The sequence below is a fragment of the Agrobacterium leguminum genome, from assembly GCF_005144435.2.
Taxonomy (GTDB): domain Bacteria; phylum Pseudomonadota; class Alphaproteobacteria; order Rhizobiales; family Rhizobiaceae; genus Agrobacterium; species Agrobacterium leguminum.
The window spans coordinates 2140495-2252660 of sequence record NZ_CP120211.1 but is presented as its reverse complement, the minus strand read 5'-3'; the positions used below and the strand labels follow the sequence as shown (position 1 = coordinate 2252660).

Sequence of the window (112166 nt, the reverse complement as noted above, 5' to 3'; positions counted from 1 at the left end):
GCAATATGCGATTGAAGACACCTGGCACGTGGTGGGCCTCGCCGGCACGGGTTCCAAGACGCTCGTTCTCGACGATGTCGTCGTTCCCAAACACCGGGTTCTGACCTTTCCGGACGCGACCAGCGGAAAGACGCCCGGCGGACACTATTATGCGGAGGAAGGCCTGTTCAACATGCCGCTTCTGACCGGCATTCCCTCCTGTCTCGCGGCGGCAGGCGTGGGCGCGGCCAGGGGCGCGCTTGCGGCTTACGTCGATCACGTCGGCGGCCGGGTGACGCGCGGTGCGGTGGCTGGCGGCAATAATCGCATGGCCGAATTTCCGACCATCCAGCTGCGCGTTGCGGAAGCTGCGGCGAGCGTCGATGCGGCTTGCGAAATATTGCTGCGCGATGTTGCCCGCGCACAGGCGCTCTCGCAGGCAAGGATCGAAGGCCGGGCGGAATTTACGGTGGATGACCGTCTTCTCAGTCGTCGCGGCCAGTCCTTTGCGGTGTCTCTCGCCCTGCGCGCCGTGCAGGCGCTCAACGATTCCACCGGCGGCGTCGGGCTCGATCTTTCCAACCCGGTGCAGCGGGCGTGGCGGGATGCGAATGCGGTCGGCCGCCATATCAGCATGAACTGGGACGCCGTGGGCACCATGATCGGCCAGAGCATGCTCGGGCTGGAACCCAAGGGTCAATATTGATCGCCTCTCGGGCGGCAAATCAAAGAGTGAATTCGGAGGAAACCACATGCAAGGCAAGGTCGCTCTCGAGGAGCATTTCGCAATCCCGGAAACGCTTCAGGATTCGGCCGGGTTCGTACCCGGCGACTACTGGAAGGAACTGCAGCACCGCCTGCTCGACATTCAGGATACGCGCCTGAAGCTGATGGATGCGCATGGCATCGAAACCATGATCCTGTCGCTGAACGCGCCGGCGGTGCAGGCCATTCCCGACAGGAAGAAGGCGATCGAGATCGCGCGGCGGGCAAATGACGTTCTCGCAGAAGAGTGCGCCAAGCGGCGGGATCGTTTCCTCGCCTTCGCAGCCCTGCCGTTGCAAGACCCGGATGCGGCGACGCAGGAGCTTCAGCGCTGCGTCAACGATCTCGGTTTCGTCGGCGCTCTCGTCAACGGTTTCAGCCAGGAGGGCGATGGCCAGACGCCGCTTTATTACGACCTGCCGCAATATCGCCCGTTCTGGGGCGAGGTGGAAAAGCTCGACGTGCCCTTCTACCTGCATCCGCGCAACCCGCTGCCGCAGGATTCGCGCATCTATGACGGCCATCCCTGGCTGCTCGGCCCCACCTGGGCTTTTGCGCAGGAAACGGCGGTGCACGCATTGCGACTGATGGCGTCCGGGCTGTTCGACGAGCATCCGCGTCTCAACATCATCCTCGGCCATATGGGCGAGGGCCTGCCATACATGATGTGGCGCATCGACCACCGCAATGCCTGGGTGAAGCTGCCCCCGCGTTACCCGGCCAAGCGCCGTTTCGTGGATTATTTCAACGAGAATTTCCACATCACCACCTCGGGCAATTTCCGCACCCAGACGCTGATCGACGCCATTCTGGAAATCGGTGCGGATCGCATCCTGTTTTCCACGGACTGGCCCTTTGAGAATATCGACCACGCCTCCGACTGGTTCAACGCGACGACCATCGCCGAGGCTGACCGGGTAAAGATCGGCCGCACCAATGCGCGCCGCCTGTTCAAGCTCGACGGGCGCTGAACCATGCAGCCCTTCGTCTATATGGCCGCTCCCGCCCGAATCGTCTTCGGCGCGGGCAGCTCGGCGGGCGTGGCGGAAGAAATCCGCCGCCTCGGCCTGTCGCGGGCGCTGGTGCTTTCCACGCCGCAGCAGAAGGGCGACGCGGAGGCGCTTGCCGCCCGGCTCGGCCGGCTTGCCGTGGGTGTCTTCTCCGATGCGGCCATGCATACGCCGGTCGAGGTGACGAAAAACGCGGTCGAAGCCTATCGCGCCACCGGAGCGGATTGCGTTGTGGCGCTCGGCGGCGGTTCCACCACCGGTCTCGGCAAGGCCATTGCGCTGCGCACCGATGCGGCGCAGATCGTCATCCCGACCACCTATGCCGGCTCCGAGGTGACGCCCATTCTCGGCCAGACGGAAAACGGGGTGAAGACCACCATGCGCGGGCCGGAAATCCTGCCGGAAGTGGTGATTTACGATGCGGAACTGACGCTTGGATTGCCGGTCGCCATCAGCATGACGAGCGGGCTGAACGCCATGGCGCATGCGGCGGAGGCGCTTTACGCGCAGGACCGCAATCCCATCGCGAGCCTGATGGCGGTTGAGGGGCTGCGAGCGATGATCGAGGCGCTTCCCGGCGTGAAAGCTGGGCCGCAGGATGTCAAAGCACGCGCGACCGCGCTTTATGGTGCGTGGTTGTGCGGCACGGTGCTTGGCGCCGTCGGCATGTCGTTGCATCACAAGCTTTGCCACACGCTGGGCGGCAGTCTCGATCTGCCGCACGCGGAAACCCATGCGGTGCTTCTGCCGCATACAATCGCCTATGTGGAACAGGCGGTGCCGGATCTGCTCGCGCCGCTTGCTTCTCTTGTGGGCGGCAGGGCAGGGGCGGGGCTCTACGATTTTGCCGCCGGGCTTGGCGCGCCGTCGAGCCTTTTGGCTCTCGGGGTCCGGTCGGACGATCTCGACCGCATGGCGGAGCTTGCAACGGCCAATCCTTACTGGTGCCCGCGGCCAATCGAAAAAACTGCGATCCGCGACCTTTTGCAACGCGCCTTCGAGGGCGCGCGGCCGGAGTGATGGGAGGAGGAGACGATGGATATGAAGATGAGCAATGATGACGGCTACTTCGTCGAGGAACGTTCGGCTGAAATCGTGATCGCGCGGATGCGCGACTGTGACGATCCGCGTCTGAAGGAAATCATGGCGGTGGTGACGCGCAAGCTGCACGAGGCGGTGAAGGAAATTGAACCGACCGAGGAGGAGTGGATGAAGGCCATTCATTTCCTCACCGAGGTCGGCCAGATCTGCAATGAATGGCGGCAGGAATGGATCCTGTTTTCCGATATTCTCGGCGTCTCCATGCTGGTCGACGCCATCAACCATCGCAAGCCGAGCGGCGCGTCGGAATCGACCGTTCTCGGCCCCTTCCATGTCGCGGATGCGCCGGAAATGCCGATGGGTGCGAATATCTGCCTCGATGGCAAGGGCGAGGATATGGTGGTCACCGGCCGTATCCTCGATACAGACGGCGTGCCGGTCGCCGGCGCGCGTATCGATGTCTGGCAGGCCAATGACGAAGGTTTTTATGACGTGCAGCAGAAGGGCATCCAGCCCGATTTCAACCTGCGCGGCGTCTTCATCACCGGCGAGGACGGGCGCTACTGGTTCCGGGCCGCCAAGCCGAAATATTATCCGATCCCGGATGACGGTCCGGTCGGGCAGTTGCTGCGCGCCATGGGGCGGCATCCCTACCGGCCGGCGCATCTGCACTATATCGTTTCGGCCGAAGGCTTCACCACGCTCGTCACCCATATCTTCGATCCCGACGATCCCTATATCTGTTCGGATGCGGTCTTCGGGGTGAAGGAGAGCCTGCTCGCCGATTTCCAGCGGGTGGAGGATGCGCAGAAGGCGCGGGACCTGGGTTTCATCGGCGACTGGTTCTGGTCGGTGAACCACGATTTCGTGCTCGCCCGATGAGCGGCGGTAGCGACCGAACCCGGCTTTACGTGCGTTTCGCCGAAAGCGATCCCGCTGCGGCCGCGCAACGGGCGGCGCAGATAGAGGCTCACAAAGCCCATCTGCGCAATGGCGAGGCGATGGCGGAAGGGTTCAAGATTCTTGTGTCCGGTCCGATGAGTGCGGTTGCCGACGGCCCATCCGCCGCCCTCATTATCGCGCAGGCGCGCTCGATCGAAGATGTCATCGCCTTCAGCGATGCCGATCCATTCGTCATTCACGGTGTTTATAACCGCATTCATATTTTGAGCTGGACGCCGACGCTGTCGACGATTTCCGGGCTGGGGCCCGGCTGAATTTCGTCGGCGCGATGCGCCTGGCACTTGTTAATATTTCATTTGCAATTTTTGCAAATGCAACATTTAATCGAAGGCGGGTGATGCTGGCGATATGTGCTTGACAGGAGCAGGACACATATCAGTGTGGAGCACGCCGGGCACTCACGGAGGATATCGCAGGAACGGGAGACGCTTATCCATACCGGATGGCGCGTTCATGCGTGAAAGGGAGGAACATGTCCACGAATTATCTGAGCGCCGCGTCAGCGCGGACGAAGAACCCGGCCGGCGTTATTGCGACATGCGGCCTGATGATCATGTTTGACGGTTACGATTTGGTCGTTTACGGCGCCGTCGCACCGGCACTCTTGAAAGAAAGCGCATGGGCGCTCAATCCGGCCATGGTCGGGCGCGCCGCCGCGCTGACGCTGGTGGGCATGCTGCTCGGCGCGCTATTTGCCGGCACCATGGCCGACCGCATCGGCCGCCGCAAGGTGGTTCTTCTCAGCCTCGCCGGCTTTTCGGCGATGATGATCGCCTCGGCCATGACGCCGAATTTTCTCGCCTTCGAAATCACACGCTTCTTCGCCGGTCTCGGGCTTGGCGCGCTGTTGCCGACGGTCACCGCGCTGGTGCTGGAATTTTCGCCGCCGCATCGCAGGGCGCAGGCCAATTCCCTGTCTTTCCTCGGTTATCTTATCGGCGGCATCATTTCCGGCGTCATGGGCATCCTTCTTCTGGAGACCTATGGCTGGCGGCCCTTGATGCTGATCGGTGGCCTGCCGCTTATTCTTCTGCCGATCTTCATGCGGTTCCTGCCGGAATCGCCCGAATGGCTGGCAAGCAAGGGCCGGCAGGCGGAGGCTGACGGCATTTGCGACAGCTACGGTCTGCAACGCATCGTGCCGCATGCGAAAATTCAAAAGGGCGGTGTCGGCGCGCTGTTCTCGGAAGGCCGGTTGCTCTCGACGCTGAATGCCTGGGGCATCCACTTCTGCTCGCTGCTTCTCACCTTCGGCATGGTCAACTGGCTGCCCACCATCATGAACAAGATGGGTTATGACATCAGCTCGGCGCTCAGCTTTTCCGTCATGCTCAATGTCGGGGCTGCGATCGGCATTCTCATCGGCGGGCGGTTTGCGGATAAGGGCAACGTCAAGGTGGTCGTGGCGATCCTGTTTGCCATCGGCGCCGCCTCGATCTTCGCCCTGACGGTGAACAAGGGTCCGCTTCTTTATGCCTTCGTCGCCCTTGCGGGTGCGGGCACCATCGGCACGCAGATTCTCGCCAATGTTCTGGTGGGACGGCTCTACCCCGTTCATATTCGCGGCACGGGTCTCGGCTTCTCGCTGGCGGTCGGGCGGCTCGGCGGCATTGCGGGTCCGATGATCGGCGGCCTCGTGCTGCAGCGGGGTCTGGCGCCCGAGTGGAATTTCTACATTTTCGGCTCGGTCGCACTTGTGGGGCTGATGCTGACGGTATTGACCCTGCTTTACCGCACCTCCGGTGATGCGCGGGTTTGATGAATGAAACGGCTGGCCGCGGAGAACTGAAATCCGCGGCCGAAGCATTTCCGGCAAAGCTGCCGAGCGGTTTTACGCCCGGAAAATGACTTTAACGCATCATGCCTTGCGGGAAACCGGCGCGATTGTCGCCATCTGTTGTAGCGTCCGTTCGTTGATGCGTTTGGCCCGTGCCAGCGCATCGTCGCGATCTTCCGGCAGCGTATAGGTCATATAGGACAGCGAGGTTTCGAGGTCGTTGTTGTTATGTCCGAGAATGGCGGCGAAGTAGCTGTTCTTGGTCACATGCGGCGGCGCGAAATTGTGAAAGGCCACCTCGGCATAGAGGTGCCGGAGGCCATAGGGCTTGGGAAGCTCTTCCTTCGGCCAGAGATCCTCGAACAGGTTAAAAACCGTGTCCCGGAGCAGCAGGCGGGTTTCCGACGAAAAATCGTCGATCGACATGCCATGCCACAATTTTCCCTGTCCGCTTTCGCGCAGGCGCCTATAGGCGGCCAGAATGGTTTCCGAGCGGGCAAGCACCGGGATTTCGTAGGTAATCCCGAATTTCGTTCCTTCACCCTGTTTCGTCTTGGCCTGGCCGTTGAACAGGAGGCTCCATTTGGAGACGCCCTTGCCATAGGGGGCAGGTGAAAATTCGGCCTGGGTGAAGACCTCGTAGGGGCGGCGTCCCGTCATGCCGATCAGGCCGATGCCGATCATCAGGGGATCGGCGGACAGGAGCTTATCGGCGCAAATCTTCAGAACCTGCCGGTAATTCTCGAAAGTGATCAGCGCGCCGTGCTTTCTGGCGATCTTCTCCATCTTCACCCGGCGTGCATCGTCATACATCGCGGCATCGCCGGTGGCGATCTTCAGCATCGGGTGGTCGTCGCCGAAGGCCTCGCGGATGGCGTTGCGATATTTGGTGATGTAGGAGATGATCGTGGTCTGGGCTCTGCCCTTCATGGTGCCGATTTCAGCGTTCCACAGGGACTGCATCTCTTCTTTCGTTCCCATGCCGTTCATCGCCGAAATGAAATCCGCGATACGCAGCAGAACGGTCGGCTTGCGACCGGCGGTATTGAACTCCGCCCGCTCGATTTTCTCGACGATGGAGGTCGCCACGCCGGTTTTCGTATAGTCGGCGCGCGCAATATAGGTGTTCAGCCGCTCGCGCAGCTTCTTCATGTTGCAGATGGCAAGCGGTGTGCTCTTGACGCCGAACTCGGCCTTCAGCGCATTGCGATATTTCATGATGTAGAGTTCGAGCGTCTTTTCGGTGCGGCCATTGTCGAAATGGTAGCGGACCTCGGCATCCCACAGATCGCGGATTTTTCTGTTGCGCAGCGTGTCATCGCTCTTCATCGCCTCTTTGACCTGGTCGACGAAATGATCGATGCGTTCCACGAGGACTGGTGTTTTCGTCTTTCGCTTTGAAGCGGGCATGCGGCGGCTCCCTGAACCCGTCCGGAAATATAAAATCCATGGTTGGCGATCAACAGCAGCACGGTTGCGGAAATGTGATGAACATCCACTGCAGGCCGGTTTCTTTTGAATAATAGTTTAAGCGATTCCGCAAGCACGGCCGCGACGCGAAGAAGCATCGGCGATGCGTTCGCCGCCGAAGATTATCCGAGATGCGGAATATCGGCCTGTGGTGATGCGGGCTATTTCGGCAGCCGGGTCTTCAGCGAGGTCACGATACGCTTGGCCAATCCCTCATAGTCTTCGTCAAAATGGTGGCCGCCCTCGATGCCGACGGCTTCCACGCCCTTGGCTTTCAGGCCGGGGCAGGGGTCTTCATCTTCTTCTTCCGTGCCATAGATACATTGCACCAGCTTCGGATCGATCTTGGCGATGTCGTCCACCGTCTTGCCGCCCTTGCCTTCACCGGCAACGCCAAGCCAGCCTTCGACGGAAATCTCGAAATCCACTTCGGTCGAAAGTCCCATCAGGGTCAGTTGCACGACATGCGACTTGTCGCGGTCCGGCAGCAGATTATAGGTGGCGGGAAGAATATCGGCACCGAAGGAATAGCCGATCAACACCACATTGCGGACTTTCCATTCCTTGCGATAGGTGTCGATGATGCGGCCGAGATCGGTGGCGACCTCCTGCGGTTTCTTTTCCTTCCAGAAATAGCGGAGCGAATCGACGCCGATGACGGGTATGCCTTCCTTCTGGAAGGCGCCGCCCACTTCCTCATCGAGATCGCGCCAGCCGCCGTCGCCGGAATAGATCACCGCCATGGTGTCCATCACCGGGCTGGTTTCCAGAACCTTGATCGGCAGGCCGAGCGGGCTGTCGGTGTCGCCTGCGGCGTCGATCTGGTCGGACAGGGTCTGGGTCAGAACCTCGTCCGCCTTGTCATCCACATCCGTCACGTCGATATCGGGATGCAGCTTGACGAGCGCATTGACGTGGTCGCGGCCCTTCTGATCCGCGGCAGGCGTGAACAGCACGCTGACGGGGGCGGGCAGCGGGCCGTCGGTCAGGCCATAGACCGTTTCGCCATCCGCCTTGTCCTTGGTGGCGGGGGTGCAGAGGATTTTCTCAAGCGGCAGGCCGGCCTTGGGGTCGACGGCGATGGCTTCCCGGACGGTGGAAACGGGGCTCTGCGCAATCATCGCCAGCGCCAGCGTTCCGCCCTTGCCGATGCCGGTGAGGATGGGCTGACGATAGCTGCTCGTGCCGGCGGTGCGCTGAATCTGCTGCGAGAGCGACTCGATGTCCGAGATCATATAGATGCACTCGTCGTCATCGGCCTCGAGCGCCTTCAGATATTCCTTGAAGTCGATGCCGACCACGGCTGCGCCCTTTTCCACCAGCGCCTTGGCGCGGGTTTCATCGGCGGCTGTCCACCCGTCCGCATCGGAAATCAGGAAGACGCTGGCGAGAATATCGCCGTCCGGCACCATGATGTGTCCGGCGGGGATCATGCCGGTCTCGTAAGCGGGCTTGTCCTGCGCAAAAACGGCGCCAGAAACAAACAAGGGGGAGACGAACAGGGCGGAGGCGGCAAGAACCGCTTTCAGCATGCTGGATTTTCTCATTTTCCGATCACTCCTCTGACGCCGCCGCTGATGAGAACCGTCGCATCCATCAGCGCCAGAGCGGCGTCTGCGCCGTTCTGCACGGCAAGGTAACGCGGCTCCCATTTCGGGTGGAACTTCGCCTTGAAGGCGCGAAGTCCCTTGAAGTTGTAGAACCGTTCGCCGTGCTCGAACAGCGTGCTGCCGATGCGGTCCCAAACGGGGGCGGCGTCGCGTTTCGACATGCCGGACATGGGGGCCATGCCGAGATTGAAGCTCTCATAGCCCGCCTCGCGCAGATATTGCATGATGCTGACGAAGAGAAAATCCATCGAGCCGCGCGGCGCATCCGGCGAAAAACGCATGAGGTCGACGGTGGCTTCCTTTTTCGTGTCCGTCACCATCAGATTGGCGAAGGCGGTGATCTTTCCATCCTTGCGCAGCACGGCAACGGGTTGCGACAGGATGTAATCCGGCTCGAAAGCGCCAAGCGAGAAGCGCTTTTCCCGGGTATTGTGGTGGGCGAGCCAGCCATCGGAGACCTGTTTCAGCTCATCCAGAATATCCGCCACCTGTGCTTGCTCGACCACCTCGAAGGTCAGTCCGTCGCGCGCGCCGCGGCTCAGCGACTGGCGAAGATTGGCGAGCTTGCCGCCCTTCAGTTCGAATGCGGTGAGATCGACCAGCGCCAGTTCGCCGAGCTTGAAGGCGCGCAGGCCCGCATCGGCGCAATGGGAGAGGAGGAAAGGTGAAATCTGATAGAAGGCGGCGCGCGCGCCGGCGCCACGGGCGGCTTCCACGAATTGCCAGACCAGATCCGGAAAATCATCCTCATCGCCGACCGGATCGGCGAAGGCGATCCATGAACGGCCCTGAATCCCATACATGATGAAGGCGTTGCCGCTTTCAGAGAACATCACGTGCTTGTCGCCCATGCGCACCAGATTGGCGTCGGCCGCATCCTGTGTCATGACGATGCCGGTCGCACTCGTGACGTCGTCGGCCTGGATGGCGTCCGGCCTGAAGGCCACCGGCCGCATCAGGCTGAAGATGGCGATGGTGGAGGAGGCGAGCACGAGGCCGAGAAGGGCGCGCAATCCGCGCGGGGCTTCCTCGGAGAATTCGAACTGCCACCATAATGTCTGGCTGTAATCCGTATCGCGATAGACGAAGAGCAGGATTGTCGCCGCGCCGGCAATGATGACGGCCATGGCGGCGAGCCAGCTTGGCCCAAGCGCCTGTTTCACCAACGAGGCATGGCGGTTGAAGCTGCGCATATTGACGGAGAGGGCAGCAATGAAGACGCCGAGGATGGCGGCTTCGAACACGGCGATGGCCTTGAGGAGCGAGAGGACCAGCGCCAGCGAGGCGGCGACCAGCGCAATCCACCAGGCGCCGTCCAGCCGCTGCCCGAGGCCGCGCGAGGCGACGACAAGAACGAGGCCGAGAATGCTCGTGAGAAAATGCGCCGCCTCGACGATGGGAAGCGGTACGAAATTGGAGAGGAAATCCAGATTGCTGTCCGGTGTCGGCGTCACACTCGAGAAGATCAGCATGGTGCCGAGGATCATCGCGAAGGTCGATAGCAGCGGCGGCGCGAGCCTGACGGCAAGCTGGCTGATATCGGAGACAACAGGCTTTGCCGCGAACTGCTTCATCTCCGAGACGAGCATGACCAGAATGGCCACCACCAGCGGCAGGACGTGATAAATCACGCGGTAGAGAACGAGGCTTCCGAGCAGCTGATCGACGCTGATGGCGTTGCCCAGCCCCGCAACCATGACGGTTTCGAAGACGCCGAGACCGGCCGGAACATGGCTGAGGACGCCGAGGCCGACGGCGGTGGCGTAGATGGCGAAAAATGTCGGCCAGCCGAGATGTGTGTCGGGCAGCAGGACATAAAGCACGGAGGCGGAGGCGGCGATATCGAAAGCGGAGACGAGGAACTGGCGCGACGATGTCCGGCTGTCCGGGAGACGAAGCCGCCATGCGCCGAGCCGGATCGCGTGCCCGTTGCGCCCGACATAGGCCGCCACCACGAGAATCGCGATTATGGCAAGCGCTGCACCCCTGAGAATAGCGGCATCGACGCCGATGATGGCGGCGATGCGCGGTGCGACGATGAAGGTGGAGATGGCGCTGACCGAAAGCAGCCCAAGCCCGAAGGACAGCGTGACGAAGGCGATGACGCGGGCGATTTCGCCGGGTGACAGACCCAGCCGGGAATAGGCGCGAAAGCGGATGGCGCCACCGCTCAAGGGGCCGAAACCGGCAGTATTGCCAATGGCATAGGCCGCAAACGCAGTTGCCGCCATGGGCGGAAAGGGCAGCTTGCGGCCGATATATTCGATGGCATTGGCGTCGTAGAATATCAGCGCCAGAAAGCTGAGCGCGGTGAAGACGATGGCGAGCAGCACCGCCGAGGCCGAGGTCTGCGTCAGCGCATCGATGACGTCGTCATAGCGAACTTCGGAGGTCAGGTGATAGATGGCGAAAGTCATCATCACGAAGACCAGCGTAATGGCGATCGCGGTCAGATAGGGGCGGTTTCTGGCAAAAAAGCTTTCAACCGCAGATTCCGTAACATCGGTTTGTGTAATTTCGCTCTTGTCTGCCATTTACTTTGCCCAGCGCCAGTTCCTGTTGGCGAACCACAGGATTGTGTCGCTAATTCGTTTCGGTTGAGGAAATGTGATTAGCAGAAAAGCATGAAGTGTCGATGTGAAGTTTATGTCCGATCATGCGTGAATTTCACCGGGTTGGGGTGGAAAATGCAACTATGGAATGCATAATTGACGGGATTGTTCCGAATGACGCCAAATTGACCGTTGCAGTTGCTTGGTGGTGCCGTTTGATGCGACTACACGCTCCTTTCGATTGAAGGAGATGCCAATGAACACGCCCACAAGAATAGTCGTTTCGCTCGTCGTCGCCCTCGTGGCGGGCGGCGGATACATGGCGGTGGACAAGATGCGCGGTGCCGAATGGGTCGTTTCGCCGCAACAGATCGCGGAGGCCAAGGCGAAAGGGCAGATGGGTTATGAATCCCGTCCGGGCACCGTGACCGTATTGCCGATCCGCAGCGAGACGGCGGATGTGCTGCCGATGAAATGGGCGATGATCGGTGTCGTCGCCGGGCTTCTGGCCTTCCGGGCGACCGGCAAGAAAAAAGCGGCAAAGGCTTAAGGGCCTGCCGCTTACATCTCCGGCGCTTTGCGCCGGAGATAAGTTGCAATATGCCTCACGCGCCCCAGGTTTTTTCCAGCACGCGAATCCAGTTGCCGTGGCAGATTTTGGCAAGCGCCTCGTCGTCATAACCACCCTTGCGCAGGGCTTCGACCAGCAATTGCAGATCGGCTGCGTCCTTCATGGCGGCGGGAATGGTGGTGCCGTCGAAATCCGAACCGAGCGCGACGTGATCGATGCCGATGCGGTTAACGATATAGTCTACGTGGCGGACGAGTTCGTTGAGATCGGTGTCCGGATTTTTCATGCCGTCCTGACGCAGGAACAGAACGCCGAAATTGATGCCGGCAAGGCCGCCCGTGTCGCGGATGGCGTCAAGCTGACGATCCGTCAGGTTGCGGCTGTGATTGCACAGCGCATAGGCGTTGGAGTGCGACGCCACCAGCGGCGCGTCGGAAATCCCGGCAATGTCCCAGAAGCCCTGCTCGTTCATGTGCGACAGGTCGACCATGATCTTCAGCTCGTTGCAGGTCTTTATCAGCCGCTTGCCGGCATCCGTGAGACCGGGGCCGATATCCGGCGTCGAGGGGAAACGGAAGGGAACGCCGTAAGCGAAAATGTTCGGGCGGCTCCAGACCGGCCCGAGCGTGCGCAGGCCCGCTTCGTAGAGGACGTGGAGAGCATCCAGATCGGCGCCGATCGCCTCCGCACCTTCGATATGGAAGACGGAAGCGAAAGCGCCTTTCGCCATGGCGTTGCGGATATCGGCGGCCGTGCGGCAGACCTTGAGCGCGCCTGCGGATTGTTTCTCGGCCCGGAACAAAAGGCCGGCCATGGCAAGCGTCGCCTTCAGCGCATCCGCCTCGGTCGGCGTCGGGTAGTCGCCGTTGGCGTCCTTGTCCATGCTGGGCGAGGGCACATAGGCGGCGCAGAGGCCACCGGCCAGGCCGCCCTTCTTCGCGCGCGGCAGGTCGATGTGGCCGACAGTATCCCCTTCGATGAGAAGCGTTTCGGGGGAAGCATTGCCCGATCGCCATAACCGCAGCAGCACGTCGTTGTGGCCGTCGAAGACGGGTACGGTTTTTTGATCGGTCATGGTCATTCACCTTCGGAAATGGGATTGCGCGGACGCGCGTGCGGACGAGTTTTCTGAATTGGTAGAGGAAAGGTCAAGGCGGGAGCAAATGCAATCCGTGCATAGGCTCTGCCAAATTTGGAATTGGTCGGGCCTCGTTTGCTCTGGTAATCGCGGGAAAACATAAAAAAAATGACTGGATTGGGGCAAACCCATACCGTTTTCCGAAAAATAAGGTCCGAAAGGGGATTTTCGATGATTTCAAGACGCAACCTGCTGATTGCCGGCGCTGCCGTTCCGTTCCTGTCCTATGCGCGCATTCCCGCCTTTGCCGCGACGCCGAAGGATATTCTGGTTGTCGCCCAGCAACTGGACAATATGACGAGCCTTGACCCACATGAAGGTTTCGAAGCCGTCGGCGGTGAAATCATCTCCAACATGTATCAGAAGCTGGTGCGCGCCAACCGCGAGGATTCCACCAAGGTCGATCCGGTCATCGCGAAATCCTGGGAAGCCGATGCGGACAGCAAGGTCTTCACCTTCACGATCGGTGACGAAGCGACCTTCGCGAGCGGTGCGAAAGTGACCGCGGAAGACGTCGCCTTCTCGCTGCAGCGCGCCATCAAGATGAACAAGAGCCCGGCCTTCATCATCAGCCAGTTCGGCTTCACGCCCGACAATGCCGAGACGACCATCGTTGCCACTGATGACAAGACGGTGAAGCTGACGACGGCAAAGCCGACCGCCATCTCCTTCCTGCTTTATTGCCTCTCCGCCAATATCGGCGCGATCGTCGAAAAGAAGGCGGTTCTCGCCAATGCTTCTGGCGAAGACCTGGGCAATGGCTGGCTGCAGAAGAACAGCGCCGGCTCCGGCGACTTCGTGCTGCAGGCCTGGAAGCCGAGCGAAAGCGTTGCGCTCACCGTCAATCCGAACGGTCCTTACAAGGGCAATATCAAGCGCATCATCCTGCGCCATGTCACCGATCCGTCTTCCCAGCTTCTGATGCTGCAGAAGGGCGATATCGACATTGCCCGCGACCTGACCTCCGAGCAGCTGCGCACGGTCAAGGACGATGCGAATATCGAACTGGAGCGCAAGTCCATTGCCTCGCTGGTGCTGATCTCGCTCAACCAGGGCAATGAGAACCTCGCCAAGCCGCAGGTCTGGCAGGCCATCAAGTGGGCGCTGGACTACAAGGGCATGCAGGAAAACATCGTGCCGCTGACGCACGAAATCCACCAGAGCTTCGAGCCGAAGGGCTTCCCCGGCGCCGTCAACGACATCCCGTACCAGCGCGACGTCGAAAAGGCCAAGGCACTGATGGCCGAGGCCGGTCTTGCCGACGGTTTCGAAATCAGCATGGATCACTATTCCGCCCAGCCTTACCCGGATCTGGCGCAGGCCATCCAGGCAAACCTTGCCGATATCGGCATCAAGGTTCGTCTGCAATCGGCTGAAAACCGTCAGGTTCTGACCAAGATGCGCGCCCGCGAACACCAGATGGCGCTTTCCGCGTGGGGCACGGATTATTTCGATCCGCATTCCAACGCCGATGTCTTCAACATCAACAAGGACAATGGCGACGACGCCAAGTCGAAGCCCTTCCTGTGGCGTTCGCGTTTCAAGAACGACGATTTCGCCGCCAAGGCGGAAGCCGCCCGTGACGAGAAGGACCCGGCAAAGCGCGTGGAGCTTTATGAAGCCCTGCAGCGCGAGCACATGCAGAACAGCCCGTTCGTGTTCATGTTCCAGACCACGAAGACGGCTGCCTTCCGCAAGGGCGTATCCGGTTTCGAACTCGGTGTTCTCTCCGAGGGCAATTCCTACCACGATGCGAAGAAAGCGTGACATTGAACAAGCGCGTCAAAAGCATATCGTCGATACTGGGCAGCGTCATTCTGACGCTGTTCGGTTTGATGGTCATCACCTTCATGATCGGGCGCGTCATGCCCGTCGATCCCGTCATCGCGGCGGTTGGCGACAACGCGCCCGAAGACGTCATCGTGCGCGTGCGGGCCGAAATGGGCCTCGACCAGCCGCTGGTCGTGCAGTTCTTCCATTATGTCTCGCAGGTCCTGCATGGCGATTTCGGCAATTCGATCCTGACCCGCAATCCGGTCTGGATCGATATCAAGCGCGTTTTCCCCGCCACTTTTGAACTTGCCACCGCAGCACTTATCCTCGCAGCGCTTATCGGCATTCCGCTCGGTGTCTGGGCCGCCGTGAAGCAGGGCAAGCTGACCGACCAGGTCATCCGCGTCGTCTGCCTTGCCGGTCACTCCGTACCGGTCTTCATGCTGGCGCTGATTTCGCTGCTCGTCTTTTACGCCACGCTTGGCGTCGCACCGGGGCCGGGCCGGCAGGACATCATCTATGACGGCATGATCACGCAGGTCACCGGCCTGATGACGGTCGACACGCTGCTTGCCGGCGACTGGGACGCCTTTTACGACGCCATCGCCCATATGGTGCAGCCCGTCTGCATTCTCGCCTATTTCAGCATGGCCTATATCACCCGCATGACGCGCGCCTTCATGATCGACGCGTTGAAAGGCGAATATGTCATCACCGCCCGGGCCAAGGGGCTTTCGGCCATGACCGTCATCTGGGGCCACGCCTTCCCGACGGTCGCCGTGCAGCTCGTCACGGTTCTGGCGCTCACCTATGCCGGTCTTCTCGAAGGCGCCGTGGTGACGGAAACCGTCTTCAGCTGGCCGGGCCTTGGCCAATATCTCACCGTCTCGCTCATGAACGCGGACATGAACCCCGTCGTCGGAGCAACCCTGTTGATCGGCCTGATCTATGTCGGCCTCAACCTGCTCGCAGACGTGCTTTACCGAGTAATGGATCCCCGCGTTCGATGATGTTAGCTAATTTCAGAAACTGGGCTCTGGATGAGACGCCGCATTCCCGCACACAGGCTGCCTGGGGAAACCGGTATCGTATCTGGCTGAACCTCAAGTCCAACCCGCTGGCGGTGATCGGTCTGACCATCATCGTCGTTTTCATCGCACTGTCGCTGCTGGCGCCGTTCATCGCGCCTTACGATCCGGCCGTGCAGAACCTCGGCAACCGCCTTGCCTTCCCGAGTGCCGAGCACTGGTTCGGCACGGATGAGCTTGGCCGCGACATTCTTTCGCGCATCCTTTACGGCGGCCGCGTCACGCTCGGCATGGTCATTGCCGTCGTCGTTCTCGTGGCGCCCATCGGCCTCGCCATCGGCTGCATCGCCGGTTATTTCGGCGGCATCGTCGATACGGTGCTGATGCGGGTGACGGACGTATTCCTGGCTTTCCCGCGCCTTATCCTCGCGCTCGCCTTCGTCGCTGCGTTGAAGCCCGGCGTTGAAAGCGCCATTCTCGCCATCGCGCTCACCGCATGGCCGCCCTATGCGCGTCTTGCCCGCGCCGAAACCATGACGGTTCGTGGCAGCGACTTCGTTGCGGCCTACCGGCTGACCGGCGCTTCCGCCTGGCGCATCATCGCCCGGCATATCGCGCCGCTCTGCGTGCCGAGCCTTATCGTCCGCATCACGCTCGACATGAGCTCGATCATCATCACCGCCGCCAGCCTCGGCTTCCTCGGCATGGGTGCGCAGCCGCCTTCGCCGGAATGGGGCGCGATGATCGCCACCGCCAAGCGCTTCATCTTCGAACAATGGTGGGTCGCCACCATTCCCGGCATCGCCATCTTCCTCGTTTCGCTCGCCTTCAACTTCCTCGGCGATGGCCTGCGCGACGTTCTCGACCCGAAGGGACATTGAGCCATGCTGGTCGAAATCGAAAATCTGAAGATCGCATTCCAGACCCGCACCAGCCGTTTCGAGGCGGTGCGTGGTGTTTCCATGAAACTCGGCACTGAAAAGCTTGGCATCGTCGGTGAATCCGGCTCCGGCAAGAGCCTGACGGCGCGCGCGCTGATGAAGCTTCTGCCCTCCAATGCCGATATCCGCGCCGACAAGCTTGCCTTCGACGGTATCGATGTGCTGTCTGCCAGCGAAAGGCAGATGCGCCAGATCCGCGGAAAGCGGGCGGGCTTCATCCTGCAGGACCCGAAATATTCGCTGAACCCGGTGAAGACCATGGGTGCGCAGATCGCGGAAGCCTGGCGGGCCCATAAGGGCGGCAGCAAGCGCGCCGCGATGGAAGCGGCAATCGCCCTGCTCGATCAGGTGAAGATCCGCAATCCGCGCCAGGTCGCCTCTTCCTATGCGCATGAGGTTTCCGGCGGCATGGGCCAGCGCGTGATGATCGCCATGATGCTCGCGCCCGATCCGGAACTTCTGATTGCCGACGAGCCGACCAGCGCGCTCGACGCCACGGTGCAGGCGGAAATCCTGCGGCTGATCGAGGAGCTGGTGTCGGAACGCGGCATGGGCCTTATTCTCATCAGCCACGATCTACCGCTCGTTTCGCATTTCTGCGACCGCGTCGCTGTCATGTATTCAGGCCGGGTGATGGAGGAACTGAAGGCTTCCGAGCTTTTGAAAGCCCAGCATCCTTACACGCAGGGACTTCTGAACTGCATTCCCTCGCTGACGCATCCGCGCGAGCGTCTTCCCGTTCTCAACCGTGATGCAGCGTGGTCCAGCCAATGATCGATGTCGAAAACCTCCGTATCAAGTTCGGCGACCGCGAAGTGGTGAAGGGCGTGTCCTTTTCGGTGGAAAAGGGCGGCAGCTTCGGCATCGTCGGCGAAAGCGGCTCGGGCAAGTCCACCATCCTGCGCGCCATGGCCGGCCTCAACGAAAGCTGGGAAGGCCGCATCGCCTTTGCCGGCAAGGATGCACCGCTGAGGCGCACGCCGGAATTCTTCCGGCAGGTGCAGATGGTGTTTCAGGATCCCTACGGCTCACTGCATCCGCGCCAGACCATTGACCGCATTCTCAGCGAATTGCCGCTGGTGCACGGCATGGACAATATCGAAAAGCGCATCCAACAGGCTTTGTCCGACGTGGCGCTGCCGCAGGCGGTACGTTTCCGGTTCCCGCACCAGCTTTCCGGCGGCCAGCGCCAGCGTGTGGCGATTGCCCGCGCGCTGATCGCGGACCCGCAGGTGCTGCTGCTGGATGAGCCGACTTCGGCGCTCGATGTGTCGGTGCAGGCGGAAATCCTGAACCTGTTGCAGGACCTGCGCGCGGCGCGCAACCTCACCTATATTCTCGTCAGCCATAATCTGGCGGTCATTGCGCATCTGTGCCCGCAGGTTGGTGTGATGCTGAATGGCGAAATGGTGGAGCAGCTGAGTGCGGACGATCTGCGCGAGGGCCGCACGAAACATCCGCATACGGAAGAGCTGCGCAGCCTGAGCATCCGGCTGGAAGAGCCGGCCTGACGGCCGGTCACCCGGCCAACGTTACACATGGATCGAGCGGGTGCCGCTCGCTTCTTCTCCCCGAGGGGGAGAAGGTCGCGGCAGCGGGATGAGGGGGCAAGCTCTCCGAAATCCGGCGACGTTTCCCCCTCATCCGACCCTTCGGGCCACCTTCTCCCCCTCGGGGAGAAGAAACAAGCGGCGATGCCGGTGACAAAACCGTTGTCCGCGCGCGCTGCAATAGAGACACGAGACCGAACCATGCCACAGCAATTCGACTGGAACGCCGCTTCAACCCTTTCAGAGAGCTTCGTCTCGCAATGGGCGGGCAACGAGCCGGGCGGCGCCGTCATTGGTTTCGATCTCGACAGCATCCGTTTCGCCCATGCTGGCGGGGTTGAGAGCCTTTCGACCTTTGCGCCCTTCACGCCCAAAAGCGTGGTGCGTTATGCCTCCGTCACCAAACATGCCTTCTGCGCCATGGTGCTTGCCCATTCCGATCTGATCGGGCTTGACGATCCGCTCGGCAAGCATCTGCCGGAACTGCAATCGCCACTCCGCGACGTGACGGTCGGGCAGGCGCTGGATATGAGCGGTGGCCTGCCGGATACGCGCGAGTGCCTCTCATTGCTCGGTCTTTCCGTTTACACGGAAACCAAGGCCGGCCCGCTTCTCGACTACCTGTCGCGGTTGACCCGGCTGAATTTCGATGCCGGCAGCGAGGTTTCCTATTCCAATACCGGTTACCGTCTGGTGGAAGCGGCGCTCGAGCGCCGGGGTTTCCGTTTCGATGATTTCGTGCAGACGCAGATCGCCGGGCCGTTCGGCGTGTTTCTCAAGGCGCCGGATGTCTGGAACGATCCTGTCGACGGGCTGGTGCCGGGTTACTGGAAGGCTGAAGACAACTGGCAGCTTTCGGCGGCCGGCCTGCATATTTCTGCTTCCGGCAGCCTTGCAGGCAGTGCCGAAGCACTTACCCGTTGGTTGCAGGGTCTGATGCGCGGCGAGGGCAGCTGCGCGGGTGTTCTTGACGCGCTTTCGGCCGAGCGGCCGCTGGCCGATGGGCGAATGAGCGAATATGGCCTCGGCCTGCGCTGGTCGCATCTCGGTGACAGGCGCTTCGTCGGCCATGGCGGTTCGCATCCGGGCTACAAGACCTATTTCCTGCTCGATCCGGAAAATGGCACGGGTTTTGTCGTGGTCTCGAACCGAGAGGACACCAACGGCTTCAAGATCGCGCTTGAAAGCATGGCGGCCCTCACCGGCCTGCCTTTGCCCAAGCCGGCCGCCAGCCTGCCGGAAGGCCTTTACGTGACCGAAAGCGGGCCGTGGTGGCTGGAAATCAAGGGCAGCACATCCACTTTCATCGATGGTGACGACACGCTTTATGAGGACGTGGACGGCTGGGTCTCTTCCCGCTCCGCATCTTCTCCGATGCGTCTCAGGTTAGACGGTGATGCCATTGTCGGTGAGGCCGGTCACGCCGCCCGCCGTTTCCTGCCGGTCGGCGATCATGCCGTGCCGGATGATCTTTCGGGCTCGTGGCGCTCCGATGAGGGCGCCGAATTTTCGATCAGCGGCTCGTTGCTGACGATGGGCATCGGCCCGACGCGTCGCAGCATGCCTCTGAAGGCGCTCGGCAATGGCCGTTTTCTCTTCACGCTGATTGATGGGCCGTGGACGAAGCGCGTCTGCCTCAATCGTCTGGGCGATGACCGGATCGAGCTGGTTTCCAGCCGGGCGCGGATGGTCGAATATTCGAGGGCTGTTTAAAAGAGTTTCATTCACATCCCATTGCTCCTAATAAAGACGCTTTCCGAATGAACGGATAGGATATTGTTGGTGGGAGTGTGAGCCGTGGAAGTCAAATGGCTCGAGGATTTCCTGGCGCTGGCCGGAACGCTCAATTTCTCGAAGGCGGCGGATGAGCGGCATGTGACGCAATCCGCCTTCAGCCGGCGCATCAAGCAGCTGGAAGCCTGGGTGGGCGCGACGCTGGTTGACCGCGCCTCCTATCCTTCCCGGTTGACCGAAGCAGGTGTGAAATTCGTGCCGGTGGCGCAGGAAACGCTGAAGCAGCTTTATCATGCCCGGCGCACGCTTCTTCAGGAAGAGGGGGCGGATGCCAGAACGGTGCGGCTGACGGCGCTGCATACCCTGTCCTTCACCTTCTTTCCCGACTGGCTGAAACGGGTGAACGAGAAGGCGGGGCCGCTGTTTTCAGTGTTGAGGCCCGATTCCGGTAGCATGGAGGAAAATCTCAATTCGCTGGTGGACGGGCAGAGCGATTTCCTTCTGACCTATGCCCATCCCGAAGTGCCGATGCTGCTCGATGCGCAGACCTTCGAGTTCCGCGTGCTGGGTGCGGAAAACATCATTCCCGTTTCCGCGCCGGCGAAAGGTGGTTCACCGCTGCATGAACTCGTGGAAAATGCGCGAAAACCCTTTGCCTATCTGGACTATGAAAAGGCCTCGTTCTTCGGGCCGTTGCTGCGCGATCTGCTCAGCGCGCGCCTGCCGCAATTCGAGCGGGTGCATGAGGGCAGCATGTCGGTGGGGCTGAAAGCCATGGCGATGGCCGGCTGGGGTGTCGCCTGGGTGCCGGAAAGCCTGATGCGGCACGAGCTGGACAGCCGCGCGCTGGTGCGTGCCGCCGATGACAGTTTCGATATTGCCGTCGATATCCGGCTTTATCGTTCCAAAGAGAACCGCCGGCCCGTTGTCGAGCGTATATGGGCGGTTCTCGAAGGCTAGAGCATTTCCAGGAAAAGTGGCTCCGGTTTTCCGTCCGGAAATGCGACAAACAAAAGCTTTCGATCAGATCGCGGTGCGGCGGGCGTTTTCCAGATAGAGCGCGCGCAGACGGCTGACGAGCGGGCCGGGCTTGCCATTGCCAACCGGCTTGCCGTCGATCTTCGTCACCGAAACCACGAAGTTGGAGGCGCTCGTCAGGCAGGCTTCATCGGCTTTCAGCGCCTCTTCCAGCGAGAAGGGCCGCTCTTCCAGCGTGAAACCGGCTTCCCTGGCCAGTTGCAGGGCGGCGAGGCGGGTGCAGCCGGGCAGGGTCTTGTTGCTGTTGCCGCGGGTGACGATCTTCTTGTCGCCGGTGATGATATAGGCGGTGGAGGAAGCGCCTTCGGTGACGAAACCATCCTCGATCATCCACGCCTCGTCGCAGCCTTCGGCCTTGGCGATGCGCTTTGCCATGACCTGCGGCAAAAGGCAGACGGTCTTGATATCGCGGCGTTCCCAGCGCTGGTCGGGAACGGATTTAACGGCGATGCCGGCTTCCTCGACCGGGGTGCCGATCAGCTTCTTGGCCTGGGTGAACATGACCAGCGTTGGCTTCAGATCGGCGGAGAAGAGGAAGTTGCGGTCTTCGGCACCACGCGTCAGCTGCAGATAGATCATGCCTTCGACAAGGTTGTTGTCCGCGATCAGGCGGCGCTCGGCCTTGACGATCTCTTTCGTGGTGACCGGCAGCGGCACGTCGATTTCGCGGGCGCTGCGTTCCAGCCGGGCCATGTGCAGGTCGCTGTCGATCAGCTTGCCTTCCAGAACCGAGGTGACTTCATAAATACCGTCGCCGAACAGGAAACCGCGGTCGAAGATGGAAAGGCGGGCGTCCGCTTCGGGCAGGAATTCGCCGTTGACGTAAACGATGCGACCGGATTGGCTAGTCATGAAAACTCCGTCTGGAAAAGTCAGGCTGAAAGAAGGGTTTTAAGGGCGTCGATGGAAATGGCCTCGACCGTGGAGACCTTGCCGGTGCCGGCATTGAAGCCGGTTGTCGTATTGGCCGCGCAGAGCGAATTGAGGATTGCCTCTTCGGCTGCCTCTATCGCGGCTTCGAAGAGCGGCGAAATCGCATCGTTGGAAAGTTCTGGATAGTCTGCGACGGCCTTGCGGCGCGCGGGCGTGCGACGAAGGCGCTCATTGGTGGAAAATGCCAGTGCGTAGTCGCCGGAACCATTGCTGAGTGCTGCACCCGTGCGGGCCAGCCCACCGAAGCTTCTGGCCGCCAGACGCTTCAGATTGCGGGAGGAGAGCGGCGCATCGGTTGCGACAATGATGACGATCGAGCCGTCCTTGTCCTTATGCTCCGGGCTGACATAGGGCTTGCCGCAGACCAGCAGATGGCCGCCATAATTGGATTGCACCAGCACGCCGAGCGTATAGGTCTCCCCGGCGATGGTGACGATGCGGGATGCGGTGCCGATGCCGCCCTTCATGCCGAAAGCGACCGTACCGGTTCCGGCACCCACGCCGCCCTCGGCCACCGGGCCTGTGGCGGCGTTTTTCAGCGCGGCCGAGATTTCCTCAACGGTCGGGCGTCCGGCGCGGATGTCGTTGAGGCGGGAATCGTTGGTCTCGCCGACGACCGAGTTGATCGACACTACCTTTTCATTGCCCGGCTGCGACAGCGTATGGCGATTGATCGCCTCGATTGCCCGGCCCGTTGCCAGCGTGTTGGTGAGGATGATTGGTGTTTCGAGTTCGCCCAGTTCCTCGATCTGGGTCGATCCGGCAAATTTGCCGAAGCCGTTATAGACGGCGAAGGCGGCGGGCACCTTGTCCTGAAAGAGATTGCCGCCATGCGGCAGGATCGCGGTTGCGCCGGTGCGGATCGTGTCGCTTTCGATGACGGTCGAATGGCCGATGGTCACGCCTTCGACATCGGTGATGGCGTTGAGCGGGCCGGTCTCGAAATGGCCGGGCCGGAAACCGATATCGCGCAGTCTCGGGCGGGTCGTCTGATGCATCGGGCGATCACTTTTGCGGAATGCAGGCTGAAATTGGAGCGGGCGCGGCTTGCGAAAAGCTTTGCCTGTCCGAACGTTAGCCTAGTTCTCCGCGAAACGGCATCGCAAAAATGGAATAGTTTTATGCGGGCAATGGATGCGCTCAGGAGGCGCGCAACGCGGCTTCGCCTTCACGCTGCAGCCATTGCCGCATGGCTTCCTCGGTCTCTTCGCGCGTGGGTGCGCCGATGCGGCCGCCAAAGATCGTGCATTTCAGCGCGGCGGCAACGGAGGAGAGCCGGATGGCCGCACGGCTTTCCATACCCTCAGCCATCGCCAGCGCAAAGGTGCCGTGGAAGATATCGCCCGCCGCCAGCGTGTCCACCGCCTTAATCTGCATCGTCGTCTGGAAATGCACGGTCGGATCGCCGGCCTCTGTCCACCAGCAGCCCGCCGGTCCGGCGGTGACGGCGATGAATATCTGCGGATAGCGCGAATGCAGAACCGGCAGCATTTCCTTCACCGTTTCAAGTCCGGTGAGCCGGGCTGCGGCGGGTTCGGAAAAGACGATATGGGTTGCGGCGGGCGCAAGCTTCTCCAACGTTTCCACCGGCGCAACGTCGCCATCCAGAATGGCGGGTTTGCCAAGCGCGCGCGCCACGGTAAGCACATCAAGCGCCAGTTCCGGCCAGCGCACATCCACCAGAACGGCATCGAAAGGGGCAAGGCCTTCCGGCGTGCAGGAGCGTTTTTTCTCATGCAGCCGATGATCGTAAAAAGGCACGATCAGCCGCTCGCCGCGGTCGTCGATGATGATCGTCGAGAGTGCCGAGCGCGCGCCGGCGGCGATGGTCATGCCGGCAACATCGATGCCGCTTTCGGCGAGATCGCGCAGGATGCGGGTGCCGGTTTCGTCATCGCCCACCGCGCCCCAGAGGCTGGCGCGGCCGCCCATGCGATGCACGGCATAGGCGGCGCTCGACGCCATGCCTTCGGCGATCTGCAACATCTCGTAGGGCAAAACCTTGCCCTCACCCTTCGGCATGTCATGCACACGAAACAGGGTGTCCAGCACGGCGGCTCCGACGCACAGCACATGTTTGCCGCCCTGTTTGTCTGCCATGCTGTTCACTCCCGTCACCTGTCAGATGCGCTTGCCGCTGTCCTTGTCGAACAGATGCACGGTTGCCGGATCGATGGCAATGTGGATCGTATCGCCGAAGCGGACATTGAGGCGCTCGCGGAACAGGCAGGCGATGTCGTCGCCCTTGCAGTTCAGCTTGGCGTAGATTTCCGAGCCGGTGCCTTCGACCAGTTCTACACGGCCTTCGATGCCGGTCTCGGCGGCGCGGATGTGTTCCGGCCGCACGCCATAAACGAGGTCGCGGCCGCCGAGCGTGCCGAGATCGGCATTGGCGGGCAGCGGCAGGCTGAGGCCCTTTGCGGTGCGGAACACACCTTCTTCGACGCGGCCGCGAATGAAATTCATGGCGGGCGAGCCGATGAAACCGGCGACGAAGAGATTGGCGGGATTGTCGTAAAGCTCCAGCGGCGCGCCGATCTGCTCGATGACGCCATCATGCAACACCACGATCTTGTCGGCCATGGTCATGGCTTCCACCTGGTCGTGGGTGACATAGATGGTGGTCGTGCCGATGCGCTGGTGCATGGCCTTGATCTCGCCGCGCATCTGCACACGCAGCTTGGCGTCAAGGTTGGAAAGCGGCTCGTCGAACAGGAAAACCTGCGGGTCGCGCACCAGCGCGCGGCCCATGGCGACACGCTGGCGCTGGCCGCCGGAAAGCTGGCGCGGATAACGGTCGAGCAGCTTTTCCAGCCCCAGAATGGCGGCGGCCCTGTCGACCTTTGCCTTGGTTTCCTCGGCGCTCACCTTCTTCAGCTTCAGCGCGAAGCCCATATTGTCCTTGACCGTCATATGGGGATAAAGCGCGTAGTTCTGGAACACCATGGCGATATCGCGGTCGCGGGCGGGCAGGTGGCTGACCTCGCGCGCGCCAATGTGGATTTCGCCGTCGCTCAGCTCTTCCAATCCGGCGATCATGCGCAGCAGGGTGGATTTGCCGCAGCCGGAAGGGCCGACGAGCACGACGAATTCGCCATCCTTGATGTCGATATCGATGCCGTGGATGATGTTGACCGCGCCGAAGCGCTTTTGGACGTTCAGGATATTGACCGGTGCCATTGTAAAGGTTCCCGTTATAATTTGTGGGTTCAGCCGCCCTTGACGGCGCCAGCGGTCAGGCCCGCCACGATCTGTTTCTGTGCGAACATGGTCAGCAGCAGCACCGGCAGCGTGACGATGAGCGCGGCTGCGGCAAGCGGACCCCAGCTCACCTGTTCGAAGGAGAGCATGTTGTAGACCGCAACCGGCAGGGTCCGCGTTTCACGGCTGGCCAGCACGATGCCGAAGACGAAGTTGTTCCACGAGAAGATGACCGCGAGGATGAAGGAGACCACGATGCCGGGCTTGGCAATCGGCAGCGCCACCAGCCTGAACACCTGCCAGGAGGATGCGCCGTCGATGCTTGCGGCTTCTTCCAGCTCCTTCGGTGTGGTTTCGAAATAACCGATCATGATCCAAACGACGATAGGCACCGTCACGACAAGATGGATGATGATCTGCGGCCAGAGTGTGCCGAGCAGGTTCAGCCATTGGAACAGCAGGAACAGCGGAATGAGGAAGGAAAGGCCGGGCGTCATGCGGGCGATCATGATGACGACGGCGGATTTTTCCGCCTTCAGCCTTGCGATGCCGTAGCCGGCGGGCACACCGATGACAAGCGCCAGAATGGTGGCCGCACCGGTGACGAGGACCGAATTCCAGAAATAGAGGAAGAAATTATTCTCCTCGAACACCTTCACATAATTCGACCAGGCGAAGCGTTCGGGAATGAGGATCGGCGGGTAGGCGCCGTTGTCGATTTCATATTTCAGCGACAGTGAGATCATCCAGATGAAGAACAGGATGACCGGCGAGATCATCACCAGTGCCACGAAGAACAGGCCGATGCGATCAAGCGTCTTGCGTTTCAGGATTTTTGCAGACATCAGCGATCCTCCATCTCGTTCCATTGCGAACGCTGGCGCACCATCAAAAGCACGAAGGAGAGCGCCACGATGATGATGAAGAAGACGACGGCCATGGCGGAGCCGTAACCGATGTCGTAATAGGCAAATGCCGTATTGTAGAGATAGATATTGATGGTTTCGGACGCCGTGCCGGGTCCGCCTTGAGTCATCGCATAGATGATGTCGAAGCTTTTGACGGCGTCGATAGAGCGGATGATGACGGCGATCATCAGGAACGGCGCGATCATCGGCATGGTCAGATAACGGAACTTCTGCCAGGCATTGGCGCCGTCGATTTCGGCGCTCTCATAGGGCTCGCGCGGCACGGCAGCGAGACCACCGAGCACGATCAGCATGACGAGCGGCGTCCATTGCCAGGTCTCCACCAGCACCAGCGAAGGAATGACGGTAGACTGGTTGTAAATCCATTCCAGCGGGCCGATGCCGACGAAGGAGAGCAGATAGTTCAGGACGCCGAGCTGCGGGTGGAACATCATGGTCCAGACGAGCGCGATGGCGACCGGGGTCGCCATCATCGGCATGACGAAGACGCCACGCAGGAAACCGCGCAGCGGAAATTGCGCATCGAAAACCAGCGCCGCCAATGTTCCGAGGAATAGTGGGGCGACGACCGACAGCACGGTATAGATGAGCGTGTGCCAGAGCGATTCCCAGAACCGGGCGTCGCTGGCGAGCCGGATGTAGTTCTCGAAACCGATAAAGCTCTGCTCCTGTCCGAGCGTCCAGCGATGTGCGCTCATCCATAGGGTGAACACCCATGGAAAAACGATTACCGCCGAAATGACGACAAGTGCCGGTATGACAAAGGGCCAGTAGTTGGGAGCAAGTCTTGCCGGCCTGCTCCCTTCTTTACGACTGACGCCTGTTTTGGTGTTTTCGATGCTCACGGAGGCCATTATCCCTCGCTACGCGCCAGAACGGGTGCGAACTGTTCCGTCGCCTTCTTGAGTTCGGCCGCCGGGTCTGCGCCGCCGATCATGTTGGTGAGGCCGACGCCGTAGATGTCGCGGAATTCCGTCACCGGAATGATGACGGGCAGCGCAAGCTGCGAGACCTTGCCGGAACCGACAACGGCATCCAGCCAGGCAGCCGGCATCTTCACGCCTTCGCGCACCTTCTGGTCTTCGAGGATGGACTGGCGGAACGGAACGCCGGCACCGGCCTGCAGGAGACGCGCACCCATTTCATGCGAAATCGCCCATTGGCAGAAGAGATAGGCAGCTTCCTTCTTGCTGCTGGCTTCGACGACACCGAGACCATCGCCGAAGGTGCCGGCGGCCTGGGTTGCCGGGCCCTTCGGCATGACGCCGTAACCCACCTTGCCGACGACGCGGGATTTTTCCGGGTTCTCGATTGGCGGTGCAAAACCGACGCCATCGAACCACATGCCGATCTTGCCCTGCAGGAAGGCCGATTGCGCTTCCGCCCAGTTGAAGCCGGAGACGCCGGGAGGGGCGGCTTTGGTCATCAGGCGCTGGTAAAGCGCTGCCGCTTCCACCGCTTCCTTGGATTCGGTGTCGATTTTTCCGTCTGCGCTGATCGGCTTTGCGCCGTAACCCAGCATCAGCGAGGTCCAGACGGGAGTATTGGCGTTCTTCAGGCCACGGGCGACGAAACCATAGGTGTTGGTGGCGGGATCGGTGATCTTTTCCGCCGCCGTTACCAGTTCCTCGAAGGTTTCAGGGTATTTCAGGCCCTTGGCCTCGAAGAGTTCCTTGTTCCAGTAAACGATCCAGTAATCCACCGAGAAGGGCAGCGAGCGCAGCACGCCATCGCTATCCTTGGCAAACAACATGCCGGCTTCGGCGAAATCCTTTTCGACGAGCGACGGATCGGTAAGCGACGGATCCTTGAGGAAGCCGCTGATATCGGCCAGCCACTTGCCCTTTTCGAACTGGCGCTTCTGGACGTGATAGCTCAGATGCACGACGTCGAAGCTCGGCTTGCCGGAAGAAAGCTCGATGACGACCTTCTGGCGCTGCTGCTGTTCAGGCGTTGCCTCGGCATTGACCTTGATGCCGGTCAGCTCTTCGAATTCGCCGAGATATTTGATCAGCGTTTCGCTGCGCGGGCTTTTGACGAGATTGACCTCAAGCGTGGTGCCGGCGTGTTTTTTCCAGTTCACCGCTGCCGATGCCGGGCGAATGCCGAGCATCGCGCCGCCGCCAAGCGCCGCCGTGCCTGCCAGAAAGGCGCGACGCGTGGGGTTGAGCAATGAATGCGTCATGTCAGTTCTCCTCCAGATTAGCCGGAAATTCTCCTCACCCCGGCTTGTTGCTTATTTTCATGCAATCCCGGCGCAGAACCCTCTTCAGTCCCTGCCGGCATTGCCCTAAACCGCCAGCGCCCTGTCCCTTGCGTTGCGGATATGGGCGGTCAGCCGCTCCACGGCGTCTTCGACGGATCGCCTCTCGATGGCCTCGAGAATGGCGAGATGTTCCTTCATCACCGACTTCACATGGCCGGCAATGCGGAAGCGCTCCTGATTGATAAGGCGCATCTTGATGGAGTTGACCCGGTAGGCGTTCGAGATGATCGAATTGCCGAGCGCATCGATGAAGGCATCGTGCATGCCCCAGTCCACCTGCTGCGCATGCTCGTCCAGTTCCGGCGATTCCCCGCCATTTTCAGCCGCTTCGGCAATATCGCGATGCTGTTTTAAAAGCTTTGCGATGGCCTCGTCGGAGGCCGAGCGGGTAAAGAGCGCGACAGCCTCCTTTTCGAGAAAGATGCGGAACTGGAACGCCTCGCGGATGAGGTTGATGTCGATATGGGCGACCTGCAACCCCCGTTGCGGCACGGTCTTGATAAGGCCTTCCGCCTCCAGCCGCGGAATGGCCTCCCGGATCGCCCCCAGCGGTAGACCCGTCAATTCCACGAGGCGGCGTTGCGAGATGAATTGTCCCGGGCGAACGTCGCGCGAGAGAAGGTGATGCGTAAAGCTCTCATACGCCCGTTCCCGCAATGTCTGTTCGCCGGTATCTTCCATGCTCAACCTTTCAAGGTCTGTTCAGGCGGCCTGCCTGCGAAACAGCGCATCGAACGCGCCTTCGATCTGCCGCCGGTCTTCAGCCGAAATGGCGACGAGCGGCGCGCGTACATCCGCCCAGATATTTTCCCCTGTCGTGTGTGATACCAGCACCTTGACCGCTGGCGTAACCGGAAATTTCAGAAGTTCCACAACAAGATCTTCGACGCGCTTGTCGTCCTTGCCGTCAACGGCCATCGCGCGGACTTCCTGTGTCAGGAAATTGGCGACACCGGAGATCGCGCCCTGACCGCCGAGGCGAACACCCTTCGCCAGATCGCGCTCATCGCCGATCAGGATGGTGAGATCGCCATGTTCTTTCAGCAGGCGCTCGGTATGGCTCCAGTTGCCGGAGGAATCCTTGACGCCGGTGACGATGCCGGGGAATGCCTTTTTCAGCCGTCCAACCAGCTCGACCGACAATGTCACCATGGTCACGGAAGGAATGTTGTAGACGAGAATGTCGCGAGCGTCCTTGCCGATCTTTTCGAACACCGCCGAGAACCAGGCAAACAGGCCGTCATCGCCGACATTCTTGAAATAGGAGGGTGGAGCAAGAAGAATATTGCGGGCGCCGGCCTTCAGGGCCTCTGCCGATTGGTCGGCCGCGTCCTCGATGGAGTCCACCAGAACGCCGGTGACCAGACGGGAAGGCGCAACGCCGGCCTCGATGAAGCGGGAAAGAATGACCTGCCGTTCACGGCTGCCGACGGAGCATCCTTCGCCCGTGGTGCCGAAGAGTGTCACGCTGTCGCAGCCATTTGCGAGGCAGCGTCGGGCATGGGCGATCATGGCGTCGATATCGACCGTTCCGTCCTTTTTGAAAGGGGTGGTCAGGGCTGCCGAAAGGCCAAATTTCTGGGTCAAGTAAGATGCTCCTCGAAGGTGATTGCGCATTGATAACGCTCTGACATGTTAGTTGTAAAGAGGTAATTGCAGTTTGATTGTTCGGAAGATGGGAATCGAGGAATTCGCTTCGTCGTGCGTTGAGCGGCAACGCTGCGAGGCGTTGGGATGGAGGGGTTGTACAGGGGCAGGGGAGGCTGCTTTACCGTGGCGACAGCGGGCTTATGCTCTTTGCAGGGCGAGCGGATAAATGCGAAAATAAAATTTGACTGTTGGAGTAAAGATTTTTATCAGCAATCTGAATATTAGGGATAAAGGGACCATCATCATGACCATTGCGGAGCCGTCAGCGCCTGTAGCAGACATTGAGCAGAGCCGCGTCAAGCGCCTGAAAGCTGCGACGCGCGGCGCGCATGGCGATCTCGATGCCTTCATCATGGCATCGAAGCCGTTCGAGAGCCGGGAGAATTTCGGCAAATTCGTGGAAACGCAATATCTTTTCCATCGTGACCTCGATGTCTTCTTTTCCAATGCGACGCTCGATGGCCTGCTTCCCGATCTCAAGGGCCGCCGCCGTCTCTCCATGATCGAACAGGACCTCGCCGATCTCGGTCTTCCCATTCCCGAAACGGCCGAGCCGCGCTTTACCGGTGAAACGCCGTTCGATCTGCCCGAGGCCATGGGTTGGCTTTATGTGGTTGAAGGCTCCAATCTGGGCGCTGCTTTCCTGCTGAAAGATGCGGCCAAGCTTGGTCTGAATGAAGACTTCGGCGCGCGCCATCTGGCCGGCGCTCCGGAAGGACGCGGCCTGCACTGGCGCACTTTCACCGCCGCGCTCGATGAGATTTCGCTGACGGTTGAAGAGGAAGAGCGGGTCATCGCCGGTGCGGAAGCTGCTTTCCGGGCCGTGCATGCCTATGCGCGGCAGCGCCTCGTCTGAGATTTCGGCATAGCTTTGCGATTGTTGTCCTCATCGCGCGGACGTGTCCAGTTGCAGGTGTGTGTTCGATTGAGTCGTAAAATCCCTGCGCCGTCACCCCGGATTTGATCCGGGGTCCGGTGCGATCAAGTCCTTGATCGCGAAAGGCTCCTCTCACGGCGCGGACGCGCCGTGGCTGGATGCCGGCTCAAGGCCGGCATGACGGAGGAGAGGGTTTCGGATGCCGTTCAGCGCTCCAAGACCGATATAAGAGCCACCCATTCCCCGCAGATTGCGTTCGATATTTGCCGAATAAACAGGCAAATAATTTTATCAAATGATAAAATTTTTATCTTTTGGTAAAAATAATTTGCCTCCAAAATTTTATCCATTTGATAAAATTATTTTATTTGGTCTGGCACAGAACCTGCTACTCTTTTGCCAAGTCAGGAGATACCTGATGCAAAAAAGGGAACAGCAAGATGGAAGTTGGTGTTTTTATCCCGATCGGGAACAATGGTTGGCTGCTGTCAGAAAACGCGCCGCAATACAAACCGAGCTTCGACCTGAACAAGGCCATCACGTTGAAGGCAGAGCAATATGGTTTCGATTTCGCGCTGTCGATGATCAAGCTGCGCGGCTTTGGCGGCAAAACCGAATTCTGGGACTATAATCTGGAATCCTTCACGCTGATGGCGGGCCTTGCCGCCGTCACCTCCAAGATCAAGCTCTTCGGCACGGCCGCTACGCTGGTCATGCCACCGGCCATCGTCGCTCGCATGGCGACGACCATCGATTCCATTTCCGGCGGCCGTTTCGGCATCAATCTTATTACCGGCTGGCAGCGGCCGGAATACAGCCAGATGGGGCTTTGGCCGGGCGACGATTATTTCGGTGACCGCTACGAATATCTCGGCGAATATACGACAGTCCTCAAGGAATTGCTGACCGAGGGCCAGTCGGACTACAAGGGCAAGTTCTTCCAAATGGAGGATTGCCGCATGAAGCCGGTGCCGCAGGGCGACGTCAAACTCATCTGCGCCGGCTCTTCCAATTCCGGCATGGCGTTTTCGGCCAAATTCGCCGATTACAGCTTCTGCTTCGGCGTCGGCGTCAATACGCCGAAGGCCTTCGCGCCCACCAATGAGCGGCTGCTGGCGGCAACGGAAAAGACTGGCCGCGAGGTTAAATCCGTCGTGTTGACGATGGTGCTTGCCGAGGAAAAATCCGAGGATGCCTGGGCGAAATGGGAGCATTACAAGGCCGGTGCGGATGAGGATGCGATCAAGTGGCTCGGCCTGCAAAGCGCTGTCGATACCAAATCCGGTTCCGACACCAATGTCCGGCACATGTCCAATCCCGTCTCGGCGGTCAACATCAACATGGGAACGCTGATCGGCTCCTATGAGGAAGTGGCGGCCATGCTGGACGAGATGAGCGAAGTGCCGGGAACGGGCGGCGTGATGCTGACCTTTGATGATTTCCTCGAAGGCGTCGAGAAATTCGGCAAATATGTGCAGCCGCTGATGAAGAGCCGCGCGCATGTTCAGGCTGCACTGGAGGCTGCGGAATGAGTGAAGCCGTCGTGGCGGGTTACAAGGGGCCGGAAAGCCGTTCGGAAAGCGTGACGCTTCCCGCCCGGCCGGAGCCGATCACCCTGAAACCCAGCGAGACCGCCGTTGTCGTGGTCGACATGCAGAACGCCTATTCGACCGAGGGCGGTTATGTCGATCTGGCCGGTTTCGATATTTCCGGGGCCAAGGGCACCATCGCCAACATCAAGAAGACGCTGGACGCCGCACGGGCGGCGGGCGTTCAGGTCATTTATTTCCAGAATGGCTGGGACAAAGACTATGTCGAGGCGGGCGGGCCGGGTTCGCCCAACTGGCACAAGTCCAACGCCCTGAAGACCATGCGCAAAAGGCCGGAGTTGCAGGGCCAGCTTCTGGCAAAGGGCACGTGGGACTATGCCATTGTCGACGAGCTGCAGCCGCAGCCCGGCGATATTCTGGTGCCGAAGACGCGTTACAGCGGTTTCTTCAATACCAATATGGACAGCGTGTTGCGCGCCCGCGGCATCCGCAATCTGGTCTTCGTCGGTATCGCCACCAATGTCTGCGTGGAAAGCTCGCTGCGCGACGCCTTCCATCTCGAATATTTCGGGGTGATGCTGGAGGATGCCACGCATCATCTGGGCCCGGACTATATCCAGCAGGCGACTGTCTACAATGTCGAGAAATTTTTCGGCTGGGTCGCCACCGTCAATGATTTCTGCGGCGTCATCTCGCAGGCCGCGCCGGTCAGCGCTTGATATCCAACCACAAGAGGAGAACGAAATGCCGAAGAAGATCGTCGTGCCCGCCGGCACCAGCAAACCCATCGCTCCCTTTTCGCCGGGAACCCTTGCCGATGGCGTGGTTTATGTTTCCGGTACGCTGCCTTTCGACAAGGACAATAATGTCGTGCATGTGGGCGATGCCAGCGCGCAGACCCGCCATGTTCTGGAGACCATCAAGTCCGTCATCGAGACCGCCGGCGGCACGATGGAGGACGTGACGATGAACCACATCTTCATCACCGACTGGGCGAATTATCAGGCCGTCAACACGGTCTATGCCGAATATTTCCCCGGCGACAAGCCGGCGCGTTATTGCATCCAGTGCGGCCTCGTCAAGCCTGACGCGCTGGTGGAAATCGCCACTGTCGCCCATATCGGCAAATAGGGCGAAACGGCAGATGATGCATTTCGAGGTTCATGGCCGGACGGATATTGAGGCGCCCGCCATCCTGCTATCGTCAGGGCTTGGCGGATCGGGCGCCTATTGGACGCCGCAGATCGAAGCCCTTTCCGATCATTTCCGGATCGTCACCTACGACCATCGCGGAACCGGCAGGACCGGCGGCGAGGCCGCGCCGGAGGGTGGCATATCGGCGATGGCGGATGATGTGCTGGAAATCGTCTCGGCGCTGAAGCTCGAAAAATTCCACTTCATGGGTCATGCGCTTGGCGGTCTGATCGGTCTCGATATCGCGCTGCGCCAGCCCGGTCTCATCGACAGGCTTGTTCTGATCAATGCCTGGAGCAAGGCCGATCCGCATTCCGGGCGCTGCTTCGATGTGCGGATCGAGCTTCTGGAGAAATCCGGCGTCGAGGCTTTCGTCAAAGCCCAGCCGCTGTTTCTCTATCCGGCCGCGTGGATGTCAGAACATCAGGAGCGGCTGGCGCGGGACGATGCCCATGGCGTCGCCCATTTTCAGGGCAGGGCGAATGTGCTTCGGCGCATCGCGGCGCTGAGGGCCTTCGATGTGGATACCCGCCTCGGCGAGATCGGCAATCCGGTTCTGGTGGTGGGCACGAAAGACGATCTTCTGGTGCCCTACACCCGCTCCCTGCGTCTCGCTGAGGGTTTGCCGCAGGGCGAACTCTGCCTTCTCGATTTCGGGGCGCATGCGGTCAATATTACCGAAGCTGACCTTTTCAACGCTCGGCTTTTGCAGTTTCTGCTACCGGCAACACGAACATTCTGACGGGATTTTTAAGACAATGACCACAGCACTCGACGACAAGGCACTTGCAGCACTTTTCACCGCGGCCCGCACCCATAATGGCTGGGCTGACAAGCCGGTCGGCGACGAGACGCTGAGAGAGCTTTACGATCTGACGAAGATGGGTCCGACCTCGGCCAATTGCTCGCCGGGGCGTTTCGTGTTCGTGCGTAGCCAGGAAGCGAAAGAAAAACTGCGGCCGGCGCTTTCTTCGGGCAATCTTGAAAAGACCATGGCAGCACCCGTCACCGTGATCGCTGCCATCGACCGCGAATTTTACGAAAAACTGCCGATGCTGTTTCCGCATGCCGATGCCCGTTCGTGGTTCACCTCCAGCCCGGCCGTGGCCGAAGAGACGGCCTTCCGCAATGCCACGCTGCAGGCGGGTTATCTCATCCTGGCAGCCCGCTCGTTGGGACTGGATACCGGAGCGATGTCCGGTTTCGACAAAGGCAAGGTGGATGCGGCGTTTTTCGCAGGCACGACGTGGAAGTCCAATTTCCTGATCAATCTCGGCTATGGCGATCCGTCGAAGCTTTTCGGACGGTTGCCCCGCCTTGGCTTCGAAGACGCCTGTGTGCTGGCTTGATGGCCTGTTAAGGAAGGATGGGTTAGATGCAGATGATGTCTCTTGAAAAGGAAGCGGAAATGGAGACGAAGACTGCACAGCAGCGCAGCCTCGATTATAGAAACGCCATGGCGCGGCTCGGTGCGGCGGTCAATATCGTCACCACGGACGGGGCGGCAGGCCGTGCAGGCTTTGCAGCGACGGCGGTTTGCAGCGTTTCCGACAACCCGCCCACGCTTCTTATCTGCCTCAACCGCAATTCTTCCGCTTACAGGGTGGTGAAGGCCAATGGCGTCGTCTGCGTTAACACGCTCGCCGCCCATCACGAGGTGCTGAGTACGCTTTTCGGCGGCAAGACGCCGGCGGAAGAGCGTTTCGCCGCCGGGAGCTGGGGTGTGCTCGAAACCGGCGCTCCGGTTCTGGAGGACGCGCTTGTCTCTTTCGACTGCCGCATCCGCGAGGCGCATGACGGCGGCACGCATGATATTCTGATCTGCGATGTCGTTGATATGAAGATCAATGCGGGCGATGAGGCGCTGATGTATTTCAACCGGCGTTACCGGGTGCTTTGATCCAGCGGGAGTTTTCCCTGTCGGAATGTAGAAAGGGCGTTTCCGGTTTCCCGGAAACGCCCTTTTCATTTACTTGATCAGCGGTAGAAGATCGTTGATCGATTTCTTGGCGTCGCCGTAGAACATGCGGGTATTGTCCTTGTAGAACAGCGGGTTCTCGATGCCGGAGTAACCCGTTCCCTGGCCGCGCTTGGAGACGATGACCAGTTTGGACTTCCACACTTCCAGAACCGGCATGCCGGCAATCGGCGAGTTCGGATCGTCCTGGGCGGCCGGATTGACGATGTCGTTGGAGCCGATGACGATGACGACGTCGGTATTGGGGAAGTCGTCGTTGATCTCGTCCATTTCCAGCACGATGTCGTAGGGCACCTTGGCTTCGGCCAGCAGCACGTTCATATGGCCGGGAAGACGGCCTGCCACCGGGTGGATGGCAAAGCGCACGGTCTTGCCGTCGGCGCGCAGCTTGCGGGTCAGTTCGGAGACCGCGGCCTGCGCCTGCGCCACCGCCATGCCGTAACCTGGAACGATGATGACGCTGTCGGCGTCATTCAGCGCTGCGGCCACGCCTTCGGCGTCGATCGCCACCTGCTCGCCCTCGATTTCCATCGCCGGACCTGTCGTACCGCCGAAGCCGCCGAGGATGACCGAGATGAAGGAGCGGTTCATCGCCTTGCACATGATGTAGGAGAGGATCGCACCCGAGGAGCCGACCAGCGCACCGGTGACGATCAGCAGATCGTTGCCGAGCGTAAAGCCGATTGCCGCCGCCGCCCAGCCGGAATAGCTGTTCAGCATCGAAACGACGACAGGCATGTCGGCGCCGCCGATGCCCATGATCAAGTGATAACCGATGAAGAAGGCGGCCAGTGTCATCAGCACCAGCGTCCATGCGCCCGCGCCGTTGCAATACATGATGAGCAGCACGAGCGACAGGATCGCAGCGCCGGCATTGAGCAGATGTCCGCCCGGCAGCTTCTTCGCCTTGCCGTCCACCTTGCCGGCAAGCTTGCCGAAGGCGACGACCGAACCGGTGAAGGTGACCGCGCCGATGAAGACGCCGAGGAAGACCTCGACCTTCATGATCGCCAGTTCCACCGGTGTCTTGTGGGCGAGAATGGCGGAAAAGCCCGTCAACAGCGAACGCGCGGTCTCATCGAGCGAGGCGACATGCGCTTCCTCGATATGGGCGTTGAAGCCGATGAAGACGGCGGCAAGGCCGACGAAGGAGTGAAGGGCTGCAACAAGCTGCGGCATTTCGGTCATCTGCACGCGGCTTGCGACGAAATAGCCGAGAACGGAGCCGCCCGCCAGCATCAGCAGCACCACGAGCCACTGCCCGACGCCCTTGCTGATCTCAGGGCCGAAGACGGTGGCGACAATGGCGAGACCCATGCCGACAATGCCGTACCAGACGGCGCGTTTGGCGCTTTCCTGTCCGGAAAGGCCACCAAGAGAAAGGATGAAAAGAACGGCTGCGGCAACATAGGCCGCGGAAACGATACCAATGGTCATTGAATGTCCCCTACACGGCTCAGGACTTCTGGAACATGGCGAGCATGCGCCGTGTCACGAGGAAACCGCCGACGATGTTGATCGTCGCGATCAGGACGGAAAGCGAGGCGAGGATCACCACCAGCCAGTTGCCGGAACCGATCTGCAGCAATGCGCCGATGATGACGATGCCGGAAATCGCGTTCGTCACCGCCATCAGCGGCGTGTGCAGCGAGTGGCTGACATTCCAGATGACCTGGAAACCGACGAAGCAGGCCAGCACGAAAACGATGAAGTGGCTCATGAAGCTTGCCGGCGCGAAAGCGCCCACCAGAAGCAGGATCGCCGTACCGACGGCGAGCAGGCCAACCTGGCTTTTCGTCTGCGCCTTGAAGTCCGCATGTTCCTTGGCATGCTTTTCCTCAGGCGTAAGTTCTTTTGCTCTTTCCTTCGGCTTCTGCGCGGCAATCGCCTGAATTTTCGGCGGCGGCGGGGGGAAGGTAATTTCACCCTGATAGGTGACCGTCGCGCCACGGATGACATCGTCTTCCATGTTGTGAACTGGCTTGCCGTCCTTGGCGGGCGTCAGATCGGTCATCATGTGACGGATGTTGGTGGAATAGAGCGTCGAGGCCTGTGTGGCCATGCGGCTCGGGAAGTCCGTGTAGCCGATGACGATGACGCCATTGTCGGAAACGACACGCTGGTCGGGAACCGTGAGGTCGCAATTGCCGCCGCGCTCGGCGGCGAGGTCGATGATGACCGAACCCGGCTTCATCATCGCCACCATGTCGGCGAGCCAGAGTTTCGGGGCGTCACGGCCCGGGATCAGCGCCGTGGTGATGACGATATCGATCTGCGGTGCAAGCTCGCGGAATTTCTCCAGTTGCTTCTCGCGGAATTCCGGCGAGGAGGGAGCGGCGTAACCGCCGGTGGCGGCGCCGTCCTGCTGCTGATCGGCGAAATCGAGATAGACGAATTCCGCGCCCATGGATTCGATCTGTTCGGCCACTTCCGGGCGAACATCGAAGGCATAGGTAATGGCGCCGAGCGATGTGGCCGTGCCGATGGCGGCAAGACCGGCAACACCTGCGCCGATGACCAGCACCTTGGCGGGCGGCACCTTGCCGGCGGCGGTGACCTGACCGGTGAAGAAGCGGCCGAAATTATTGCCGGCCTCGATTACCGCACGATAACCGGCGATATTGGCCATGGAGGACAGGGCGTCCATTTTCTGGGCGCGGGAAATGCGCGGCACCATGTCCATGGCGATGACATTTGCGCCCTTTTCCTTCGCCTGCTCCAGAAGGTCCTTGTTCTGGGCGGGATAGAAGAACGAGATCAGCGTCTTGTCCGAAGACAGGCGATCAATCTCCGACGTTTCCGGCGGACGAACCTTGGCGATGATGTCGGAACCGGCGTAAAGCGCATCGGCGCTGTCGACGATCGTCACACCGGCTGCGCGATAGGCGTCGTCGGAAAAACCCGCCGCCTTGCCTGCACCGGTTTCAAGAATGCAATCATATCCGAGTTTCTGCAATGCCTGGGCGCTGTCGGGCGTCATGCCGACGCGCGCCTCGCCCTCATATAATTCCTTAGGTGTCCCGATTCTCAAAATGGCTCTCCCTCTGCCTGATAATATAGGGGGGTCATAACCTATTCAGGGGGGCTTTGTCTCCATATTGATTTTGTCTTGCCTGCGACGGAATGACAGCCCGCTGCGACAGTCTTGTTCGATATGCGGACGTACCGCGCAATAAAAGAACCCGGCGCTTCAGCGCCGGGTTCCGAAAATGTCGAACAGGGTATGGCTCAATCCATGGCGTGGATATCGCGATCCTTGGTTTCCGGCAGGAACAGCAGGCCGACGACCAGCGTGATGCCCGCGAAGATGATCGGGTACCAGAGGCCGTAATAGATGTCGCCCTTCGCCGCGCTCATCGCAAAGGCGGTGGCGGGCAGAAGGCCGCCGAACCAGCCGTTGCCGATGTGGTATGGCAGCGACATGCCGGAGTAGCGGATGCGGGTCGGGAACAGTTCGACCAGCAGGGCCGCGATCGGGCCGTAGACCATCGTCACGTAGATGACGAGGACGGTCAGAACCGCGATGATGACGACCCAGTTCACGGCGGCCGGATTGGCCACCATGGAGAAGGTGCCGCCGCCGGCTACGGTGTAGACGGCCATTTCCGCGGCACCAGCGGCTTCTGCCGGTGTCAGCAGCTTGTCCGCCACCAGCTTGTCGGTCGCGACCATCTTCTTGTCGGCAGCGCGAACGGCCTCCGCATTGAGGTTAAGCTCCGGGTTTGCGGCAATGAAGGCATCCAGTTTCGCGTCCGGCACCTGCGCCGCGCCGCGCACCAGCGGGTAGCCGCCATCGTGAAGCGCCATGTTGACCTGCTTCTGGAAGGCCTTGTCCTTGGCTGCCGCATCCGCGCCGGCGGCGGCCGCGTCGTAGCTGGCGATGGTCGCATCGCCGATCTTGATGCTGGCCGGCTGGCCGGCTGCTCCTGCAACCACGTCATAGGGAACGGAGTTGCGCGTCAGGAACGAGGTGGCGATATCGCAGGATGTGGTGAACTTCGCCGTGCCGGTCGGGTTGAACTGGAACTTGCAGTCGCCGGGGGCAGCGGTCACGGTGGCGCGAACGCTGGACTGGGCTTGTGCCAGCGCCGGGTTGCCGGCCCATGTCAGTGCCTTGAACAGCGGGAAGTAGGTCAGCATGGCAAGGATGAGACCGGCCATGATGATCGGCTTGCGGCCGATCTTGTCGGAAAGCCAGCCGAAGATGACGAAGAAGCTGGTGCCGAGGATGAGTGCCGCCGCCACCATGATGTTGGCGGACTGGCCGTCGACCTTCAGAATGCTCTGCAGGAAGAACAGCGCGTAGAACTGGCCCGTATACCAGACAACGGCCTGGCCGATGACGGCGCCGACAAGCGCGATGAGCGCGATCTTGGCGTTTTTCCACTGGCCGAAGGCTTCGCTGAGCGGCGCCTTGGATGTCTTGCCTTCTTCCTTCATCTTCTTGAAGGCGGGGGATTCATTCATTTTCAGACGAATCCAGACCGATACGCCGAGCAGCAGAACGGAAACGAGGAAGGGAATGCGCCAGCCCCAGGCGGCGAAGGCTTCCTTGCCGAGTGCGAACTGCACGCCGAGAATGACCACCAGCGACAGGAACAGGCCGAGCGTCGCCGTCGTCTGGATCCACGAGGTGTAATAGCCCCTGCGGCCGTTCGGCGCATGTTCGGCGACGTAAGTTGCCGCACCGCCATATTCACCGCCAAGCGCCAGACCCTGCAGCATGCGCAGAACGATCAGGATGATCGGAGCGGCAATGCCGATCTGCGATGCGCCGGGCAGGACGCCGACGAGGAAGGTCGAAACGCCCATGATGAGGATGGTGATGAGGAAGGTATATTTGCGGCCGACAATGTCGCCCAGACGGCCGAATACCAGCGCGCCGAAGGGGCGCACGAGGAAGCCGGCGGCGAAGGCCAGCAGCGCAAAGATGTTGCGTGTCGTTTCCGGATATTGGCTGAAGAAGTTCGCGCCGATATAGATCGCGAGCGAGCCGTACAGATAAAAATCGTACCATTCGAAGACTGTTCCGAGAGAAGAGGCGAAAATCACCTTCTTCTCTTCACCCGTCATTGGACGGGCGGCGCCGCTCACGGCTGCAATATCTGCCATTGTCTGTCCTCCACAGATGTCCCAATTGGCGCATTGCGGAGCCCATCTCTCTCCTCCGGACTCCCCATAAGGGTGCAATGCGCGGAGTGTCAGAGTGACAGAAAATTAACTGCAATAAGAGCGATGCTTTCGGATTATGACTTTAGTCTAATGCAAGGCGTCCCGAAAATGTCGCGAGGCCGATTTGACGTCTTGCGCAAGACGTCTGCAAACGCGCCTTTTTTCTTGACACAAACAAGAAACCTTCTAATAGCTTCTCGCGAAGAAGGAGCATCACCTTGCGCATGCATGTTGCAGACATGTTCGTCATGGAAGGACCGGCACAATCCGCCGGCGATGATCCGCGCCTTTCTCATTCTACCCGAATTACGGCCAAAACGACGATTAAAACCGTCTAACGTCTCTGGCCACCGCTCTCTCCCCGGTTTGGCTGGGGATCGAGGAAGCCGCGATCTGATGCGGGTTCCCACCTCACCAAAAAGAGGAGAGACAGAAAGAGAGCTTGATCATGGGTTTCAAAGTTGCAATTGCAGGCGCCACCGGCAACGTCGGTCGCGAAATGCTCAATATCCTGGCCGAACGCGGTTTCCCCGCCGATGAAGTCGTGCCGCTCGCTTCCGCCCGCTCGCAGGGCACGGAAGTCTCCTATGGCGACCGCACGCTGAAGGTCTCGAACCTCGAGAACTACGATTTTTCCGACACGGATATTTGCCTGATGTCGGCCGGCGGCGATGTTTCCAAGAAGTGGTCGCCGAAGATCGGCCAGCAGGGCTGCGTCGTCATCGACAACTCTTCCGCATGGCGCTACGACCAGGACGTTCCGCTGATCGTTCCGGAAGTCAATGCCGATGCGGTTGCGGGCTTCACCAAGAAGAACATCATCGCCAACCCCAATTGCTCCACGGCACAGCTCGTCGTCGCGCTGAAGCCGCTGCATGACTTCGCCAAGATCAAGCGCGTCGTCGTCTCCACCTACCAGTCGGTTTCCGGCGCCGGCAAGGAAGGCATGGACGAGCTGTTCCAGCAGACCCGCGCCGTCTTCGTAGCCGATCCGGTCGAAGCCAAGAAGTTCACCAAGCGCATCGCCTTCAACGTCATTCCGCATATCGACGTCTTCATGGAAGACGGCTACACCAAGGAAGAGTGGAAGGTTCTGGCCGAAACCAAGAAGATGCTCGATCCGAAGATCAAGGTAACCTGCACGGCCGTGCGCGTTCCGGTCTTCATCGGCCATTCGGAATCGGTCAATATCGAGTTCGAAAACGAGATCACCGCCGATCAGGCGCGCGATATCCTGCGCGAAGCGCCGGGTTGCCTCGTCATCGACAAGCGCGAAAACGGCGGCTACATCACCCCGGTTGAATCCGCCGGTGAGGACGCGACCTATATCTCGCGTATCCGCGAAGATGCGACGGTCGAAAACGGCCTCAATCTGTGGGTTGTTTCCGACAATCTGCGCAAGGGTGCGGCTCTCAACGCCGTCCAGATCGCCGAACTCTTGATCAATCGTGGTTTCATCAAGCCCCGCAAGGCGGCAGCCTGATACCATTTTTTAAGGTTCGTTAAGTATAACCCGTCTGTTCTGTGTGGGGCAGGCGGGTTTCATAATTGGCGACGATCACGGCCAGTTTATTTGCAGGCCTTGCTGCCGAAAGGCAATTTAGGCCGCCAAAAGACAGTTTTGGCACCTGAATCATACAGTATTGACGGTTTGGTTCTCGGGAAAAATTCCCCAAAGGATATCGAAGGCAGATTTTGATGCGGGCAATGAAGGTAATTCTGGCTGGTGTGGCCATGGTTTCGGTTCTGGCAGCGACGCCGGTTATGGCTGCGCAATGCGGCAACACTTCGGCGGGCTTCGATGCCTGGGTCGGCGCCTTCAAGCAGGAAGCGGCGGGCCGCGGCGTCAGCGCCTCGGTGCTCGACCGTGCTTTCTCCGGCGTCTCCTACAACCAGGCGACGATCCGCGCAGACCGCGGCCAGCACAGCTTCAAGCTCTCCTTCGAACAGTTCATGCAGAAGCGCGGCGGTCAGACGATCATTTCGCGCGGCAAGACCATGAAGAAGAACAACGCTTCTCTCTTTGCTTCCATCGAGCGCGCCTATGGCGTGCCGGCCGGCCCGCTGCTCGCCATCTGGGGCATGGAAACCGGCTTTGGCGGCTTCATGGGCAACCAGCACACGCTTTCCGCCGTGGCGACGCTTTCTTTCGATTGCCGTCGTTCGGATTACTTCACCGAGCAGCTTTATGCGGCCCTCAAGCTCGTCGGCAGCGGTTCGCTGAACGTCAACGCCAAGGGTGCGGCCCATGGTGAAATCGGCCAGACGCAGTTCCTGCCGCTGAACGTCGTGCGTTACGGCGTTGATTTCGACCGCGACGGCCGTATCGATCTCGTCGGCTCGCGCGCCGATGCGCTGGCCTCCACCGCGAACTTCCTTGTCGGCCATGGCTGGCAGCGCGGCGCCGGTTATCAGCAGGGACAGGCGAACTACGCCGCCATCCAGGGCTGGAACGCCGCAAGCGTCTACCAGCAGGCCATCGCCTTCATCGGCAAGGCGATTGACGGCCAATAAGGCCGCTTTCCACGGGCTAAAATTTCACTTCCGTCATGCCGGTCCCCGGAACAAGCCCGAGGATGATCCGGCATCCAGCCACGGCGCGTCTGCGCCGTGGAGAAGTCTTGCTCGATCAAGGACTTGATCGCGCTGGACCCCGGATCAAGTCCGGGGTGACGAGGCTTTGAAAATCACAGATCCGGGCGACGAAAATCGCCCGTTTTGCTGTCCATCACCCACAATTCGCCGGTCGAAATATCGAACCATGCGCCGTGCAGCTTCACCTTGCCGGCGGTTTCCTGCGCCTTGACGAAGGGGAAGCCGCGCAGATTGGCGATGGAGTTGCGGATGGAAACCCGTTCCAGCGCGGTCTGGCGCTCGGAAGCGGTCATGACATCGTTGCTCTGGATCTGCTCGGCGGCCGACTTGACCATGTTCATCCATTTGCCGATGAAATCGCCCGGCGACAGCGGTTCGAGATTGGGATCGAGCGCTGCCTGAATGCCGCCGCAGCGGCCGTGGCCCATGACGACGATATCCTTCACCTTCAGAACCTGAACGGCATATTCGATAGCCGCCGAAGTGGCGTGGTACTGCCCGTCCGGCTCGAAGGGCGGCACCATGTTGGCGACGTTGCGGACGACGAAAAGCTCTCCCGGTCCGCAGTCGAAAATGGTTTCCGGCGCGGAGCGGGAGTCACAACAGGCAATGAACAGGGTCTGCGGCTTCTGTCCGGTGTCGGCCAGAACGCGGTATCTTTCGCGCTCGTCAACATAGCGGCCGCTCATGAAGTTCTTGTAGCCGTTGAGAAGGGTTTCCGGAAAATCTTTCATCTATCGCAGTACCGTTGTGGTTGGACCGAGATCAAGAAAAGAACTCGGTGCGTTGAAGACCAATCCTTTGGAGCATTTTCGCCTTTCTTCGAACCGCGAAACCGCTCCAACTCCTTGTTTGTCGCATTTCCGGACGGAAAACCGAGGGCCACTTTTCCTGGAAATGCTCTAGCCGCTATTTGCGCTTGCTGCGCGAAGGATGCAAGAGATGGCGCATCTGCACCATTGCCATGGGTGTGGAGAGGCTGGAAGAGTCCGTCTCCAGCGTCAGTTCGTTCATGTCGCGTTTTTTGGTGCGCGCCAGAATTTCGAACACGCTGGCGGTTGCGAGCTGCAGCGCCTTTTCGTCATCCATGCCTTCCAGCAGGCGGGCGAGGAACAGCGCCGACATCAGGTCGCCAAGGCCGTTCGGCGCATTCTCAATGGCGCGATGTTCGGCAAGCAGCGCGTGGCGGCCGCTGAGATAAAGATTGCCGGTGCCGCCCGTCATCATCGGCACGGCTGAGGTGACCAGCATTTTCGGCGGGCCGAGGGCGAGCGCGGCATCCATGATGGCATTGTTGGTCTCGAGCTCCGCGCCGCTCATCCAGGCCAGCTCGTAACGGTTCGGCGTGGCGACGGTTGCAAGCGGGATGAGGTGATCGCGGATGGCTTCTGCGGTCTCGAGCGGAATGTAAAGCCCGCCCAGATCGCCCATGACCGGGTCGCAGGCGTAAATCAGCGCCGGGTTCTTTTCCTTCAGATTGCGGATCAGCCTTGCGACGGAGCGCACCTGCGCGGCACTGCCGAAATAACCGGTCAGAACAGCCTTGACCTCGCCGATCCATTTGGCGTTTTCGAGGTCGGTCATTGCCTTGTCGAAATCGTCGTCCTGAAAGCGCATCCGGGTGGAAGGGCCGTGGCCGGGATGCCAGGGCATGACGATGGTGGGCACCGCCCAGACCGGATAACCGAGTGTCTCCAGCGCAAAGACAGCGGCACGATTGCCGACGGAGCCACGCATGACATGGCTGGAAATGACGATGACGGCGCCCTGTGTATTTTCCTGCATCACGGCCTTCTTGCTTTCAAACGAGGCAGAAAGCCCGCAAGTGCACCCCGCCTTGCCACTGCCCAAAGATCAAGATGCGCTCTCATGACATATCGCAAGGCCGGTTTCCACCGTTAATCCCGCAAGGGTCTGTCCCGCAAAAGCATGGCGCGGTCAGGTTCTCTGTCTCTGCCAGCGCTACCTGCCTGTCATTGCGAGATTGCCGAAGTACTCTATAGTTGTAGCATGCTCGATCTCGTCATTGCCTATTGGCCGCATATCCTTGCCGTTCTCTCGATTTTGATGGGAACCGTGGCGGCCGTGCATGCCACGATGACGAAGGAGGAGGTCCGCTCCGCGCTCGGTTGGGTCGGCGTCATCGTGCTGTCGCCCATCGTCGGCGCGGTCATCTATGCCATTGCCGGCATCAACCGCATTCGCCGGTCCAACATCACGCAGCAGCGGTCCTTCATGCAGGACGAGATCATGGATCGCGTGGCGCGTCTGGATGCCAGCGGCGAGACGATAGCCGCGCGCTTCGGACGCCGGTTCGAGGCGATGAAGACGCTGGGCGACCGGGTGACGCGCCATGCGCTGACGACAGGCAACGGCATAGAGCCGCTGGTGACGGGGGATGCCGCCTATGCCGCCATGCTGGATGCCATCGACGAGGCGAAGCGGTCGATCATTCTCGAAACATATATTTTCGACAATGACCGGATCGGCGCCCGCTTTGTCGCGGCGCTCGAAAGGGCGAAGTTTCGCGGCGTGGAGGTGCGGGTACTGGTGGATGCGGTGGGTGCGCGTTATTCGGTGCCAAGCATCCTGCCGACGCTCAGGGAAAAGGGCATCGTCTGCGATGTCTTCAACGGCAACGTCATCATGGGGCTGCGGCTGCCCTATGCCAATCTGCGCACCCACCGCAAAATCCTCGTGGTGGACGGGCGCATCGCGTTCAGCGGCGGCATGAATATCCGCGAGGGTTTCACCCAGGAATTCGGCGGCGAAAGCCAGTCGCATGACACGCATTTCAAGATCACCGGGCCGGTTGTATCGGATTTTTTCTCCATTGCGGCGGAGGACTGGCGCTTCACGACAAGGGAGCTTCTGGATGCGCCGGTCTGGGATATCGCCATTCCCGATGGCGTGCCGGGCTCGCAGATCGTCGCCCGCGTCTGCTCCTCCGGGCCGGACAAAAGTATCGAGACCAGTCACAAGATGCTGATGGGCGCGTTTTCCGTCGCGCGCTCCTCCATTCTCATCATGTCGCCCTATTTTCTCCCCGATCGGGAGCTTATTTCGGCGCTCATAACCGCAGCAAGGCGGGGAGTCGTGGTGGATATCATCGTGCCGAAAAGCAACAATCTGGTGCTTGTGGACAGGGCGATGACGGCGCAGTTCGACCAGATGCTGAAGAATTACTGCCGCATCTGGCGGGCGACGGGGGCTTTCAATCATTCCAAGCTTCTGGTGATCGACGGGCGCTGGAGCTACATTGGCTCTTCCAATCTCGATCCGCGTTCGCTGCGATTGAACTTTGAGATCGATCTCGAAGTTATGGATGAGGAATTCGCCGCGACAATCGGCGAGCGCATCCGGGATGCACGGGCAACCGCCTTGCCCGTGCGGCTCAGCGAACTGAATGCGCGGCCATTCGTTGTCCGTTTTGTGGAGCGTGTCCTGTGGCTCGCTTCGCCTTATCTTTAGAGTGCGGTGCGTCCGACAGGGCGCTGCGCGAGACCGGAGGCATCGACGCGTGAAAAAGAACGGTTTGCTGGATGATGAAAAAACGGCTTTGACGAAAAACACCAGCCTGTCCGCCTTCGTCATGCAGTCGCTGCGCGACCGCCGCCAGCGCCAGAATGCGGCGCCAGCGACGAAAGATCATTCCTTCCCCGTGATCGCCTCCTACAATGTGCATAAATGCGTCGGCCGCGACCGCAAGTTCGACCCCGATCGCACCAGCCGCGTCATTCAGGAAATCGGCGCTGACATCATCGCCCTTCAGGAAGCGGACAGCCGTTTCGGCGAGCGCACCGGCCTGCTCGATCTCGCGCGGCTGGAGCGGGAAAGCGGCCTTATCCCCGTGCCCGTGCAGGCCGGCGTGAAGGCGCATGGCTGGCACGGCAATGTCGTGCTGTTCAAGGAAGGGGCGGTGAGGGATGTGCATACGCTTAAATTGCCGGGGCTGGAGCCGCGCGGCGCGCTCGTCGTGGAGCTGGATCTCAAACGCGGCGGCACGCTGCGGGTCATCGCCGCCCATTTCGGACTTCTCAGACATTCCCGCGCCCAGCAGGCGAAAGCATTGATCGGCCTTCTGGAAGCACGCAACGAATGCGCGACCATCCTCATGGGAGACCTGAACGAATGGCGTCTCGGCAACGGGTCGTCGCTCAATACGTTCCGGGATGCTTTTGGCGCTTTGCCGCCGGCGGTGCCGAGTTTTCCGTCCAACCTGCCGGTGCTCGCGCTCGACAGGATCATCGCCAATCGTGAAGGGTTGATCGAGCAGGTGGAGGCGCATGACAGCGCGCTGGCGCGCATCGCCTCGGATCATCTGCCGTTGAAGGCCGCAGTGCGGACCGACCTGCTTCCGGCCTGATACCGCTGCGGAAGATATGCCGCAAGCAGGAGACCGGAGCCAGGCACGGGGTAAAGCCGCTACGCCGCCGTCAGATGGCTGCGCGAACGCGCTTCCAGCAACGATGTGCGAATGGCTTCCATCAGTCGCTCACGGTTGTTTCTGGTCTTGCTTCTGTCCAGATTCTGCGCGGAAAGCGCCAGATCCAGACCTTCATGCATCACTATCGAATAGGCAACGGTCGTTGCCCAGTTTTCGTATTCCTGCTCCATCATGCAGCCCCTGAACTAAATCATTTAGTCCGAATCACCCTGTTCTTGAGAATCTACCACAAAATACAAAGCATAAAATAGCATCGTTTCTTGCCGATCCGTCGAGTTGGTGCGGATATATTGATTTTTGGCAGGTTCAATGCGGGACAATATAGGCGATTTTCCCGCTTAAGCATTTGAAACCGATTCTATTTCAGTGGAGTCGCATAGACGTTTCCAGGCATAAAAACGCCGCGCATCGGGGGATGCGCGGCGGGCTTGCTTCGAAGGTGGCGGTGGATGGGAGTGCGGTCTCAGCCGGCCTTTTCGAGCTTGTAGTCCGAATTGGCCGGTTCTTCCTGCTTGTGCTGGATGAGCGGACGATTGCCCGCCAGCCTGCGCACCAGCACGTAGAAGACCGGTGTCATGAAGATGCCGAAGAACGTTACGCCGATCATGCCGGAGAACACCGCGACACCCATGGCCGCACGCATTTCCGCACCTGCACCGGTGGAGACGACCAGCGGCACCACGCCCATGATGAAGGCGAGCGAGGTCATGAGGATCGGGCGCAGGCGAAGCCGGCTTGCCTCGATGGCCGCCTGAAGCGGCGTTCGTCCTTCGAATTCCAGTTCCCGGGCGAATTCCACGATCAGGATCGCGTTCTTCGCCGAGAGACCCACAAGGACGACAAGGCCGATCTGCGTAAAGATGTTGTTATCCCCTCCCGTCAGCCAGACGCCCGTGAGGGCCGCAAGCACACCGAGCGGGACAATCAGGATGATCGCAATCGGCAAGGTGAGGCTTTCATATTGCGCGGCGAGCACGAGATAGACGAGCAGCAGCGCCAAGGGGAAGACCACGATGCTGGAATTGCCGGCCAGAATCTGCTGGTAGGTCAGGTCCGTCCATTCGTAATCGACGCCTGCGGGCAGGGTTTCGGCAAGGATTTTTTCAATCGCCGCCTGCGCCTGTCCCGAGGAGAAGCCCGGTGCCGGACCGCCGTTGATATCGGCCGCAAGGAAGCCGTTATAACGGTTGGTGCGCTCCGGCCCCGTCGTCGCATTTACCTTCAAGAGCGTCGACAGCGGGATCATCTGACCCGATGCGGAGCGAACCTTCAGGCGACCGATATCTTCGGCATGCGCGCGGAACTGGGAATCCGCCTGAACCCGCACGCTGTATGTCCGTCCGAAAGCATTGAAGTCGTTGACATAGAGCGAGCCGAGATAGATCTGCAGCGTCTGGAAGACGTCGCTGACGGATACACCCAGCTGTTCCGCCTTGGCGCGGTCGAGATCGGCGAAGAGCTGCGGCACGTTGATCTGATAGCTGGAGAAGATACCCGCCAGCTCCGGCGTCTGATAGGCCTTGCCGATCACCGCCTTCGTCGCTTCATCCAGCGTCTGATAGCCGTAGCCGGCGCGGTCTTCGATCTGCAGCTTGAAGCCGCCCGTCTGGCCGAGACCGTTGACCGGCGGCGGCGGGAACATGGCGATGAAGGCATCCTGAATGCCCGCATATTTCTGGTTCAGCTGCATGGCGATGGCGCCGCCGGACAGTTCTGGTGTCTTGCGTTTTTCGAAATCATCGAGAACCGCAAAGACGATGCCGGAATTGGAGCCGATGGTGAAGCCGTTGATCGACAGGCCCGGGAAGGCGATGGCGTGGCTGACGCCGGGTGTTTCGAGCGCGATGTCGCTCATCCGCTTGATGACGCTTTCGGTGCGGTCAAGCGTTGCGCCGTCCGGAAGCTGGGCGAAGCCGATCAGGTACTGCTTGTCCTGCGCCGGCACGAAGCCGCTCGGGACGGTGGTGAACATGCCGTAGGTGGCGGCCACCAGCGCCATATAGACCATCATGACAAGGCTCTTGCGCGTCACCAGCCCGCCCACGGTCTTGCCGTAGCCGTTCGAGGCTGCGCCGAAGGCGCGGTTGAAGCCGCGGAAGAACCAGCCGAGGATCTTGTCCATGAAGCGGGTCAGCCAGTCTTTCGGTGCGCCGTGTTCCTTCAGCAGCAGGGCTGCAAGAGCGGGCGACAGCGTCAGCGAGTTGATGGCCGAAATGACGGTGGAGATGGCGATGGTCAGTGCGAACTGCCGGTAGAACTGGCCGGACAGGCCGGAGATGAAGGCAAGCGGCACGAAAACCGCAACCAGCACCAGCGCAATCGCGATGATCGGCCCGGACACTTCGCGCATCGCCTTATAGGTGGCGTCACGCGGCGAGAGCCCGTTTTCGATGTTTCGTTCGACGTTTTCCACCACCACGATCGCGTCATCCACCACGATGCCGATGGCGAGAACGAGCCCGAACAGCGTCAACGCGTTGATGGAAAAGCCGAAGGCATACATGACGGCGAAGGTGCCGATGATCGAGACCGGAACGGCGATCAGCGGAATGATCGAGGCGCGCCAGGTCTGCAGGAAGAGGATGACGACAAGCACCACGAGGCCAACGGCCTCGAGGAGTGTGTCGACAACCTTCTCGATGGAGGAGCGCACGAATTTCGTCGTGTCGTAGACGATTTCGTATTTCACCCCGTCGGGCATTGCCAGCTGCAGATTGTCCATCGTGGCGCGGACATTGTCGGCGATTTCGATGGCATTGGAGCCGGGAGCTTGCAACACGGCGACAGCCACGGCGGGTTCGCCGTCCAGCAGTGAACGCAGCGTGTAATCGGCCGCACCGAGTTCGATGCGGGCGACGTCGCGCAGGCGCGTAATTTCACCATTGGCGCCGCTCTTGACGATGATGTTGCCGAATTCCTCCGGCGTCGTCAGACGGCCCTGGGCATTGACGTTCAGCTGCAGGTCGACGCCGTTCGGGCTCGGTGAAGCGCCGATGACGCCGGCTGCTGCCTGCACGTTCTGCTGGCGGATGGCGTCGGAAACGTCGCTTGCGGCCAGATCATGCTCGGCCACCTTCTGCGGGTCGAGCCAGACGCGCATGGAATAGTCACCTGCGCCGAAGACCTGCACCTGGCCGACACCTTCGATGCGGGCAAGCCGGTCCTTGACGTTCAGCGTCGCATAGTTGCGCAGATAGGTGATGTCATAGGCGTCGGTCTTCGAGACGAGGTTGACGACCATGATGAAGTCGGGCGAGCTCTTGACGGTGGTGATGCCGAGTGCGCGGACTTCCGCCGGCAGGCGCGGTTCGGCCTGCGACACGCGGTTCTGCACCAGCTGCTGCGCCTTGTCAGGGTCGGTGCCGAGCTTGAAGGTCACGGTCAGCGTCAGCACGCCGTCGGACGTCGCCTGGCTGCCCATATAGAGCATGTCCTCGACACCGTTGATCTGTTCTTCCAGCGGTGTCGCGACGGTTTCGGCGATAACGGTCGGGTTCGCGCCGGGATAGGTGGCGCGGACAACGACGGATGGCGGAACGACTTCGGGATATTCCGAAATCGGCAGGGCGCGCATGCCGAGTAGGCCTGCCACCACAATCAGGATCGACAGAACGCCGGCGAATACCGGCCTGTCGACAAAAAATCTGGAAATATTCATATCCAGTCCCTCTCCGGGTCTTTGGGAATGCGAAGGCCGTTCCGGCGGCAATCCTGCCGCCGGTGAAGGCCGGTTCTGTCTGAAGGGGCGTCTCGCGAAAGCGCGGGACGCTTGCTGATCAAAGAGGCGGGTTACTGCGAAGCAGCAACCTTGTCTTCCGCCTGCGGTGCGATGGTCGCGCCGGGGCGAATGCGCTGCAGACCGTTGACGACGATCGTATCACCGGCGGCGAGGCCGCTTTCGATGATGCGCTGGCCATCGGCCGGTGCGCCCGGCTTGATCTGGCGGTAGCTCACCTTGTTTTCGGCATCGACCACGAAGACGAAACGCTTGTCCTGATCCGTGCCGATGGCCCGGTCGCTGATGACGATGCGGTTCTCCGGCTTCGGTTCACCCATGCGTACCCGCACGAACTGGCCCGGAATGAGCCTGCCGTCCGGATTTTCGAAGACGGCGCGGACACCGATGGTGCCGCTTGCCGAATCCACCTGGTTGTCGATCAGGTGCAGCGTGCCCTTGATCGGCGTGCCCTCATCCGAAAGCGTGCCGATTTCCACCGGGATCTGTTCGAGGGCGGGCAGGGCGCCGTCCGTCTGCGGCAGTTCGGCAAGCGCCTTGGCCACGACGCCTTCGCTGGCGTTGAAGCTGGCATAGATCGGGTTGACCGATACCAGTGTCGTGAGCGCCGGCGAGGTCGAGCCGGCGGCGACGAGGTTGCCGGCGGTGATTTCGATACGGCCGACGCGGCCGGAAACCGGGGCGAGGATTTCGGTATAACCGAGATCGAGCTGAGCCGTGGTCAGGGCTGCGCGGGCGGCGCGAAGCTGGGCTTCGGCATCCGCAAACGAGCTTTGACGCTGGTCGAGATCGCTCTGGGAGATGGTGCGATTGTCGGAAAGCCTGCGGCCACGGTCGAGTTCCGTTTTGGCAAGGCTGACCTTGGCTTCGGCCGAAGCAACCTGTCCTTCAGCGCCTGCAACGGCAGCCTGATAAGGGGCCGGGTCGATGGTGAAGAGAGGATCGCCTTCCTTTACCAGCGCGCCTTCGCGGAAATGCACGGCCTTGATCTGGCCGGCGACGCGGGAGCGGATCTGCACCCGGTCAACGGCTTCGAGACGGCCGGAAAACTCTTCCCAGCGCATGACGTCGCGGCTTTCCACCTTGGCGACGGTGACCGGGATCGCCGGCGTTTCGGCAGGCGTGGAGGCGGCCGTGGCATTGCGGCTGGTGGGGAGGTCGAAAAACAGTGCTGCGGCTGCAACGGACATAGCAAGCCCGATACCGGCGCCCGTCAGGGCCCGGCGCTTTGTGTTCAGCGTCATGGGTTTCTCCTTGGCTCCCGATCAGGAGCCGGTCAGTTTCTCTATCTCTTTGCTTTTTCGCATTTCCGGACAGGAAACCGGGGTCCACTTTTCCTGGAAATGCTCAAACTCTTTAGTTCTGTCGCATTTCCGGACGGAAAACCGGTGGCCACTTTTCCTGGAAATGCTCTCGATGCGGTATTCAGTGTTTCAACTGGTCAACGAAGGTCTTGAACTCCGAACAGACGGATGAAACCCATCCGCCGCCCTCTCCTTGATAAAGCCCCGTCCAGCCGACGCCGGCGGGGAAAACATGCTGCCGGACGCTGACACCGGAGGCGATGAGGCGGTCTGCATAATTGACCGTTTCGTCGCGCAGAGGGTCGTCCTCGGCGGTAAAGATCAGCGCCGGTGCCACCCGGTTCAGCCGCGTGCACTGGCAGGGCGCGGCATAGGGGTGGAAAAACCCGCACGCCTTGGCAAGGTAATGGCTCCAGCCATCGGCCCAGCGCTGGCGCATGCCGATCCTGTCCGCATCGCGGAAGGATTCCGTCGTCATCATCGGGTCGATCATGGGCGACAGAAGAATCTGGCCTGCGAGTTTGCCCGGCATGCGGTCGCGGGCCTTCAAGGCAAGCCCCGCCGCCACATTGCCGCCAGCCTCTTCGCCGGCCACGAACAGCAGCGATTTCGCGCCGCCATAATGCTTGCGGTCCCGGCTCAGATGATCGAGCGCCTCATAGGCGCAATCGATGACCATCGGAAACTCGTTGCCGGACGGCTTGCTATAGTCGGCTTCCACGACCACTGCGCCGCTTTCCGCAAGCGCGCGGGCCACCGGAAGCTCGGGGCAATTGCCGCCCGGCTCGAGACCGGGTTCCAGAAACGATCCGCCGCGCAGATAAAGCACGACAGGCGGATGGCTGCAGAGGCAGGAACCTTCATAACGGCGCACGGAGAGCTTCGACGCGGACGTCTCGCTACCCATATTTTCCCAATGCGCGTTCATGACTCCAAATCCTTTGCGCCGCCACTTAAAGCGTGTTGCGATCCTTCGGATACGCTCCTGCGCTTTAAGTTTTTATCTTGCCGCATGTCGTCACCGCAAAACCGCAACGCACTTTTGCGCGACATGCTTGAGGGCGGATCATATTGCAAAATCTGAAATCCATATTATTGTTCGGATCGAAACGATCAAGCATGCAAATTTGAAAACACTATTCCGAAATCACGGATAATCATATCTCCGAGGCAGTGAATGGATCAGCTCTCCGCCATGCGGGTTTTTACGCGGGTCGTGGAAACCGGCAATTTCAGCCGCGCCGCCACCGCGCTGAACATGCCGAAAACCACTGTCACCAATATGGTGCAGGCGCTGGAGGCGCATCTGCACACCACACTTCTTAACCGCACCACGCGTCGGGTGATGCTGACAACGGACGGCGCTCTCTATTATGAGCGGGCCTCACAGATTTTATCGGAAATCGAAGAACTTGACGGTAGCATGTCCAGCGCGCAGGTGCAGCCCTCCGGCCGGTTGCGGGTGGAAATGGCCGGTGTCTTCGCGGACTTGGTGGTTATCCCACATCTTTGCGAATTTTACCAGCGTTATCCGCAAATCCGTCTCGATCTCGGTGTCGGCGACCGTCTGGTCGACTATATCGCGGAGAATGTCGACTGTGCGCTGCGGGTCGGCGTGCTGCGCGATCAGTCGCTGATTGCCCGTAAAGTCGGCGAACTCCGGTTCGAGACATTCGCCTCTCCGTCCTACATCGAAAATTTCGGCATGCCGCAAGAACCGGAGGATCTGGAGAAGGAGCATTATTCGGTGGGCTACCTCAATGCCACCACCGGCCAGATCATGCCGGCCTCCTTCGACAATGGCGTGCGCAGCGTCGAGCTGACCCCGAATTATGTCGTCTCGGTCAATGACAGCCGCACCTATCTCAATGCGGCGCTGGCCGGCATGGGCATCGTGCAGCTTCCCGTCTTCATGGTGAAGGATGCGCTTTCGCGGGGCGAGCTGGTGCCGGTGCTTTCCGAATGGCGGCGCGAGGCCATGCCGATCTATGTGGTCTATCCGCAGACCCGGCATGTAACCAACAAGGTCCGCGTTTTTGTCGACTGGCTGGCCAAGCTGATGCACGGTCTGGTCTGAGGCGGCCAGTCACCGCCCGACCCTTGCCGCGACAAAATCGATGAAGGCGCGCACGCGGGCGGCCAGGTGTTCGTGACCGGCATAAACCGCGTGGATCACTTCCATTTCCTCGGCATTATAGTCTTCCAGCACCGGCACGAGCAGGCCCGCCTCGATATCCGGCTCGATATGAAATTCGCCGACTCTTCCCAGCCCCAAGCCCGTCAGGCAGAGCCTTCGCATGGCCATGCCGCTGTTGATCGAGACGTTGCCCGTTACGGGCAGGCGGTAGACTTCCGTAGAACCGGGGTTGCGAAACGCCCATTCGTTGAGGCTGCGGCTGAAATTGAAGCTGAAGCAATTGTGCCGCGCCAGATCCTGCGGTTTTTCCGGCATGCCGTGTCGTTCGATATAGGCGGGGGAGGCGACGATGACGCGACGGACTTCCTTCAGCTTTCTCGCCTTCAGGGATGAATCTCCCATCGCGCCCGAGCGGATGGCGATATCGGTGCGTTCCTCGATCAGGCTGATGACGCCGTCGGTCAGCGAGATATCCAGCTCGATTTCCGGATAAAGCGACAAAAATTCCGGCGCAAGCGGCAGGAGATAACGTTCGCCGAAGCCCAGCGTGGCGTTGACGCGCAAAAGGCCGCGCGGCACCACCTTGCCGCCGCTCGCCACGATCTGCTCGGTCTCGGCTATGTCGGCGAGAATGCGCCTTGCCCGCGCAAGATAGACTTCGCCCTCCGGTGTAAGCGTGACAAGCCGGGTGGAGCGGGCAAGCAGCCGGGTGCCGAGGCGGTCTTCGATACGTGTGACAAGCTTGCTCACCGCCGAGGGTGAAAGCTTCAGCCTGCGCCCGGCGGCGGAAAAGCTGCCGAGTTCGGCCGCCGCCACGAAGACTTCCATTTCTCCGGCCCTGTTGTCCATCGCCGCACCGCCTGTGAAATCAATTCAAAGGTATTTATCCGACCTTGCCGATTATCATGCAAGTCCCCTTCGCCCATATTGCGTCCATAGATTTGATCCAACCGGACGGCGTCGCTGTCCAAACGATCCAAACCGACAGCATCGCTGTCCAGAACGCCCGCGATCCCGCTCCGGGCGAAGAGGTATTCGTCATGCCATTGGCCATATTTGCCCTGACGATCGCGGCCTATGCGATCGGCACCACGGAGTTCGTGATTGTCGGTCTTCTGCCGACCGTCGCGACCGATCTCCACATCACCCTGCCGCTTGCCGGCCTCATCGTCAGCGTTTATGCGCTGGGCGTCACCTTCGGTGCGCCGATCCTGACGGCGCTGACCGGCAGGATCGAACGAAAGCCGCTGCTGCTCGGCCTGATGGCCCTGTTCGTCATCGGCAACAGCGCGGCCGCCCTGTCGCCCAGCTATGAGATGCTGCTTGTCGCCCGCGTCATCGCCGCCTTCGCCCATGGCGTCTTCTTCTCGGTCGGCTCCACCATCGCCGCCGATCTCGTGCCGGAAAATCGTCGCGCCTCGGCCATTGCTATGATGTTCATGGGGCTGACGGTCGCCATCGTCACCGGCGTTCCGCTCGGCACCTATATCGGGCAGGTCTTCGGCTGGCGTGCGACCTTCTGGGTCGTTGCCGCCCTTGGCGTCATCGCCTTCTTCGGCATTGCGACGCTTCTGCCGAACACGCTCAAGAAGGCGCCGCCGGCGAGCCTCTTCGATCAGGTCCGTGTTCTCGGCTCCGGTCGCCTGCTCATCGTTTTCGCCATGACCGCGCTCGGTTACGGCGGCACCTTCGTCGCCTTCACCTTCCTTGCGCCGATCCTGCAGGATGTCACCGGCTTTTCTGAAAAGAGCGTCAGCCTGATCCTCGTGCTCTATGGCATCGCCATTGCGGCCGGCAATATCGGCGGCGGCAGGATCGCCAACCATAACCCGGCCAGGGCGCTGATCGGCCTCTTCCTGGCGCAGGCCATCGTGCTGCTCGTCTTTTCCTTCGCCGCCTTCTCGCCGGTGCTGACGCTGATCACGCTTGCCGCGCTCGGCTTCCTGTCCTTCGCCAATGTTCCCGGCCTGCAGCTTTATGTGGTGCAGCTTGCCAAGGAACATCGCCCCGGCGCCGTCGATGTCGCCTCGGCGCTCAACATCGCCGCCTTCAACCTCGGCATCGCCATTGGCGCATGGCTTGGCGGTCTGGTGGTGGAATCGCCGATGGGTCTTGCCGCAACCCCGTGGGTCGGCGCCATCCTCGTCGCCGTGGCCCTGCTCCTGACCCTCTGGAGCAGCACGCTCGACCGCCGCGCCGCGCTGACGCTGAAAACCGCCTGAACTTTTCATAAAATTCCCGGCCGCTCCCAAGTCGGCCGGGCCACTTCAAAGGAGAAAATATATGTTTGATGTTACCGCAAATGGCGCTTCGATCCCGGCGCTGGGTTTCGGCACGTTTCGTATTCCCGGTGCCGATGTGCTGCGCATCGTTCCCCATGCGCTGAAAGCCGGTTTCCGCCATATCGATACCGCCCAGATCTACGGCAATGAGGCCGAAGTCGGGGAAGCTATCGCTGCTTCGGGTGTGGCACGGGGCGACGTGTTTCTGACCACCAAGGTCTGGGTCGAAAACTACAGGCACGATGCCTTTCTCGCCTCCGTGGATGAGAGCCTGAAAAAGCTGAAGACCGATTATGTCGACCTGCTGCTGCTGCATTGGCCGAACGAGGCGGTTTCGCTTGCCGAACAGATCGGTGCACTGAACGCGGTGAAGGAAGCGGGCAAGGTTCGCCATATCGGCGTTTCCAATTTCAGCACGGCGCTGATGGCCGAGGCGGTGAAGCTGTCCAAGGCCCCGATCGTGACCAACCAGATCGAATACCACCCCTATATCGATCAGGACGTGGTTATCGCCGCGGCAAAGGCCGCCGGCATGTCGGTGACGGGTTATTACGGCATGGCCGACGGCAAAGTGTTTAACGATCCGGTGCTGAAGGAAATCGCCGCAGGCCGTGGCAAGTCCGTGGCGCAGGTGGTGCTGCGCTGGCTCGTGCAGCAGCAGGGTGTCATCGCACTGTCGAAGACGGTCAGCGAAGCCCGCGTCGATGAAAATCTCGCCATCTTCGATTTCGAGCTTTCCGCCGATGAAATGGCGGCGATCCGTGCGCTTGCCAGGCCGGATGGTCGCATCGTTTCGCCGGAAGGGCTTGCACCCGTCTGGGACAAGGCCGCCTGACGATAAAGGACCGGGGAGGAAGCGCCCTTCCCGGTTTCCCCATGTATGGGAAATCCTCGCGCATTTCGCACGGTGATGCGCGTCACAGCCCATGGAAACGACGCGTCTCACATCGGGTGCAGTGAAGATATATCTGCCTGTTCTGGAAATTTGGAGCGGGCGAAGGGATTTGAACCCTCGACCCCAACCTTGGCAAGGTTGTGCTCTACCCCTGAGCTACACCCGCTCAAATCCACCGGTCCGGGGTAGTTCGCTGAACCGTGGGCCACCGAAGCGGCGACGGGTGCTATATCGCTCAATCGTTTTTGGAATGCAACAGTTTCTTTTGCGGTTTCGGTGGAAATCCGCCTGTCTGCGGATTTATCTGAAATCTGGCGGCCATCACGGGCTGACGCGAAGGGAATTTCTACTGAAGATATTGTTTCAGCTGGTTTTTATCTCCCTGTCACGAGGGTGGCGGCCGGCGGGGAGGCCAGAAAATAACCTATTTACATTTGGTTAAAATCTGATTCGACAAGTGATTCGTTCGGGTGTACAAATTTCCTGTCCACGAAAAAATCGAAACGATATTGGGAACGATACTTGGCATATCATCATCGGGAGGATGAGCCTTGTCGTACGCAGCTTTTGAAAGAGTTGGCGCACAATTGTCGCCAGAACAGATCACCGATCTACAGAATATTTTCGATGGCGTATGTTTCGAGTGCCTTCAAGATCGCAGCAGCCATGTTGCCAATGAGTGCGCAGCGGTTTTGATCCGAAGCGCCCAGCGCGGCATTCTCGACCATGAAATGTTGCGCGACATAGGGCTTGCGGTCTTACGTCGGCATTGATTGCGCCATTCCGTTAAAAAAAAGCGCCCGGGTATCTCGGGCGCTTTGCTGTTTGGGCAGGCAAGAGCCGTTTCCCGCTCAGCTCTTTTCCTGCACATGCGCTTCGAGGAACCACAGCGACTTGTCGAGATCGCGCGAGGCTGCGGTGAAGATATCCGCCGTCGTTGGGTCGCCCGCCTCGTCGGAATCGTCGATAGCCTTGCGGATCATGTTCGCGACTTCGCCATAACGCTCGATCAGTTCGTCGAGATGGTCGTGGATCTTGTAGATATCGGTCGGATAGGCCTTGAGCTTCGTCGTGGACGAGACGGCTTGCAGGCTGCCGAGTGCCGTGCCGCCAAGCTGGACCACACGCTCTGCGATGGTGTCGCCGTGATTGTCGAGCTGGGTGCGGAAAGTGTCGAGAAGCTCATGCACGGCGATGAATTGTGGGCCCTTGAGGTTCCAGTGCGCCTGCTTGGTGATGAGTGCAAGGTCGATCACCGAGGCCAGCGATTCGTTGAGAATGCCGATCACGGTCGACTTGGCGTTGGAAGGCAGGTCGTTCTTCGTCTTGTGCGTCTTCATCGATGTCTCCTGAAGTTGCGGACGGAATGCCGCTTTGGAAAAGTCCGTCGTTTAACGTCCGGGCCTGTGGCCCTGTTCCATGCTAAGCACTGGGACAGCAAAAATCCTGCACAATCATCATGTCATTCGTAAAACAGGCAGATGCGCCGGCCGTCTATCTCATTGACGCGGATCGGCATGTCGTAGATGTCCTTGAGGACGTCCGGACGGATGATCTGTTCCGCCGGCCCCTGATGGCAGATGCGGCCTTCGCGCATGGCGATGATGGTGTCTGAATACCAGGAGGCGAAGTTGATGTCGTGCAGCACCAGAACCACGGTCTTCTTCAGCTCGTCGGCGGCGCGGCGCATGATCTTCATCATGCTGGAGGCGTGTTTCATGTCGAGATTGTTGAGCGGTTCGTCGAGCAGCACGTAATCGGTATCCTGGCACAGCACCATGGCCACGAAGGCGCGCTGGCGCTGGCCGCCGGAAAGTTCGTCCAGAAACCGGCCGGCAAGGGTTTCGAGATGCAGATATTCCAGCGCCCGGTCGATATGGACCTTGTCCTCGATGGTGGGGCGGCCCTTGGAATAGGGGTAACGGCCGAAACCGACGAGGTCGCGCACTGTCAGGCGTGAGGAGATGTGGTTGTCCTGCCGCAATATGGAGAGCCGCTTCGCCAGTGTATCGGAAGGGGTTTTCGTGACATCCAGACCGTCGACGGTCACCGTTCCGGCATCCATCGACATCAGCCTTGCGACGATGGAGAGCAGCGTCGATTTTCCCGCACCGTTCGGCCCGATGATGGAGGTGACGCCGCCTGCCGGAATGGAGACGGAGACGCCATCAACGACGAGGCTGTCGCCATAGGATTTGCTGATCTGACTGGCGATTATCATCGCGCACCCCGCTTCAAAATAAGACCGATAAAGACAATGCCGCCGAGAAATTCGATGATGATCGAGAGCGCCGTATCGAAGGCGAAGACCCGCTCCAGCACCACCTGGCCGCCAACGAGGCAGATCACGGCGATGAGGATCGCCGCCGGCAGCACATAGGCGTGTTTGCCGTTGCCGGCGAGATAATGGGCAAGGGCTGCGACCAGCAGGCCGAAGAACATGACCGGGCCGACGAGCGCCGTGGAGACGGCGACGAGCACGGAGACCAGCACGAGGATGACGGTGACCGTGCGCTTATATTCAACCCCGAGGCTGATGGCCGTCGCGCGGCCGAGCGAGAGGACGTCGAGCGTGTGCATCAGCCTGAGCCCGATGATGGTCACCACGCCGATGATGATGGCGGAGACGGCAAGAAGCGTCGGATCGATGGAATTGAAGCTGGCGAACAGCACATCCTGCAGCACCGTATATTCATTGGGGTCCAGCACGCGCTGCATGAAGCCCGAGAGGCTGCGGAAGAAGACGCCGAAAACGATGCCGACCAGCACGAGAAGATGCAGGCTGCGTTCCGCGCCGACGAAAAGCCAGCGATAGAGCAGGGCGGAAAAGGCGACGAGCAGGGTGGTTTCGGCGAGAAACTTCAGTTGCGGATCGATCATGACGACCGTTGCCGAGCCGAAAACGAAGATCAGCCCGGTCTGCATCAGCACGTAAAGCGAATCGAAACCCATTACCGAAGGGGTGAGGATGCGGTTGTTGGTGACCGTCTGGAACAGCACGGTAGAGACCGCGATGGCATAGGCCACCAGCAGCAGCGACAGAAGCTTGATGCCGCGAAACGGCAGCACGAAGCTCCAGCTGCCCTTGGCGCCCAGCGTCATGAAGGCAGCCATGGAGATGAGTGCGAATGCCGCAAGCACGAGCAGAACGGTTTTTGCACGCCGGTCGGGATGTCTCTCACGCATGGTGGCGTTTCCGCAGCAGGAGATAGAGGAACAGCGCGCTGCCAATGACACCGACCACGGTTCCGATGGGTATCTCGTAAGGCGCGCGCACGGTTCGGCCGATGATGTCGCAGGAAAGCACGAAGACCGCGCCGAGCGTCGCCACCCAGGGCACGGAGCGGCGCATATTGTCGCCGATCATCAGGCTGACGACATTCGGCACGATCAGCCCGAGAAAGGGGATCATGCCGACAGTGACGACGACGACTGCGCTGACCAGCGAGACAATGGTGAGGCCGAGCGCCATGACCCGACGATAGTTGAGGCCGAGATTGGTGGTGAAATCGCGGCCCATGCCGGCGACGGTGAAGCGGTCGGCGGCGAGATAGGCGGCGATGGCGAAGAGGAAGCCGATCCACAGCAATTCATAACGGCCGCGCAGCACGCCGGAAAAATCCCCCGTCATCCATGCGCCCAGCGATTGCAGCAGATCAAAACGATAAGCGAAGAAGGTGGTGACGGCGGAAATGACGCCGCCCAGCATGATGCCGATCAGCGGCACCAGCAGCACGTCGCGCAGCGGCACTTGCCTGAGGATACGCAGGAACAGCGCGGTGCCGGCGAGCGCGAAGACGGCGGCCACCAGCATTTTGCCGAAGATCGGCGTGTCCGGCGCCAGCAGGGTGACGGTGAGCAGGCCGAGGCCGGCGGATTCGGTGGTGCCCGCCGTCGAAGGCTCCACGAAGCGGTTACGCACCAGCATCTGCATGATGAGACCGGCAATCGCCATCGAGCTTCCGGCCAGTATCAGCGCCAGCGTGCGCGGAATGCGGCTGACGAGCAGCACGCGCAGCGCGTCTGCACTCGTGTCCGGTGCGAAAAGCGTTGTGAGCGAAACGTTGCTCACGCCGACGAACAGGCTGACGATGGCGAGCGTCAAGGCCAGAAGAAGGGCAAGGATGAGGGACAGGGATTTCACGTTGGCGATTTTTCGAAAATGGTGAAAGCTCCCGGTGGCTTGGCAGGCTGTCGAAACAGGTGTCCGACCTCTCCTTTGTCATCCTCGGGCTTGACCCGAGGATCCACAACCTGACGCGCGATGGATCCTCGGGTTAAGCCCGAGGATGACGTCGGGTGTGGAGCAGCCTTCAGGATCGGATGCCCGGCAGTCTTTACGACTTCTTCTCGGAGACGGCCTTGTAGACCTGATCGAGTAGGGTGGAGAGCGCCGTATAACCGCTGCTGACGATATAGGCCGCCTGCGGATCGAGATAAACGATCTGCTTTTTCTTCCAGGCATTGGTCTGGTGCACCAGTTCGTTATCCAGCACCTGCGCGGCCGCCTTGCCCGGATCGGTGGCGCGGCCGATGCCGGCATCGCGGTCGATCACGAACAGCCATTCGGGGTTGACCTCGGCCAGATATTCGAAGGAGACGACATCGCCGCGGTCGAAACGGTCGTCGATGTCGGCGGCGACCGGCTTGAAGCCGATTTCGGTGTGCAGCCAGCCGGTGCGAGAGCTCGGGCCATAAACGCCGACCTTGCCGGCATTGGTGACGAGGATCATCGCCGTGCCGGAATTGGGCGCGATTTCCTTCAGCTTCGCCACTTTTTCATCGATGGCGGCGTCGAGCTTCTTGGCTTCTTCCTGCTTGCCGAAGATATCGCCGAGCTTGGTGATGTTGGCTTTGACGCTACTGATGAATTCCTTGGAATCCACCGACATGTCGATGGCGGGTGTGATCTTCGAAACGTCCGGATATTTCGCCCGCGAACGTCCGCCGACGATGACGAGATCGGCCTCTGCCGCATTGATCGCCTCATAATCGGGCTCAAACAGCGTGCCGACCTTCAGATATTTGCCGTCGGCATATTTCTGCAGATAGGTGGGCAGGTTGGAGCCGACGACACCGGCGGGCTCGACGCCGAGCGCATCGAGATTGTCGAGCGAGGGAATATCGAGAACCAGAACCTTCTTCGGCGCCGCCTTCAGCACGGTCTCGCCCTGCGCGTGCTTGATCGTCATTTCTTCGGCACTTGCCGTCATCGCGCCGAGGCTGAAGGCCGCTGCCGCCAGCAGCCGAAGGGGGAAGGTGAAGTTGATGGCCACTTATATGTCCCTTGCACTATGTTCCGAGCCGGCGGAAACGATCCCACCGGGTTAACTTGATGTTGATGATCAGCTTTATTGGCAAGGTCGGCGGAAATCAAAATTATGTTTTAGAACGGTTCTGAATTGCGGTGAGCGGGAAATGTGTGGGTGGAAAAGCATGGCCTGCAATCTGTCCGGACGTCATCCTCGGCCTTGTGCCGAGGATCTAATCACGTTGAACAAATCGATAGGTCGCAGATCCTCGGCACAAGGCCGAGGATGACGGAAGCACCGTTTTCGCACACGTCGCTAACCCGGTCTGTATCCGCACGTCTCAATCCGGCGGCCAGTCGCCGACGATTTCGCGCCTCTCCAGTTTCAGCGACCGATCCGGTTGCACGCGGTAGGTTTCGATCGCCAGCCGCCCGTCGCCCATCACGAATTCATTGCTGAGCGTGCTGCCGATGGGGGATTTGGTCAGTTTGGTGCGAGGCTGTCCGCCATAGGTGATGCTGCCGGGAATGGGCTCGACATCGGGGGCGGTGGTGCAGCCGGCAAGCGCCAGAACCATCATGATCGCAATCGTGCGCATGTTTTTCTCCTACGGTTGGCTCAATTCTATCATGGGCGTGCGTGCATCACACATCCCGTTGGCGCGAATAAAAAAGGCCCCGCATCCGAAGATACGGGGCCAGTTGCCTTGGGAGGTTCCTGGTTTCTCAGTCCTCGTTGGCGGCAAGCTGCGTCAGCACCTCGCCACGGCCGCGGATACGCATGATGAGCGGGATGATGAAGGCGGCGGCTGCCACGATGAAGAGGCCAACGGCAATCGGCGAGGTGAACAGCACCGTCGGGTCGCCCTGGCCGATGGCAAGAGCGCGGCGCAGCTGCTGTTCCGCAAGCGGGCCGAGGATGAGACCAACGACCGCAGGCGCAATCGGATAACCGAAGATGCGCATGATATAGCCAAGGATACCGAAGGCGAGCAGCATGCCGAGTTCGAAGACCGACGGGTTGGCGCCGATGGTACCGAGCGTCGCAAACAGCAGGATGCCGGCATAAAGCCAGGGCTTCGGAATGGTCAGCAGCTTCACCCACAGGCCGACGAGCGGCAGGTTCAGAACCAGCAGCATCAGGTTGGCGATGAACAGGCTGGCGATCAGGCCCCAGACGAGCTGCGGATTGGTAGCGAACAGCAGCGGGCCGGGCTGAAGGCCATATTGCTGGAAGCCGGCGAGCATGATGGCGGCGGTCGCCGTCGTGGGCAGGCCGAGCGTCAAGAGCGGCACCAGCGTACCGGCGGCGGAGGCATTGTTGGCGGCTTCCGGACCGGCGACACCTTCGATGGCGCCATGGCCGAATTCTTCCGGATATTTGGTCAGCTTCTTTTCGGTGGCATAGGACAGGAAGGTGCCGATTTCAGCACCGCCCGCCGGCATGGCGCCGATGGGGAAGCCGATCAGCGTGCCGCGCAGCCACGCTTTCCAGGAGCGTGCCCAGTCCTGCGCGCTCATCCAGACGGAGCCTTTCACGGCTTCGACCTTGTCCGGGCCGGTGCTGCCCTGAGCGACGATGAACAGCGTTTCGCCGATGGCGAACATGGCCACCGCAAGCGTCGTCACTTCCACGCCGTCGAGCAGGTCGGGAATGCCGAAGCTCATGCGGGTCTGGCCGGTCAGCTGGTCGATGCCGACGATGGCAAGGGCAAAGCCGATGAACAGCGAGGTAAGGCCGCGCAGCGCCGAATCCCCGAAGGCGGAGGAAACGGTGACGAAGGCGAGCACCATCAGCGCGAAATATTCACGCGGGCCGAAGACCAGCGCCAGCTTGACGATATAGGGCGCGATGAAGGCGAGCGCGATGGTGGCGATGAGGCCGGCGACGAAGGAGCCGATGGCGGCGGTGGCAAGGGCCGGACCGCCTCTGCCCTTGCGGGCCATCTTGTTGCCTTCGAGCGCGGTCACGATCGAGGCGCTTTCGCCCGGCGTGTTGAGCAGGATCGAGGTGGTCGAGCCGCCATACATGCCGCCATAATAGATGCCGGCGAACATGATGAGCGAACCGGCGGGATCGAGCCTATAGGTAACGGGCAGAAGCAGCGCCACGGTCAGCGCAGGTCCGATGCCGGGCAGAACGCCGACGGCGGTGCCGAGCGTGACGCCGATCAGCGCATAGAGCAGGTTCATGGGTTGTGCGGCAACCTCAAGACCGTGCAGCAGGAATTCAAAGGTACTCATGGACAGATGTCCCCCAAGTGGACCCGATGGGCGGGCGGAACGACTGGCTTTTGCGTCATCGCGCGCCAATTGTTCCTGTGATCTCGAATTTTGGTCGGAATGGCTGTTAGAAGAGCAGCCGTTCCAGAGGCCCGGCGGGCAGTGAAAGCTGCAGCAGCCGCGCGAAGATGAACCAGATGAAGAAGCTCAGGGCGATGCCGATGGGGATCGAATACCAGAGCTTGCGTTTGCCGAAGGCGCGCGCCGTAAAGGCGAAAAGCAGGCCGGTGGCAATGGAGAAACCCGCGACGTTGAGCAGCAACATCTGCGCGGCAAGGCCGGCGACGACCCAGATAACCGGGGCGATTTCCTGTTTGTCGCGTTCGGGAAAATCGCCGCGCCAGGCTTCGATGGCCGTCCACAGCGCCAGGCCGACGAGACAGAAGCCGATGGCATAAGGCACGGTTGCCGGGCCGACCGGCGAATAACCGGTGACGCTGGCGAGACGGGCGCTGTCCCAGAAGATCACGCAGGCGATGATGACGAGGAAGATGGCGATCGCCAGCGCCGCCCAGTCAGGGCGGCGCTTTTGATGCTGCGAAGGGTTGGAACCCTGGCTCATTTTACCAGTCCGATGTCTTTGAGGATGGCGGCGGTGGCGTCGGTATCCTTGGCGAGCTGCGCCTTGAATTCGTCACCGGCGAGATAGGTGTCCATCCAGCTCTTGGTCTTCAGGGTTTCCTGCCACTTGGCGGACTTCACCAGCTTTTCGATGTCGGCATTGACGGCCTTTTCCTGTTCCGGCGTCAGGCCGGGAGGAGCAGCGACCATGCGCCAGTTCTGGACGACGACATCAAGGCCGCTTTCCTTCAACGTCGGCGCATCGACGCCTTCCAGCTTCTCTTCGCTGGAGACCGCGAGCAGGCGCAGCGTGCCGGCCTTTACCTGGCTTTCGAATTCGCCGTAGCTCGAAATACCGGCCGTCACCTGCGAGCCGAGGATCGAGGCAAGCGCTTCGCCGCCGCCGGAATAAGCGATGTAGTTGATCTTGGTCGGATCGACGCCAGCCGCCTTGGCGATCAGGCCAACGGCGATATGGTCGGTGCCGCCGGCGGAGCCGCCGCCCCAGGAAACGCTGCCCGGGTCCTTCTTGAGCTGGTCGACGAGGTCGCCAATGGTCTTCAGCGGCGAGGACGCCGGAACGACGATGGCTTCATATTCGCCGGTCAGACGGGCGATCGGCGTTACTTCCTTGAGCGTGACGGGCGCGTTGTTGGTGAGGATCGCGCCGACCATCACGTAACCGCCGACAATGAGGGCGTTCGGGTTGCCCTTCTGCTGGCTGGCGAACTGCGCAAGACCGATGGTGCCGCCGGCGCCCGGTACGTTCTGCACCTGAACGCTCTTGGAAATGCCTTCTTCCTGCAGCACGGTCTGCAGGGAGCGCGCGGTCTGGTCCCAGCCGCCGCCGGGATTGGCCGGGGCGATGATGGTGTAATCCGCTGCAACCGCCGGAAGCGCGATCACGCCCGCCAGGAATGTGCCGATAAGAAAATGCTTCACTTGGAAAACCCTCCTCAGGATGCCCTTTTTGGGCGTCGTTTTTCGTTTATGCGGGGGGCTTTTCGGACGCGTCTGCGCCGGCGCTGAATGCTCAGCGTGGGGCCTTGGCAATCCTGGATTTCCTCCCGCATCTTCTTCCGCCTCCACGGAATGAAGAAGAATTGCAGAGCATCACAGAAAGCTGTCATCTAACTGACGCTACGCAAGTCCTTGCGCATTTACTCTCTATTAATTTGTGTCGGGCGTCTACTGTGGCGTGTGGGATGGCCTTGTTTTGCGCCTTTGAAGCTTGCTTCACACCCTCATTCCTGTGCTTGTCACAGGAATCCAGCCGACGCGCGTCTGCGCGGCGAGAAGAGTCCTTTCAGCCCAAGGACTTGGGCTGGCTAGATTCCTGTGACGAGCACAGGAATGAAGGGGGGAACCTACTGCGACCGCAACGCCTCGTTCCAGCGCTCGATCAGGCGGCTGCGCTTGACCTGATCCAGATAGACCATCAAGCCGGGGCTGACGGGGACCGGGCGCAATTGTGCGCCGTGGATGGCCTGCATGGTGTTGGCGGTGTTTTCGCCCGCCACTTCCGGGCTGACGGCCGGGATCTGCAACTGCCGGGCCATGATCGTCTGGCCCTCCTTCGACATGAAGAATTCCAGATAACGGCGGCCGAGCGCCGGGTTGGCGGCGGCTTCCGGCACCAGACCGATGCGCGACATGACGACGGTATAGTCTTTCGGCAGCACGATGCCGACATCGGGGTGGCGCGAGGCCCAGTCGGCCGCATAGGAGCCGAGAATATTGTAGCCCAGCACGAAGCGCCCGTCGGAGACGCGCTCGAGAATGGCCGAGGAGGTGGAATAGACCTTCACGCCCGCCGCACCCATGGCCTTGATGACGTTCCATATATCGCCGAACTGCTCCTGATCGCGCGACATGAACAGGAAACCGACGCCGGAGCGTTCGATGTCGTAAGTGGCGATGCGGCCATGCACCTCCTTGGCGTGGCGTTCGAGATAATCGACGAATTCGGCGCGGCTGGCTGGCGGTTCTTCGGTGGTGAAGCTCGGCTTGTGATAAACGAAAACCGCCGGCTCGAAGGTCAGCGCATAGGCGGTGTTGCGCCAGTTCGCCCAGGCCGGCCAGCGGGCGCTCATGGCGAGGTCGGAACGCTGGGCATAACCGTCATTGCTCAGTTTCACCTGCAAATCCATGGCGGAGGAAAAGGCGAAATCGGCGGTTTTTTTGCCCGCATCGGTTTCTTTGACGATGCGGTCGTAAATCTCGCCGGTCAGCATATCCTCATAATGGACGGCGATATCGGGATTGGCCTTCTGGAAACCCTCGATCATCGGCGTTGCAAGCGGCTCATCCAGCGAGGAATAGACCACCAGCGTCTCGGCATCCGCCTTGCCGGAGGGTGCCGGAAAGATGGCGACTTGCGCAAGCGCTGGCGAGGCCGTGCAAAGACAGAGACAGAGGAGAAAGCAGATACGCATGGAAAAGATCATGCAGCAGGCGCTGGCCATTCACAAGCGGTAAGGGTCTGGTTAAACTCGGCAATGCTGTGGGAGGGAAGATTTGCGTATTTTGCTGGTCGAGGACAATCAGGTGCTGTCGGAGGGGCTGTCGGCGCTTCTGCGCGGCAGCGGTTATGCCGTGGATGTGGTGTCCGATGGCGCTTCCGCCGATGCGGCGATTGCGGCGGAAAGTTTCGATCTGGTCATTCTCGATCTCAACCTGCCGGAAATGGACGGTATCGAGGTGCTGCGCTCCATGCGCTCGCGCCAGGACAAGGCGGCGGTGCTGATCCTGACGGCGCGCGGCACGCCAGAGGAAAAGGTCAAGGGGCTCGATCTTGGCGCTGACGACTACATGATCAAGCCTTTCGACATCACCGAATTCGAGGCGAGGGTGCGGGTGCTGCTGCGCCGCAATGCCGGTCTGCGCTCCTCGGCGCTGAGTTTCGGCAAGGTGCTTTTCGATCTCAATTCCCGCACCTTTTCCGCGGATGGGCGCCCGCTCGATATTCCGGCGCGCGAGGTGGCGCTGCTCGAAGTGCTGTTCATGCGGGCTGGCAAGGTCGTCGCCAAGGAAGCCATCGTGCAGTCGCTGACCGGCTTCGACGACGATATTTCCGCCAATGCCATCGAGCAATATGTCAGCCGCCTGCGCAAGCGGCTCGCGCCCCACGGGCTGACGGTGAAGACGGCGCGCGGCATCGGTTATTATCTCGAAAAGCTGCCGGAGATGGCTGAATGAGACAGGCCGCCTATTCGCTCAGGCGGCGACTTTTAGGCTGGCTTCTCATCTCCACCGCCATTATCGGCTGTGTTGCGCTGACCGATACATGGCGCGAGGCGGTCAATACCGCCAATGTCGTCTCCGACCGGGTGCTTTCCGGTTCTGCACTTGCCATCGCCGAGCGGGTGGTGGTGGCAGAAGACGGCTCGCTGGAAGTGGACATTCCCTATGTCGCGCTGGAAATGCTGACATCGGCCGCACAGGACCGGGTGTTTTACCGTGTCGACGGGCCGAACGGGCAATTCCTCACCGGTTACCAGAACCTGCCGACGGTGGAGAACCCGAAGGGTGATACCCCCGCCTATCGCGATGCCGTGTTCCGCGATGAACCGATCCGCATCGCCGCCATCCGCCGTTTCGCTTCCACCGGCATCAATTCCGTACCTTTTTCCGTAACGGTCGCCGAAACCACCATTGCCCGCAGCCAGCTGGCGCAGGCGATCATCCTGCGCTCTGCGCTGCGCCTGCTGTTGATGATCGTCGGGGCGGCGATCATCGTCTGGATCGCGGTGACGATTTCGCTGCGCCCGCTTTACCGGCTCAGCGAAGCGATTGCCGAGCGCAGCCCGAACGACCTGCACCCCATCCGCCAATCCGTGCCGGTGGAGGTGGAAAACCTGGTGGAAACGGTCAATTCCTTCATGGTGCGGCTGCAATCGGCGCTCGATGCCCTCCGCCATTTCACCGGCAATGCCAGCCACCAGCTGCGCACGCCGCTCGCCATCATCAGCACCCAGCTTGCGCTTTCAGCCCGTGCGGGAAGTTTAGAGGAAGCGCAGGCGGCGGCGCTGAAGGGCGGGGCGTCCGTGGCCCATGCCGAACATATCCTCGCGCAGCTGCTGCGCATGGCCAATATCGATGCTGCCGGTTCGAGCGAAAAGCATGATTTTTCCGCGATCGATCTTGTGGCGGTGGCGCAGAATGTGACGGCCGATTTCGTGCCGCGCGCGGCGGAGGCCGGCATCGATCTCGGTTTCGAAGGCGAGGGCGAGGCGACCATTCTCGCCGAACCGCTCCTCATCGGGGAACTGATCGGCAATCTCGTTTCCAACGCCATCAACTATGCTGGGCGCGGGGCGGAAGTCACCGTGCGTGTCGGCAGGGAGACGGGCGCCGTCTGGCTGGAAGTCGAGGATAACGGCCCCGGCATTCCGCCGGAAAAACGCGCCATGGTGCGCCAGCGCTTCGCCCGCGGCGAAGCCAACGCCGCCCCCGGCGCCGGCCTCGGCCTTGCCATCATCGAAGAGATCGCCGGGCTGTTCGGCGGGCGGCTGACACTGGAGGATGGCGCGGAGGGGCGTGGGCTGAGGGCGCGGGTGGTGTTCGGTGGGAGGGGGGACGCCTAAGGATAGTGTTGCCCAGACCGCCGGTGCTTACCCCATCCGCTCGGAAGCATAACTTCCCGGGCTTGGTGGGAAGACGACAGTGCGGTTGCCGTTGATGAAGGTGCGGTGGTGGATATGGGCGTGGATGGCGCGGGCCAGTACCTGGCTTTCCACATCGCGGCCGAGCGAGACATAATCGTCGGCCGATTGCGCGTGGGTGATGCGCACCGTGTCCTGCTCGATGATCGGGCCTTCGTCGAGATCGGCGGTGACATAATGGGCCGTCGCGCCAATCAGCTTCACACCGCGCTCATAGGCCTGCTTGTAAGGGTTGGCGCCCTTGAAGGAGGGCAGGAAGGAATGGTGGATGTTGATGATTTTGCCCGACATCTTCCGGCACATATCGTCGGACAGAACCTGCATGTAGCGCGCCAGCACGACGAGTTCCGTGCCGCTGGTCTCGATCAGGTCCATCAGCTGGGCTTCGGCTTTGGGTTTATTCTCCTTCGTCACCTTGATGTGGTGGAAGGGAATGTCGTGGTTGACGACGACTTTCTGGTAATCGAAATGATTGGAGACGACGCCGACGATGTCGATCGGCAATGCGCCGATCTTCCAGCGATAGAGCAGGTCGTTGAGGCAATGGCCGAAACGGGAGACCATCAACAGCGTCTTCATGCGCTGGCCGTCCGGATAGATATCCGCCTCCATGCCGAATTTTTCTGCCACCGGCTTGAAGCCGCCGGTGATGGCCTCAAGGGTGGCGCCTTCCTCGGAGATGAAGGAGACGCGCATGAAGAACTTGCCGGTCTCGAGGTCGTCGAACTGCGAACTGTCGACGATGTTGCAGCCTTTTTCCGCCAGATAACCGGAAATCGCAGCCACAATGCCACGGGTCGATTTGCAGGCTACGGTCAGAACATAGGATGTCATTCGTTTTCCCTCAAAGACGTCGCGCCGGCATCAACCGGCGCAGTTCGGCGCGTTCCATAGCGCAGCTCCGCGGCGGAGCAAAGCGTCAAGACGAACGCAGCCAAAGTCATAGGGCGGGAAAGGGCAGCGCGCCGTGCCGGAAGCGACATGGAATGTTCCATGGCCAGCACAGCGACGCCAGCTGTTTCTGTGGGCCGTTGCCGGCCTCAGGCGCGGCGCAGGCGCATCGCCGTGCGGCCGCGGCCGTCGAGCAGTTCGAGCGTGCCGCGGCGCGGCTCCAGCCTGAAGGAACGGGCGCCCTCCAGCGCTTCGATAAACTGCCGTTCCTGGCGCATGATGTCAGGCGCGCAGGCCATCTGGGTGGAAATCATCCGGCCGAAATCGACGCGGTTGCGGCTGATCTTCACCTCGCCGCCGATGCCGTTGCAACCGGCATTGCCGGAAACGCGGCCCTCGCGGGTAATTTCCAGCGTCGCCTGACGACGGCCGCGAACCCGCTCGCCACGGATGTCCTGCACCAGCCAGCGCCCATCGATACCGGCTTCCGGCTCCGGCCGGCCCGGACCCGCGCCGACGCGCTCCAGTACCAGATCGGTATCGTCGCGACCGCCGGTCAGCACCGAATAACGGCGGGTGGTGGTGAAGAGCAGCCGGTCGCGGTCGCGGATTTCGGCGCTCAGCGCATAGGAGCGGCGGCCACGGATGTCGCGGTCATCATAACGCAGCACGAAGGGCACCGGCACCTGGCCACGCGGGCGAATGGTGGTTTCGGCAATTGTCTGCGACGGCGCATCCGCCAGCGAAACGTCGATCAGGCGCACTGTAACGGTTGCGCCCGGCGGCAGGGCGATGCGCTCGCGATAGGAAACGCTGCCGCGCAGGCTTGCCGGTGCGGCAGCCGCGCCGCCCGCTGCAAAAAGCGGCGCAAGCGCAACAAGCCCGGCGAAACTGCGGCGCGAAAGAAGAGGTTGGCGGTCGGTCATGGTGCTTGCTCCGTGCTGGTGCCGATCAAATTTCAGCGGATGATAAAAAACGGCACTGAACGGGCGATGAACCGGTGGTTGTTTTCTCACGCGTGAGCCGGAGAGGTCCCGGGCGAATGATGACGCGTGCGATTATGAAAGCAGTGGGGAGGCAGTTGGCAGCCTCCCCACGGGTATCAGCCGCGGAAACCGTCCCGCAGCGCTTCGAACTTCGCCAGTTGCCCGGCCAGCAGTTCCTTGTTCTCGTCGCGGCGGACGAAAATCTTGAACATGGCGCTGCCGGCGTCGTTCATGAACCAGACGGAACAGGAGCGACGGCCGTGGAAGCCGCGATCGACGAAGGTGATGCCGGCGCAATTGTCCTTCTTGATGTGACCGCCGATGGGGCTGTCGCCATGGATGTTGAACCAGCCGTGGCTTTCGCTGCCTTCCGGCAGGTGGCCCGGCACTTCGAACACGATATCGCCGGTCTGTACGATCATCAGGACTTCGCCCCAGCCGCGCATCTCGTTCCAGATGGCGTCGAAGCGGTCGGCGGCAGCGGAAACGGCGGCACCTTCCGGCAGGATCGCCAGAATTTCGGCCGGCGTCACCTCGGCCTTGGCGGCGATGGCCTCCACGATGCCATCGGGCTTTTCGGCGAGCGCAGCGGCGGCGCGGGCCTGCCTGTCGTCGTCGGTCTTTTGGGCTGCAATGCTCATCGCGCGGCCTCAGGCGGCAATCGAACGGCGTTCGCCATTCTTGTCTTCATGGATGATGACGTCGAAGCCTTCGAAATGCGGGCCGGAGAGATATTCCACCTTGCCGCGGTTTTCGCCGGCCTTGGCGTGGGCGGCGCGGAACTGTTCGGATTTCGTCCAGGCGAGGAAATCGTCCTTGGTGGCCCAGACGGTGTGCGAGGCATAAAGCGTGTGGTCATCCGCCTTCGGGCCTTTCAGCATGTGAAATTCGATGTAACCCGGCAATTCGCTCAGATGCGATTTGCGCTCGCGCCAGATGGATTCGAAGGTTTCCTCATAACCCGGCACGACGCGAAAGCGGTTCATTGCGATAAACATGAAATTCTCCCTTTAAGTTTCCAGTTTGAGTCAGGATATCCAGCCGCAGGGAGGTTGGAAAGGGGTTCACGACAAAGCGAACAAATTTACTCCACTTATCGATTGCGCCGCCCATAAACATGTGTAAAGAACTCAAGATTAAATGGCGCGGGCTAAGCCGCGCCGGGTCGTGTTTCAGGATAGCGCCATGTTGAATTCCCGCCTTCGTTCCTTCGTTTTCGCCGCCCTCGTGCCCGCCGCAATCGCCTTTGCCGCACCTGCCGCCATGGCTTCGGACAAGGGCAATCCGGAAGCGAAACGCATCGTCGCGGTTGGCGGCACGGTCACCGAAATCCTTTATGCGCTGGGCGCAGGAGACCGCGTCGTTGCGCGTGACAGCACCAGCAGCTATCCGGCCGATGCATTTGCCAAGCCGGATATCGGTTACATGCGGGCGCTTTCGTCCGAAGGCATCCTGTCGCAGAAGCCCGATCTCATCCTCTCCGAAGACGGGTCCGGCCCGGCCGATGTCATCGCCATCCTGAAGGCAAGTGCGGTGCCTTTCGTCACCGTCGATACGCCGCCGAGCGGCGACGCCATCCCCAAAAAGATCGAGGATATCGGCGCGGCGGTGGGTCTTTCCGACAAGGCGAATGCGCTGGCTGCCGAGACCAAGGCCGGGCTCGATGCGCTCGCCAAGGATGTCGCCGCCGTGCCGGAAAAGGGCAGGAAGCGGGTTCTCTTCGTGCTTTCCACCGCCGGTGGCCGCATCATGGCGGCGGGCAAGGATACCGAAGCGGCCGCGATCATCGAAATGGCGGGCGGCATCAATGCGGCGCAGGAGATCAATGGTTACAAGCCGCTGACGGATGAGGCGGTCATTGCCGCAGCACCCGATTTGGTGCTGACCATGGCGCGCGGCGATCATGCCGCAAAGGCGGAAGAGATCTTCGCGCTGCCGGCCTTCCAGTCCACGCCTGCCGCCGCCAGCAAGGCGCTCATCAGCATGGATGGGCTTTATCTCATCGGTTTTGGCCCGCGCACGCCCGCTGCGGGCCGCGAGCTGGCAGCTAAGCTCTATCCTGAGGTGGTGAAGCCGTGAGCCTTGCCGCCTTGAGTTCCGCTGAAGGCAGGGTTGCGGGCGACAGATCCCGCCAGGGGGTCGTCACCCTCGCCGTGCTCGTCGGCATCCTGCTGTTTGCCTGTGGTGTATCGCTTGTCAGCGGACCCACGGGCGTCGGCATGTCCGAACTCTGGGCTTATTTCACCGGCGGTGCCGATCAGCTCGATGCGCGCGACAGGGTCATTCTCGAGGCGGTTCGTCTGCCGCGCACGGCGCTCGGCATGTTGATCGGCGCGGGGCTTGCCGTTTCGGGGGCGATGATGCAGGGCCTGTTCCGCAATCCGCTGGCCGATCCCGGCATTGTCGGCGTCACCTCGGGTGCGGCGCTGTTCGCGGTCGCGGCCATTTCTCTCGGGGAAGGCGCGCTTGCCACCGTCGCCGTGTTTTTCGGCCCGCATTTTCTGCCGCTGATGGCGTTTTTCGGCGGGTTGCTGAACACCTGGGTGCTCTACCTGATCGCGACGAAGGATGGCGCCACCTCCACCACCACGCTCATTCTGGCCGGGATTGCGGTGGCGGCGATCAGCGCTGCGCTGATGGGGCTGATGATTTTCATGGCCGATGACCGGGCGCTGCGCGACATTACCTTCTGGTCGCTCGGTTCGCTCGGCGGGGCCACGCCCGCCAAGGTGCTCGCCACCTTGCCCTTCATCGTCATCGTGCTCGCCATCATTCCCTTCGTCGCGCGTGGGCTGGATGCGCTCATTCTCGGCGATGCCGCCGCCTTTCACATGGGCATTCCGGTGCAGCGGCTGAAGCGGATCGTCATTCTGGCGGTTGCCGCCGCCTGCGGGGCAAGCGTGGCGGCTGCTGGCTCCATCGGTTTTGTCGGCATCGTCGTGCCGCATCTTCTGCGGCTCGCCATCGGTCCGTCGCACCGCTTCCTGCTGCCGGCCTCCGCACTTGGCGGGGCGGCGCTTCTGCTTCTGGCCGATAGTTTCGCCCGCACTGTCGCGTCACCGGCGGAACTGCCCATCGGCGTCGTCACGGCGCTCATCGGTGCGCCGGTCTTCCTGTTCCTGCTATTGGGACGCGGCGGCTTTTCCATGCGGAACATGTCATGATCCGGGCCGAAAACCTCACCCTCATCCGCTCCGGCCGCCGGCTTCTCGATGCGGTCAGCGTCGATCTGAAGCCCGGCAAGGTCAATGTCATCATTGGCCCCAACGGTGCGGGCAAATCCACGCTGATGAAGGTTCTCTCGGGCGAGATGCGCGCCGAGGGCGGTTCGGTGACCTATAACGACATCGACCTGCCGGCCTTCACACCGGTCCAGCTCGCCCGCCTCAGGGCCGTGCTGCCGCAGAGCACCCAGCTTGCTTTCCCCTTCACCGCGCTCGAAATCGTGCGGATGGGGGCTGTCGCACAGGGGTCGCGCGCGCCGGAAGAGCAGGCACGCCGCGCGCTCGCCAAGGCCGGGCTACGCGGTTTCGAGCAGCGGTCCTACAACATGCTCTCCGGCGGCGAACAGCAGCGGGTGCAGTTTGCCCGGGCGCTGGCGCAGGTGCCGAACCCGATGGAAAATGGCGAGGCACGGGCGCTCTTCCTTGATGAGCCCACCGCAAGTCTCGATATCGGCCACCAGATCGCCGTGCTGGAAACGGCGCGCGACTTTGCAAGCGGCGGCGGGCTGGTGCTCGCCATCCTGCACGACCTCAACCTTGCGGCGGAATTTGCCGATCAACTTATCGTCATGCATGGTGGCCGGGTGACGGCGAGCGGCCCCTCGCTGGAAACGATCAGCGACGAGACGATTGCAAGGGTCTATGGCATTGGCGGTGTCGTCGGCCGGCTGCCGGCGCGGCATATTCCTTACGTGCTGCCGCAGTCGCGCCACCGTTAAGGACCTGTCCTTCGCCTCAGCTTTCCGGCCGGGTGGCGATGAAGAGCGCGGAGCCGAGCATGACGGCGGCGACGATGGTGGCCCGCAGCGGCGGCGGCTCGCTCAGAAACCAGAAAGCGGCGTAACTGACGGACATGGCAGAAAGCGCTGCGACCTTGGCATTGCGGGCGATTGCGCCGCGTTCGCGCCATCGCCGCAGCGAAGGGCCGAATCTGGGGTGGGCCAGCAGCCATGCCTCGAGTTTTGGCGAGGAGCGGGAAAAACACCAGAGCGCCAGAAGCAGGAACGGCGTGGTGGGCAAAACGGGAAGAAACGCGCCGACAATGCCGGTCGCGACCATAAGCCAGCCAAGACAGAGGTATAAAAGGCGCATGCCTAGCCGGTATCATGAGTTCTCTACTCATGATAGAGCGGCGGCATGAAATCTGTGAGCCCTGTTGCCGCAGGCCCTTGTCGCAGAGCCTTGCCGCACGGGGCGAAGCAGAGGTTTTCTCCATCACATTTATCGTGATCGGCGTTTGGCCCGTCGGTCTAAAAGCGCCTTTAGGGTTGAAAGCGAAGCACGCAGTCTTTATCCCCTTGGGCCGCGATGCCCGGAGCATAACCGGGCCGTCAAAGGTTAAGAAGAAGAAGGAAAACACCATGGCCAAGCTGATCCACTCGATGGTCCGGGTGCTGGACGAAAAGCGTTCGGTGGAATTTTACAAACAGGCTTTCGGGCTTGAGGTTGCGGAACGCGCCGAGTTCGAAAACTTCACGCTGATCTATCTCAGCAATGCCGAGGGCGATTTCGAGCTGGAACTGACCGTCAACCGGGGTCGCGAAGTGCCCTATGCGCTGGGCGACGGTTATGGTCACCTCGCGGTCAGCGTGGCCGATGTGGATGACGAGCATCAGCGCTTCACCGAGATCGGCCTTTCCCCCGGAAAAATCATCGAAGCCGATTATAAGGGCCAGCCTTTCGCGAAATACTTTTTCATCTGCGATCCGGACGGTTACAAGATCGAAGTGCTGCAACGCGGCAACCGGTTCAAATAAGCGCGATTATGGGAGAGGCGGGCATGGCAGAGGCAGGCGTCAAACTCGAGGATAGCTGGAAACGCGTTCTTTCCGGCGAATTCGCCAGCCCCTACATGCTCAAGCTGAAAGAGTTCCTGCTTGCCGAAAAGACCGCCGGCAAGCGCATCTTCCCCAGGGGTGCGGAATATTTCCGGGCGCTGGATCTCACGCCTCTCGATGAGGTCAAGGTCGTCATTTTAGGCCAGGACCCCTATCACGGGCTCGGTCAGGCGCATGGGTTGTGCTTTTCCGTCCAGCCCGGCGTGCGCATTCCGCCTTCGCTCGTCAATATCTACAAGGAATTGCAGAGCGATCTCGGCATTCGCCCGGTGGGTCATGGTTTTCTGGAAAGCTGGGCGAAACAGGGCGTGCTTCTGCTCAACAGCGTGCTGACGGTGGAAGAATCCCGCGCCGCCTCGCATCAGGGGCAGGGCTGGGAAAGGTTCACCGACGCCGTCATTCGCGCCGTCAACGACGAATGCGACCATGTCGTCTTCCTGCTCTGGGGTTCCTATGCCCAGAAGAAGGCGGCCTTCGTGGACCAGCGCAAGCACCTCGTGCTGCGCTCGCCGCATCCGTCTCCGCTTTCGGCCCATAACGGCTTTTTCGGCAATGGCCATTTTTCCAAGGCAAACGCCTTTCTCGCCTCCCATGGCCGCCAGCCGATCGACTGGCAATTGCCGGAAACGGTGGGAAGCGACAAAAACCTTCTCTAGACACTCATAAAATACCTTTACGCTTTGCGGTTGTCGGGATTAAAGATAACCGGACTGCAAAGTGAAGGATTATGCCCGTGTCTCTCCTGTCTGCCGAAACCTCCGTCTCGCTGCCCGATCCGCTGTCGATCGTCGATGCTTTCGAGGATCATTTTTCCGAGCATATGGAGATGGAACGCGAAGGTGCTACGGTGCGGTTCAAGACGGAATACGGCCATGGCAGCTTCAGCGCCGAGGGCGGCCGTTTCGCCGCAAGGGTGAGCTGCATTTCCGAACATATATTGATGTCGGTAAAGGCGATGGTGGCCGAGCATATCGTCGAATTCTCCGGCGAGACGGGGCTGGATTTCCGCTGGAGCGGCCATGGCGCGCAACAGCGTGAGCTGCCCAATCTCTTCGTCGGCAAGGTTGCCCGCGCCTATAATCTGACGCCGCATATGCGCCGGCTGGTGGTTTCCGTCGAAAGCGGCATCGAAAGGCTGCTGACCGGCGGCATGCATGTGCGCCTGCTTCTGGTGCCGGATCAGGCCCGCGCGCCGGTCTGGCCTTATCTTGCGCCCACCGGGGCCATCGTCTGGCCGGCGGGCGACGATCTTCTCACACGGCGTGTCTACACCATCCGTTCCGGCGATATCGCGCGCGGTGAAGTCGATATCGATTTCGTCATGCATGAGGGCGACCACATGCCGGGCGCGACCTTCGGCGCGACGGCGAAGCCCGGCGATGTTCTCGGCATCATCGGCCCGAGCGGTGTCTGCCCGGAAGCCGAGCGTTATGTCTTTGCCGGTGATGAAACGGCGCTGCCGGTGATGCTGCGCATGGCCGCCGAAATGCCGGCCGGGAAAAAGCTCAGCGTCTATGCGGAGATCGACGATGAAGCCGAACGGCAGGAGATCGTCTGCGCGGCAAATGTCGAGTGGACATGGCTTTATCGCCGCGGCAAGCCCGCCGGCACATCCGGCCTCATCGAAAAGGCGCTGCGCGACCATGGCTGGAGCGCGGATCATGACGGCCTGCACGTCTTTGTCGCCTGCGAAAAATCCGAGGCGAGGGCGGCAAAATCCTTCCTTACCGACGAGATCGCTTTCCCGAAAGCATCGCTGCGCGCCGTCGGCTACTGGACCCTGGGCGTCGCCGACGATCATTGAGCTGCCCTATCGGGCTCGTTGAACAGTCGGTTTTATCGTTCATCATTCGGGAACAATCCGTTCCCGTTGTCCTCTCTATGCCTGAGAGCGCTGTTACCCCATCTTTACGCCATGAACAGGGCAGGCCCCAACCGTGAGGCCCGCCAGGCAAAAGGGGTTTATCATGCTCAACCAGATCAAGGGCCTGCACCACGTCACGTCCATGGCGGCGAGCGCGCGCCAGAACAACAGTTTTTTCACCGATACGCTCGGCCTGCGCCGGGTGAAAAAGACGGTCAATTTCGACGCGCCTGACGTCTATCATCTCTATTATGGCGATGAGGTCGGCACGCCCGGCTCCGTCATGACCTATTTTCCGTTCCCGCATATCGCCCGCGGCCGTCCCGGCACCGGCGAAGTGGGTACGACGCTGTTTTCCGTTCCGGAAGGATCGCTCGGCTACTGGCAGGACCGGCTTTCGAAGGCCGGCGTGGATGGCCTGAAGGCCGATGAAGCCTTCGGCAACAAGCGCCTGCATTTCGCAGGTCCCGATGGCGACGGTTTTGCGCTGGTCGAGGTCAGGGACGACAACCGTGCGCAATGGATCGGCAATGGCGTCGGCGCGGATCAGGCGATCCATGGTTTTCAGGGCGCCTCGCTGCGACTTCGCGATGAAGGTGCGACGGCCGAGCTTTTGAAATTCATGGGCTATCAGGAAGTGGACCGTCAGGATGGCGTTCTGCGCCTCGGTATTCCCGGCGGCAACGGTGCCGACTTTATCGACATCGAAACCATGCCGAATATTTCTGGCGCGCGGCTGGGTGCGGGGTCCGTGCACCACATCGCCTTTGCGGTCGAAAACCGTGAAAAGCAGCTGGAGGTGCGCAAGGCGCTGATGGATACCGGCTATCAGGTGACACCGGTGATCGACCGCGATTATTTCTGGGCGATCTATTTCCGCACGCCGGGCGGCGTGCTGTTCGAAGTGGCCACCAACGAGCCCGGTTTCGACCGCGACGAGGACACCGCCCATCTCGGCGAGGCGCTGAAGCTGCCGACCCAGCACGCGCATCTGCGCTCCGTGCTTGAAGAGCATCTGGAGCCGCTGGGGGACGAGAAGGCGGTTTAACCGCTCGATAGCGTTTAGCGGGACGTTGCGACCTGCTTCTTCTCCCCGCCGGGGAGAAGGTGGCCCGAAGGGTCGGATGAGGGGGTAACGTTGCCGGATTTCGGAGAGCTTGCCCCCTCATCCCGCTGCCGCGGACTTCTCCCCCTCGGGGAGAAGAAACAAGCCGCGTCCGTTCGCTCCATATGATTGCTCCGCTTGGCCGAAGAGACCTTGCGGAAGCCGTTGAACCTCTTCCTTTCAGAAAGGACCCTCCCATGACCAGGGACAGCTATTTCCACAAATCCCGCGTCGGCGCTGCCGGTGCACCGCTTTTCGTTTTGCTGCACGGCACCGGCGGCGATGAAAACCAGTTCTTCGATTTCGGCTCGCGCCTGCTGCCTGAGGCGACCATTCTCTCACCCGTCGGCGATGTCTCCGAACATGGCGCGGCGCGGTTTTTCCGGCGCACGGGAGAGGGCGTCTACGACATGGCCGACCTTCAACGGGCGACCGTCAAGATGGCGGACTTCATCAGGGCGAACCGGGAGCATTATCAGGCCGGTCCTGTGATCGGTCTCGGTTTTTCCAATGGTGCGAATATTCTCGCCAATGTGCTCATCGAAGAACCCGGGCTTTTCGATGCGGCGGTGCTGATGCATCCGCTCATCCCGTTCGAACCGAAAATCTCCCCCGCCAAAGCCTCGCGCCGGGTGTTGATCACGGCCGGCGAGCGCGATCCGATCTGCCCCGTGCCGCTGACGAAGGCGCTGGAACAGAGCCTCAAGGCGCAGGGCGGCACGGTGGAAACCGTGTGGCATCCGGGCGGACATGAAATCCGCTCCGGCGAGATCGATGCGGTCAGGGGTTTCCTGGCGTCTTATAACGCTTAGCTGGATGTCTGCGCTATGCCGGCTTTTAAAGCCGGCATTCGCCTGTGCTTTTGCCTCAGCGATATCCGCATTGCTGCAGCTGCGCCTCGTAACGCAGCGCCATGTTGGCGGAGCGGCGGGCGGCCTTCTGGACCGCGGAATTGTTGCGCCAGCTGCCCTTCGCATAACCGGCATGGCCGGAATAATAGGCGAGGTAGAGATTATAGGGGTCGTTCAGCGAAATGCCGTTTTCGCGCCGGCTCTTGGCGTGATACCAGCCGACGAAGTGGATGGCATCGGTGAAATCGGTGCGGCTTGCCGACCAGCGGCCGGTTTCACGCTGGTAAACGCTCCATGTGCCGTCCAGCGCCTGTGCATAACCATACGCGCTCGACTGGCGTGTCCAGGGAATGAAGCCGAGAAGCTTGGTGCGCGGCGGCCGCGCATAGGGGCGGAAGGCGGATTCGGTATAGATCGTCGCCATCATGACGGGCACGGGCACGCCGAATTCGCGCTCGGCCGCTTTCGCATCGCGCCGCCAATTGTTGAAGATGCCGTTCCGCTGCTCGAAAATCGCACAGGCATTGGTCACCTGCGACGGTGCGGTGGCGCAGCCGGCCAGAACGAGCATCAGAAAAACAACGGCAAATACGCCACGCATAACGGAACCCTTTCGTTCCGCTATTCTTAAATTGCTAACCATTAACGTCGGGTTTTAAGACAAGGTTAATTCAAATGCCGCCGATCGGCCGGCCGTTAACCCGCTGAAAATTCCTGTGGCCGGGATGGGGCAGGGCCGCCTCCCGGGCGCCTTTTTTAAGAAGCGTTCATCCCCGCACGTCCACGGTCCCGCCGGCCCGGCTATACTTGGCTCATCCCGGTCATCAGGCGTGCGCGCGGCGCAAGGTGGGCGGGGCAGGCGGCCGAAACCGGGGAGTTTCCCGATGTCACGGTTGAGGCGGCCGGCATATGCCCATCCTCCAAACAGAAACCGGTTTGGCGGGCGGGTCATATGTTTCAAGCCGGGGCCGCATCGTCTGCAAACCCTGCAATACCCTTTGATACCCCCGCAGCGATGCGGCCCCTATATCGCTTCCCAACGTTGCCGCGGAATTCGCGGTGACGGTGTCGGCGCATATTCGAAAAAAAGCGTCCGCTGTACAAAAATGAAAACCGATAAAATTGTAGCAATCGGCTTAAAGCGGCTGAAAACAGTGCTGTGCCATTGTGGGATCACAGACGGGGAGCGGCCTTTGAAAGAGACGCTCCACAAAACAGAAATCGAGACCGGCACAAGCCGGCGGATCGCAAACGGGGTATGAAATGCTGAAGAAGATTATTGCTGCCGCCATCTGCGGAATTGCCGTTGCTTCCATGTCCAATCATGCCGACGCGGCTGGCGCTGCCGGTTTTGCCCGCGGTTTTGCCGCCGTCGAGAAGTCTGCGGTGACGCAGATCGGTGTTTCCGCGCCGGGCGGTTTCGACGGCTGCGTTCTTTCCGCCGGCCAATGCGTCTCCACCATCGCCGCGCCGCTGACCGGTGAGCGCCGCGAGGAACTGCTGCGCGTCAACCGCGATGTGAACGCCACCATGGGCGCGCTCGACGATTATTTCTCCGGTTTTGCAACCGATGTTCCGGCAACGCCGTCGTTGAGCCTTGGCGATTGCGGTGACTGCGCCGCCATCAAGCGCACGGCCCTTGCCGGCGCCGGCTGGTCTTCCAGCGCGCTGCGCCTTGCCTTTTCGCTGAACAATGACGGATCGCTCGAAAAAGTGCTGATCGTCACCACCGACAAGGGCGATATCGTCCTTGGCAACGCCGTCTTTTCTCCGGCCGAGCGCGAAACCGCGCTCTGACCTTTCGTTCGAGCATCGGAAAGATTTTCGGTCCGATGCTCCATTCTTTCATGCCTGCCAGACTGCGCCGGTTTTCCTGACCCTGTTGGTTCAGGAAGCCGGCGATTTTTTTCGTTCCGCGACGGCAATGCCCGCCAGCGCCATGATGAGAGCGACGATCTGATAGGTGTGCAGCGTCTCGCTGAGCACGATAACCGATAGCAGGGTGCCGAAGACGGGCACGAGGTTGATGAAGAGGCCGGCGCGGTTGGCGCCGATCTGTTCAACGCCCTTGATGTACAGAATCTGCGCGACGAGTGAGGCAAAAATGGCGGCATAGACCACCAGCACCCAGCCCTTCTGGTCCGGCCAGACGACGCTCTCGCGTGAGATTTCCCAGAAGATCAGCGGCACGGAGGTAACGAGGGCGAAGAAGGCGGGGATGGCCATCAGCGTGCGCCAGTCGACCGCCGGTTTCCAGCGCAGGATGACGGTGTAGATGGCATAGACCAGCACGGCGAGCAGCATGATCGCGTCGCCGACATTCATTTCCAGTTGCAGCAGCGAGACCGGATCGCCATGCGAGGCGAGAAGCGCCACGCCGGCGATGGTGAGGCAGAAGCCGGCGATCTGGCCGAACAGCACGCGGGTGCGGAACAGCATGAAATTCAGCACGAAGATGACCATGGGAATGCCGGCCTGGATGACGGCGGCGTTGATGGCCGAGGTGTGTTGCAGGGCCGTGTAGAGAAATACGTTGAAGGCGGTATAACCGACGCTGCCGAGCACGAGGAAATAGGGCAGGCGTTTTTTCACCACCGGCCAGTCCTTGATGAGCTGCGGTACGGAAATGGCGAAGATGATGGCGACGGCGAAGACCCAGCGCAGGAAGGTGAAGGCCATGGGGCTGATGTGGCCGACGGCCAGCTTGCCGGCAACGGTGTTGCCGCCCCAGCAGAGCGTGGCGATGATGAGGGCGATATAGGCTTTGGAGGGCACGCTGATGTTTCGCTTCTTCACGGGGCGGGAAAACGGCTAAGGGGTGAATGGCGGTCTTGCGCCCGCGCTTGGCCCCCACGGGGCGAGATAATGCGGGAAATCCGCGCCTTGTCACGGAAAAAGCAAAATTCTCCATAAGAAACAGGGTCGCTTTCCGTAAAACAACACAGTATACATTCGCGGGTTTGGGTTTCCCATCGGGTTATCGGGCGCGCAAGCGCCATGAGCAGGAAAGCAAGAAATGACGAATGTTGTGGTGGTCGGCTCGCAGTGGGGCGACGAAGGCAAAGGCAAGATTGTCGACTGGCTGTCCGAGCGGGCAGATGTCGTCGTGCGGTATCAGGGCGGCCATAATGCCGGCCATACGCTTGTCATCGATGGCATCAGCTACAAGCTTTCGCTTCTGCCGTCCGGCGTCGTGCGTCCCGGCAAGCTCGCCGTCATCGGCAATGGCGTCGTGGTCGATCCGCATGCGCTGATCGCCGAAATCGGCCGTCTGGAAGCGCAGGGCGTGAAGGTTACCCCGGAAAACCTGCGTATCGCCGACAATGCCACCCTCATTCTTTCGCTGCACCGCGAGCTGGACGGCATGCGCGAAGACGCCGCCTCCAACAGCGGCACCAAGATCGGCACCACCCGCCGCGGCATCGGCCCGGCCTATGAAGACAAGGTTGGCCGCCGCGCCATCCGCGTCATGGATCTCGCCGACATGGAGGCGCTTTCCGCCAAGGTCGACCGTATTCTGACGCATCACAATGCGCTTCGTCGCGGTTTCGGTGCAACCGAAGTCTCGCACGAGACGATCATGGAAGAGCTGGGCTCGATTGCCGAGCGCATCCTGCCGTTCAGCGAAACCGTCTGGCTGCTGCTCGACAAGAAGCGCCGCGCCGGTGCGCGCATCCTGTTTGAGGGCGCTCAGGGCTCGCTGCTCGATATCGACCATGGCACATACCCCTATGTGACGTCTTCCAACACGGTTGCCGGCCAGGCCGCCGCCGGTTCGGGCATGGGTCCGGGTTCGCTGGGTTACATTCTCGGCATCACCAAGGCTTACACCACCCGCGTTGGCGAAGGTCCGTTCCCGACCGAGCTTAACGATGAGATCGGCCAGTTCCTCGGCGAAAAGGGTCACGAATTCGGCACCGTCACCGGCCGCAAGCGCCGCTGCGGCTGGTTTGACGCGGCACTGGTGCGCCAGTCAGTCGCCACCAACGGTATTACCGGCATTGCGCTCACCAAGCTTGACGTTCTTGACGGTCTCGACGAGCTGAAAATCTGCGTCGGCTACAAGCTGGACGGGCAGGAAATCGACCATCTTCCGGCAAGCCAGGGCGCGCAGGCGCGCGTCGAGCCGATCTACGTCACGCTGGAAGGCTGGAAGGAATCTACCGTCGGTGCCCGAAAATGGGCGGATTTGCCTGCTCAGGCAATCAAATATGTCCGTCAGGTCGAGGAATTGATCGGGGCGCCTGTCGCACTTCTGTCGACAAGTCCGGAGCGTGACGACACCATACTTGTGACTGATCCGTTTGAGGATTAATGTCCTCGGCGATCTAGATTCATAAACCATATCGGGCCGGTACGTCGCCGGTCACGACGAGAAAGTGCTTATGGCGGATTTTGTAGCAGTCATTCGCAAGGCCGTGGATGGCTTGGCGAACAATACTCCCGAAAACCGGGCGAAGGTTTACGACAAGGCGCGCAGTGCGGTTGTGCGCCAACTCGAGAATATGAAGCCACGTCCGCCGGAAGAATTGTTGCGCCGGCAGATCGCCAAGCTGGACGCTGCCATAGCCGAGGTGGATAGCGAATATGCCGAGGCGCTTCCGGCGCTGGAGGATGATGACGCTGTCTCTCCCGCTGCGGAAGAGACGGCGGCATCCTATTACCAGCAGGATGCTGCCGACGAAGACGAGGCCCGCGCCGCCGAGCCGGCAGAGGATGCCGACCGCGAAGAGGCGCGGCACGAGCCGGCCTATGAAGAGCCCGCATCCGCTGAACCCGCGCAATCGGAGCCGGCTTACGAAGACGCGGCCGAAGAGGAAGAGCCCCGGCACGCTGACACCGCTGCCGATGAGGAGCAGCATCACGGCGACCGCGAGCCGGAAGAGCTTTATGATGCGCCGGAAACGGTTCATGCCGCTCCCGCCCCGGCACACGGCTCCGACGAAGCCGTCGGCACCTATTTCACACGGGCGGATGAAGAGCCGGCTCACCAGCCGGAGCCTGAAACGGCGCTCGGCGCTGCCGATGATTCCGTTCCCTCCCATTGGGCGCAGCCGGTGGATGAGGATGACTGGCGCAAGCTCGACGAAGCGCAGGACGACGATGTGCGTCCGGCCGCCGAGGAATATGAAGAGGTTCGCAACGAGACCGACGAACGTCCGCTCGTTGCCGGTTATGCCGCGCAGCATTACCAGGAGCCGGAAGTAAGTTTCGAGCCCGCCCCTTACGAAAAGGACGAGCGGCGCGAGACGGACGACCATTTCGGCCCCGCCGCCGTGGAGCATGCTCCGGCGTTTGGCGGCCGGCACGATTTTGACGACCATCATCAGCCGGAAGAGCAGGCTCCGAAAAAGGCGGCCGTGGTCGAGGATTTCTCGTCCTATTTCCAGGATGCGGATATTGCCATTCCCGCCAAGGACGCGCCGGCGCTGCCGCGCGCGGATAACGATCTCTTCGGCGATCAGGCAGCAGCGGCAAAGGACAACAAGGAACGCACGCCCTGGGACGATCTGGACGAGCTGATCGGTTATGACGGCGCATCGTCCTCCACCCGTCAGGCTTCGGGCGAAACGAATGGCGTGGGCGCTGCCGCCGCAACGCCCGCCTATATGGTCAAGAAGAAGCCGCGCCGCAATTATGCGTCCCTGGTGCTGGCCCTCGTCGGCGTGGCGCTGCTTGCCGGCGGTGGTTATGCCGTGTGGATGAACCGCGATGCGCTGAACGATATGGTCGGCGGGCTGGTCAGTTCCGCACAGAACGGCGGTACCAGCCAGACGGCTTCGAACGGCACGGGTGAGGCGCAGACCTCGACACCGCCGGCGACCCAGCAGCCGCCCGCCACGGGGCAGCAGCCGACAACCCCGACCAACCATCAGACCCCGACCCATGGCGATGACGGCTCCGTCACCGGCACCAAGTTCACCCAGCGGCTTCTGGCCGACGGCACCGAGCGTGACGAGGGACCTGCCGCCGGTGCGAACGGCCAGCCGGTCACCGCCGAAGGCCAGTCGGTCTATGAGCAGAATGTCGCGCCGCCGCCTGCGGGCGAGGCTCCGGCCAATAATGCCGGTGCGCCCGCTGGAACACCTGCCGGCACGCCGCCGGCGCAGCAGCCTGCCGCCGCTGCCGGCGACCGCATGTTCCTTTATGAGGAAGTGCTGGGCCAGACGGTGCCGACCGCCATTCAGGGCAGCGTTTCCTGGTCGCTGCAGCAGGAAAACGACGGTGAGGGCAAGCCTTCTCCGACCGTGCAGGGCCAGATCACCGTTCCCGGCCGTGGCCTCAGCGCGCTGATCACCTTCAAGCGCAATACCGATCCGTCGCTGCCGGCCAGCCATCTGATCGAGATCGTCTTCTCGGTTTCGCCCGGCTTCGAAGGCGGCGCTATCGACAGCGTCCAGCGCATCGCGATGAAGAGCACCGAGCAGGATCGCGGCAACGCGCTGATCGCGGTTCCGGCCAAGATCACCGACGATTTCCACATGATCGCGCTCAACGACTTCCCGGACGCGATGAAGACCAATCTGGAGCTTCTGAAGAGCCGCAACTGGATCGACATCCCGGTTTCCTACCGCAACGGCCGGCGTGCGCTGCTGACCCTGCAAAAGGGCAATGACGGCATCGCCGCCTTCGACAAGGCGCTCAGCGAATGGGCGGCGGCAACGCCGGCGACCGGGCAGTGATGATTTAAGGGCGGCTCAGGCCGCCCTTTTTGTTATATGGCAAAGGGCGACGTGCTTGTGGAATGGCTGTGGCGTTGTCTTTGCTTTGTCGGGTGATGGGTTTTGGTGATGTGGGTGGGTGCGGCTCACCCCCCTCTGCCCTGCCGGGCATCTCCCCCACAGGTGGGGAGATCGGCAAGACGCGCTGCGTTGCGCTATCTCCGACTGTCAAGAAAAGCGAAACCTCGCCGCGAGTCGATCTCCCCACCTGTGGGGGAGATGCCCGGCAGGGCAGAGGGGGGTAAGCGGCATACTCCGAAACGCGGATATTTTCCCTACCGCTTCTCCTCCAGCACAATCGTGGGTCTCAGAGACAGAGCATTTCCCCGCCCGCCTTTTACAAATAAAAAATCCCCGGCCGGAGGCCGAGGATGATTCACGGTCAGCGCATTGGCGTCAGGAGCGCGCCCACTCACGCATCCACCACACGCAGCGCACGCGCAGCTTCCAGCGCTTCCTTCTGCACCGCTTCCTGCACCTTCTCGAAGGCGCGAACCTCGATCTGGCGCACGCGTTCGCGGCTGATGTCGAACTCGGAGGAGAGTTCCTCCAGCGTCACCGGGTCTTCGGCAAGGCGGCGGGCTTCGAAGATGCGGCGTTCGCGGTCGTTCAGCACGCCCATGGCTTTCGCCAGCATGCGGCGGCGGGTTTCCAGCTCGTCCTGTTCGATCAGCACGTCTTCCTGGCTGTCATGGTCATCCACCAGCCAGTCCTGCCATTGGCCGGACTCGCCTTCGGACGCCTTGATCGGCGCATTCAGCGATGCGTCGCCATGCAGGCGGCGGTTCATCGAGATGACTTCTTCTTCCGACACCTGAAGCTTCGTCGCGATTTCCTTGACGTGTTCCGGCTTCAGATCGCCATCGTCGATTGCCTGGATGCGGCCTTTCAGCCGGCGCAGGTTGAAGAACAAGCGCTTCTGGTTGGCGGTCGTGCCCATCTTCACCAGAGACCAGGAGCGCAGGATATATTCCTGGATCGAGGCCTTGATCCACCACATGGCATAGGTGGCCAGGCGGAAACCGCGCTCCGGATCGAATTTCTTCACCGCCTGCATCAGGCCGACATTGCCTTCGGAGACGACTTCGCCGATCGGCAGGCCGTAACCGCGGTAACCCATGGCGATCTTGGCGACGAGACGCAGGTGGCTGGTGACGAGTTTATGCGCGGCGTCGCGGTCGCCATGCTCGGCATAACGCTTGCCAAGCATGTATTCTTCCTGCGGCTCCAGCATCGGAAATTTGCGGATTTCGTCGAGATATCTATTGAGACCGGCTTCGCCGGCTGTAATCGTAGGCAAACTATTGCGGGCCATAAAGCACCCCCTTATCTATGGTCTGGAACGGCACCCTCTTTGATCGGCGACTGACCCGCCGGAGGCACACCGTAAGCTGCGGGTCGTTACCGACCCCGCACGAACCCATGTGACAGATATGTACGCGCCCGCCGCGTTTCAAGCGAACGCTGCGTTCACACATGCGTTATGTTCCAGTGACACCTTCTTTGACCTGTTTAACTTTCGAACGGTAGATTCGTTCCGAAAAACCGCCAAGGCCGGAGCGGACCATCAGCTCATACATCACCCGCCGGCGCATGGGATTGTGCAGGCGCACAACCTTGGAGCCGAGGAACTGCGTCTCCACATGGGCAAGCGCCTGCAGATCGGGATCGGCGGCAATCGCGTCGGCATAGGTCGCGTGAAATTCCCGGCGGCAGACGTAGGTTTTGTATTTCGTCATGCCGAAGCAGACGAGGCTGTGGCCATGGGTGCGCAGGAAATCGGCGACGCCCACCGTCACTTCCGGCCAGGCGGGATTGAAAGTGTCGTCGAAGACGATGACGCCATGCGGCGCGATCACCTCCATCGCCAGTTTCGCATCGGCCAGCACGTGGTGCAGGTTGTGGCCGCCATCGATGCTGAAGAAGCGCGCGGCGCCGATGCGGGAGGTGATGTCGGCGGGCGCCAGCTGCGTGCTGTCGCCCCTGATGATCAGGTCTTCATCCATGGCGAAACCCAGCCGGCGGCCGTTTTCCATCAGGCGTTCATATTGGTCGAGGCTGCCATCTTCGGGCGGATCGAGATCGAAGAGATCGACGCCCAGCACCTTTTCCTGCTTCCCGGCGAATTTACGCAGCAGGAAATAGGAGCGGCCGTAATAGACACCGATTTCCGCCATGCCGCCGTGGAGGCCGCTTTTCGTCTGGGCCTGCAACAGCGCCTTGAAGACGAGCGCATCGGGCGGGTCGATATAGCCTTCGACGCTGCGCAACTCCTGAAAGATAAACCGGCGGTCTTCGATATTCATGCGATAGATCCCGTCATCATGCCGGTTCCGTTCGGGGCGGATCGAACGAATGGCGTCCCTGCGGCTTTATCTGGCAGGCTTGAAATCGTCACGGTTTAACGGCGGCGATTTCAGGCTTTGCGGGGCCGAGGAGGTGTGACGATTGAAGCGAAATTGGGGCGGTCTATAAAAAGGACCGACTGCGGAATATCGCTATCCGCTAATCTTTTTTTATTATCCGGGGCTTCCGGCGAAATGCATGGCGCAGTTTTTTGACCGCGCCATGCAGGTTTTCAGCCACGCAATGCGGCGGTCAGCGCTTCCATGTCATCCGGCAGGTCGGTTTCGAATTCCATCACCTCGCCGGTGCGCGGATGTTCGAAAGCGAGCAGATAGGCATGCAGGGCCTGACGCGGAAAGCCGCGAACGGTGCTCTTTGCCGGTTCTTCAAGAAGGTTCGCCTTGGTGCGGAAGGCCGCGCCATATTCGGGATCGCCGATCAGCGGATGGCCGATATGGGCCATGTGAACGCGGATCTGGTGGGTGCGGCCGGTTTCCAGGCGGCATTCCACCATGGAGGCGAGGCAGGTGGCATCCGGCCGCTCATGGTAACGCTCCATCACCTCGTAATGGGTGATCGCCTCGCGGGCATCGTCCGAATCCTCGTGCTTGACGGCGCGTTTGGTGCGGTCGGCGCTGCGGCCGAGTGCTGCGTCGATGGTGCCGCGCAGGGTGCGCGGGCGACCCCAGACGACGGCCTTGTAGGCGCGCTCCAGCGGCCCGGTGCGGCCGTGGTCGGCAAATTGCGCGGCGAGATGGCGGTGTGCATTGTCGTTCTTCGCCACAACCATGACGCCGGAGGTTTCCTTGTCCAGCCGGTGGACGATGCCCGGCCGCCTGACACCGCCAATGCCGGAGAGGCTGTCGCCGCAATGGTGGATGAGGGCGTTGACCAGCGTGCCGGTCCAGTTGCCGGCGCCCGGATGCACGACGAGACCGGCGGGCTTGATGAGCACGATCAGGTCTTCATCCTCATATTCCACGTCGAGCGGAATGTCCTCGCCCTTGGGTTCAGGGTCTTCCGGCTCGGGCATGACGATTTCGATGCGGTCCTTGGGATGCACCTTCTTTTTCGGCTCTGTCACCGGCTGGCCGTTGATGGAGACCGCGCCCTGCTCGATCAGCGCTTTCAGCCGGCTGCGGGAGAAGTCGCCGCCCACTTCGCCTGCCAGCCAGGAATCGAGGCGGCCTTCGGCGTTTTCCCCGGCAATCAGGACTTTCCTTGCGTCTCCGCCTTGTTTAAAGGGGTCGTTCATTCTTATTTCTCCGATCCATCAGCATTTCAGGGAACCCGATGACGCAGATCGAGCAAGACGAACAGGAAGACAAGCCGCTTGATCCGGCCATGGAAAAAGTTCGCCGCAAGATGATCCGTTTGCAGATCGTGTCGGGCTCCGTGATGTTTATCAGCCTTATGGCCGTCTTCGGTGCGGTTGTCTACAAGGCGATGGGGCCGTCGAAGGCGGTTCAGACGCAGACGGAAGCGCCGAACCTTGCCGTTCCCACCGGCAACGGACCGCTTGCCGTCACCGCCAGCCTGCCGCAGGGCTTCACGATCGACAATGTCAGCTATTCCGGCGGCGACATGCTGTTTTACGGGCGGCTCGCCAACGGCACCCGCAAGGCGCTGGTCTTCAACGTCGCGGCCGGCCGGTTCCTCGCCGATGTGACGGTCGATGGCCAGTGAGGCCAATAAGCTGCTGGACGGGCGGGCGCTGATCCCGGTCGAGGACTCGGCCGATCCGCGCATCGCCGCCTTTCGCGATATTCGCGAGCGCGACCTGACCGGGCGTCAGGGCCGTTTCATTGCCGAAGGAACGGTGGTGCTGCGCATGCTGGCCGCCGCGCATAAAGCGGGCGGCGCCTTTGCGGCCGAGAGCATCCTCATCCTCAGAAACCGGCTTTCGGGCGTCGCGGATATCCTTGCCGATTTCCCGCCGGATGTGCCGGTTTATGTGGCGGAAGCGCCGGTGCTGGATGGCATTGTCGGGTTCCACCTGCATCGCGGCATTCTGGCGCTCGGGCGGCGGGTTCAGGATCGCGGACTGGAAGAGATGACGGCGGCACTTCCTGCCTCGTCGCTGGTGCTTGTGGGTTGCGGTATTTCCAATCACGACAATCTGGGGGCGATGTTCCGCAATGCGGCGGCGTTTTATGCCGATGCGGTGTTGCTGGACGAGACGTGCTGCGATCCGCTTTATCGCAAGGCACTCAGGGTGTCAGTCGGTTCGGTCCTGTCCGTTCCCTATCATCGCGGCGGCGGCGCAGTGGAGATGCTGGAGCGGCTCTCGGAGGCCGGGTTTGCGATCTGGAGCCTTTCGCCCAATGGCGAGACCGAGATTCGCGATATTCCCCGTTCCGAACGCATGGCGCTGGTTATCGGCACGGAAGGCGAGGGGTTGCCGCAATCGGTGCTCTCGCGTTTTCACACGGCGCGGATTGCGCAGTCGCCGCAGCTGGACAGCCTGAATGCGGGGACGGCTTCGGGGCTGGCGCTTTATCAGATGGCGGGGGTTATGGGGCGGGTTTAGGTCAGGTGCCACTTTATCGCTTCGGCGTATGTGGCTTACCCCCCCCCTCTGCCCTGCCGGGCATCTCCCCCTCAAGGGGGGAGATCGACAAGCAGCGAAGTTTTGGCCATCTCGACGTTTGAGAATGAAGCGGCGGCGGTACTTCTTGCCGATCTCCCCCCTTGAGGGGGAGATGCCCGGCAGGGCAGAGGGGGGTAAGCCACACACTCAACGCGGGGTACAACCACACCCACCGAAGGCCTAGTGTTCCCGCTTCTCCATCACCACCTTCGCCCGCTTCGCAAGGCTCTCCCGCCCCGATGAGCCGGAGGCCTTGGCGAGCAGCGCCGGAATGGGCGATTTCTCGCCCTCCTGCGCGGCGGTGAGCGCGATCATCTCGGCGGCGATCCTTGCGATTTCGCGGCGGATGGGTTCGTCATTGCCGGTGCCGCGCACGTTCAGCAGGCGTTCGGTGAGCGCGGTGCCCTGATTGCGGATATCCTCGATTTCCTGCTCCAGACCTTGCGACGCCGCTGGCTCCGTCACGACCGGGGGAGCTGCTTCCTCTGCGGCCATCGCCGGTGCCGCCTCTTCTTCGGCGGCGGGTGCGGTTTCAGGCGCGGCGGCTGGGGCAGGGGCCGTCGGTTGCGATGGGCTAACCGTTTTCTCGACCGGCACGGCCGGGTTCGGCAGGCGGATGATCATGTCGTTGGCGCGGCCGCCGGTTGCGGCAAGCTGTTCCTTGAGGCGGGCGACTTCCTGGTTGCGCAGCGTCAGCATCGTGTCGAGATCGGCATTTTTCGCCATGACTGTCGCGACCTGTTCCTCAAGCCGGGTGACCTTGCGGCTTTCGCGCGCAACCGCCGTCATCGCTTCCTTGTTGCGGGCCGCCACATCCTGCAATTCGCGGGTCGCGGTCTCGCCTTCCTTGCGGAAACGCGTGGCGCTCTGCTTGGCCTGCTCGGCTTCCAGATCGCGGGTGGCGGCGAGGATTTTCGAATCATCCAGCTCGCGCGTCAGATTGGTGAGGCGTGCGGTGAGATCGGACATCTGGCCGGCGCGCTCGTTGGCGGCCTGCTCCTGTTGTGCGAGGTTCGCCTGTACGGCGCCGGCGTGTTCTTCGGCGGCATCGAGGGCCGCGCGCAATTCGCCGATTTCCAGCGTCAGCTCCTCGATTTTCAGGGAGAAGCTGCGGTTCTGCTCGCCCAGCCGATAGGCATCGCTGGAGGCGGCCTCGTTGGCGAGACGCAGCGAGGTGTTCTTTTCCCGTTCCGTATCCAGTTCCTGGCGGACTTTGGCGTTTTCGGCGGCGTAGAGCGCACGCGCCATGTCCTTCTGGGCGCGCACTTCCTGCGGGCTGATGGGCATTGTCGCGCGTATGCGGTTTTCCGTATAGGCGACGATGCGGCGGTGGATCGCGGGTGCGATCAACAGGGCCAGCAGGGTTGCGGTGAGAAAACCCAATCCGAAGAGAATGGCATATTCGATCACGCGGGACAGTCTCCGAAACTCAGATACGCGCGCATTCGGAAAGAGGGGCGCGAAAGCACGTTACGCTATTATTGCAACCGTGGGGAGGGGTGTCGCACCGTCAAAACCGGCCCGTTATTTCCTCCCGCCCCGGCTTTAGCGAATCAGAAGGGGTTCCAGGTCGGCTGCTGGGTGAGCTTCAGGTAACCGACATTGATGCCGAGGCGCGCGCCGATGCCGGTGCGGATGGGGGCAAGGGTCACGTCGCTGCTCTTCAGATAGGTCATGCCGACGCCTGCGACGATGAAGGCGGAGCCGCTCACACCGCCGTAACGGCGGTAAAGCGCATCGACGGAGGGCAGGTTGTAGACCAGCATCATGGCGCGGGTGCCCTGGCCGCCATAATCGAGGCCGAGGGAGGGGCCCTGCCAGAAGACGGGGTGCTGGCCGGCATTCTTGGTGTAAAGCGTGCCTTCGCCATAGGTGAGGCCCGCGACGAAGGCGCCGGAGCCTTCCTGGCCGAGAATGTAACCGTTTGGAAGACCGTATTGCTGGAAGGCACGCTCCACCACCTTGGCAAGGCCGCCGGTGGTTTCACCGAAGAATCCGTGGCCTGCATCCACGACTTCCTGGAAAGAATATTGATCGCTGTTCTGGGCCGCGGCCGGTGCGACCCATATCAGGAGGCTCGCAAGGAGCGCGACAATCTTTCCCAGTCCGAGGCGTGCAATGGTGCGGGTTTTCGTAAGGCGCATCGTCATGTCCGTCCGTCTGTTTCGTTAGCGCATCGGTTCGAAAATCCGAATCGGTTTTCGAAAGGGCCGATGCCCAGAGTCAAAGTTCTACAGCATGTTTCGCGCATCCTTGCGGATACACGGGGCTCCAGTGTGGCCTGTTAAGGCATTTGGCATTTTGAAACCATCCTATTAACAATCGGTTTACCAAATATGGTGTCATTATGGCTTAACAATTTCCACACCGTCCGCGCCTCCCTTGCGCAGGAGAGAATTTTATGACCAGCAAACTCAATATCACGCTGTCCGGTCCCGATCTGGCGGCTCTTCTGTGCAGCCGTGTGTGCCATGATGTGATTTCTCCTGTCGGCGCCATCAATAACGGCCTCGAACTCCTGGACGAGGGCGGCACGGATGACGATGCGCTCGATCTCATCCGCACGTCAGCCCTTAACGCATCCGTGCGGCTGAAGTTCGCCCGCCTTGCCTTCGGCGCTTCCGGCTCCGCCGGCGCGTCCATCGACACCGGCGAGGCCGAAAAAGCCGCCCAGGATTTCGCCGCCGCCGAAAAGAAGGCGGAGGTGAGCTGGAACGGCCCGCGCGCCATCGTTGCGAAGAATCGTGTCAAACTTCTGCTCAATCTCTTTCTCGTGGCTTATGGCGCCATTCCGCGCGGCGGCAATGTGGATGTGCTGCTGGAAAGCCCCGACGGCGACGCCAGGTTCGAAATCACCGTCAAGGGCCGGATGATGCGCGTGCCGGCCAAGTTCGTGGAAATTTACGAGGGCAGGCTGGAAGAGGCGGTCGACGCCCATTCCGTTCAGCCCTATTACACGCTGCTTCTGGCCGAGGAGGCCAATATGGCGGTGGAATACAAGGTGCATGACGACCGCATCGTCTTTACCGCCAAGACGGTTGCCGAGTGACCGTTCAATCGCCGATCTGAATTTGTGAAAGGCCGGGACCGCGTCTGCCGACGCGCCGGCCTTTTTTCGTTTGGGGAGCATGTTCATGACACGTCTGACAACCGCTCGCCTTGTCCTGCGGCCGCATGCCATCGCGGATGAAGCGCTTTATCGCGCCTTCTGGGGCGCGGATGTTCCGCAGATCGAAGGGGTCGTATCGATTGCGCCGCTGGACCCGGAACTCGCCTTCGCCCGGCTTTTGCGTTTTCTGGGCCATTGGTCCGCTTTCGGCTTCGGCCCCTTTGTGGTGGAAGAGCTTGCCACGGGGCGCATCGTGGGCGAGGTGGGCTTTGCCCATATGCGCCGTGGCAACGGTGAGGATTTCGACGGCGTGCCTGAGGCGATGTGGAAAATCGACGGGGCGCTGGCGGGCAAGGGTGTCGCGACCGAGGCGGTGGAGGCGGCACTGCGATGGTTCGATGGTCGCGGGATTTCGCAGCGGACCGTCTGCATGATCAATCCGCTCAACAGCCCGTCGCTGGCGATCGCCGCCCGATTCGGCTTCCGGCCATTTCGCGATACGGCGTTCCGCGACAGCCCCGTTCGGCTTTTCGAGCGGATCGTGGATATCTAGAGCATTTCCAGTAAGAGTGTGACGCGGGTTTCTCCAGCGCCCGGTGTTGCTGTTCCGAATCGCGTTTCAGGACGACCTGAAACCTGTTTGAGGTCTCGGCGGGCGGCGGATTGAACCAGGAGTTGGTCCATATCAACTCCGGAGCATCCCATGCGCTATCTTCTTCTGGCGGTCATCGTCATTTTCTCCACTGTCCAGTCCGCAATGGCGGAAAGCGGCATCGGCTTTAAACAGATCGAATTGCCGGATGAGGCCGGTTCGAGACCGCTAGCCGTTTCATTGTGGTACCCGGCCGCGCCGTCGGGCAAAAGCGAGATCGTCGGCGAAAATGCCGCCTTTTACGGCCTTGAGGTTCAACCGGGCGCTTCCCTTCTTGACGGTTCCCGTCCTCTCATATTGCTGTCGCACGGTTTCGGCGGAAGCTGGCGCAATCTGAACTGGATTGCCGGTGAGCTTGTGCGGGAAGGTTATGTCGTGGCAGCCCCGGATCACGGCGGCGAATCGTTCACCGAAGAAAATGCGACCGAGATCGTTCCATTGTGGGAACGGCCGCGCGACATCAGCAGAACGCTGACCGCATTGCTCGGCGATGACCGATTCGCCGGCAGGATCGATGCGACGCGCATCGCCGTAATCGGCCATTCCCTTGGCGGCTGGACCGCAATGGAGCTGGTTGGCGCGCGATACAGCGCCGATCTTGCCCTGAAGGATTGCAGCGGGGAGAAGCGCCCGCCGCAATGCAAGGCTCCGCGGCTGCTCGCCAAAGTCGGGGTTGTCGGTGACGGCAGGGCCGATCCGCGTCTTTCGATGGATTTGAAGGATACCCGCATCCGCGCCGCCATGGCGCTGGATCTCGGGCCGGCCGCCGGTTTCCTGCCGGAGACGCTGCAAGCCGTCGGCGTGCCGGTTCTGGTTCTGGCCGCGGGTGTGGAAACACCGGAGATCGCCGCCATCAAGGCCGATTCCGACTATATTGCCCGGCATCTGCCAAAGGCGACGACCGTTTATCGGGAAATACCGGATGCCAGCCATTTCAGCTTCATGCAGATTTGCAGGCCGAACGGCGAAAAGATCGTGGAGGAGCTTTCACCGGGCGAAGGTTTCGTCTGCCGGGATGGCGGCGGCAGGGACCGCGCGACCATCCATGCGCAGATCGCGCAGGTGATCCTCGGCTTTCTGAAAGCGGAAATGCGCTAGGTCGGGTTTTCCGGACGCCTCGTGGCCGGATGGTCCTGAGGCGTCCCTTTTTTAAACGGCGCTTACCGGATGGTGCCGATAAACGAGGTCTTCGGGATCGGAACGGGGTGCCGCCGGGTCGAGCCTGCCGCCGATTCGTTCGGCGACGGCTGCGGATTTGCGGTTCTGCGGCGAGACGTAGCTGACAAGCGTGGGCAGGTTCAGGGTCTTGAAGGCCCAGTCGCGCAGCGCCGAGGCGGCTTCCGCCGCATAACCGCGCCCTTCGTGGCCTTCGTAAAGCAGCCAGCCCAGTTCCTTTTCCGGAAACAGCGGACCGTGATTGATGCCGACCTGGCCGACACATTGCCCCGTTTCGCCAAGCTCGATCATCAGCGCGCCATGGCGGAAAAAGTACCAGTTGGCCTGATCGTGGCAGAACACGCCCCATGTTTTCCAGAGATCGTAGGGTCCGCCGACACCGACGGAGCGTGGCGACGCCATGAAGTCCCGATAGGCGGGAAAGTCTGCGATCATCAGCGGGCGCAAAGTCAGGCGTTCGGTCTTGAGGGTAGGGATAGGGTGGTTCATGTGCCGTCATCCTTTTGCGGCGCGTAGCCTAGCTCTTCTTCCCTCATTCCTGTGCTTGTCACAGGAATCTAGCCAGCCCAAGTCCTTGGGCTGAAAAGAGTCTCTCGCTGCGCAGACGCGCATCGGCTGGATTCCTGTGACAAGCACAGGAATGAGGGAGTATCCATGCGCCGGAATATGATCGTGTGTCGTGATATGCCAATGACACGGTTACCTGCGACCTTGAAATCGCAACAAAAAACCCGCCGTTTCCAGCGGGTCTTTTAAAAACTGTCCTGTCCCGGAATGGATCAGGCGGTTTCGAGGAATTCCGTCGCGCCATCCGGCTCGCGCAGAACATAGCCGCGGCCCCAGACGGTTTCGATGTAGTTTGCGCCGCCGGCGGCGTTTGCGAGCTTCTTGCGCAGCTTGCAGATGAAGACGTCGATGATCTTCAGTTCCGGCTCGTCCATGCCGCCATAGAGGTGGTTCAGGAACATTTCCTTGGTCAGCGTCGTGCCCTTGCGCAGCGAAAGCAGCTCGAGCATCTGATATTCCTTGCCGGTCAGGTGAACGCGCTGGCCGCCCACTTCAACCGTCTTGGCATCGAGATTGACGATCAGCTCGCCGGTGGCGATGACCGACTGTGCATGGCCCTTGGAACGGCGGACGATGGCGTGAATGCGGGCAACAAGCTCGTCCTTGTGGAACGGCTTCGTCATGTAATCGTCTGCGCCGAAGCCGAGGCCGCGAACCTTGTCCTCGATGCCGGCCATGCCGGAAAGGATGAGGATCGGCGTCTTGACCTTGGAGAGGCGAAGCGTTCTCAGAACCTCGTAACCCGACATGTCGGGCAGGTTGAGGTCGAGAAGAATAATGTCGTAATCATAGAGCTTGCCGAGGTCCACGCCTTCCTCACCGAGGTCGGTCGTGTAGACGTTAAAGCTCTCCGACTTGAGCATCAGTTCAATGCTCTGCGCTGTCGCGCTGTCGTCTTCAATAAGTAGAACCCGCATAATTATCCCCTTTGCCGCCCGCGAACCGGTAAATCATTGCCTCGCGCGATGCGGATCCAGACGTTGCCTGATTTGCAGGCTGCCACCAAATGGTTAACAAATTCTAATTGCCTTTGGCAAGGTGTATCGAATTTATTAAGCAAAGTAGGCATTTCGCTGTTTTTGCACGTGAATCCACCATCGCCAAAATTGAAGCTTAACGCGAGGAAATCCGGTTAAGTGATTCAATCGACTCTTACATCGTCGGGTCCATTTTTTTGGACCTGGCATTTACCGACCCTTAAATGATCGTCGTTATCATTAACGATGCCCGTAAACGAAAGGTTAACGACGGCGGTTTTTTATTAACGTCGGGTAACTTTTGGGAATCATTCCGGGACAGGGGTCAACCCTTACGGAAAAACGGGCGGGTTAAACGGGCCGATCAGGGTGGCATAGTGCCTTTTTGATCCGGGTCTCGCTATCCATGGAGTATTGCGTATGAAGTCGCGTGACAGCCTGGTTCGCCTGAAGGAATTTCAGGTCAATGAAAAACGCCGGCAGCTTAACCAGCTGCAGCAGATGATGTCCGAGTTCGAGCGGATGGCAAAGGAACTGGTGCATCAGATATCTCTGGAAGAAAGCAAGTCGGGCATTACCGATCCGACGCATTTCGCCTATCCGACCTTCGCCAAGGCCGCGCGCCAGCGGGCGGATAATCTTCAGGTCTCGATCCGTGAGCTGAAGGCCCAGCAGGAAGCCGCCGAAGCTTCGCTGGAAGAGGTGCAGGCCGAATATGAAAAGGCCGCTGCCCTCGAAAACCGCGACGGAGCCATCCGCGCCCGCGCCTGACCTATAGGCGCAGGAATTGACGAAGATCGTCCTCATTGACGGCTGCCGGTGGATCAGGAGGCGGCTTTCAATGACGGGACGCCATGCATTTTTTCGAAAGGCCGCTCCTTGAGGGCGGCCTTTTGTTTTGCCGCGTCGCCGGTGTTTCCCGCCGGGACGGTCAGGCCTGATTTCGATTGTCCGGAGGTGGAGAAAGGCGTATTTTACGGAGGTTCCGACCGTGAGCCGGAGGCTTTTACGCGCACGCGCCCCGTGCGGGTGCGGGCGGCACTTGCAGGGAGGAAAAAATGGCCCGCCAATATATCGATTGCCGCGAATTCCCCAGTGACAGCAGATGCACTGTCGCCATCTCCGCCGATTCTCCGGAGGAACTTATGGAAGCGGCCGTGCAACACGCCGTGGCCGTGCATGGCGCAAAGGATACGCTCGAATTCCGTGAAGAAGTCCGCCGGAGCATGCATGCCGGGACGCCGCCGTTGAAGGTGGCGTGATTGCTGGCACACCCGAATATCTCCGCCGTCATGCCGGACTTGATCCGGCATCCAGTCGGCGCGCGTCTGCGCGACGAGAAGAGTCTTTTCAGCTCAATGACTTGAGCTTGCTGGACCCCGGCTCAAGGCCGGGGTGACGGCGTGTGGATGCTCCGTTTTGGCCAAAACATCCGTCGATAACGTAGATAACTGACATAACGCTCGTTATGTCTGCCCATTTACCCCTGAATAACATCCGCCCATTCGGAATGGCGCAACGTCTGGGCCTTGAAGAACGGGCAGAGCGGAATGACTTTCCAGCCGCCCTTGCGGGCTTCATCGATTGCGTGGGCGGCAAGCGCCTGGCCGACGCCTTTGCCGCGCAGCGCATCGGGCACGCCGGTATGGTCGATGATGATGAGGGAAGGGGAGGTGCGCGAATAGGTCATCTCCGCCTTATGGCCGTCGATGGTCGCCGAATATTCGCCGTGCGATCCGGTTTCGGTTGTCTTGATGTCCATGATGAGCGCCTTCCGCATTGCTGTTCGTTGTCGCCACTGTACCGGCTTCAGCCTGAATTGAAACAGCGGGATAGCGAACGCAGCGGACACAAACCGGCGACAATCGCCGGCTCTGTGGGGCAGTTCTCAGGGGGAAATCCGAAATCAAACCGAAAACCCCGTCGATAATCCGGCGGGGCGTTCTGGAAATTCGGTCTGGGCGCGTTTTTGCGCCGGCGCACTGTTTTAGTGGCGATATTGCTGAATGCGCGTGGTGCGCAGGCCGGCAAGGCCATGATCGGCAATCGAGGACTGCCAGGACAGGAATTCTTCGACAGTGAGCGTATAACGCTCGCAGGCTTCCTCGAGGCTCAACAGTCCACCGCGTACCGCTGCAACCACCTCCGCCTTTCTGCGAATGACCCAGCGACGGGTATTGGCAGGCGGAAGATCCGCGATCGTCAGAGGGCTGCCATCGGGGCCGATGACATATTTAACTCGTGGGCGTATCATTTCGGTCATTGGACACTCTATACAAACTCAAGACCATATGACGGGAACTCTATCCCGGTACCTTTAAAAATTGCCTAAGCAGCTCGTGACAATTTATTAAGAATTTGAACGGTTTCGCCTGATTTGTTCGAGTCGCCTTATTTTGCCGGGAAAAAATTTTTCCAAAAATCGCAATTTTTCTCTCCCATCGGTTGTTTCCGTCAGAGTGCCGCAAGCGAAAGGCACGTTTTCCCGCTGCCCTGGGTAAATTCCGCCGTTCCCTCATGCTGCAGCCGCAGGCGGTCGCCGGCATCGAGGGAAAGGATGGAGGTTGCCGACTGCGATGTGCCTGACGTCGATGCATTGCCGGCGATGCCGAAACTGGCCGCCGCGCCATTGATGAAAAGCGTCACCCGGTGGCCGGAAGAGGAGACCACGGCGAGCGTCAGGGCCGCCAGATAAGGGCCCTTTGCCGGAACCACGAGTTCGCGTCCGCCGCCGCTCACCGCATCGCCGAGCGCAAAGCCGCCCTCGGCGATGGAGAGCACCGAAAAACCTGCCGCCGAGCCATTGGCGGGTTTCGTCGTGCCCGCCGGCAGGCCGGCAACAGTGAGCGGGCGGTTCGGCATCGAGACCCGGCCGTCGCCGCTGCATAGAAGTGCGGTGTGCCATGAGGCGCCATCCTTGCTGGTCTTGATCGAAAACCCGTCATTGCCGGCAAGGCCCATTTCCGCCCGACCGCTCCAGCCGGACTGGAACAGCAACGAGGCGGTATCGGCCTTGCCCGCCTTGTTGATCGTCATGCGGTGGCTGCCGCCTTCTTCGGCATGGGTGAAGAGGCTGGCGGGGGAGGTGAGCGCCAGCCGGTTGGTGGTATCGGCCTCGGTGCCGATGCCCAGCCTTTCCAGCCGGCCGGCGGCTGGCAGCGGCATGTCGCGCCAGCTGCCGTCGCGCAGGATGCGATATCTGCTGTCAGCCGCAAACCACGCCGTCCAGCCGGGCTGCGGCGCGATCGAGAGCCAGGCGCCATCCTGCCGAAAGGCGAGCCTGCCGCCCTTGCCGGCCCAGTCGCCCGCAGCATCGGCGGAGAGGAGGAAACAATCCCCTTCCGCAGCGTTATCGGGCGGTGTGGTGATGATGGCCTTGATGACCAGTTGCACGATCGCATCCAGCCTTTGCAGGGCTTCGTTATGGGTGACGTGTTTCTGTGCCTGCGAGGGGAGAATATAGGGAAGCCGAAGTCTCGCCGTCTGTTCCGTCATGATGTGCCTTCCGCGCTGCGGTGTTTCGTTGTGGGGCATTGTGAGGCGGTGGGGTGGGGTGGGGATGAGTGGGGATGGGATTATTTTTTGGGGGGCTTCGGCGTATGCCGCTTCACCCCCCTCTGCCCTGCCGGGCATCTCCCCCTCAAGGGGGGAGATCGACTCGTGGATAGGTCGCGCCTATCACGACGTTTGCGAATGAAGTGGTGGTAGCGCCTCCTGCTGATCTCCCCCCTTGAGGGGGAGATGCCCGGCAGGGCAGAGGGGGGTGAAGCGGCATACGCCGAAGCTCACCAATGGCCGCAGCAAACGCCAAGCGCCCGTTACCCCGCGTGCTCCACCGCCATCGCCCCTTCGGCAATGAAATCCGGATTGGCCAGCGCATCCTCGCCATCGCCCCTCACCGCATATGCAAGCGGCCTGCCCTCGCAATCGAGCGTCCTGCCGCCGGCGGCGCGCAGCACGGCGTCGCCGGCGGCCGTGTCCCACATCATGGTGCGGCTAAAGCGGGGGTAAATATCGGCGGCGCCCTCGGCCAGCATGCAGAATTTCAGCGAGGAGCCGACGGAGATGCAGTCCTTCAGGCCGTGTTCGGCCACGAAGGCTTCCGTTTTCGCCGTGCAATGCGAGCGGCTGATCAACGCCACGGGGGAGGCGCCGCGCTGGCGCGCGCGGATGGGGTGGCGCGACAGGATGGCGCCTTCGCCGGAAATGGCGAGCTTTTCGGCGGCATTGTCCTCGCCCGTCCATGCCTGTCCGCGGCAGGGGGCGTAAACCACGCCGGCCACCGGAACGCCGTTGCGGATGAGTGCGATGTTGACGGTGAAATCGTCCTTGCCGGAAATAAATTCCTTGGTGCCATCCAGCGGGTCGACGAGGAAGAACTCCGCACCGGTTTCCGGCAGGATGCCGCTCGATACCGCCTCTTCGGCAACCACGGGGATATCGGGAAAATGGGCGGCCAGCGCCGCAAGAATGATCGCCTCGGCGCGCTGATCGGCCTCGGTCACCGGCGAGCAGTCGTCCTTATACGACACATGCGGGCCGGCACGGTGGACCGCCATGATGGCCTGCCCGGCGTCCAGCGCCGCTTTCGTCAATATGTCGATCATCTCTTTGCCAATTGATCCCGTCTGCGGGATATCGCCGTTCCGATCTTCGCTACTCCTTTGCCCGCTGCCCGTCAAATAATGGCGTCGGACAATGCTGAAATAAGCATCCGGCCGTCATTTTTTCAGCACTTCCTGCCAAAATCATGGCTCTTTTGACCGGGAAAGCGGCAGTCCATGTGGAAATTCCAAATTTTGTGCAGGATCGCCCGTTTTTGACTTCACATTTTTAACGAACACGATATGCATTTTGGGGGTGGGGGCCTGCCTGCAAGGGCGCTCCTATAATTAACATAACGAGGCGTGGCCCATTCGAGGTCGTGCCCGGGGGAAAGACATGGAGTATTTTATCCAGCAGCTCATCAACGGGCTGACTCTTGGATCGATCTACGGCCTCATCGCTATCGGCTATACGATGGTTTACGGCATCATCGGCATGATCAACTTCGCCCACGGCGATATTTTCATGCTCGGCGGCTTCGCCGCGCTGATCGTTTTCCTGATCGTGACATCCTTTGTCGCCGGCATTCCGGTGGCGCTTCTTCTGCTTCTGATGATGGTCGTCGCCATGCTGATGACCGGCCTGTGGAACTGGGTGATCGAACGCGTCGCCTATCGCCCGCTCAGAGGCTCCTTCCGTCTTGCGCCGCTGATCACGGCCATCGGCATGTCGATCGCGCTGTCCAACTTCATCCAGGTCACCCAGGGTCCGCGCAACAAGCCGATCCCGTCGATGGTGACGGAAAGCTATCATTTCGGCGCCATTACCGTGTCGCTGAAGCAGTTGATCATCATGGTCGTCACCTCGGTGCTGCTCTTCGCCTTCTGGTATATCGTCAACAAGACCCCGCTCGGCCGGGCGCAGCGCGCCACCGAACAGGACCGCAAGATGGCGGCGCTGCTCGGCGTCGATGTCGACAAGACGATCTCCATCACCTTCATCATGGGTGCGGCGCTCGCCGCTGTCGCGGGCACCATGTATCTGATGTATTACGGCGTTGCCTCCTTCAGCGATGGCTTCATTCCCGGCGTCAAGGCGTTTACGGCGGCCGTTCTCGGCGGCATCGGCTCGCTTCCGGGCGCTGTTCTCGGCGGTCTCCTGATCGGCCTCATCGAATCGCTGTGGTCGGCCTATTTCTCCATCGCCTACAAGGATGTCGCGGCATTCGGCATCCTGGCTTTCGTGCTGATCTTCAAGCCGACCGGCATTCTCGGTCGTCCGGAAGTCGAGAAGGTGTGATCCCATGACCAATATCGCTTCCGACAACGCTGCTTCCAGCCCGAGCCTGATGGCGACGGCCGTGAAGGAGGGCCTGATTGCGGGCCTCATCTCGTTCGGCATGTTCATTCTTTATGTCGGCATCGTCACCTATCAGGATATCAACAACCAGCTGATCTGGGGCACCCGCTGGGGGCTTCTGGCGGTCTTCGTCGGCATTGCCGCTGTCGGCCGTTTCCTGGTCGTCGGCTTCATCAAGCCGTCGCTGGATCGTCGCAAGCTGGCCAAGGCCAAGAGCGGCGTGCTGGAGATTTCCGAAGAGAAGGGCTTTTTCCACAAGCACTTCCTGAAGCTGGCACTGGTCCTGCTGCTGCTTTATCCCGTTATCGCCGTGCAATTGTTCGGCTTTCAGGGTTCGCTGAAATTCGTCGACAATTTCGGCATCCAGATCCTGATCTATGTGATGCTGGCCTGGGGCCTCAACATCGTCGTCGGCCTCGCCGGCCTGCTCGATCTCGGTTACGTGGCCTTTTATGCGGTCGGCGCCTATTCCTATGCGCTGCTCTCCAGCCATTTCGGCCTGTCTTTCTGGGTGCTCCTGCCGGTCGCCGGCATTCTCGCGGGCTTCTGGGGCATCATCCTCGGTTTCCCGGTGCTTCGTCTTCGCGGCGACTATCTGGCAATCGTGACGCTCGCCTTCGGTGAAATCATCCGCCTTGTGCTTTTGAACTGGACGGATGTGACCAAGGGCACCTTCGGTATTTCGGGCATCGCCAAGGCCTCGGTCTTCGGCATCTGGTCCTTCGATGTCGGCGCGTCGAATAATTTCGCCAAGGCCTTCGGCCTGTCGATGTCGTCGGCCTATTACAAGATCTTCCTGTTCTACGTGATCCTGCTGCTTTGCATGCTGACGGCCTATGTGACCATCCGCCTGCGCCGCATGCCGATCGGCCGTGCCTGGGAAGCGCTGCGCGAGGACGAGATCGCCTGCCGTTCGCTCGGCATCGATACCGTCATCACCAAGCTCACCGCCTTTGCGACGGGCGCGATGTTCGGCGGTTTTGCCGGCTCCTTCTTCGCCGCGCGTCAGGGTTTCGTTTCGCCGGAAAGCTTCGTGTTCCTCGAATCCGCCGTCATCCTCGCCATCGTCGTTCTCGGCGGTATGGGTTCGCTGACGGGTATCGCCATTGCGGCGCTGGTCATGGTCGGCGGCACCGAGCTTCTGCGTGAAATGGAGTTCCTGAAGCATGTCTTCGGGCCCGACTTCACGCCTGAACTTTACCGTATGCTGCTCTTCGGCCTTGCCATGGTCATCGTCATGCTGTTCAAGCCGCGCGGCTTCGTCGGCTCGCGTGAACCCACGGCCTTCCTCAAGGAACGCAAGGCCGTCTCCGGCAGCTTTACCAAGGAAGGTCACGGTTGATGGCTTCCGGAACGGCAACAATGACACCCAATACGACTGGCGATACGATCCTCAAGGTCGAACATCTCTCGATGCGCTTCGGCGGCCTGATGGCCATCAACGACTTCTCCTTCGAGGCGAAGCGCGGCGAGATCACGGCGCTGATCGGCCCCAACGGTGCTGGAAAGACCACGGTCTTCAACTGCATCACCGGCTTCTACAAGCCGACCATGGGCATGATCACCATGCGACAGCAAAGCGGCGAGGCGCATCTTCTCGAGCGCCTGCCGGATTTCGAAATCACCAAGAAGGCCAAGGTGGCGCGCACCTTCCAGAACATCCGCCTGTTTTCGGGCCTCACCGTTCTGGAAAACCTGTTGGTGGCGCAGCACAATGCGCTGATGAAGGCCTCGGGTTACACGATCCTCGGTCTTCTCGGCCTGCCCGCTTACCGGCGGGCGGTGGATGCCTCTATCGAAAAGGCCAAATACTGGCTGGAAAAGGCCGATCTGATCGACCGCGCCGATGACCCGGCCGGTGACCTTCCCTATGGTGCGCAGCGCCGTCTGGAAATCGCCCGCGCCATGTGCACGGGGCCGGAGCTTTTGTGCCTCGACGAGCCGGCCGCCGGCCTCAACCCGAAGGAATCGCTGGCGCTCAACGCGCTTCTGCGCGGCATTCGCGACGAGGGCACGTCGCTGCTCCTCATCGAGCACGACATGTCCGTGGTGATGCAGATTTCCGACCATGTGGTGGTTCTGGAATATGGCCAGAAGATTTCCGACGGCACGCCGGACCATGTGAAGAACGACCCGAAGGTCATCGCCGCCTATCTGGGTGTCGAGGATGATGAAGTGGAAGACGTGATTGCGGAAGAACTCGACGGAGGAGCGGCCTGATGTCCGGTGAACCGCTTCTGAAAGTCCAGGGTGTCGAAACCTATTATGGTAATATCCGGGCTCTGGCCGGTGTCGATGTCGAGGTCAACAAGGGTGAGATCGTCAGCCTGATCGGCGCTAACGGCGCCGGCAAGTCGACGCTGATGATGACCATCTGCGGCAGCCCGCAGGCGCGTGCCGGCCAGGTGATCTTCGACGGCGAGGATATTACCCATCTGCCGACCCATCTGATCGCCCGCAAGCGCATTGCCCAGTCGCCCGAAGGCCGCCGGATTTTCCCGCGCATGACGGTGCTGGAAAACCTGCAGATGGGCGCCAATCTCGATAACCTGAAATATTTCAAGGAAGACGTCGAGAAGATCTTCGTGATGTTCCCGCGCCTGAAGGAGCGCCAGAGCCAGCGCGGCGGCACGCTTTCCGGCGGCGAGCAGCAGATGCTCTCCATCGGCCGCGCGCTGATGGCACGGCCGAAGCTCCTGCTGCTGGACGAGCCGTCGCTCGGCCTCGCACCGCTGATCGTCAAGGGCATTTTCGAGGCGATCAAGAAACTCAACCAGGAAGAGGGGCTGACCGTCTTCCTCGTGGAGCAGAACGCCTTTGCCGCGCTCAAGCTTTCCGACCGCGCCTATGTGATGGTCAACGGCAAGGTGACGATGAGCGGTTCGGGCAGGGAACTGCTCGCCGATCCGCAGGTGCGCGCCGCCTATCTCGAAGGCGGACGGCACTGAAAGATTTTACTTGCGCCGGAAATTTTGCGGCGCAAGACTGCAAACGGCGGCCTGTCGTCCTTTCGGCCAAACCTTAAGGAACCATGGCGGGGTGCAAACAATAAAATGCCCGGCGGGAAAACGACGGGACGACAGACAAGGCAGGGTCAGGGCGTTTCAGCCCGGCACTGATGGGGAAAGAGATGCAGGGCCTTTTTTTCGAAACGGATAACGGCGTGCGGTATGTTCTGCGCGCGCTGGTTGTTCTTCTGGGTTTCTGGACGGCATGGCGCACGGGCAAGTCCGTGGCCGATGGCTGGGGCGGTTATACGCGGGTGGTGATCTATACGCTCGCTCTGGGTGTGGTGATGCGGTTTCTGCATCACGCGCTGTTCAACGGGCCGTTCATCAACGGCTTCTATTACGTGTTTGACGTCGTTCTTCTTCTGGTTTTTTCCAGCGTCGGTTTCCGCACGCGCCGGACGAGCCAGATGGTCAATAACTACTATTGGCTTTACGACCGGACATCGGCATTTTCCTACAAGAAGAAAGATTGACAGGCGGATTTTTCCGGCTGCACAATGCTCGTCAGAGTGGAACAGTTTCCTGTTCAGTGAAGGTGGGTACTGAACAGGTCCTTGCAATCAACCCATCCAAAGGAACTGGGAGTAAAGTAATGAAGAAGTCTCTTCTTTCCGCTGTTGCGCTGACCGCCATGGTCGCGTTTGGCGGTTCGGCCTGGGCCGATGTCGTGATCGCTGTCGGCGCACCGCTGACCGGCCCGAACGCTGCTTTCGGCGCTCAGATCCAGAAGGGTGCCGAACAGGCCGCGAAAGACATCAATGCCGCCGGCGGCATCAATGGCGAGCAGATCAAGATCGTGCTGGGCGACGACGTATCCGACCCCAAGCAGGGTATTTCGGTTGCCAACAAGTTCGTCGCTGACGGCGTGAAATTCGTTGTCGGTCACTTCAACTCCGGCGTTTCCATTCCGGCTTCTGAAGTTTACGCTGAAAACGGCATTCTCGAAATCACACCCGCCGCAACCAACCCGGTCTTCACCGAGCGCGGCCTGTGGAACACGTTCCGTACCTGCGGCCGTGACGACCAGCAGGGCGGCATTGCCGGCAAGTACCTGGCCGATCATTTCAAGGACGCCAAGGTCGCCATCATTCACGACAAGACGCCTTACGGTCAGGGCCTTGCCGATGAAACCAAGAAGGCTGCCAATGCCGCCGGCGTGACGGAAGTCATGTATGAAGGCGTCAACGTCGGCGACAAGGACTTCTCCGCGCTGATCTCCAAGATGAAGGAAGCCGGCGTTTCCATCATCTACTGGGGCGGCCTGCACACCGAAGCCGGCCTCATCATCCGTCAGGCGGCTGACCAGGGCCTGAAGGCCAAGCTCGTTTCGGGCGACGGTATCGTCTCGAACGAACTTGCTTCCATCGCTGGCGACGCCGTCGAAGGTACGCTCAACACCTTCGGCCCCGATCCGACGCTGCGCCCGGAAAACAAGGAACTGGTAGAGAAGTTCAAGGCCGCCGGCTTCAACCCGGAAGCCTACACGCTCTACTCCTATGCCGCGATGCAGGCGATTGCCGGTGCGGCGAAGGCCGCCGGTTCCGTGGAGCCGGAAAAGGTTGCCGAGGCCCTGAAGTCCGGCACCTTCCCGACCGCGCTCGGCGAGATCTCCTTCGACGAGAAGGGCGACCCGAAGCTTCCCGGCTACGTCATGTACGAATGGAAGAAGGGTCCGGACGGCAAGTTCACCTACATCCAGCAGGGCAGCTAAGCCCTTCTGCGACACCCTATCGAAGCCCGGCAGCAATGCCGGGCTTTTTGTTTGCGGTCTCGGCCATACTAGGGACAACAAGGCAGGAAACTAATCCTCTCGGGAACTGCAATGAGGGATGGCAATGACGACAAAGCGAGCCTTATCGCTCTTCCTTGTTCTCGCGGTGCTGGCGACGGCGCTTGTCGGCCTGCATTTCTTCAGCAAGTCCCGGACGACGCAATTATTCGGCGGCATCATCGCAAGGGTCGAAACAGCGAGGCCGATGGTGGCGCTGACTTTCGACGACGGGCCGTCGGTGCGTTTCACGCCTGATGTTTTGGCGATCCTGAGGGAGCGCGGGGTAAAAGCGACTTTCTTTTTGACCGGTCAGGAGACCGAAGAAAATCTGCCGCAGGCGCGCATGATCGTCAGCGACGGGCATCAGATCGGCAACCATAGTTACACGCATTCCAACATGATGCTGATGGGGCCGGCGCGGATCGGGCAAGAGATCGAGCGCACCGATGCGGCCATTCGGGCTGCGGGTTATGAAGGCGAGATCATGTTCCGCCCGCCCTATGGCAAGAAGCTGCTGACCTTGCCCTGGTATCTTTCCCGGCATGACCGGAAAACCATCATGTGGGATGTCGAGCCGGAATCCTTTCCCGATGTCGCCGAGGATGCGGGCGCCTTCGCCAGACACGTCATCGAGCAAACCGGAAACGGCTCCATCGTCATCATGCACGTCATGTATCGAAGCCGCGAGATATCCAGGCAGGCTTTGCCCTTGATCATAGACGGTCTGCGTCAACGCGGGTTTGAGTTTGTCACCGTCTCGCAATTGCTCGAAAATCGCTGAAGCCCATTCTCTTGCCAGGGCGCTTCAGTCGATCCGGGTCAGAATAAAGTCCGCGCGTTCCCCTATGCCGGATTTCGGAAGCACGGAAATATCGTAGCCAAGCTCGTCATAGTCGCGGAGCAAACGCTCATATTCCTCGACCGCCGCATCGAAGCCGTGCTTGCGCTCGCTGTCGCCCCTGTAGATTTCCGGCCATGGCGGGGTGAGGAAGACCAGACGATTATAGCGGTGTGCAGCCCGCAGCGTCTCGATGAAGGCATCGCCATTTATATGGCGAAGCGCTGAGGCGGCGTCGATCAGGCCGCGATCGAAGAAGACCGGGCCTTCCGGCGGGGCTTTTTGCCGGTCTTCGAGCGCCATGGCGATGGCGCGGCGGGCGAAGGCTTCGATGTCGATCCACGGCAGGGCCGTGCCGCCATTGAGGGTTTCTTCGATGACGATGCGGCGGCCGGGTTCTTCCACGGCGGCGAAACCGCGTCGGGCAAGCTCGGCGAGAAGCGTGGATTTTCCGCCGCCGGAGCAGCCTGAAAGGATGATGAAACGGTCCATGGACGTTTATTCCTGTGTTGGGTTCAGCGGATCTGACGTTGATTTGGGGTGGTGGGTCACCGCTTGTTTCTTCTCCCCGCAGGGGGAGAAGGTGGCCCGAAGGGTCGGATGAGGGGGCCAGCTCTCCGAATATCTCTACCCTTGCCCCCTCATCCCGCTGCCGCGGACTTCTCCCCGGCGGGGAGAAGAAACAAGTGGCGGGGCTCACCCGGAAGCGGCTATTCGGAGGGGGATCAGGGGAAAGCTAGCGCATAACGCGCCGGAATTCACCCCTGATGCAGAATATGCGCCGCCTTCACAGCCGCGGATGCCCGGTTTTCCACCCCGAGCTTCACATAGATCTGCTCCAGATGCTTGTTCACCGTTCTTGCGGAAAGGCCGAGAATGTCGCCGATATCGCGGTTGGA

Annotated in this window: 109 protein-coding genes and 1 tRNA gene (2 of these 110 only partly in view); 56 read left to right on the top strand and 54 right to left on the bottom strand. The window is 60.8% G+C overall.

Translation table 11 applies throughout. The features are described 5' to 3' along the window. From graA to CFBP4996_RS10990, 6 genes are all read left to right on the top strand, one after another. Positions 1 to 685: the 3' portion of an FADH(2)-dependent resorcinol hydroxylase oxygenase component gene (gene graA / locus CFBP4996_RS11015; protein WP_080850880.1), read on the top strand. It extends 545 nt beyond the left edge of the window; the window shows 685 of its 1230 coding nt (coding positions 546–1230); its start codon lies off the left edge, out of view; the stop codon is at positions 683 to 685. Between the two features lie 46 nt (positions 686 to 731). Then, a complete protein-coding gene (gene tsdA, locus CFBP4996_RS11010; RefSeq protein WP_080850883.1) occupies positions 732 to 1715 on the top strand; it encodes a gamma-resorcylate decarboxylase in 984 nt (327 codons plus the stop codon). Between the two features lie 3 nt (positions 1716 to 1718). Then, the gene (gene graC, locus CFBP4996_RS11005; protein ID WP_080850885.1) at positions 1719 to 2774 is read left to right on the top strand and encodes a maleylacetate reductase; all 1056 of its coding nucleotides are present in this window, start codon (positions 1719 to 1721) and stop codon (positions 2772 to 2774) included. Between the two features lie 15 nt (positions 2775 to 2789). After that, positions 2790 to 3677: a hydroxyquinol 1,2-dioxygenase gene (gene graB, locus CFBP4996_RS11000; protein WP_080850887.1), complete on the top strand. Its 888-nt coding sequence runs from the start codon at positions 2790 to 2792 to the stop codon at positions 3675 to 3677. Then, on the top strand, positions 3674 to 4012 hold the full coding sequence (locus CFBP4996_RS10995) for a YciI family protein (protein ID WP_080850889.1): 339 nt from the start codon (positions 3674 to 3676) through the stop codon (positions 4010 to 4012). Before graB ends, CFBP4996_RS10995 begins: the two co-directional genes overlap by 4 nt. Before the next feature lie 218 nt (positions 4013 to 4230). Then, the gene (locus tag CFBP4996_RS10990; protein ID WP_162935813.1) at positions 4231 to 5517 is read left to right on the top strand and encodes an MFS transporter; all 1287 of its coding nucleotides are present in this window, start codon (positions 4231 to 4233) and stop codon (positions 5515 to 5517) included. A gap of 99 nt (positions 5518 to 5616) precedes the next feature. Here the strand turns inward: CFBP4996_RS10990 and telA are convergent, their stop codons facing one another. From telA to mprF, 3 genes are all read right to left on the bottom strand, one after another. Continuing rightward, positions 5617 to 6945: a telomere resolvase TelA gene (telA, locus tag CFBP4996_RS10985; protein ID WP_080850893.1), complete on the bottom strand. Its 1329-nt coding sequence runs from the start codon at positions 6943 to 6945 to the stop codon at positions 5617 to 5619. 221 nt (positions 6946 to 7166) lie between these two features. Next, positions 7167 to 8552, bottom strand: a complete 1386-nt coding sequence (locus tag CFBP4996_RS10980) for a virulence factor (RefSeq protein WP_121490260.1) — start codon at positions 8550 to 8552, stop codon at positions 7167 to 7169. After that, a complete protein-coding gene (gene mprF / locus CFBP4996_RS10975; protein ID WP_080850897.1) occupies positions 8549 to 11149 on the bottom strand; it encodes a bifunctional lysylphosphatidylglycerol flippase/synthetase MprF in 2601 nt (866 codons plus the stop codon). The genes CFBP4996_RS10980 and mprF overlap by 4 nt, the downstream gene beginning before the upstream one ends. Positions 11150 to 11423: 274 nt before the next feature. Here mprF and CFBP4996_RS10970 point away from each other — a divergent pair, with 274 nt between their 5' ends. Further along, positions 11424 to 11717, top strand: a complete 294-nt coding sequence (locus CFBP4996_RS10970) for a hypothetical protein (protein WP_020810151.1) — start codon at positions 11424 to 11426, stop codon at positions 11715 to 11717. A 55-nt stretch (positions 11718 to 11772) separates the two neighbouring features. Here CFBP4996_RS10970 and CFBP4996_RS10965 read toward each other — a convergent pair whose 3' ends face one another. After that, complete coding sequence (locus tag CFBP4996_RS10965) at positions 11773 to 12813, bottom strand: dipeptidase (RefSeq protein ID WP_080853086.1); 1041 nt, start codon at positions 12811 to 12813, stop codon at positions 11773 to 11775. A gap of 234 nt (positions 12814 to 13047) precedes the next feature. On the opposite strand from CFBP4996_RS10965, the gene CFBP4996_RS10960 reads away from it, so the two are divergent. The 7 genes from CFBP4996_RS10960 to CFBP4996_RS10930 all read left to right on the top strand — a co-directional run bounded on the left by CFBP4996_RS10960 (position 13048) and on the right by CFBP4996_RS10930 (position 20862). Beyond that, on the top strand, positions 13048 to 14643 hold the full coding sequence (locus CFBP4996_RS10960; RefSeq protein WP_080850899.1) for an ABC transporter substrate-binding protein: 1596 nt from the start codon (positions 13048 to 13050) through the stop codon (positions 14641 to 14643). 2 nt (positions 14644 to 14645) lie between these two features. Beyond that, a complete protein-coding gene (locus CFBP4996_RS10955; RefSeq protein ID WP_162935974.1) occupies positions 14646 to 15659 on the top strand; it encodes an ABC transporter permease in 1014 nt (337 codons plus the stop codon). Further along, positions 15656 to 16558, top strand: a complete 903-nt coding sequence (gene nikC / locus CFBP4996_RS10950) for a nickel transporter permease (protein WP_035224430.1) — start codon at positions 15656 to 15658, stop codon at positions 16556 to 16558. Before CFBP4996_RS10955 ends, nikC begins: the two co-directional genes overlap by 4 nt. A gap of 3 nt (positions 16559 to 16561) precedes the next feature. Continuing rightward, on the top strand, positions 16562 to 17392 hold the full coding sequence (locus tag CFBP4996_RS10945; protein WP_080850903.1) for an ABC transporter ATP-binding protein: 831 nt from the start codon (positions 16562 to 16564) through the stop codon (positions 17390 to 17392). Next, a complete protein-coding gene (locus tag CFBP4996_RS10940; protein WP_080850905.1) occupies positions 17389 to 18129 on the top strand; it encodes an ABC transporter ATP-binding protein in 741 nt (246 codons plus the stop codon). The genes CFBP4996_RS10945 and CFBP4996_RS10940 overlap by 4 nt, the downstream gene beginning before the upstream one ends. Positions 18130 to 18369: 240 nt before the next feature. Beyond that, entirely contained in the window at positions 18370 to 19881 is a 1512-nt protein-coding gene (locus CFBP4996_RS10935; protein WP_080853087.1) for a serine hydrolase domain-containing protein, read from the top strand. A gap of 84 nt (positions 19882 to 19965) precedes the next feature. Continuing rightward, positions 19966 to 20862: a LysR substrate-binding domain-containing protein gene (locus CFBP4996_RS10930; protein WP_080850907.1), complete on the top strand. Its 897-nt coding sequence runs from the start codon at positions 19966 to 19968 to the stop codon at positions 20860 to 20862. Between the two features lie 63 nt (positions 20863 to 20925). On the opposite strand, the gene CFBP4996_RS10925 is transcribed toward CFBP4996_RS10930, so the two are convergent. The 9 genes from CFBP4996_RS10925 to CFBP4996_RS10885 form a co-directional block, all read right to left on the bottom strand. Then, positions 20926 to 21792 carry a D-amino-acid transaminase gene (locus tag CFBP4996_RS10925; RefSeq protein ID WP_080850909.1) on the bottom strand — a complete coding sequence of 289 codons (867 nt, stop codon included), beginning with the start codon at positions 21790 to 21792 and terminating at the stop codon, positions 20926 to 20928. Positions 21793 to 21812: 20 nt separating this feature from the next. Continuing rightward, positions 21813 to 22871 carry a P1 family peptidase gene (locus CFBP4996_RS10920; protein WP_080850911.1) on the bottom strand — a complete coding sequence of 353 codons (1059 nt, stop codon included), beginning with the start codon at positions 22869 to 22871 and terminating at the stop codon, positions 21813 to 21815. A gap of 142 nt (positions 22872 to 23013) precedes the next feature. Beyond that, complete coding sequence (locus tag CFBP4996_RS10915) at positions 23014 to 23973, bottom strand: sugar kinase (protein WP_080850913.1); 960 nt, start codon at positions 23971 to 23973, stop codon at positions 23014 to 23016. 21 nt (positions 23974 to 23994) lie between these two features. Beyond that, positions 23995 to 25053: an ABC transporter ATP-binding protein gene (locus CFBP4996_RS10910; protein ID WP_080850915.1), complete on the bottom strand. Its 1059-nt coding sequence runs from the start codon at positions 25051 to 25053 to the stop codon at positions 23995 to 23997. Positions 25054 to 25082: 29 nt separating this feature from the next. Further along, positions 25083 to 25904 carry a carbohydrate ABC transporter permease gene (locus CFBP4996_RS10905; protein WP_031233854.1) on the bottom strand — a complete coding sequence of 274 codons (822 nt, stop codon included), beginning with the start codon at positions 25902 to 25904 and terminating at the stop codon, positions 25083 to 25085. 14 nt (positions 25905 to 25918) lie between these two features. After that, positions 25919 to 26857 carry a carbohydrate ABC transporter permease gene (locus CFBP4996_RS10900; protein ID WP_059755090.1) on the bottom strand — a complete coding sequence of 313 codons (939 nt, stop codon included), beginning with the start codon at positions 26855 to 26857 and terminating at the stop codon, positions 25919 to 25921. Then, the gene (locus tag CFBP4996_RS10895) at positions 26857 to 28188 is read right to left on the bottom strand and encodes an ABC transporter substrate-binding protein (RefSeq protein ID WP_080850917.1); all 1332 of its coding nucleotides are present in this window, start codon (positions 28186 to 28188) and stop codon (positions 26857 to 26859) included. The genes CFBP4996_RS10900 and CFBP4996_RS10895 overlap by 1 nt, the downstream gene beginning before the upstream one ends. 105 nt (positions 28189 to 28293) lie before the next feature. After that, complete coding sequence (locus tag CFBP4996_RS10890; RefSeq protein WP_065655581.1) at positions 28294 to 28950, bottom strand: GntR family transcriptional regulator; 657 nt, start codon at positions 28948 to 28950, stop codon at positions 28294 to 28296. 21 nt (positions 28951 to 28971) lie between these two features. Then, a complete protein-coding gene (locus CFBP4996_RS10885) occupies positions 28972 to 29856 on the bottom strand; it encodes a dihydrodipicolinate synthase family protein (protein WP_080850920.1) in 885 nt (294 codons plus the stop codon). Between the two features lie 307 nt (positions 29857 to 30163). Here CFBP4996_RS10885 and CFBP4996_RS10880 point away from each other — a divergent pair, with 307 nt between their 5' ends. The 7 genes from CFBP4996_RS10880 to rutF all read left to right on the top strand — a co-directional run bounded on the left by CFBP4996_RS10880 (position 30164) and on the right by rutF (position 35440). Next, a complete protein-coding gene (locus tag CFBP4996_RS10880) occupies positions 30164 to 30775 on the top strand; it encodes a biliverdin-producing heme oxygenase (RefSeq protein ID WP_080850922.1) in 612 nt (203 codons plus the stop codon). 461 nt (positions 30776 to 31236) lie between these two features. Further along, the gene (gene rutA / locus CFBP4996_RS10875; RefSeq protein WP_080850924.1) at positions 31237 to 32328 is read left to right on the top strand and encodes a pyrimidine utilization protein A; all 1092 of its coding nucleotides are present in this window, start codon (positions 31237 to 31239) and stop codon (positions 32326 to 32328) included. Continuing rightward, complete coding sequence (gene rutB / locus CFBP4996_RS10870; protein WP_003492071.1) at positions 32325 to 33065, top strand: pyrimidine utilization protein B; 741 nt, start codon at positions 32325 to 32327, stop codon at positions 33063 to 33065. The genes rutA and rutB overlap by 4 nt, the downstream gene beginning before the upstream one ends. A 25-nt stretch (positions 33066 to 33090) precedes the next feature. Further along, a complete protein-coding gene (gene rutC, locus CFBP4996_RS10865; RefSeq protein WP_003492069.1) occupies positions 33091 to 33477 on the top strand; it encodes a pyrimidine utilization protein C in 387 nt (128 codons plus the stop codon). Between the two features lie 13 nt (positions 33478 to 33490). Further along, entirely contained in the window at positions 33491 to 34282 is a 792-nt protein-coding gene (gene rutD, locus CFBP4996_RS10860) for a pyrimidine utilization protein D (protein WP_162935814.1), read from the top strand. Between the two features lie 16 nt (positions 34283 to 34298). After that, positions 34299 to 34889, top strand: a complete 591-nt coding sequence (locus CFBP4996_RS10855; protein WP_059760057.1) for a malonic semialdehyde reductase — start codon at positions 34299 to 34301, stop codon at positions 34887 to 34889. 26 nt (positions 34890 to 34915) lie between these two features. Further along, positions 34916 to 35440 (top strand): NADH-dependent FMN reductase RutF, encoded by a 525-nt coding sequence (gene rutF / locus CFBP4996_RS10850; RefSeq protein ID WP_059760055.1) that lies wholly within the window; start codon positions 34916 to 34918, stop codon positions 35438 to 35440. Positions 35441 to 35509: 69 nt separating this feature from the next. On the opposite strand, the gene CFBP4996_RS10845 is transcribed toward rutF, so the two are convergent. The 3 genes from CFBP4996_RS10845 to CFBP4996_RS10835 all read right to left on the bottom strand — a co-directional run bounded on the left by CFBP4996_RS10845 (position 35510) and on the right by CFBP4996_RS10835 (position 40630). Continuing rightward, entirely contained in the window at positions 35510 to 36955 is a 1446-nt protein-coding gene (locus CFBP4996_RS10845; RefSeq protein WP_003522629.1) for an NAD(P)(+) transhydrogenase (Re/Si-specific) subunit beta, read from the bottom strand. Positions 36956 to 36974: 19 nt separating this feature from the next. Next, positions 36975 to 38549: a Re/Si-specific NAD(P)(+) transhydrogenase subunit alpha gene (locus tag CFBP4996_RS10840; RefSeq protein ID WP_080850926.1), complete on the bottom strand. Its 1575-nt coding sequence runs from the start codon at positions 38547 to 38549 to the stop codon at positions 36975 to 36977. Positions 38550 to 38746: 197 nt separating this feature from the next. Beyond that, the gene (locus CFBP4996_RS10835; protein ID WP_162935815.1) at positions 38747 to 40630 is read right to left on the bottom strand and encodes an MFS transporter; all 1884 of its coding nucleotides are present in this window, start codon (positions 40628 to 40630) and stop codon (positions 38747 to 38749) included. Positions 40631 to 41138: 508 nt separating this feature from the next. Between CFBP4996_RS10835 and CFBP4996_RS10830 the strand changes: the two genes are divergently transcribed. Further along, positions 41139 to 42173 (top strand): aspartate-semialdehyde dehydrogenase, encoded by a 1035-nt coding sequence (locus tag CFBP4996_RS10830; protein WP_003522626.1) that lies wholly within the window; start codon positions 41139 to 41141, stop codon positions 42171 to 42173. Between the two features lie 215 nt (positions 42174 to 42388). Next, on the top strand, positions 42389 to 43204 hold the full coding sequence (locus CFBP4996_RS10825) for a lytic murein transglycosylase (protein ID WP_003522625.1): 816 nt from the start codon (positions 42389 to 42391) through the stop codon (positions 43202 to 43204). A gap of 173 nt (positions 43205 to 43377) precedes the next feature. On the opposite strand, the gene CFBP4996_RS10820 is transcribed toward CFBP4996_RS10825, so the two are convergent. Together CFBP4996_RS10820 and pdxY are read right to left on the bottom strand one after the other, a co-directional pair. Further along, complete coding sequence (locus CFBP4996_RS10820) at positions 43378 to 44019, bottom strand: carbonic anhydrase (protein ID WP_006312112.1); 642 nt, start codon at positions 44017 to 44019, stop codon at positions 43378 to 43380. A gap of 175 nt (positions 44020 to 44194) precedes the next feature. Next, on the bottom strand, positions 44195 to 45070 hold the full coding sequence (gene pdxY / locus CFBP4996_RS10815) for a pyridoxal kinase PdxY (protein ID WP_003522623.1): 876 nt from the start codon (positions 45068 to 45070) through the stop codon (positions 44195 to 44197). Between the two features lie 225 nt (positions 45071 to 45295). Between pdxY and CFBP4996_RS10810 the strand changes: the two genes are divergently transcribed. Further along, on the top strand, positions 45296 to 46756 hold the full coding sequence (locus CFBP4996_RS10810; RefSeq protein ID WP_080850929.1) for a phospholipase D-like domain-containing protein: 1461 nt from the start codon (positions 45296 to 45298) through the stop codon (positions 46754 to 46756). 49 nt (positions 46757 to 46805) lie between these two features. Beyond that, positions 46806 to 47651 carry an endonuclease/exonuclease/phosphatase family protein gene (locus tag CFBP4996_RS10805; RefSeq protein ID WP_080850931.1) on the top strand — a complete coding sequence of 282 codons (846 nt, stop codon included), beginning with the start codon at positions 46806 to 46808 and terminating at the stop codon, positions 47649 to 47651. Between the two features lie 59 nt (positions 47652 to 47710). On the opposite strand, the gene CFBP4996_RS10800 is transcribed toward CFBP4996_RS10805, so the two are convergent. From CFBP4996_RS10800 to CFBP4996_RS10785, 4 genes are all read right to left on the bottom strand, one after another. Beyond that, complete coding sequence (locus CFBP4996_RS10800; RefSeq protein WP_003522620.1) at positions 47711 to 47905, bottom strand: hypothetical protein; 195 nt, start codon at positions 47903 to 47905, stop codon at positions 47711 to 47713. Positions 47906 to 48195: 290 nt separating this feature from the next. Continuing rightward, the gene (locus CFBP4996_RS10795) at positions 48196 to 51390 is read right to left on the bottom strand and encodes an efflux RND transporter permease subunit (RefSeq protein ID WP_020809338.1); all 3195 of its coding nucleotides are present in this window, start codon (positions 51388 to 51390) and stop codon (positions 48196 to 48198) included. A gap of 131 nt (positions 51391 to 51521) precedes the next feature. Further along, positions 51522 to 52712, bottom strand: coding sequence for an efflux RND transporter periplasmic adaptor subunit (locus CFBP4996_RS10790; RefSeq protein ID WP_080850934.1), 1191 nt, complete (start codon positions 52710 to 52712; stop codon positions 51522 to 51524). A 181-nt stretch (positions 52713 to 52893) separates the two neighbouring features. Beyond that, on the bottom strand, positions 52894 to 53700 hold the full coding sequence (locus tag CFBP4996_RS10785; protein WP_020809339.1) for an alpha/beta hydrolase fold domain-containing protein: 807 nt from the start codon (positions 53698 to 53700) through the stop codon (positions 52894 to 52896). Positions 53701 to 53949: 249 nt separating this feature from the next. Between CFBP4996_RS10785 and CFBP4996_RS10780 the strand changes: the two genes are divergently transcribed. Beyond that, on the top strand, positions 53950 to 54849 hold the full coding sequence (locus CFBP4996_RS10780) for a LysR family transcriptional regulator (protein WP_080850937.1): 900 nt from the start codon (positions 53950 to 53952) through the stop codon (positions 54847 to 54849). Positions 54850 to 54858: 9 nt separating this feature from the next. On the opposite strand, the gene CFBP4996_RS10775 is transcribed toward CFBP4996_RS10780, so the two are convergent. Further along, the gene (locus CFBP4996_RS10775) at positions 54859 to 55758 is read right to left on the bottom strand and encodes a LysR family transcriptional regulator (protein WP_080850939.1); all 900 of its coding nucleotides are present in this window, start codon (positions 55756 to 55758) and stop codon (positions 54859 to 54861) included. A 191-nt stretch (positions 55759 to 55949) separates the two neighbouring features. Between CFBP4996_RS10775 and CFBP4996_RS10770 the strand changes: the two genes are divergently transcribed. Next, complete coding sequence (locus tag CFBP4996_RS10770; protein WP_080853090.1) at positions 55950 to 57131, top strand: MFS transporter; 1182 nt, start codon at positions 55950 to 55952, stop codon at positions 57129 to 57131. Between the two features lie 61 nt (positions 57132 to 57192). Next, positions 57193 to 58026: an aldo/keto reductase gene (locus CFBP4996_RS10765; protein WP_080850940.1), complete on the top strand. Its 834-nt coding sequence runs from the start codon at positions 57193 to 57195 to the stop codon at positions 58024 to 58026. A gap of 151 nt (positions 58027 to 58177) precedes the next feature. On the opposite strand, the gene CFBP4996_RS10760 is transcribed toward CFBP4996_RS10765, so the two are convergent. Then, positions 58178 to 58252 (bottom strand) — tRNA-Gly (locus tag CFBP4996_RS10760). Between the two features lie 385 nt (positions 58253 to 58637). On the opposite strand from CFBP4996_RS10760, the gene CFBP4996_RS10755 reads away from it, so the two are divergent. Beyond that, positions 58638 to 58859: a hypothetical protein gene (locus CFBP4996_RS10755; protein WP_004443464.1), complete on the top strand. Its 222-nt coding sequence runs from the start codon at positions 58638 to 58640 to the stop codon at positions 58857 to 58859. A 78-nt stretch (positions 58860 to 58937) separates the two neighbouring features. On the opposite strand, the gene dps is transcribed toward CFBP4996_RS10755, so the two are convergent. The 10 genes from dps to CFBP4996_RS10705 form a co-directional block, all read right to left on the bottom strand. Next, the gene (gene dps, locus CFBP4996_RS10750; RefSeq protein ID WP_059758872.1) at positions 58938 to 59426 is read right to left on the bottom strand and encodes a DNA starvation/stationary phase protection protein Dps; all 489 of its coding nucleotides are present in this window, start codon (positions 59424 to 59426) and stop codon (positions 58938 to 58940) included. Positions 59427 to 59548: 122 nt separating this feature from the next. Next, positions 59549 to 60307 carry an iron ABC transporter ATP-binding protein gene (locus CFBP4996_RS10745; RefSeq protein ID WP_080850942.1) on the bottom strand — a complete coding sequence of 253 codons (759 nt, stop codon included), beginning with the start codon at positions 60305 to 60307 and terminating at the stop codon, positions 59549 to 59551. Then, a complete protein-coding gene (locus tag CFBP4996_RS10740) occupies positions 60304 to 61272 on the bottom strand; it encodes an iron chelate uptake ABC transporter family permease subunit (protein ID WP_080850944.1) in 969 nt (322 codons plus the stop codon). Before CFBP4996_RS10740 ends, CFBP4996_RS10745 begins: the two co-directional genes overlap by 4 nt. Then, the gene (locus CFBP4996_RS10735) at positions 61265 to 62230 is read right to left on the bottom strand and encodes an ABC transporter permease (protein WP_162935816.1); all 966 of its coding nucleotides are present in this window, start codon (positions 62228 to 62230) and stop codon (positions 61265 to 61267) included. The genes CFBP4996_RS10740 and CFBP4996_RS10735 overlap by 8 nt, the downstream gene beginning before the upstream one ends. 193 nt (positions 62231 to 62423) lie before the next feature. Further along, entirely contained in the window at positions 62424 to 63362 is a 939-nt protein-coding gene (locus CFBP4996_RS10730) for a siderophore ABC transporter substrate-binding protein (protein WP_080850947.1), read from the bottom strand. A gap of 316 nt (positions 63363 to 63678) precedes the next feature. After that, a complete protein-coding gene (locus tag CFBP4996_RS10725) occupies positions 63679 to 63936 on the bottom strand; it encodes a hypothetical protein (protein WP_003522606.1) in 258 nt (85 codons plus the stop codon). A gap of 127 nt (positions 63937 to 64063) precedes the next feature. Beyond that, the gene (locus CFBP4996_RS10720) at positions 64064 to 65581 is read right to left on the bottom strand and encodes a tripartite tricarboxylate transporter permease (RefSeq protein WP_020809148.1); all 1518 of its coding nucleotides are present in this window, start codon (positions 65579 to 65581) and stop codon (positions 64064 to 64066) included. 106 nt (positions 65582 to 65687) lie between these two features. After that, complete coding sequence (locus CFBP4996_RS10715) at positions 65688 to 66182, bottom strand: tripartite tricarboxylate transporter TctB family protein (protein ID WP_003522604.1); 495 nt, start codon at positions 66180 to 66182, stop codon at positions 65688 to 65690. Further along, positions 66179 to 67123 (bottom strand): Bug family tripartite tricarboxylate transporter substrate binding protein, encoded by a 945-nt coding sequence (locus CFBP4996_RS10710; RefSeq protein WP_020809150.1) that lies wholly within the window; start codon positions 67121 to 67123, stop codon positions 66179 to 66181. The genes CFBP4996_RS10715 and CFBP4996_RS10710 overlap by 4 nt, the downstream gene beginning before the upstream one ends. 425 nt (positions 67124 to 67548) lie before the next feature. Beyond that, the gene (locus CFBP4996_RS10705; protein WP_170988570.1) at positions 67549 to 68646 is read right to left on the bottom strand and encodes an ABC transporter substrate-binding protein; all 1098 of its coding nucleotides are present in this window, start codon (positions 68644 to 68646) and stop codon (positions 67549 to 67551) included. Positions 68647 to 68698: 52 nt separating this feature from the next. Between CFBP4996_RS10705 and CFBP4996_RS10700 the strand changes: the two genes are divergently transcribed. Beyond that, positions 68699 to 69379 carry a response regulator gene (locus tag CFBP4996_RS10700; protein ID WP_003491888.1) on the top strand — a complete coding sequence of 227 codons (681 nt, stop codon included), beginning with the start codon at positions 68699 to 68701 and terminating at the stop codon, positions 69377 to 69379. Beyond that, positions 69376 to 70767 carry a sensor histidine kinase gene (locus CFBP4996_RS10695; protein WP_080850949.1) on the top strand — a complete coding sequence of 464 codons (1392 nt, stop codon included), beginning with the start codon at positions 69376 to 69378 and terminating at the stop codon, positions 70765 to 70767. The genes CFBP4996_RS10700 and CFBP4996_RS10695 overlap by 4 nt, the downstream gene beginning before the upstream one ends. A 27-nt stretch (positions 70768 to 70794) precedes the next feature. Here CFBP4996_RS10695 and purU read toward each other — a convergent pair whose 3' ends face one another. From purU to hmuQ, 4 genes are all read right to left on the bottom strand, one after another. Beyond that, on the bottom strand, positions 70795 to 71679 hold the full coding sequence (gene purU, locus CFBP4996_RS10690; RefSeq protein ID WP_080850951.1) for a formyltetrahydrofolate deformylase: 885 nt from the start codon (positions 71677 to 71679) through the stop codon (positions 70795 to 70797). A 206-nt stretch (positions 71680 to 71885) separates the two neighbouring features. Continuing rightward, positions 71886 to 72662 carry a YbaY family lipoprotein gene (locus tag CFBP4996_RS10685; RefSeq protein ID WP_059754584.1) on the bottom strand — a complete coding sequence of 259 codons (777 nt, stop codon included), beginning with the start codon at positions 72660 to 72662 and terminating at the stop codon, positions 71886 to 71888. Between the two features lie 176 nt (positions 72663 to 72838). Next, a complete protein-coding gene (hutX, locus tag CFBP4996_RS10680) occupies positions 72839 to 73363 on the bottom strand; it encodes a heme utilization cystosolic carrier protein HutX (RefSeq protein ID WP_080850952.1) in 525 nt (174 codons plus the stop codon). A gap of 9 nt (positions 73364 to 73372) precedes the next feature. Next, on the bottom strand, positions 73373 to 73720 hold the full coding sequence (hmuQ, locus tag CFBP4996_RS10675; RefSeq protein ID WP_003522597.1) for a heme-degrading protein HmuQ: 348 nt from the start codon (positions 73718 to 73720) through the stop codon (positions 73373 to 73375). 187 nt (positions 73721 to 73907) lie between these two features. Between hmuQ and CFBP4996_RS10670 the strand changes: the two genes are divergently transcribed. The 3 genes from CFBP4996_RS10670 to CFBP4996_RS10660 are packed head-to-tail and all read left to right on the top strand — an operon-like array spanning position 73908 to position 76665. Further along, on the top strand, positions 73908 to 74801 hold the full coding sequence (locus tag CFBP4996_RS10670; RefSeq protein ID WP_080853091.1) for a heme/hemin ABC transporter substrate-binding protein: 894 nt from the start codon (positions 73908 to 73910) through the stop codon (positions 74799 to 74801). Next, positions 74798 to 75886: a FecCD family ABC transporter permease gene (locus CFBP4996_RS10665; protein WP_080850954.1), complete on the top strand. Its 1089-nt coding sequence runs from the start codon at positions 74798 to 74800 to the stop codon at positions 75884 to 75886. Before CFBP4996_RS10670 ends, CFBP4996_RS10665 begins: the two co-directional genes overlap by 4 nt. Continuing rightward, on the top strand, positions 75883 to 76665 hold the full coding sequence (locus CFBP4996_RS10660) for a heme ABC transporter ATP-binding protein (RefSeq protein ID WP_078051670.1): 783 nt from the start codon (positions 75883 to 75885) through the stop codon (positions 76663 to 76665). Before CFBP4996_RS10665 ends, CFBP4996_RS10660 begins: the two co-directional genes overlap by 4 nt. 16 nt (positions 76666 to 76681) lie before the next feature. Here CFBP4996_RS10660 and CFBP4996_RS10655 read toward each other — a convergent pair whose 3' ends face one another. After that, complete coding sequence (locus tag CFBP4996_RS10655) at positions 76682 to 77038, bottom strand: YbaN family protein (protein WP_080850957.1); 357 nt, start codon at positions 77036 to 77038, stop codon at positions 76682 to 76684. Positions 77039 to 77307: 269 nt separating this feature from the next. Between CFBP4996_RS10655 and CFBP4996_RS10650 the strand changes: the two genes are divergently transcribed. The 5 genes from CFBP4996_RS10650 (at position 77308) to CFBP4996_RS10630 (ending at position 81565) form a co-directional block, all read left to right on the top strand. Beyond that, positions 77308 to 77703, top strand: coding sequence for a VOC family protein (locus CFBP4996_RS10650; RefSeq protein ID WP_080850959.1), 396 nt, complete (start codon positions 77308 to 77310; stop codon positions 77701 to 77703). A 23-nt stretch (positions 77704 to 77726) separates the two neighbouring features. Further along, positions 77727 to 78440 (top strand): uracil-DNA glycosylase, encoded by a 714-nt coding sequence (gene ung / locus CFBP4996_RS10645; RefSeq protein WP_080850962.1) that lies wholly within the window; start codon positions 77727 to 77729, stop codon positions 78438 to 78440. A 71-nt stretch (positions 78441 to 78511) separates the two neighbouring features. After that, a complete protein-coding gene (locus tag CFBP4996_RS10640; protein WP_059754569.1) occupies positions 78512 to 79588 on the top strand; it encodes a siderophore-interacting protein in 1077 nt (358 codons plus the stop codon). A gap of 163 nt (positions 79589 to 79751) precedes the next feature. Then, positions 79752 to 80696 (top strand): VOC family protein, encoded by a 945-nt coding sequence (locus CFBP4996_RS10635; RefSeq protein WP_020809730.1) that lies wholly within the window; start codon positions 79752 to 79754, stop codon positions 80694 to 80696. A gap of 254 nt (positions 80697 to 80950) precedes the next feature. After that, positions 80951 to 81565: an alpha/beta hydrolase gene (locus tag CFBP4996_RS10630; protein ID WP_080853092.1), complete on the top strand. Its 615-nt coding sequence runs from the start codon at positions 80951 to 80953 to the stop codon at positions 81563 to 81565. 55 nt (positions 81566 to 81620) lie between these two features. On the opposite strand, the gene CFBP4996_RS10625 is transcribed toward CFBP4996_RS10630, so the two are convergent. After that, positions 81621 to 82205 carry a transglycosylase SLT domain-containing protein gene (locus tag CFBP4996_RS10625; RefSeq protein ID WP_003522586.1) on the bottom strand — a complete coding sequence of 195 codons (585 nt, stop codon included), beginning with the start codon at positions 82203 to 82205 and terminating at the stop codon, positions 81621 to 81623. Between the two features lie 662 nt (positions 82206 to 82867). On the opposite strand from CFBP4996_RS10625, the gene CFBP4996_RS10620 reads away from it, so the two are divergent. Continuing rightward, complete coding sequence (locus tag CFBP4996_RS10620) at positions 82868 to 83401, top strand: transglutaminase-like cysteine peptidase (RefSeq protein ID WP_080850964.1); 534 nt, start codon at positions 82868 to 82870, stop codon at positions 83399 to 83401. A gap of 90 nt (positions 83402 to 83491) precedes the next feature. Here CFBP4996_RS10620 and CFBP4996_RS10615 read toward each other — a convergent pair whose 3' ends face one another. Then, on the bottom strand, positions 83492 to 84379 hold the full coding sequence (locus CFBP4996_RS10615; RefSeq protein WP_003522584.1) for a DMT family transporter: 888 nt from the start codon (positions 84377 to 84379) through the stop codon (positions 83492 to 83494). A 241-nt stretch (positions 84380 to 84620) separates the two neighbouring features. Between CFBP4996_RS10615 and CFBP4996_RS10610 the strand changes: the two genes are divergently transcribed. Next, positions 84621 to 85919, top strand: coding sequence for an adenylosuccinate synthase (locus CFBP4996_RS10610; RefSeq protein WP_003522583.1), 1299 nt, complete (start codon positions 84621 to 84623; stop codon positions 85917 to 85919). 70 nt (positions 85920 to 85989) lie between these two features. Then, positions 85990 to 88287 carry a hypothetical protein gene (locus tag CFBP4996_RS10605; protein ID WP_162935817.1) on the top strand — a complete coding sequence of 766 codons (2298 nt, stop codon included), beginning with the start codon at positions 85990 to 85992 and terminating at the stop codon, positions 88285 to 88287. Between the two features lie 451 nt (positions 88288 to 88738). Here CFBP4996_RS10605 and rpoH read toward each other — a convergent pair whose 3' ends face one another. From rpoH to CFBP4996_RS10585, 3 genes are all read right to left on the bottom strand, one after another. Further along, positions 88739 to 89641 carry an RNA polymerase sigma factor RpoH gene (gene rpoH, locus CFBP4996_RS10595; RefSeq protein WP_003522581.1) on the bottom strand — a complete coding sequence of 301 codons (903 nt, stop codon included), beginning with the start codon at positions 89639 to 89641 and terminating at the stop codon, positions 88739 to 88741. 166 nt (positions 89642 to 89807) lie between these two features. Next, the gene (locus CFBP4996_RS10590) at positions 89808 to 90632 is read right to left on the bottom strand and encodes a class I SAM-dependent methyltransferase (protein WP_080850968.1); all 825 of its coding nucleotides are present in this window, start codon (positions 90630 to 90632) and stop codon (positions 89808 to 89810) included. Positions 90633 to 90904: 272 nt separating this feature from the next. Further along, the gene (locus CFBP4996_RS10585; RefSeq protein ID WP_035259711.1) at positions 90905 to 91927 is read right to left on the bottom strand and encodes an RluA family pseudouridine synthase; all 1023 of its coding nucleotides are present in this window, start codon (positions 91925 to 91927) and stop codon (positions 90905 to 90907) included. 38 nt (positions 91928 to 91965) lie between these two features. On the opposite strand from CFBP4996_RS10585, the gene CFBP4996_RS10580 reads away from it, so the two are divergent. Then, entirely contained in the window at positions 91966 to 92358 is a 393-nt protein-coding gene (locus CFBP4996_RS10580) for a hypothetical protein (protein ID WP_080850969.1), read from the top strand. Then, a complete protein-coding gene (locus CFBP4996_RS10575; protein ID WP_121490261.1) occupies positions 92348 to 93202 on the top strand; it encodes a TrmH family RNA methyltransferase in 855 nt (284 codons plus the stop codon). Before CFBP4996_RS10580 ends, CFBP4996_RS10575 begins: the two co-directional genes overlap by 11 nt. A 240-nt stretch (positions 93203 to 93442) precedes the next feature. On the opposite strand, the gene CFBP4996_RS10570 is transcribed toward CFBP4996_RS10575, so the two are convergent. Beyond that, positions 93443 to 94672 (bottom strand): coiled-coil domain-containing protein, encoded by a 1230-nt coding sequence (locus CFBP4996_RS10570; RefSeq protein WP_080850971.1) that lies wholly within the window; start codon positions 94670 to 94672, stop codon positions 93443 to 93445. 143 nt (positions 94673 to 94815) lie between these two features. After that, positions 94816 to 95412, bottom strand: coding sequence for a DUF1134 domain-containing protein (locus CFBP4996_RS10565; RefSeq protein WP_003522931.1), 597 nt, complete (start codon positions 95410 to 95412; stop codon positions 94816 to 94818). 251 nt (positions 95413 to 95663) lie between these two features. Between CFBP4996_RS10565 and chpT the strand changes: the two genes are divergently transcribed. The 3 genes from chpT to CFBP4996_RS10550 all read left to right on the top strand — a co-directional run bounded on the left by chpT (position 95664) and on the right by CFBP4996_RS10550 (position 98121). Further along, positions 95664 to 96311, top strand: coding sequence for a histidine phosphotransferase ChpT (chpT, locus tag CFBP4996_RS10560; RefSeq protein WP_003522930.1), 648 nt, complete (start codon positions 95664 to 95666; stop codon positions 96309 to 96311). A gap of 85 nt (positions 96312 to 96396) precedes the next feature. Continuing rightward, positions 96397 to 96924 (top strand): GNAT family N-acetyltransferase, encoded by a 528-nt coding sequence (locus CFBP4996_RS10555; RefSeq protein ID WP_080850972.1) that lies wholly within the window; start codon positions 96397 to 96399, stop codon positions 96922 to 96924. A gap of 150 nt (positions 96925 to 97074) precedes the next feature. After that, the gene (locus CFBP4996_RS10550) at positions 97075 to 98121 is read left to right on the top strand and encodes an alpha/beta hydrolase family protein (RefSeq protein WP_162935818.1); all 1047 of its coding nucleotides are present in this window, start codon (positions 97075 to 97077) and stop codon (positions 98119 to 98121) included. A 51-nt stretch (positions 98122 to 98172) separates the two neighbouring features. On the opposite strand, the gene CFBP4996_RS10545 is transcribed toward CFBP4996_RS10550, so the two are convergent. Further along, entirely contained in the window at positions 98173 to 98688 is a 516-nt protein-coding gene (locus CFBP4996_RS10545; RefSeq protein ID WP_080850974.1) for a GNAT family N-acetyltransferase, read from the bottom strand. A 290-nt stretch (positions 98689 to 98978) separates the two neighbouring features. After that, entirely contained in the window at positions 98979 to 99683 is a 705-nt protein-coding gene (gene ctrA / locus CFBP4996_RS10540) for a response regulator transcription factor CtrA (protein ID WP_003522926.1), read from the bottom strand. A 480-nt stretch (positions 99684 to 100163) separates the two neighbouring features. Here ctrA and CFBP4996_RS10535 point away from each other — a divergent pair, with 480 nt between their 5' ends. Continuing rightward, positions 100164 to 100514, top strand: coding sequence for a flagellar export protein FliJ (locus tag CFBP4996_RS10535; protein WP_003491821.1), 351 nt, complete (start codon positions 100164 to 100166; stop codon positions 100512 to 100514). 287 nt (positions 100515 to 100801) lie between these two features. Next, positions 100802 to 101005, top strand: a complete 204-nt coding sequence (locus CFBP4996_RS10530) for a DUF1059 domain-containing protein (RefSeq protein ID WP_003522925.1) — start codon at positions 100802 to 100804, stop codon at positions 101003 to 101005. 218 nt (positions 101006 to 101223) lie between these two features. Here the strand turns inward: CFBP4996_RS10530 and CFBP4996_RS10525 are convergent, their stop codons facing one another. The 4 genes from CFBP4996_RS10525 to cysQ form a co-directional block, all read right to left on the bottom strand. Next, positions 101224 to 101505, bottom strand: a complete 282-nt coding sequence (locus CFBP4996_RS10525; RefSeq protein WP_080853095.1) for a GNAT family N-acetyltransferase — start codon at positions 101503 to 101505, stop codon at positions 101224 to 101226. Between the two features lie 225 nt (positions 101506 to 101730). Continuing rightward, on the bottom strand, positions 101731 to 102006 hold the full coding sequence (sciP, locus tag CFBP4996_RS10520; RefSeq protein ID WP_003491799.1) for a CtrA inhibitor SciP: 276 nt from the start codon (positions 102004 to 102006) through the stop codon (positions 101731 to 101733). 191 nt (positions 102007 to 102197) lie between these two features. Continuing rightward, the gene (locus CFBP4996_RS10515) at positions 102198 to 103238 is read right to left on the bottom strand and encodes a DUF2793 domain-containing protein (RefSeq protein ID WP_080850977.1); all 1041 of its coding nucleotides are present in this window, start codon (positions 103236 to 103238) and stop codon (positions 102198 to 102200) included. 323 nt (positions 103239 to 103561) lie between these two features. After that, positions 103562 to 104350 (bottom strand): 3'(2'),5'-bisphosphate nucleotidase CysQ, encoded by a 789-nt coding sequence (gene cysQ / locus CFBP4996_RS10510; protein ID WP_065656759.1) that lies wholly within the window; start codon positions 104348 to 104350, stop codon positions 103562 to 103564. A 334-nt stretch (positions 104351 to 104684) separates the two neighbouring features. On the opposite strand from cysQ, the gene CFBP4996_RS10505 reads away from it, so the two are divergent. The 7 genes from CFBP4996_RS10505 to CFBP4996_RS10475 all read left to right on the top strand — a co-directional run bounded on the left by CFBP4996_RS10505 (position 104685) and on the right by CFBP4996_RS10475 (position 111210). Continuing rightward, a complete protein-coding gene (locus CFBP4996_RS10505) occupies positions 104685 to 105587 on the top strand; it encodes a branched-chain amino acid ABC transporter permease (RefSeq protein ID WP_004430050.1) in 903 nt (300 codons plus the stop codon). A gap of 49 nt (positions 105588 to 105636) precedes the next feature. Continuing rightward, on the top strand, positions 105637 to 106989 hold the full coding sequence (gene livM / locus CFBP4996_RS10500) for a high-affinity branched-chain amino acid ABC transporter permease LivM (RefSeq protein WP_371733942.1): 1353 nt from the start codon (positions 105637 to 105639) through the stop codon (positions 106987 to 106989). Next, positions 106989 to 107867: an ABC transporter ATP-binding protein gene (locus tag CFBP4996_RS10495; protein ID WP_003522919.1), complete on the top strand. Its 879-nt coding sequence runs from the start codon at positions 106989 to 106991 to the stop codon at positions 107865 to 107867. Before livM ends, CFBP4996_RS10495 begins: the two co-directional genes overlap by 1 nt. Next, positions 107867 to 108595, top strand: a complete 729-nt coding sequence (locus CFBP4996_RS10490; RefSeq protein WP_080850982.1) for an ABC transporter ATP-binding protein — start codon at positions 107867 to 107869, stop codon at positions 108593 to 108595. The genes CFBP4996_RS10495 and CFBP4996_RS10490 overlap by 1 nt, the downstream gene beginning before the upstream one ends. 182 nt (positions 108596 to 108777) lie before the next feature. Then, entirely contained in the window at positions 108778 to 109131 is a 354-nt protein-coding gene (locus CFBP4996_RS10485) for a DUF6867 family protein (RefSeq protein ID WP_003522917.1), read from the top strand. A gap of 119 nt (positions 109132 to 109250) precedes the next feature. Beyond that, on the top strand, positions 109251 to 110369 hold the full coding sequence (locus CFBP4996_RS10480) for a branched-chain amino acid ABC transporter substrate-binding protein (RefSeq protein ID WP_003522916.1): 1119 nt from the start codon (positions 109251 to 109253) through the stop codon (positions 110367 to 110369). A gap of 124 nt (positions 110370 to 110493) precedes the next feature. Next, positions 110494 to 111210: a polysaccharide deacetylase family protein gene (locus CFBP4996_RS10475; protein WP_080853096.1), complete on the top strand. Its 717-nt coding sequence runs from the start codon at positions 110494 to 110496 to the stop codon at positions 111208 to 111210. 24 nt (positions 111211 to 111234) lie between these two features. Here CFBP4996_RS10475 and CFBP4996_RS10470 read toward each other — a convergent pair whose 3' ends face one another. Continuing rightward, entirely contained in the window at positions 111235 to 111759 is a 525-nt protein-coding gene (locus CFBP4996_RS10470; protein WP_080850983.1) for an AAA family ATPase, read from the bottom strand. A 266-nt stretch (positions 111760 to 112025) separates the two neighbouring features. After that, positions 112026 to 112166, bottom strand: partial view of a response regulator gene (locus CFBP4996_RS10465; protein WP_065656763.1) — the 3' end only. Its footprint extends 789 nt past the window's final position; 141 of the gene's 930 nt are visible here — the last part of the coding sequence; its start codon lies off the right edge, out of view; its stop codon occupies positions 112026 to 112028.

What these genes read in the sequence shown, in the direction of transcription:
- tsdA (WP_080850883.1), top strand. Translation starts at nt 732, where the DNA reads ATGCAAGGCAAGGTCGCTCTCGAGGAGCATTTCGCAATCCCGGAAACG.
- graC (WP_080850885.1), top strand. Translation starts at nt 1,719, where the DNA reads ATGCAGCCCTTCGTCTATATGGCCGCTCCCGCCCGAATCGTCTTCGGC.
- graB (WP_080850887.1), top strand. Translation starts at nt 2,790, where the DNA reads ATGGATATGAAGATGAGCAATGATGACGGCTACTTCGTCGAGGAACGT.
- CFBP4996_RS10995 (WP_080850889.1), top strand. Translation starts at nt 3,674, where the DNA reads ATGAGCGGCGGTAGCGACCGAACCCGGCTTTACGTGCGTTTCGCCGAA.
- CFBP4996_RS10990 (WP_162935813.1), top strand. Translation starts at nt 4,231, where the DNA reads ATGTCCACGAATTATCTGAGCGCCGCGTCAGCGCGGACGAAGAACCCG.
- telA (WP_080850893.1), bottom strand. Translation starts at nt 6,945, where the DNA reads ATGCCCGCTTCAAAGCGAAAGACGAAAACACCAGTCCTCGTGGAACGC.
- CFBP4996_RS10980 (WP_121490260.1), bottom strand. Translation starts at nt 8,552, where the DNA reads ATGAGAAAATCCAGCATGCTGAAAGCGGTTCTTGCCGCCTCCGCCCTG.
- mprF (WP_080850897.1), bottom strand. Translation starts at nt 11,149, where the DNA reads ATGGCAGACAAGAGCGAAATTACACAAACCGATGTTACGGAATCTGCG.
- CFBP4996_RS10970 (WP_020810151.1), top strand. Translation starts at nt 11,424, where the DNA reads ATGAACACGCCCACAAGAATAGTCGTTTCGCTCGTCGTCGCCCTCGTG.
- CFBP4996_RS10965 (WP_080853086.1), bottom strand. Translation starts at nt 12,813, where the DNA reads ATGACCGATCAAAAAACCGTACCCGTCTTCGACGGCCACAACGACGTG.
- CFBP4996_RS10960 (WP_080850899.1), top strand. Translation starts at nt 13,048, where the DNA reads ATGATTTCAAGACGCAACCTGCTGATTGCCGGCGCTGCCGTTCCGTTC.
- nikC (WP_035224430.1), top strand. Translation starts at nt 15,656, where the DNA reads ATGATGTTAGCTAATTTCAGAAACTGGGCTCTGGATGAGACGCCGCAT.
- CFBP4996_RS10945 (WP_080850903.1), top strand. Translation starts at nt 16,562, where the DNA reads ATGCTGGTCGAAATCGAAAATCTGAAGATCGCATTCCAGACCCGCACC.
- CFBP4996_RS10940 (WP_080850905.1), top strand. Translation starts at nt 17,389, where the DNA reads ATGATCGATGTCGAAAACCTCCGTATCAAGTTCGGCGACCGCGAAGTG.
- CFBP4996_RS10935 (WP_080853087.1), top strand. Translation starts at nt 18,370, where the DNA reads ATGCCACAGCAATTCGACTGGAACGCCGCTTCAACCCTTTCAGAGAGC.
- CFBP4996_RS10925 (WP_080850909.1), bottom strand. Translation starts at nt 21,792, where the DNA reads ATGACTAGCCAATCCGGTCGCATCGTTTACGTCAACGGCGAATTCCTG.
- CFBP4996_RS10920 (WP_080850911.1), bottom strand. Translation starts at nt 22,871, where the DNA reads ATGCATCAGACGACCCGCCCGAGACTGCGCGATATCGGTTTCCGGCCC.
- CFBP4996_RS10915 (WP_080850913.1), bottom strand. Translation starts at nt 23,973, where the DNA reads ATGGCAGACAAACAGGGCGGCAAACATGTGCTGTGCGTCGGAGCCGCC.
- CFBP4996_RS10910 (WP_080850915.1), bottom strand. Translation starts at nt 25,053, where the DNA reads ATGGCACCGGTCAATATCCTGAACGTCCAAAAGCGCTTCGGCGCGGTC.
- CFBP4996_RS10900 (WP_059755090.1), bottom strand. Translation starts at nt 26,857, where the DNA reads ATGGCCTCCGTGAGCATCGAAAACACCAAAACAGGCGTCAGTCGTAAA.
- CFBP4996_RS10895 (WP_080850917.1), bottom strand. Translation starts at nt 28,188, where the DNA reads ATGACGCATTCATTGCTCAACCCCACGCGTCGCGCCTTTCTGGCAGGC.
- CFBP4996_RS10890 (WP_065655581.1), bottom strand. Translation starts at nt 28,950, where the DNA reads ATGGAAGATACCGGCGAACAGACATTGCGGGAACGGGCGTATGAGAGC.
- CFBP4996_RS10880 (WP_080850922.1), top strand. Translation starts at nt 30,164, where the DNA reads ATGACCATTGCGGAGCCGTCAGCGCCTGTAGCAGACATTGAGCAGAGC.
- rutA (WP_080850924.1), top strand. Translation starts at nt 31,237, where the DNA reads ATGGAAGTTGGTGTTTTTATCCCGATCGGGAACAATGGTTGGCTGCTG.
- rutB (WP_003492071.1), top strand. Translation starts at nt 32,325, where the DNA reads ATGAGTGAAGCCGTCGTGGCGGGTTACAAGGGGCCGGAAAGCCGTTCG.
- rutC (WP_003492069.1), top strand. Translation starts at nt 33,091, where the DNA reads ATGCCGAAGAAGATCGTCGTGCCCGCCGGCACCAGCAAACCCATCGCT.
- rutD (WP_162935814.1), top strand. Translation starts at nt 33,491, where the DNA reads ATGATGCATTTCGAGGTTCATGGCCGGACGGATATTGAGGCGCCCGCC.
- CFBP4996_RS10855 (WP_059760057.1), top strand. Translation starts at nt 34,299, where the DNA reads ATGACCACAGCACTCGACGACAAGGCACTTGCAGCACTTTTCACCGCG.
- rutF (WP_059760055.1), top strand. Translation starts at nt 34,916, where the DNA reads ATGCAGATGATGTCTCTTGAAAAGGAAGCGGAAATGGAGACGAAGACT.
- CFBP4996_RS10845 (WP_003522629.1), bottom strand. Translation starts at nt 36,955, where the DNA reads ATGACCATTGGTATCGTTTCCGCGGCCTATGTTGCCGCAGCCGTTCTT.
- CFBP4996_RS10835 (WP_162935815.1), bottom strand. Translation starts at nt 40,630, where the DNA reads ATGGCAGATATTGCAGCCGTGAGCGGCGCCGCCCGTCCAATGACGGGT.
- CFBP4996_RS10830 (WP_003522626.1), top strand. Translation starts at nt 41,139, where the DNA reads ATGGGTTTCAAAGTTGCAATTGCAGGCGCCACCGGCAACGTCGGTCGC.
- CFBP4996_RS10825 (WP_003522625.1), top strand. Translation starts at nt 42,389, where the DNA reads ATGCGGGCAATGAAGGTAATTCTGGCTGGTGTGGCCATGGTTTCGGTT.
- CFBP4996_RS10820 (WP_006312112.1), bottom strand. Translation starts at nt 44,019, where the DNA reads ATGAAAGATTTTCCGGAAACCCTTCTCAACGGCTACAAGAACTTCATG.
- pdxY (WP_003522623.1), bottom strand. Translation starts at nt 45,070, where the DNA reads ATGCAGGAAAATACACAGGGCGCCGTCATCGTCATTTCCAGCCATGTC.
- CFBP4996_RS10810 (WP_080850929.1), top strand. Translation starts at nt 45,296, where the DNA reads ATGCTCGATCTCGTCATTGCCTATTGGCCGCATATCCTTGCCGTTCTC.
- CFBP4996_RS10800 (WP_003522620.1), bottom strand. Translation starts at nt 47,905, where the DNA reads ATGATGGAGCAGGAATACGAAAACTGGGCAACGACCGTTGCCTATTCG.
- CFBP4996_RS10795 (WP_020809338.1), bottom strand. Translation starts at nt 51,390, where the DNA reads ATGAATATTTCCAGATTTTTTGTCGACAGGCCGGTATTCGCCGGCGTT.
- CFBP4996_RS10790 (WP_080850934.1), bottom strand. Translation starts at nt 52,712, where the DNA reads ATGACGCTGAACACAAAGCGCCGGGCCCTGACGGGCGCCGGTATCGGG.
- CFBP4996_RS10785 (WP_020809339.1), bottom strand. Translation starts at nt 53,700, where the DNA reads ATGAACGCGCATTGGGAAAATATGGGTAGCGAGACGTCCGCGTCGAAG.
- CFBP4996_RS10780 (WP_080850937.1), top strand. Translation starts at nt 53,950, where the DNA reads ATGGATCAGCTCTCCGCCATGCGGGTTTTTACGCGGGTCGTGGAAACC.
- CFBP4996_RS10775 (WP_080850939.1), bottom strand. Translation starts at nt 55,758, where the DNA reads ATGGACAACAGGGCCGGAGAAATGGAAGTCTTCGTGGCGGCGGCCGAA.
- CFBP4996_RS10770 (WP_080853090.1), top strand. Translation starts at nt 55,950, where the DNA reads ATGCCATTGGCCATATTTGCCCTGACGATCGCGGCCTATGCGATCGGC.
- CFBP4996_RS10765 (WP_080850940.1), top strand. Translation starts at nt 57,193, where the DNA reads ATGTTTGATGTTACCGCAAATGGCGCTTCGATCCCGGCGCTGGGTTTC.
- dps (WP_059758872.1), bottom strand. Translation starts at nt 59,426, where the DNA reads ATGAAGACGCACAAGACGAAGAACGACCTGCCTTCCAACGCCAAGTCG.
- CFBP4996_RS10745 (WP_080850942.1), bottom strand. Translation starts at nt 60,307, where the DNA reads ATGATAATCGCCAGTCAGATCAGCAAATCCTATGGCGACAGCCTCGTC.
- CFBP4996_RS10740 (WP_080850944.1), bottom strand. Translation starts at nt 61,272, where the DNA reads ATGCGTGAGAGACATCCCGACCGGCGTGCAAAAACCGTTCTGCTCGTG.
- CFBP4996_RS10725 (WP_003522606.1), bottom strand. Translation starts at nt 63,936, where the DNA reads ATGCGCACGATTGCGATCATGATGGTTCTGGCGCTTGCCGGCTGCACC.
- CFBP4996_RS10720 (WP_020809148.1), bottom strand. Translation starts at nt 65,581, where the DNA reads ATGAGTACCTTTGAATTCCTGCTGCACGGTCTTGAGGTTGCCGCACAA.
- CFBP4996_RS10715 (WP_003522604.1), bottom strand. Translation starts at nt 66,182, where the DNA reads ATGAGCCAGGGTTCCAACCCTTCGCAGCATCAAAAGCGCCGCCCTGAC.
- CFBP4996_RS10705 (WP_170988570.1), bottom strand. Translation starts at nt 68,646, where the DNA reads ATGGCCAGCGCCTGCTGCATGATCTTTTCCATGCGTATCTGCTTTCTC.
- CFBP4996_RS10695 (WP_080850949.1), top strand. Translation starts at nt 69,376, where the DNA reads ATGAGACAGGCCGCCTATTCGCTCAGGCGGCGACTTTTAGGCTGGCTT.
- purU (WP_080850951.1), bottom strand. Translation starts at nt 71,679, where the DNA reads ATGACATCCTATGTTCTGACCGTAGCCTGCAAATCGACCCGTGGCATT.
- CFBP4996_RS10685 (WP_059754584.1), bottom strand. Translation starts at nt 72,662, where the DNA reads ATGACCGACCGCCAACCTCTTCTTTCGCGCCGCAGTTTCGCCGGGCTT.
- hutX (WP_080850952.1), bottom strand. Translation starts at nt 73,363, where the DNA reads ATGAGCATTGCAGCCCAAAAGACCGACGACGACAGGCAGGCCCGCGCC.
- hmuQ (WP_003522597.1), bottom strand. Translation starts at nt 73,720, where the DNA reads ATGTTTATCGCAATGAACCGCTTTCGCGTCGTGCCGGGTTATGAGGAA.
- CFBP4996_RS10670 (WP_080853091.1), top strand. Translation starts at nt 73,908, where the DNA reads ATGTTGAATTCCCGCCTTCGTTCCTTCGTTTTCGCCGCCCTCGTGCCC.
- CFBP4996_RS10660 (WP_078051670.1), top strand. Translation starts at nt 75,883, where the DNA reads ATGATCCGGGCCGAAAACCTCACCCTCATCCGCTCCGGCCGCCGGCTT.
- CFBP4996_RS10655 (WP_080850957.1), bottom strand. Translation starts at nt 77,038, where the DNA reads ATGCGCCTTTTATACCTCTGTCTTGGCTGGCTTATGGTCGCGACCGGC.
- CFBP4996_RS10650 (WP_080850959.1), top strand. Translation starts at nt 77,308, where the DNA reads ATGGCCAAGCTGATCCACTCGATGGTCCGGGTGCTGGACGAAAAGCGT.
- ung (WP_080850962.1), top strand. Translation starts at nt 77,727, where the DNA reads ATGGCAGAGGCAGGCGTCAAACTCGAGGATAGCTGGAAACGCGTTCTT.
- CFBP4996_RS10640 (WP_059754569.1), top strand. Translation starts at nt 78,512, where the DNA reads ATGCCCGTGTCTCTCCTGTCTGCCGAAACCTCCGTCTCGCTGCCCGAT.
- CFBP4996_RS10635 (WP_020809730.1), top strand. Translation starts at nt 79,752, where the DNA reads ATGCTCAACCAGATCAAGGGCCTGCACCACGTCACGTCCATGGCGGCG.
- CFBP4996_RS10630 (WP_080853092.1), top strand. Translation starts at nt 80,951, where the DNA reads ATGACCAGGGACAGCTATTTCCACAAATCCCGCGTCGGCGCTGCCGGT.
- CFBP4996_RS10625 (WP_003522586.1), bottom strand. Translation starts at nt 82,205, where the DNA reads ATGCGTGGCGTATTTGCCGTTGTTTTTCTGATGCTCGTTCTGGCCGGC.
- CFBP4996_RS10620 (WP_080850964.1), top strand. Translation starts at nt 82,868, where the DNA reads ATGCTGAAGAAGATTATTGCTGCCGCCATCTGCGGAATTGCCGTTGCT.
- CFBP4996_RS10610 (WP_003522583.1), top strand. Translation starts at nt 84,621, where the DNA reads ATGACGAATGTTGTGGTGGTCGGCTCGCAGTGGGGCGACGAAGGCAAA.
- CFBP4996_RS10605 (WP_162935817.1), top strand. Translation starts at nt 85,990, where the DNA reads ATGGCGGATTTTGTAGCAGTCATTCGCAAGGCCGTGGATGGCTTGGCG.
- rpoH (WP_003522581.1), bottom strand. Translation starts at nt 89,641, where the DNA reads ATGGCCCGCAATAGTTTGCCTACGATTACAGCCGGCGAAGCCGGTCTC.
- CFBP4996_RS10590 (WP_080850968.1), bottom strand. Translation starts at nt 90,632, where the DNA reads ATGAATATCGAAGACCGCCGGTTTATCTTTCAGGAGTTGCGCAGCGTC.
- CFBP4996_RS10585 (WP_035259711.1), bottom strand. Translation starts at nt 91,927, where the DNA reads ATGAACGACCCCTTTAAACAAGGCGGAGACGCAAGGAAAGTCCTGATT.
- CFBP4996_RS10580 (WP_080850969.1), top strand. Translation starts at nt 91,966, where the DNA reads ATGACGCAGATCGAGCAAGACGAACAGGAAGACAAGCCGCTTGATCCG.
- CFBP4996_RS10575 (WP_121490261.1), top strand. Translation starts at nt 92,348, where the DNA reads ATGGCCAGTGAGGCCAATAAGCTGCTGGACGGGCGGGCGCTGATCCCG.
- CFBP4996_RS10565 (WP_003522931.1), bottom strand. Translation starts at nt 95,412, where the DNA reads ATGACGATGCGCCTTACGAAAACCCGCACCATTGCACGCCTCGGACTG.
- chpT (WP_003522930.1), top strand. Translation starts at nt 95,664, where the DNA reads ATGACCAGCAAACTCAATATCACGCTGTCCGGTCCCGATCTGGCGGCT.
- CFBP4996_RS10555 (WP_080850972.1), top strand. Translation starts at nt 96,397, where the DNA reads ATGACACGTCTGACAACCGCTCGCCTTGTCCTGCGGCCGCATGCCATC.
- CFBP4996_RS10550 (WP_162935818.1), top strand. Translation starts at nt 97,075, where the DNA reads ATGCGCTATCTTCTTCTGGCGGTCATCGTCATTTTCTCCACTGTCCAG.
- CFBP4996_RS10545 (WP_080850974.1), bottom strand. Translation starts at nt 98,688, where the DNA reads ATGAACCACCCTATCCCTACCCTCAAGACCGAACGCCTGACTTTGCGC.
- ctrA (WP_003522926.1), bottom strand. Translation starts at nt 99,683, where the DNA reads ATGCGGGTTCTACTTATTGAAGACGACAGCGCGACAGCGCAGAGCATT.
- CFBP4996_RS10535 (WP_003491821.1), top strand. Translation starts at nt 100,164, where the DNA reads ATGAAGTCGCGTGACAGCCTGGTTCGCCTGAAGGAATTTCAGGTCAAT.
- CFBP4996_RS10530 (WP_003522925.1), top strand. Translation starts at nt 100,802, where the DNA reads ATGGCCCGCCAATATATCGATTGCCGCGAATTCCCCAGTGACAGCAGA.
- CFBP4996_RS10525 (WP_080853095.1), bottom strand. Translation starts at nt 101,505, where the DNA reads ATGGACATCAAGACAACCGAAACCGGATCGCACGGCGAATATTCGGCG.
- sciP (WP_003491799.1), bottom strand. Translation starts at nt 102,006, where the DNA reads ATGACCGAAATGATACGCCCACGAGTTAAATATGTCATCGGCCCCGAT.
- CFBP4996_RS10515 (WP_080850977.1), bottom strand. Translation starts at nt 103,238, where the DNA reads ATGACGGAACAGACGGCGAGACTTCGGCTTCCCTATATTCTCCCCTCG.
- cysQ (WP_065656759.1), bottom strand. Translation starts at nt 104,350, where the DNA reads ATGATCGACATATTGACGAAAGCGGCGCTGGACGCCGGGCAGGCCATC.
- CFBP4996_RS10505 (WP_004430050.1), top strand. Translation starts at nt 104,685, where the DNA reads ATGGAGTATTTTATCCAGCAGCTCATCAACGGGCTGACTCTTGGATCG.
- livM (WP_371733942.1), top strand. Translation starts at nt 105,637, where the DNA reads ATGGCGACGGCCGTGAAGGAGGGCCTGATTGCGGGCCTCATCTCGTTC.
- CFBP4996_RS10495 (WP_003522919.1), top strand. Translation starts at nt 106,989, where the DNA reads ATGGCTTCCGGAACGGCAACAATGACACCCAATACGACTGGCGATACG.
- CFBP4996_RS10490 (WP_080850982.1), top strand. Translation starts at nt 107,867, where the DNA reads ATGTCCGGTGAACCGCTTCTGAAAGTCCAGGGTGTCGAAACCTATTAT.
- CFBP4996_RS10485 (WP_003522917.1), top strand. Translation starts at nt 108,778, where the DNA reads ATGCAGGGCCTTTTTTTCGAAACGGATAACGGCGTGCGGTATGTTCTG.
- CFBP4996_RS10480 (WP_003522916.1), top strand. Translation starts at nt 109,251, where the DNA reads ATGAAGAAGTCTCTTCTTTCCGCTGTTGCGCTGACCGCCATGGTCGCG.
- CFBP4996_RS10475 (WP_080853096.1), top strand. Translation starts at nt 110,494, where the DNA reads ATGACGACAAAGCGAGCCTTATCGCTCTTCCTTGTTCTCGCGGTGCTG.
- CFBP4996_RS10470 (WP_080850983.1), bottom strand. Translation starts at nt 111,759, where the DNA reads ATGGACCGTTTCATCATCCTTTCAGGCTGCTCCGGCGGCGGAAAATCC.